The sequence below is a fragment of the Nonomuraea sp. CA-218870 genome, assembly GCF_050936535.1.
Lineage (GTDB): Bacteria > Actinomycetota > Actinomycetes > Streptosporangiales > Streptosporangiaceae > Nonomuraea > Nonomuraea corallina.
This window is the reverse complement of the sequence record NZ_JBNJMN010000002.1, coordinates 1-111,649: the sequence shown is the minus strand read 5'-3', so window position 1 is coordinate 111,649 and position 111,649 is coordinate 1. Positions and strand designations below refer to the sequence as shown.

Genomic DNA, 111,649 nt, shown 5'->3' with positions numbered 1-111,649 from the left:
TGGGCGGCGTCGAGGCGCTGAGCCGGGCCGGGGAACGGCAGGCCCGGCTGTGGGCCGCCGTGGCCCGCTCGTGCGGCTGGTGGTGGCCGCGCCGGGACCTGTGCGTGCTCTCGGAACGCCCGTCCGAGCTGCGCACCGAGGTGTGCGGCGAGCGCGGCGAGGTGCGGATGCACCACGACGGCGGCCCGGCCGTGCGGTTTGCCGACGGCTGGGACGTGCACGCCTGGCACGGCACCCGGGTGCCGTCCTGGGTGAGCACCGGCCCTTCCGCCGAACGCATCGCACAGGAACGCAACGTCGAGGTCAGACGGTGCGCGATCGAGCGCCTCGGCTGGGACGCCTACATCGAGCAGGCAGGGCTCCGGCTGGTCGCCGCCGCCCCCGACCCCGGCAACCCCGGCTCCGAGCTGCGGCTGTACGACGTGCGCGCGGACACCAGGGTGCTGCTCGCCGTCAACGGATCCGTCGAGCGCGACGGGACCCGCCGCCGCTACGGGCTGACCGTGCCGTGGTACTTCGACGACCCGATCGCCGCCGCCGGCTGGACCTACGGGCTGTCCGCCGGCCAGTACGCGAGCCTTCTCCGCCGAACCTGAGGTGAATGCCATGAACGTGACTCTCGCCACCCTCGAAGCGCAGACCGGGCTGACCGCGCTCGACCATCTGGAGCGGTCGGTCCGCATCCCCGTCGTCGACGGCCTCCAGGCCCAGGGCGACCTGATCGTCATCCCGCTGGCCATGATCGCCGGGTCCGTCCGCCGCTCCCGCTCACCCGAGTGCTGGGAGTACGTGCCCCCGCATGGCGTCGACCTGCTGCGCGGCCAGGCCGGCGGCAACACGCACACCCTCGTCGCCGAACCGTTCACCTGCCGGTGGACCCCGTGGATGTCCGATTCCGAACGGCTGGCCATCGGCATGTTCGAGACCACCGCCCCGGCCTACCTGCTGCACCCGGAGCACGGGGCGACGGGCTGCGCGCCCGGCGCGTACGTGATCCGCCGCCAGCGCGAGCGGGAAGGGCACCGGGCGCGCCTGGTCGCCGACTGATCCGTCAGGGGCAGGGGGCGAACAGGGGACGGGTGCCGGTGGCGTAGGCCGACGGGTCGGTGAACCGGCACCCGTAGTCCGGATCGGCCACGACCGAGGGCGTGATCACGTCGTCGCCCGCGGGCCGGGGGCCGCCGCGCTGCCACCGCACGAGGTCGTCCCAGGCGGCGCCGGCCTCGGCGTCGCTGAACTCGCAGTGGCCCACGGCCCGGATCGCCCGCTGCACCAGGTGCTTCGTCCGGCCGTGCCGGGCCACGTCCTTGCGGTACTCCTGCTCCATCGAGAACGGCACGAAGTTGTCGCCCAGGTCGTGCAGCGACAGCACCGGCACGTCGATCCGGCCCGACACGCTCGGCACGGCGGTGAGCGCGCGGCTGAACCGGGTCGCCGGGTCCGCGGGCGGCACCCGCTGGACGGTCGCGTTGACGTTCACCGGCGAGGCGGGCGCGTAGCGGGTGCCGAGGTTCGTGGCCACCCGCCCCGGCTCCTGCGCCGTCGTGCCGCCCCCGTCCGGCCCGGCCAGCCCGAACAGGAAGTCCTTCCAGTACGCGAACGCGACGTCCGCGCCGGGCCGCTCGCCGCCGCTCCGGTTGATCACGATCTCCCGCAGCTGCCCGCCGAGCGCGTTGCCCGGCTCCTGCCCGGTCAGCCCGAGGCGCTCCTGGATCTTCGGCACGGCCGAGGTCGCGTAGTCGGCCGGGAACGGGTAGGCGGGCACGTCCGCCAGGTCCTGGGCGACCAGGTGGAAGTCGAGGAAGAAGTCGAACAGCTCGTGGTCGCCGAGCGCCCCGCACAGCGGCAGCGCGGCGTCGTAGAAGCCGGGGTACTCCTCCAGCGACCGGACCGTGACGTGCCCGCCCATCGACGCCCCGGAGATGAACGTGCGCTTCGGCCTGCCGACCAGCCGCGCGAAGTGGCCGGCCAGCGCGCGGGTGCTGAGCACCCCGGCCCGCACGTCGTAGTCGTTGGCGTAGTACGAGGAGGCCGCCCAGGCGTATCCCTGGTCGAGCAGCCGCTGCCGGAGGCCGTAGCCGGGCGGGTCGACCGAGAGCACCCGGGTGGCGCCGCGGAAGCCGTGTGCCCACATCGCGAGGCCGCCGTTCCAGCGCGGCGGCACCTCGATCTGGTACGCGGCGTGCCCGTGCACCCCTTGCAGGACCCGGGCCGGCTCGCCGCGCACGATCGCGGGGGCGAGAGGCGGGTTGTCGATGGTGTAGCCGGGCAGCGGCTGGTCGTCGGGCACCCCCGGCCGCGGATGCCCCGCCGCGGAACCACCGGCGTCCGCCGGGCCGGGCGGGCCGGTGCGGGCTTCCGCCGCGCCGGGCACGAGCAGCGCGGCCGCCAGGGCGAGGGCGGAGAGAACCAGGCTCGGACGGCGCATCAGCCGTCACCTCCGGGCGAGCTGATCGGGGGAGTGCGGGTGACTCGTTCATACTCCGCCGCGGCGGGCGGTGGAAGGGTCCCTCACCGGGCGGCACGGTTGGCGGCCCGGCGCCCGGGTAGCCACGAGCCCATGACCGTGCGGAACGACGTCATCTCTCTCGTCCAGGCCGACCATCGCCGGATCGAGGTCCTGTTCAAGCGGCTGCTGCTGAACCAGCAGGACCCCGGGCCCGCCATCAGCGCGCTGCACGCCCTGCTGACCGCGCACCTCCGCGCCGAGGAGGACGTGTTCTATCCGCTCCTGAACGCCCACCACGGCTTCGCCCAGCACAAGGAGGCCGAGGTCCACCTGGACGCGCTGCGGCGGGCCGACGCCGGGACGCCCGGGCTCACCGAGGCGCTGCACCAGCTCGTCGTGTCGGTGATGGCGCACTTCTGCGACGAGGAGACGACGATCCTCCCGATCCTGGCCCGCAGCATGACCGGGGAGGAGCTGGCCGAGCTGGGCGCGGCGTTCCGGGACGCCCGGCAGCGCGAGCTGGACGCGCTGCGAGGCCGCCCGGCCGAGGGCGAGCCCCGCCGGGCGACCGGCCGGTTCGGCACGGGCAAGACCGGGGTGCAGGAGGTGCTCACCACGCTGTGACCCCCGGCCCGGCGCGCACGAGCCGGGGGATGCCGGTCAGGACGAGCCGATGGGCACGAACCCGCTGCCCGCCCGGTAGTGGGGCGACTGGTGGCGGAAGTAGGTGTTGTAGACCTGGCAGTAGCGGCCGCCCCTGGCCAGCAGCGTCAGGTGGTCGCCCTCCTCGACGATGCGGCCGTGGTCGAGCACGATGATGCGGTCGACGTTCTCGATCGTGGACAGCCGGTGGGCGATGACGATGGAGGTGCGGTCGGCGAGCACCACGTCGAGGCCCTCCTGGATCTGGGCCTCGGTGAGCGGATCGACGCTGGCCGTGGCCTCGTCGAGCACCACGATCGCCGGGTCCTGGACGAGCAGGCGGGCCAGCGCGACGAGCTGGCGCTGGCCCATCGACAGGGCCCGGCCGTGCTCCCCGACGTCGGTGGCGAGGCCCTGGGGCAGGGCGTCGATCCAGTCGCCGCCGCCGACCGCCTCGGCCGCCGCGCGCACCTCGTCGTCGGTCGCGTCGGGCCTGGGGTAGCGGACGTTGTCGGCGACCGTGCCGCTGAACAGGAACGGCGCCTGCGGCACCGCGCCGATCTGCCGGCGGTAGTCGCCCAGGTCGAGGCCGCGGATGTCGCGGCCGTCGACGAGCAGGCGGCCTTCCTGGAACTCGTAGAAGCGGGTGATCAGCTTGCTCAGGGTGGACTTGCCGGCGCCGGTGTGGCCGACGAGAGCGACCGTCTCACCCGCCTCGATGCGCAGGTCGAAGTCGCGCAGCACCGGGTGGGCCGGGTCGTAGCCGAAGGTGACGCCCTGGAACTCGATGCGGCCGGCCAGCCTGCCGACCGGCTCCGCGCCGGTCTGCACCACCCGCGGCGGCGCGTCGATCAGCGCGAAGACCCGCTCCGACGCCGAAAGGCCCTGCTGGAACTGCGACCAGAACGCGGCGATCGACGTCAGCGGGAACCAGAACAGCGCCACGCCCTGGAGGAACAGGTACCAGTCACCGGCCGACAGCCGCCCGCCGAGCACGGCCGTGCCGCCGAACTGGACGAGCGCGACCGTGGCCAGCCCGGCGACCAGGAACAGCACGGGGAAGATGGCCGAGAAGACGAAGCCCTGGCGCAGCGTCACCTGGTAGCTCTGCCGGTTGATCGGCAGGAACTCGTCGTAGACCTGCCGCTCCTGGCGGAAGCTCTTGGCCACCGCGATGCCGCCCATGGTCTCCTGCAGGTTGGCGTTGACCCGGCTGAGCGAGCGCTGCGCCCTGCGGGTGGTGGCGCGGGCGAGCCGCCGGAACAGCAGGGCCAGGCCCATCACCACCGGCACCACGAGGAGCGTCAGCAGGGCCAGCTCGACGCTGCGCAGGAACAGCAGCACCGTGACGAACCCGACCATCAGCACCTGGCTGACCAGGTCCATGGTGAGCGTGGACACGGTGGCGAAGTCGTCGGTGTCGGACGTCACCCGGCTGACGATCCGGCCGGAAGGCGTCTCGTCGTAGAACGACAGGTCGCGCTGGAGAACCGCGTCGAAGGCGTCCTCGCGCAGGTGGAGCACGACGTCGCCGGTCACGCGGGCGCTGAACCACTGGCGGAAGAAGTTGAACACCCAGCCGAGGCCCCCGGCCAGCAGCAGCGCCCCGGAGAGCGGCCAGGCGACGTCGCCGATCGTGCCGTCCTGGACGGCGTCGACGCCCGAGCTGACCACGAGCGGCACCGCCGCCTGGCCCAGCGCCCCCAGCACGATCATGGCGGCGACCACCAGCATCGCCCCGAACTTGGGCCGGAAGTAGGACAGGATCCGGCGCAGCAGCTCGCGGTCGTTGTAGGTGCGGTCGTAGTCCTCGGCCTCCAGGCCGTCCATCAGGAAGCCCATCAGGAAGCCCTCCCCTGCTCGCCCGCCAGCACGGGCGCGTCGCCCTCGCCGGGCAGGGCCTCGTCGTAGTGGGCGAAGATCCGGCGGTAGAGAGGGCTGCGGCCGAGCAGCTCGTCGTGGCTGCCGAAGTCGACCAGCTCGCCGCGTTTGAGCAGCAGGACCTTGTCGGCCCATCTGATCTGGGACAGCCGGTGGGTGATCAGCAGGGTGGTGCGGCCGTCGAGCAGGCGGCCGATCGCCTGCTGGATCAGGTCTTCGGTGGCGGAGTCGACGGCGCTGGTGGAGTCGTCGAGCACGAGGATCGCCGGGTCGGTCAGCAGCGCCCGCGCGATGGCCAGCCGCTGGCGCTGGCCGCCGGAGAGGGTGACGCCGCGCTCGCCGATGACGGTGTCGTAGCCGTCGTCGAGCTCGCCGATGAACTCGGCCGCCTGCGCGTCCTCGGCGGCCCGCACCACGTCGTCGCGGCCGGCCCGCTGGCCCAGGCCGAAGCCGATGTTCTCGGCCACGGAGCGGGAGAACAGCACGATGTCCTGCTCGATCGCGGAGATCTGGGAGCGCAGCGAGTCGAGGTCCCAGGCGCGCACGTCGACGCCGTCGACGAGGACGCGGCCGGAGGTGACGTCGTAGATGCGCGGGACGAGCTTGGTGAGCGTGCTCTTGCCGGAGCCGGTCTCGCCGACGATGGCGACCGTCTCGCCCGGCCGCACGGTGAACGACACCCCGCGCAGCACCGGGTCGCCGCCTTCGTAGCCGAACGTCACGTCGTCGAAGACGATCTCACCGGTGATGGGCGCGGCGTGGCCCTCGGCCGGCTGCTCCAGCTCGGTCTCGGCGTTGGCGATGGTCAGGATCCGGCGGGCGGCCACGATGCCGAGCTGCACCAGCGAGAACGTGAAGATCGACATCTGGGTGGGGAAGCCGAGCATGCCCATCAGCCCCATGAAGGCCACCACGTCGCCGATCGTGATCTGGCCCGCAGACTGCAGCGCGAGCGCGTGCCACAGCGCCCCGGCCATCGCGGCCGCGAAGAGCAGGGTGGGCAGGTAGCGGGCCTGCACCAGGCCGTTGCGTACGAACGAGTCGCGGTAGAGGCGGGCACGGGCGCGGAAGCGGCGGCGCTCCTGCGCCTCCTGCGCGGTGACCTTGATGACCTCGATGCCGCGCACGGCCTCGTTGAGCCCGGCGTTGAGATCGCCGAACTGCTCGCGCATCCGGGTCGCCACCGGGTTGAGCTGGCGCATGTAGTGCCAGAGCGCGAGCACGAACAGGACCGCGAACACGCCGGGCACGAGCAGCAGCCGGGGGTCGATCATGGCGATGAAGAACAGCGGCACCAGGCCGGACAGCCCGGAGTCGACGATCAGGTCGACGCCCGGGGAGATCATGATGGACAGCTGCCGGATGTCGTTGGCGGCCCTGGCCATCAGGTCGCCGATCCGCTGGCGGTTGTGGAAGGTCTGGCTCTTGCCCAGCAGGCTCACGTAGAGCTCGTCGCGGGCGTCGCGCTCCAGCCGCTTGGCCAGCACCTCACCCGAAAGCCGCGCCGCCACGTCGAACAGGCCGCGGGCCAGCACCACGGCCAGCATGACCAGCGCGATCACGCCGAGCGCGGACCGGTCGCCCAGCACCGCGTCGAAGGCCGAGCCGACGAGCTGCGTGACCATGGCGTTGAGCACCACCATGACCAGCGACCCGCCGAGGAACCCCGTCAGGTGGAGCGGGTGGCTGCGCACATGGGACCAGAGCCAGCGCACCGGGCCCCGCCGGTCGTAGACCGGCCCGGAGACGGAGAACTCCGAACTGCTGCTCACGGAAACGGCCCCCTGACCGGTCGACGGCAGACATCGAACCTTTTGTGTATCAGTGACCACCGACACTTTCCGAACGCTTTTCTCCTGGGCGAGCCGTGCTCATACTCCGGAGAGGGACCAACAGAGAGGGGCATCCTGTGCTGTACGTCTTCGGCTTCGAGCGGATCGGTGTGGCCGTCAGCGACCTGTACTTCGTCGACCCGCAACCGAACAAGGGCCAGGAGGGGCCCGAGCACGGCGTCCGGCTCGAACTGCGGATGCTCGACCAGGGCGAGCCGCAGGGCACAGTCTACGCGGCCCGCCCCATCAGCCTGGGCCGGCCGATCTGGCGGGTGGACCTGCTGGAATCCGTCGACGGGCGGCCCGGCAGCTTCGACAGGACCCACCACCACCCGGTCTTCACCGACTGGAACCCCGGCCCCCGGGTGTTCGCCAGGGACCTGTCGGCCGACCCCCTCGGCTGGCTGGCCGAGCGGCTGTCGGACCTGGACGGCGTGCTCAAGCAGGCGAACGTGGACGAGACGTACCCGCAGGACGCGGTCGCGCTGCGCGAGCGCGCCCACGAGATCATCTCCTGCGTGGAGGGCGCGCTGGCCGACGTCCGCGCGGGCCGGCTCGGCACCGCCCCGCCCGAGGGCGGCGACAGCATCCGGGCGAGCTGGCTGTGACCCGCCCGCCGGGAGGCGGGCGGCGGGGGCCGGAGCGGATCAGCTTGGGTGCATCCAGTAGCGCAGCGTGGCGCTGCTGCTCTTGAGGACCCGCGGCTCGCCCGACTCGGCCGGCCAGATCTGCAGCAGGTAGTCGTCTACCGGCCCGTCCATCCCCCTGGCGTGGTAGCGGAGGCGGTACCACCCCGGCCCGGCGGGCAGGGGCGGGAGCTCGTAGGCCGGCCCGCCCCATTCGTGCAGCGCCACCCGGCCGCCCACCGAGCGGAACCCCACCTCCACGATGTCCTCGAACTCCTCCTCGGGCCCCGGGTCGCGGTCGGCCACCGCCACCGTGAACCCGACCGTCCCGGTGTCGGCCCCGGTGATCAGGAAGGCGGCGCCCTCCTCGACCCTGATGATGCCCACCGGATGGGCCGGGTGGTCCTCCGGCAGGCCGTGGGGCCCGGTGGCCTCGTCGTCGACCAGGTAGGCCTGCCGGTAGTGGACGTGGAGGTCCACATGAACGAAGTGCGCCGTCCCGATGGTTCCGCTCATGCCGCGGATCCTAGGCAGCCCCGCTGACACTCCGGTTTCAGTCCGCTGAACGGTTGGTACCGTTGATGGCCTTCATGAAACGGGACGGTTTCGAGCGGCGGTGTGGTCCGGCCCTCCCAGGGCAGAGGCAAAGACCATGAAAGGATTCTTCAAGGTTGTGCTGGCACGGTGGCTCGCCCGTACCCCGCTGGGGCTCGTCGCGCTCGGGATCGGCTGGTTCGTGGGGCGGCGGCGCAAGCAGCGGGAGCAGGAGCGGAGCGGCTTCAGGCGCGTAGCGCCCCGAGCAGGCCGCGCAGGCCGGGGTGCTGCCCGGCGGCCTCGTCGAGGGCGGTGGTGAGCACCTGCTCGTACGTGCCGCGGGCGGCTTCGAGCCGGTCGCGGCCGTCGTCCTTCAGCACGGCGTAGACGCCGCGCCTGTCGTCGGGGCACAGGTCGCGGTAGGCGAGTCCGGCGCTGTCCAGGCGGCCGACCAGGCGGGTGACGGAGCTCTGGTTGAGTCCGAGCCTGCCGGCGAGTTCCTGCATGCGCAGCTCGCCGTCGGGGGCGGCGGCGAGGTGGCCGAGGGCGCGGAACTCCGACAGCCCCAGGCCGTGCCCGCGCTGGAGTGCCTGGGTCAGGCGGCTCTCCACGTGGGCGTGCAGGGTGAGCAACTGGTCCCACAGGTGGGTGTCGTCGGTCATCGGCGCTCCTCGGGTTGACATCAGCTTACTTGTACATGCATGCGTGTGCTCCATGAGCGTTCGAGGGGTCTTCCCCCTCGCCACCCCTCAGGGACGCGAGGCCGGCTCCGGCTGCGGCAGGAGGGGGAGCATGACCTCGACCCGGGTGCCCTCACCGGGAGGGCCGCTGATCACGCAGATGCCGCCCAGCTCGGCCGCGCGCTCGCGCATCGAGCTCAGCCCGACACCGGATCGGCGGCCCTCCGGCAGGCCGCGGCCGTCGTCGGCGATGGTCACCCGCAGCACCTCGCTCTCCCGCTGCAGGTGGATGTGGGCCTTCCCGGCCCGCGCGTGCCGCCGCACGTTGGTCAGCGCCTCCTGGACGATGCGGTAGACGGCGACCTCCACGGCCGCGGGGAGCTCCGACAGCTCGCCCTCGACCGTGACCTCGACCGCGACCTCCGGTGACGCCTGGTCGGCCAGTTCGCGCACGGCCCGTGCCAGGCCCAGCTCGTCGAGGGCCGGCGGGCGCAGCCCGTACACCAGCTCGCGGATGTCGCCTGCGACGGCGTCCATCCCGGTGCGCAGCTCGCGCAGCAGCGCGTCGGCCGAGTCCGGGGCCTCCTTCAGCCGGCTGCGGGCGATGTTGATGAGCATGGCCATGCCGGCCAGGCTCTGCCCCAGCCCGTCGTGCAGGTCACGGCGCAGCCGCCGCCGTTCCTCCTCCCGGGTCGTCAGGATGCGTTCCCTGGACCGTTGCAGGTCAGCGGCCATGCGCACGGCGTGCGCGACGTCGGCGGCGTACGGGGCGAGGGTGGCGAGCACCCGCTCGTCGTGCGCCGCCGGGAAGCGGCGCGGGCCGGGGGCGCCCACGAGCAGCCGGCCGACCTGCTCGCCGTGCCAGACCAGCGGCACCTCGCGCGGCCGGTCGCCGATCCGGCCGTTCTCCACGTACCGGGGCTCTCCGTCGGCCACCTCCACGGCCACGCCCTCGACCGCCAGCCCGTCACGCAGCACGCCGACGACCGAGGTCAGCGCCTCGGCGGGGTCGCCGCGCCGGATCGCCTGGGTGAGCCGGCCGGCCAGCAGCGCGGGGTCGCCGACCTTCCCGTAGAGCATGCGGTCGACGGTCCGCTGCAGCATGCGCCGCAGCGGCTGGAAGAACGCCCCGGCGAACAGGGCCGACGCCAGGCCGGCGACCTGGTCGTAACCGGAGACGCCCAGGCTGGCCACGGCGCCGACGCCGAAGTAGACGGCGCTGACCATTCCGATCAGCCCTGCGGCGACGAAGGCGCGGCTGATGACGGTGTCGATCCCGTACAGCCGGTAGCGCATGACCGCGAAGGCCACCGCGATGGGGATGAGCGCGGACCACAGCACCGCGAGCCAGCGCAGGCCCGGCAGCACCTCCCCGGCGAGCAGGAAGACGATGTACCCGCCGAACGCGAACAGCGGCCAGGCGATCTGCCGCCTGCCCACCGGGTCGGCCCGCCGCAGCCGCAGTACCAGGGAGAGCGCGGAGAGCGCCAGCGAGAGGTAGATGCCGGTCCAGGCGGCCGTCGTGATGACGTCCTGGTACGGGGCCAGGGCCGGGATCTCCAGCGGGTTGGGGAGGACCTCGGGATAGAGGTAGCCGATCGCGGACGGGGTCGGGCGGGTGATGTTGCGCACCGTCTCGGCGCCGAGCGAGAGCGCGCTCAGCGCGAGCACCAGTCGCCAGCGCGGCGACGGCAGCCGCCCGTCGGGCGAGTACAGCGGCAGCAGCGCGGTCAGCGTGATCCCGCACACCGCCCAGAAGACGGCGGAGGTCTGGCGCAGGTGGCCGGCCAGCATCAGGTCGCCGTCGGCGGCGACCCTGAACAGGAGCGAGTTGAAGAAGTCGCTGAGTCCCGCCGCGAGCCCGCCGACGGACATCATCCAGGCCATGTTCAGCCGGGGCCGGTGCGCGATGAGGTACGCGCCGACGGCGGGGAAGGTGAACGCCACGGCCGACTGCGGAGTCAGGGTGGCCGGAGGCGTCCACTCCGGAGGAAGCCCCGCCCACTGCACGATCGCGGCCGTTTCGAGGAGCGGCGCGGCGACCGCCATGACGAGGGCCGCCACGCGCGGGCCCGTCCATGTGGCCTTCCCGGCGAACACCGTGACCCGGCCCTCCCGTCCCGCCTCCCGTTCCGGCCCCCGCCGGACACTGGACAGGATTATGACCCCTTTAAGGTGATGAATCGCCCTTTGTGGCCGTGCCGTTACCCCTGACCCCTGGCGGTGATCCCCGGTCATCCCGGATGCCAGACTCGGGATCATGCAGAAGACATCCCTGGACGCACTCGTACGCGAGCATCTCAGGCGCGCCGGCGACGCCTCGACGGGCCGCAGCGCCGAGACCCTGTACGGCGGTCACGAGCACGTGCTGCGGCAGACGCTCATCGCGCTCAAGGCGGGGCGGTCGCTCTCCGAGCACGAGAACCCCGGCGAGGCCACGCTGCTGGTCCTGCACGGACGGGTCCGGCTGCGCAGCGGCGATGACCACTGGGACGGCGTGGCGGGAGACCATCTGATCATCCCGCAGGCCCGTCACAGCCTGGAGGCGCTGGAGGACTCCGGCTGCCTGCTCACCGTCGCGACGACCCGCTGACGTCCGGACCCCTCAGCGCGGGGCGAACCGGACGAACGGCAGACTTCTCCCCACTTCCCGGTAGTCGGACCCGGAGCCGTCGACCAGGAAGCCCATGGCCTTCGACATCCGCTTGGCCAGGCCGGGGTTGCGCAGCGCGTACCCGGCCATGAGCTCGGCGCCCTCCTCCGGATCCATCGGCCGGGCGACCATCGGCACCGCCCGGTTGCCGACCTGCACCGTCACCTCCGGTGTCTTCAGCACGTTGCGGTACCAGTCGGAGCGGCGGCCGAACCCGGCGGCGGCGACGCGGGTGCCATCGGCCGCGTCATGGTTGACGATCTCCAGGACGACCCGGCGGGGCCGGCCGGACACCCGCCCGGTGTGGGTGACCAGCATGAACCGGCCGCCCATCAGCCACCCCAGCCGCAGACGGTAGAGGTGGATCGGCAGCCTGAACAGGGCCCGCCGGAGGCCGGACGGCCTCTCAGGGGTGGCGATGATCTCCATGGTGACTCCTCCTGCCGCATCCGGCCGAACGGCCGTCATCCCCAGCCTGCCGGACGGGTCAGACCGCCTCACGACCGGCCCTCGCCACCCTTGACAATTTTATTTGTCGGTGACAGACTCCTATTACTGATCAAGGAGGCGGACATGACCACAGTGACATCCCGCGACGGCACCGCCATCGCCTACACCCGCGTCGGCACCGGCCCCGCGCTGCTGCTGGTCGACGGCGCGATGTGCCACCGCGCCTCGGGCCCCAACACCGGGCTCGCCGAGGAGCTGGCCGGCGACTACACCGTCTACACCTACGACCGCCGCGGGCGCGGCGAGAGCGGCGACACCGCGCCGTTCGCCCCTGAGCGTGAGATCGAGGACATCGAGGCCCTCATCGAGATGATCGGCGGACCGGTCTTCCTGTACGGGATCTCGTCCGGCGCGGCGCTGGCCCTGGCCGCCGCCGCGAGCGGCCTGCCGGTCAGCAAGATCGCCGTGTTCGAGCCGCCGTTCGTGGTCGACGGCACCCGCCCGCCCATCCCCGCCGACTACGCCACCCGCATCGAGACCCTGCTCGCCCAGGGCAAGCCCGGCGCGGCGATCCGCTACTTCATGCGCCGGGGCGTCCACCTGCCCGCCCCCCTGGTCGCCATGATGTCCCTCATGCCCGGCTGGTCCGGCATGAAGGCGGTGGCCCTCACCCTGCCCTACGACCTGGCGTTCGTGACCGAGTTCGAGCACGGCGAGCCGCTCCCCGAGGGCCGGTGGGACGGCGTCAAGATGCCGGCCCTGGTCGTCGACGGAGGCAAGAGCCCCGCCTGGATCCGCAACGGCACCCGGGATCTGGCCAGGGTGCTGCCGAGCGCCGAGCACCGCACGCTCGAAGGGCAGACCCACATCGTCAAGCCCGCCGCCCTCGCGCCCGTCCTGAAGGGGTTCTTCCGATGATCTTCCGTACCACCGTCGAGCTGGAGCGCAAGACCGCCACCGGGTTCGAGGTGCCGCCAGAGGTGGTGGCCGAACTCGGCTCGGGCAGACGGCCGCCCGTCCGGGTCACCGTCAACGGATACGTCTACCGCAGCACGGTGGCGCCGATGGGCGGCCGCTACCTGGTGGCGCTCTCCGCCGAGAACCGCGCGGCCGCGGGCGTGGCCGCCGGCGACGAGATCGAGGTCGGCCTGGAGCTCGACACCGAGCCGCGCACGGTCACCGTGCCGGCCGACCTGGCCGAGGCGCTCGGCCGGGCTCCGGAGGCGCGGGCGTTCTTCGACGGCCTGTCCTACTCCCGGCAGCGGCGGGTCGTGCTGCTGGTCGAGGGCGCGAAGAAGGCCGAGACCAGACAGCGGCGCGTCGCCGCCGCGGTGGCCGACCTCGCCGCGGGCAAGGCCTGAGGCGGCTCCTCACTCTTGAGAGTGAGCCCGAGGATCGCCCGTGGCGGCGATCCGCCGGAAGGCCGGAAATCTCAGGATTGGTAGGCAACCCCGAATCGCTTCGAAGGAGCCGCCATGTCCGTCCGGCCTGACCCTGCCGTCCCGCCTCCCACCACCCTCGCGGCCTTCTCGTACGTGGCCGCGCCGACGCTCGCCCTGACCTACGGGGTGCTCAGGATCCTCGACGGGCTCGACGGCGACATGGGGCCCGGAGCGGCCTGGACCCTGGGGCACCTGGCGTTCATGGCGGCCCTGGTGCTGTTCGCGGTGATGTTGCGGGACATGCGGGAGCTGCTCGGGCGCGGCCGGGCGGCCACTGTCACCTACGCCGCCGGTCTCGCGGGGATCGCCTGCGCGTTCGCCCAGTTCGCGGTCGACGTGGTGGTGGGCTTCCTGGCCGCCGGTCACGAGGCCATGGGGCCGCTGTTCGACCGGGTACAGGCGGTGCCGGGGGTGCCGCTGCTGCTCTACCAGGCCGGGCCGATCCTGTTCTACGCCGCCCTGGTCGCCTTCGCGGTCCAGCTCGCCGCCCGCCGGCGGGTCCGGTTCTGGATGCCGCCGCTCGTCCTGGCCCAGGTCCTGCTCCCGCTGGTCTCGCTCGACCTCATCCCGGTGGGCTCCGCCCTCGCGGTGATCGCGTTCCTGCCGCTGGCCCTGCGGGCCAGGAACCGGCCCGTCCCGGCACATGTCTGATCGGTCCGTCGCCCGTACGGTGAGAGCACCGGAGCATTCACCGTACGGCGCTGGAGGATGGGGAGCCGTGCCCGAGCCGCCCCTTGTGACCGTCCTGCGGCGGCGCGCGCGAGCGCTGCCGCCGCTGCTGGTCGACGGCGCGCTCGCCCTGCTGATCACCGGCGCGCAGCTCTGGCCGCTGCTGACCACCCGGCAGGCGGACGGCCTGCCGTGGGACTGGTGGGGGTACGCGGTCGCGGTCACCGCCTCGGTGCCCCTGGTCTGGCGCCGCAGGGCACCGCTGACCACGCTGATGGTGTCGCTGGTCGTCAGCCTCTCGTACGACCTGGCCGACCACGTCGCCGAGCAGCCCGTCTGGTACGGCACCCTGGTCGGCTACTACACCGTGGCCGCCCTGTCGCCGCGCCGGACCAGGATGCTGCTGCTCGGCTGCACCGCGGCCGGGATGTTCTTCCTGCCGGGCTCGGCCGACACCGCGCTGCGCAGCAGCATGCTGCTGGTGGCCGCGTACGCGACGGGCAGGGCGGCGGCCGGCTCCCGCGCGCACGCGGCGGCGCTGGAGGAGCGGGCGGCCAGGCTGGAGAGGGAGCGCGAGCTGGAGGCCGAACGCGCCGCCGAACGCGAGCGCGCCAGGATCGCCCGCGACATGCACGACATCCTCGCCCATGCGGTCAGCCTCATGGTGGTGCAGGCCGAGGCGGGGCCGGTGGCCGTCAGAAAGGACCCGGCGCGGGCGGAGGCGGCGTTCGACGCGATCGCCGGGGCCGGGCGCGACGCGATGGAGCAGATCCGGCGCATGCTCGGCGTGCTCAAGGAGCAGAAGGCGCCGCGCGCGCCCCAGCCCACGATCGACGACCTCCCCGGGCTGGCCGCGCAGGTCTCGGCCGCGGGCCCGGAGGTGACGTTCGCGGTGACGGGCGAGCCCAGGCCGGTGCCGGCCGGCTGCGCGGTGGCCGCGTACCGGATCGTGCAGGAGGCTCTCACCAACATCGTCAAGCACGCCGGCGCCACCCACGCGGGCGTCCGGCTCACCTGGGAGGACGACAGCCTCATGATCGACGTCATGGACGACGGCCGCGGCGGCGGGCGCGCCCTGCCCTCGGGCGGCCACGGGCTCATCGGCATCAGGGAACGCGCCGCGGCCTGCGGCGGCACGGCCACCGCCGGCCCCCGCCAGGACGCGCCCGGCTTCCGCGTCTCCGCCCGGCTCCCGCTCTCATGACCGGCCCCGCGCGGGACCCGGCCGCCGCCGGGGCGGACGCCCCGATCCGGGTGGTGGTGGCCGACGACCAGGAGCTGGTGCGCAGCGGGTTCGCGATGATCCTGGACGCGCAGCCGGACATCGACGTCGTGGCCGAGGCGGGTGACGGGCTCGCGGCCGTGGCCGCCGTCCGGGAGCACCGGCCGGACGTGCTGCTGCTCGACATCCGCATGCCCGTGATGGACGGCATCGAGGCCGCCGGGATCGTGGGGGCGGAGACCGGGTGCCGGGTGCTCATGCTGACCACGTTCGACCTGGACGACTACGTGTACGACGCGCTGCGCGCCGGGGCCAGCGGGTTCCTGCTGAAGGACGTGCGCCGCGACGACCTGGTGAACGCGGTGCGGGTGGTGGCGGCCGGCGAGTCGCTGCTGGCCCCGTCGGTGACGACCCGGCTGATCCGCGCGTTCACGTCCCGGCCCGCCAAACGGGGCGCCGGCGCGGCGGTGGACGCGCTGACGGCCAGGGAGCGGGAGACGCTGCTGCTGATCGCCCGCGGCCTGTCGAACGCGGAGATCGCCGAGGCCATGGTGGTCAGCGAGCACACGGTGAAGACCCACGTCAGCAACCTGCTGGCCAAGCTCGGCCTGCGCGACCGCGTACAGGCCGTGATCGCCGCCTACGAGTCGGGGCTGACCACCCCCGGCGCGTGACGGGCGCCCACGACCCCTCGTCGCGACCCGTTCGGGGCGTAGTTCACCGTGCGATGGAAACGGGGCGTCGTCAAGTGGTCCAATGGGCCGACCACCGAACTGAGGAGGCCCGTTGAGAGACAACCTCGACCTCGCCGCGAACGCCCAGGAGCTGGCCGACGCCGCGCCCGCCGGCTCGGTCGACCGGGCGGCGGCGTCGTCCGTGGCGATCACCCTGGCGACGACCCGCGACATGGCGCAGGCCAGGGAGACGCTGGACGGGCTCGCGCCCGAGGAGGTCAGGGCGGCGGCGCTGGCGCTGTTCGACCGGCTGTCCACCGGCTGAGACCGAGGGCGGGGCCCCCGCCGGACTCGCCCAGGACGAGGGATCTTCTCACGAGGACGACCGATACGTCAGGCTGTGGGTGTCCGTCCAACTCGACATCGAGGAGACCTGTGGCCGATCCCGTCAGACTGGCGCCTCGGGGCAGCGACTTCGCCAGACTCGCTCACAAGATCACTGAGGCCGGTCTGCTCGACCGGCGTCCTGTCTACTACGCCGTCCGCGGCGCCCTCGTCGCGGCAGCCTACGTCGGCGGCTGGGCGCTGTTCGCGTGGGTGGGCGACTCGTGGCTGCAGCTGCTGGTCGCCGCCGTCCTCGCCGTGGTCTTCACCCAGGTCGGCTTCCTCGCGCACGACCTCGGCCACCGTCAGGTGTTCAGGTCCCGCCGGACCAGCGACATCGTCGGGCTGCTCGTCGGCAACCTGGGCATCGGCCTCGGCTGGGGCTGGTGGAACACCAAGCACAACAAGCACCACGCCAACCCCAACCACGAGGACCACGACCCGGACGTCTCCCCCGCGGTGATCGTCTGGTCGGAGGACCAGGTGGCCAACAGCCGCGGCCTGCCCCGGTTCATCGCCAAGCGGCAGGCGTTCTGGTTCTTCCCGCTGCTCACGCTGGAGGCCTGGCACCTGCACGTGGCCAGTGTCAAGGCGCTGCTCAAGCCGGGCTCGCGGCACCGCCGCACGGAGGCGGTGCTGCTGCTGACGCACTTCGCGCTGTACTTCGGCGCGGTCTTCGCCGTGCTGCCGTTCGGCAAGGCCGTGCTGTTCCTGATCGTCCACCAGGGGATCTTCGGCGTCTACCTGGGCTGCTCGTTCGCGCCCAACCACAAGGGCATGCCGGTCCTGACCGCCGCGGACAAGCTCGACTTCCTGCGCAAGCAGGTGCTCACCTCGCGCAACGTCAGGGGCGGCCTCGTCACCGACATCGCGCTCGGCCAGCTCAACTACCAGATCGAGCACCACCTGTTCCCGAACATGCCGGCGCCCAACCTGCGCAAGGCGCAGCCGATCGTGCGGCGGTACTGCGAGGAGATCGGCGTCAGCTACCTGGAGACCGGGCTGATCAGCTCGTACGGGCAGGCGCTGCGGCACCTGCACGAGGTCGGGGCGGCGCTTCGCTGACCCCGCGCGCTCATCCGCCGCCCAGCCGGCGACGCAGGCTCTCACGGCGCTCCTCCAGCTCGGAGATGAGCCCGGCCTGCTCGTCGGCCTGGTTGATCAGGGCGGCGATCTCCGTCTGGTCGGTCGCCCCCATCTCGCCGATCTGCTCGCGCTGCTCGCGGTTCTCCTGCTTCAGCCGCGCGATGTCCTCGTCGAGCTGCCGCAGTTCGTCTTCGATGCTCATCCCGGGGCTGTACCCGCCTTCGCTCGGCTTACGACCTCAGGTGTATGGCCCGTACGCTGCGCGGACGGGAGAATGGCGGCATGCGCAAGCTGCCCACGAGCACGATCGTGTCGCTCGCCGTCGTGACGGTGACGGTGCTGGCGGTCGCCGCCGCCTGGGTGATCCGCGCCGACCGGCATCCCGGGCCGATCGACGTGGTGCTGCCCGCCGTCGCGCTGGCCGGCATGCTCGTCCGGGAGCGCTACCCCGTCGTGGCGCTGGTCGTCGCGGTCGCCGCGACCATGACCTACTTCCCCTTGTCCTCGCTCGACGGGCCGATCATCTTCCTGCCGCTCGTGGTCCTCTACACCGCGGCCGAGCGCGGCCATCTCATCGCCGCCGCCGCCGTCGGCTCGCTCGCGCTGCTGGCCATGGGGCTGGGCGAGACCGGCACGGTGCGCCACGTGGACGACGACGCGATGATCATGATCGCGGGCTGGGTGGCGGCCGCGATCGCGGCGGGCAGCGTGACCCGCAACCGCCGCGCCTACCTCCAGGAGGCCGAGCGCCGGGTGCGCGAGGCCGAGCACGGCAAGGAGGAGGAGGCCAGACGGCGGGCGGGCGAGGAGCGGCTGCGCATCGCCAGGGAGCTGCACGACGTGCTCGGTCACAACATCTCCCTGATCAACGTGCAGGCGGCGGCGGCGCTCCACGGCCTGAAGAAGCGGCCCGACGACGCCGAGCGGGCGCTGCGCACGATCAAGGACACGAGCAAGGAGACGCTGCGCGAGCTGCGCACCACGCTGGGCGTGCTGCGCCAGGTCGACGAGGACGCGCCGACCGCGCCCGCCGACAGCCTGTCGCGGCTGGAATCGCTGGTCGAGGCGTCCGGGCTGACGGTCCGCACCGAGCTGTCCGGCCCGCTCGACCGGGTGCCCGTCGAGGTCGACCTGGCCGCGACCCGCATCATCCGCGAGGCGCTGACGAACGTCGCCCGCCATTCCGGCGGCGGCGAGGCCACCCTCGCCGTCTCCGCCCATGACGGACATATCATGATCAGGGTGGATGACGACGGCCCGGGAGCCACGTACACCGAGGGCAGCGGCTTCGGCCTGCGCGGCATGCGCGAGCGCGCCGCCGCGCTGGGCGGCAGCCTGGAGGCCGGCCCCCGCCCCGCGGGCGGCTTCCGCGTCCTCGCCTCTCTACCGCTGAACGCCTCCCTACCCCTGAACGCCTCCCTACCCCTGAACGCCTCCTTACCGTTGGACGGAGCCCGATGATCCGCGTGCTGCTGGCCGACGACCAGACCCTGGTACGGGCCGGGTTCCGGTCCATCCTCAGCGACGAGGACGACCTCGACGTGGTGGGCGAGGCGGGCGACGGCGCCGCGGCCGTGACCCTGGCCCGCGAGCTGCGGCCGGACGTGGTGCTCATGGACATCCGGATGCCCGGCCTCGACGGCCTGGAGGCCACCCGGCGGATCGCCGGCGACCCGCGGCTCGACGCGGTCAAGGTGATCATCCTGACCACGTTCGACCTCGACGACTACGTCTACGGCGCGCTGCGCGCCGGCGCGGGCGGGTTCCTGGTCAAGGACACCGAGCCGGCCGAGCTGATCCACGCCGTGCGCGTGGTGGCCAGGGGCGACGCGCTCATCGCGCCGTCCATCACCCGGCGGCTGATCTCCGAGTTCGCCGGCCGGGTCAAGCGGCCCGACCCCGCCCCTGAGCTCAACGCGCTCACCGAGCGGGAGCGCGAGGTGCTGACACTGGTCGCGGGCGGGCTGTCCAACGACGAGATCGCGGCCAGGCTGGTGCTCAGCCCCGCCACGGCCAAGACCCACGTCAGCCGGATCATGACCAAGCTGCGGGCGCGCGACCGCGCCCAGCTCGTCGTGACCGCCTACGAGGCCGGGGTCATCACGCCCGGCTGGCTCTCCGACGGTCAGCGCTGAGCGCCCTACCACCCGGGGAGTACATCCCGGTTTCGGATGACCCCCCGGTCGTACGAAGGGTGACCGCCGCCGGCTGACGCGCGGGCCGTGACCGTGAGCCGACCCTGGCCGCATGGACACCGTCGACCTCGCGCGCCTGCAGTTCGCCCTCACCGCGGGCGCGCACTTCCTCTTCGTCGCGCTGACACTCGGCCTGGTCACGCTGGTGGCCGTCATCCAGACCCGGGCCACGATCGGCCACAGCCCGGTCCATCTGGGCATGACCAGGTTCTGGGGCCAGCTCTACGTCATCAACTACGCGATGGGCATCGTCACCGGACTCGTCATGGAGTTCCAGCTCGGCATGGCGTGGAGCGGGCTGGCCGAGTTCGCGGGGAACGCGTTCGGCTCCGCGCTCGCCCTGGAGACGATGGTCGCCTTCTTCATCGAGTCGACGTTCCTCGGCCTGTGGATCTTCGGCTGGGACAAGCTGAACCGGTGGGCGCACCTGGCGCTGATCTGGATCGTCGCCCTCACCGCGTACGCCTCGGCATTCTGGATCATGGTGTCCAACGGCTTCCTGCAGAACCCGGTCGGCTACCGGCTCGACGGCCACGCGCTGCACGTCACCGACTTCGGCGCCATGATGGCCAACCCCTCGGCGACGGTGGCGCTCGGGCACGTCCTGGGCGCGGCGATGATGGCCGGCGGCTTCTTCATGGCCGGGGTGAGCGCCTACCATCTGCTCCGGCGTACCCCTGACCAGGCCTTCTTCCGTAAGTCGCTGCGGATCGGCGCCGGGGTGGCGCTGCCCGCCACGCTGGTCACGGCCACGTTCGGCGGAATCGGCTTCGAGACGCTGCAGCCGGGCAAGCTCGCCGCCTGGACGCGCGACGCCGACCTGGCCGCCGAGGTCCAGGCGGAGATGACGGCCCTGCACGGGCCGGGCGACTACCTGCCTCCCATCGAGTGGGTGCAGGGCGGGGCGCTGGTGATGCTGATCCTGTTCGCGCTCATGTTCTTCCTGTCAGGGCTGAACGCCCTGCTCATGCTCTTCCGGCCGGTGGTGCACGGCTTCCGGGCCTGGCACGTGCTGCTGGTCGCGGCGATCCCGCTGCCGTTCGGGGCGATGATCGCCGGGTGGGTCTTCCGCGAGGTCGGGCGGCAGCCGTGGGCGGTGTACGGGCTGCTGACGACGCGGGACGCGCTGTCGCCGGTGTCCGACGGGATGATGCGGTTCTCGCTGATCGCCTTCACCGCGGTCTTCGCCGTCCTGGTCGCGGTCAACTCCTGGCTGCTGGCCAGGACCGCGCGGCGCGGCCCCGCCGCCGTGGCCCTGGGCGCGCGGCCCGCCGAGAAGCCCGAACCCGTCCCCGTCTTCTGAGGAGTGACCATGGAGATCTTCATTCTGGCTTTCTTCGCGCTCGGCTATCTGGCGCTGGCCGGGGCCGACATCGGCGTCGGCATGGTCCTGCCGTACCTGGGCCGCACGCCGGACGAGCGGCGCGAGGTGATCGCCGCGATCGCGCCGTTCTTCCTGGGCAACGAGGTGTGGCTGGTGGTCACCGGGGGCGTGCTGGCCGGCTTCTTCCCGATGCTGGAGGCCGAGCTGCTGGCCGGCAACTACCCGCTGGTGGTGGTGCTGCTGCTGTCCTGGGTGACGCGGGACACGGGCCTGTGGCTGCGCGGCCGGCTGACGGACCGGCGCTGGCAGGGCTGGTGGGACGGCGCGATCACGGCCGGCAGCTGGGGGCTGGCGCTGAGCCTCGGCGGGCTGCTCGGCCACGTGCTGCTCGGCCTGACCGGGCCGGTGGCGCTGCTGCCCGTTGCGGCGGCGGCCGCGCTGTTCGGCGCGCACGGGCTGGCGTTCGCCGCCCTCCGGCTCCACGGCGAGCTGCGCCGGCGCGCGGCGGTGCTGTCGGGCGGCGCCGGCGAGGCGCGCACCTACGCGCTGACGGCCGCGGCGCTGATCACCGTGGGCGTGCTGGCCGGGCTCCGGCTCCCGCTGGAGCCCGGCACGTCGGGGGCGGCGCTGGCGCCGGCCGTCCTGGCCATGATGCCGCTGATGGTGGCGGCCCAGGCCTGGGTGTGGTGGACGTTCCGGCACCGCGTCACCGGCCCCTCCTACCTGTGATCGTTCAGAACACCGGGACGCCGTCGCGGGTGAGCCGCCAGTTCCGCACCGCGAACCCTGACGGGTCGATGGTGCCCTGGGCGGTGGCGTACTCGATCAGCGCCTGGCGGATCTCCACCTGAGCGTTGTAGAGCACCTCGGCGGAGGTGACGTGCGGGAACCCGCCGCCGCCCGACTGCCGGTAGTTGTTGACGGCCACCACGAACTCCTGGTCGCCGGCGACCGGCACGCCCCCGTACGACAGGTCGACGATGCGCCGGCCCATCGGCTGGGCGATGTCGATGTCGTAGGTGACGCCGGAGAGCTGGTCGTAGTTGTAGTCGGGGGTGCCGCCGGCGTTGGTTAGAGCGCCCACGTCCACCGGGGCTCCGGGGGCGAGCTGGTTGAAGTACTTGGCCGAGTACTCCAGGTACTCCTTGAGCTGGGCGCCGGTCATCTTGACGGCCAGCAGCGTGTTGTCGTACACGTACAGCCCTGCCACGTCCCGCACCCGGATGTCGCCCGCGGGGAAGACGGCGGTGCGGCTGAACGGCGCCGCGATCGACACGACGGGCAGCGTGTTGCCCGGCAGCGCCTGCTTGACCGTCTCCACCTGCACGTGCTGGATGTAGTCGAGGATCGGGGTGTCCTGGTACGGGGACTCGGCGGCGGAGAGCTGCTGGGCCGACCGGGCGACGACGGTGTTGACGTAGCCGACGGTGGCGTCGTGCTGCGGCTTCATCAGGCGGACGATCCGGGGGTCCTCGGCGACGGCGTTGGTGTTGAGCGTCGTCGCGGACCTGCCGGTGACCTTCCACTTCCCCCGGTGCTTGACGAGCTCGAAGTCGAGCACGCTGAGCCGCTGGCCCCACTTGCCGGGCTCGCTGAGCAGCACCTGCTCGCCGGTGACCTTGTTGGTGACGAACCGCTCCGGCACGTCGGTGTGCGCGTGCCCGAACAGCACCGCGTCGATGCCGGGCACCTGCTCGGCGACCAGGGCGGAGGCGTTCTCCACGGGCAGGTCGCCGCCGTAGGACGACATGCCGTTGTCGCCGGCGTGCGCGGTGACCACGACCACGTCGGCGCCCGCACCCCTGATCTCCGGCACCCACCTCTTCGCGGACTCGACCAGGTCGGTGAAACGCAGCCTGCCCTCGACGTGGGCCTTGTCCCAGATGGCGACGCCGGGGTTGGTCAGCCCGAGCACGCCGACCCGGATCGGCTTGTCGCCCTTGACCTTCATGGTCTTGATGACGTACGGCCGGTACGCGGGCCGTCCCGTCCTGGCGTCGACCGCGTTGGCCGCGAGCACCGGGGCCTTCATCTGCTTGATCCAGGTGGCCAGCAGCGGCAGCCCGTAGTTGAACTCGTGGTTGCCCAGGGTGACGGCGTCGTACCCGATGGCGTTCATGGCCCTGGCCATCGGGTGGGTCTCGCCGGTCGTGGTGATCGGCTCGATCTTGGCGTAGTAGTAGGCCAGCGGCGTGCCCTGGATGGTGTCACCCGAGTCGAACAGTAAGGTGCGCCCGGCCCCCCGCTGCGCGCGCACCTGGTTCACCAGGGTGGACACCTTGGCCAGGCCGACGTGGTTGCCGTCCCTGTCGGTGAAGGGCGCGTCCCGGTAGTAGTCCCAGTTGAGCGCGTTGCTGTGGATGTCGGAGGTGCCCATCACGGTGACGGTGACCGGCTTGCCCCCCGCGGCGTGCGCGGGGGGTGCGGCCAGGGAGGCGGCCACGAGCGCGGCCGCCATCCCTGCGGCGAGCTTTCTGGTGTCCATGTGACCGGACGCTAACCGCCCTCCGATCACCTGGCTAGAGGTTGGCCCCGCCGGTGGCGTCGAGGGTGCGGCCGGTCACGAAGCTCGCCCCTGGCGAGGCGGCGAAGGCGATGACCTCGGCGATCTCGTCCACGTGGCCGATCCGGTTGACCGCGTGCACGCTCTTGGCGTACGCCTCCCCTTCGGGGGTGCGCAGCCAGCCCGCGTTCACGTCGGTGTCGATGATGCCGGGGGCGACGTCGTTGACCGTGATCCCGCGCGGACCGACCTCCTTGGCCAGCGCGAGCGTGAACGTCCGCACCGCGCCCTTGGTCATGGAGTACGCGATCATCTGGGGGAAGGCGATGTGCGCCACGCCCGAGGTGACGTTGACGATGCGGCCGCCGTCGGGGATGAGCGGCAGCAGGAGCTTGGTGAGGAAGAACAGGCCGCGCACGTTCACGGCGAAGACCCGGTCGAACGCCTCCACCGTCTCCTGCTCCATGGGCACGGACGTGCCGATGCCCGCGTTGTTGACCAGCACGTCGAGCCGGTCGGCCGCCTGCCGGACCTGCCCGGCCAGCGACTCGACCTCCTCGGGCTCTCCCAGGTCGGCGCGGAGCGTGAACGCGCTGCCGCCGTCCGCCTCGATCAGCCGGACGACCTCCTCGGCCGCGGCCCCGTTCACCCCGTAGTGGACGCCGACGCGGAAGCCGTCGCGGGCCAGCCGCAGCGCCGTCGCGCGGCCGATCCCCCTGCTCGCGCCTGTCACCAGAGCGGTCTTCACTTGCCGAACCCCTTTCTTTAGTGGTCGCTACAGAAAAATAGCATAGCATTCACTATAGAATGGTCCGCATGGGGAGACGACGAGCCTTCGACCGCGAGGAAGCACTCGACCGGGCGCTGCGCACGTTCTGGCGCCACGGCTACGAGGTGACCTCGGTCGCCGAGCTGACAGCGGTGATGGACATCAGGCCACCCAGCCTGTACGCGGCCTTCGGCGACAAGCGGCGGCTGTTCGAGGAGGCGCTGCGGCGCTATCAGGAGACCTACGGCGCGTTCACCGCGCGGGCGCTCGCCGAGGAGCCGACGGCCAGGCAGGCCGTCGAGCGCATCCTGCGCGAGGCCGCCGGCGAGTACACCGACCCCGGCCACCCGCACGGCTGCATGATCATCTCGGCGGCGGTGAACTGCGGGCCGGAGTCCTCAGAGGTCGAGGAGCTGCTGCGGCTGGCGCGCGAGTCGGCCAAGGCGGCGATCAGGGAGCGCATCGAACGTGACGTGGCGGCCGGGCTGCTCCCGCCGTCCACCGACGCGACGGCGCTGGCCACCTACTACGCGGCGGTCATCCAGGGCATGTCCACCCAGGCGCGCGACGGCACGGGCCGCGACGAGCTGGAGCTCACCGCGGCCCTGGCGATGCGCGCCTGGCCCTGACGCCGCCCGTTCAGCCGGCCGTTCAGCCGGCCGCTCAGCCGGCCTTGGCCGACGCGTCCGCGGGAGAGGTCCCCTTGTCCGACGCCCGCATCCAGCGCGTGCCGTACGGGCCCAGCTCCATCCGCATCCGGCCGGAGTCCGGCACCTCGACCGTGCCGTCCACCAGCAGGTCGGTCAGCTGGCAGCCGCCGAGCCCGTCGAGGTCGAGCTCGGCCTCCACCGTCTCCCCACTCAGGTTGTGCACGGCCACGACCGTCGCGCCGTCGGTGCCGCTGCGGTGCGCGTGCACGGCCGGATGCCCGCCGTCCAGCACCTCGTACTCGCCCCAGGCCAGCTCGGGGCACTCGCGGTAGCGCTCGACGAGCAGCTGGATCCAGCGCAGCAGCGACCCGTTGTCGCGCTTCTGGTCGATCACGTTGACGTGCTCGGGCCCGAACTTCCCCTCCGGCATCGGGCGCACCGGCTCGGCCGAGCCGAAGCCGCCGTCGGGTGACCACTGCATGGGGGTGCGGACGGCCATGCGGCCCTCGACCTCCAGGTTCTCGCCCATGCCGATCTCCTCGCCGTAGTAGAGCACCGGCGTGCCCGGCAGCGAGAACATCAGGCTGTAGGCCAGCTTCATCCGGCGCAGGTCGCCGTCGAACATGGCCGGCAGCCGCCGGCGCAGCCCGCGGCCGTAGATCTGCATGTGCTCCTCCGGCCCGAACGCCCGGAACACCTCCTGACGCTCCTCGTCGGAGAGCTTGTCCAGCGTCAGCTCGTCGTGGTTGCGCAGGAACATCGCCCACTGGGCGTCCTTGGGCGCCTGCGGCCGCTCCCGCAGCGCCGCCGCGAGCGGGGCGGCCTCCTCGCGGGCCAGCGCCAGCCAGGTCTTCTGCATGGCCATGAAGTCGAAGCACATGGTGAGCTCGTCGCCCAGCCCGTCGCCGAAGTAGGCGAGCAGCTCCTTGTACGGCAGGTTGACCTCGCCCAGCAGCACCGAGTTGCCCCTGCGCCGGGTCAGGAAGGCCCGCATGCCCGCCAGGAACTCGTGCGGCTCGCCCAGCTCCGGCGAGATGTTCTCGATCAGGAACGGCACCGCGTCCACCCGGAACCCCGACAGCCCCAGCTCCATCCAGAACCCGAGGATGCGCGAAAGCTCGTCGCGCACGGCCGGGTTCCCCACGTTCAGATCCGGCTGATGCTTGTAGAAGCTGTGCAGGTAGTACTGGCCGGAGGGCTCGTCGTACTCCCAGACGCTGTCCTCCTGGTCGGGGAAGACCACCGACTCCGGCTCCGGCTCCGGCTCGTCCTTCCAGACGTACCAGTCGCGCATCGGCGAGTCCTTGCCCCGGCGCGCCTCCTGGAACCACGGGTGCCGGTCGGAGGTGTGGTTGAGCACCAGGTCCGCGATGACCCGGATGCCCCGGTCGTGCGCGGTGCGCATGAACTCCACGAAGTCGCCCAGCGTGCCCAGCCTCGGGTCCACCCCGTAGAAGTCGGTGACGTCGTAGCCGTCGTCCTGGTTGGCCGTGGGATAGAACGGCATCAGCCACAGGCAGGTGATCCCGAGGTCGGCCAGATAGTCGACCTCCTGGGAGAGGCCACGGAAGTCGCCGATCCCGTCTCCGTTGCCGTCCTTGAAGGTCTCCACGTCGAGGCAGTAGACGACGGCGTTCTTCCACCACAGGTCGCTCGTGTACGTCATACGCATGGGGCCGGGCTACCCCCAAATCGCGGCAAAGAACGGGCCAAACGAGCGTTCTAGAGGATGGTCCCGCCCATCACCTCGAAGCGGGCCAGCGCCTCGTCGAGCCTCGCGAGCGTGTCGGGATGCAGGGTGATGCCGGCGGCGTCGGCGTTCTCCGCGATGTGCGCCGGCGAGCGGCTGCCGGGAATCGCGACGACGTGCTCGTCCTGGTGCAGCAGCCAGGCCAGCGCGAGCTGGGCGGGCGTGAGCCCGAGCTGGTCGGCGAGCGCCCTGATCGGGGCGTAGCGATCGTTGTTGGCCGCCAGGTTCTCCGGCGCGAACCGGGGTGCGTGGCGCCGGAAGTCGCCCTCGCCGAGCTCGCCGACCGTCCCGGTCAGGAATCCCGCCCCCAGCGGACTCCACGCCACCACCCCCACGCCCAGCTCGCGCGCGGCCCGCAACAGGGCGGGGTCGACCGGCCGCCACAACGACCACTCGGTCTGCACCGCCGTCACCGGGTACGCCGCGTGTGCCCTGCGCAGCTGCTCCGCCGTCACGTTGGACACTCCCAGATGCCGGACGAGACCGTCCTTCACCAGCTCGCCCATCGCACCCACCGTCTCCTCGACGGGCACACCGGGGTCCACGTAGTGCAGGTAGTAGAGGTCGATGGCGTCCACGCCGAGGTTGCGCAGGCTCCGCTCGGCGTACGGGCGCACCAGCCGCGGCTCGGCGTTCACCCGCAGCTCCCGGAACGCCAGCCCGACCGGATGCGCCCTGGCCGGCTCGCCCTCGGGAACCGCCAGCCCGAACTTGGTGGCCACCACCACCTCGTCCCCGCGTCCCTCGATCACCCGCCCGACCAGGCGTTCGTTGTGTCCGTCAACGCCGTAGGCGTCGCTCGTGTCGACGTGGACGGCTCCCGCGTCCAGCGCCGCCCGCAGCGCCGAGGCGCCCCGCTCGTCGTCGATGTCGCCGTAGACACCCGGCGACAGCACCATGGCCCCGTACCCGATGGCCGGGAGATCCAGCCCGCCGATCGCACGCCTCTTCATGGATCCGATCGTGCCGCCGGCCCGCGGGATTGGTCCAAGACCCTTTGCTATAACCGTTGGTTATGGACGTCCATCTCAGGGACCTGCGCTACTTCGCGGCCATCGCCGAGGAGCTGAGCGTGACGCGCGCCGCCGAGCGCCTGTTCGTCTCGCAACCGGCGCTCTCCAAGCAGCTCCGGTCCCTGGAACGGCGGCTCGGCTGCGTCCTGTTCGACCGGGTCCCCGGCGGCGTCGCGCTGACCCGGCAGGGCGCGGCGCTGCTGCCCGTGGCCAGGGAGCTGCTGACCCGGTGGGACGCCGGCTACGAGACCGTGCGCGCCGCGGCATCCGCCGGCACCCTCGTCGTCGGCATGCAGACCGCCGTCGGCCGGGGTCTCCAGCGGGAGGCGCTGCGCCGCTTCCGTGCCGCCATGCCCGGCTGGGAGGTCTCGCTGCGCCTGGTCGGCTGGGACGACCCGAGCGCCGGCCTGTCGGACGCCGGCTCCGACGTCGCCTTCCTCTGGCTACCCGCCCCGCCCGGCCTCGCCACCCGGGTCCTGGTCACCGAACGCGTCCACGTCGTGCTCCCCGCCGACCACCGCCTCGCCGGACAGGACGAGATCCCCTTCGCCGCGTTGCGCGACGAGCCCTTCATCGCCCTGCCCCCCGCCGCCGGCCGGCTCCGGGACTTCTGGCTGGCCCTGCACGCGCGCGACACCGTCCCCGCGATCGGCTGCACGGCGAGCAGCCCCGAAGAGGTCTTCGAAGCGGTCGCGGGCGGCCTGGGAGTCGTCCTGGTCGCCGAAGGCAACGCGGAGCTCTATCAGCGCCCCGGTCTCGTCCACCGCCCGGTCCCGGATCTCCCGCCGTCCGAGCTGGCGATCGCCTGGCGCGACGGTGACACCAGGCCGTGGGTGGCCGCCTTCCTGGACGCGATGGCCGATCATGTTTGACCGATCTTCCATGAGGTAGACGCCCACGAGCGCCTTCCCGGAGCCACCGGTTAACGGCGTTCCTCAACCTCATAGGACAAATCACCACTAAGGTCTGACCGAACGGACACTCGGAGGGATGCCCATCATGAGCGACCACGCGATCACCTTCGACCTCATCGACACGGACAAGGACGGCCGCATCTCGGCCGAGGAGCTGGTCCGCCTGATGGAGGTCCTCGGCCAGCCGGTGACCATGGAGGCGGCCGAGGCGGGCGTGCGCCGCCTCGACCAGGACGGCGACGGCCTCATCGACCTGCACGAGTTCGGCGCCTTCCTGAAGCCGTAGCCTCGCCGCGGGCGAGATGGGCCGAGATCCCCAAACTCTCAAGCAACCGCCACATGCTGCTGGACGGGTCCTGATCGATGAGATCACAGCCGCGTTCGGCTCCGCCCCGATGCACGCATGTGCCGGACGCGCAACACCTGTCCAAACTACGCGCGTTGACGCAAGCCATAGCGATACGGGGCAGCAGGGTCCTCCGCCCGCGACGGCGTGATCCTCTTGTCCTTACCGCCGAAGCCGGCGAAAACCGGCCGCTGCGAGAGCAACCGGTGAACCTGACAGTGCGACCGGCCTCTCGGACCGCGGTGGGCCGTGCCGTCCCGGCGTTCAGCTCTGTGGCGACGAGCGAGAGACGCTGCTCGTGCCAGAACGAGAGGACGTTCGCCATACGGAAGCTCGGAACCTCGCGTGGGTGTGCCCGCGTGAGCCGATCCTGCGAAGACCTCGCCGTTCGCGCTTCCGGTGGAGGACTACGCGGTGCGGACGTAGACCTGGCCGAAGATCTCCGACAGCCGCTTCAGGTCCGCGGCCACGTCGACCTCCGGCGTGACCGGGTCGTACAGGGTGGCCAGGCGGGGGCGGATGGACGTGAGCTTCCCGAGCTGGTCCCAGGTGGGGTTGGCCGCCCACTTCTCCCCGGAGACGCGGCTGACCCGGCCCTGGGCGTCCTGCCAGCGGGTCCACAGCGTGACGGTCTCGGCGGCGTCGTCCTGGAGCGGGGCGGCGATGCGGTCGGTGATGGCCTGCGTGGCCTGCTCGGCGGTCAGGCGGGAGCCGCCGGCCGCGGCGAAGCCGGTGTCCTCGGCGGCGATCTGCGCGTAGGCGTCCCAGGCCCGGGCGCGGACCTGGATCCACTGGTTGCGCTGGGCCGTGGCGGGGTCGATGCGCCACGGGGCGTACCTGGCGAAGTGGCCGCCGTCGAGGGAGAGCTGGTCGACCAGGCCCTTGGCCAGCCAGGCGCCGATGCGGTCCGGGTCGAGCAGCGGCTGCTTCCCGGTGACGGCCCGCTTGCACTCCTCGTCGGCGCCGCAGCCGAAGACGGGCACCGCGGTCTGCACGGCGAGCTTCTTGCCGGGGGCGAGCTTGCGCAGCGCGGCGGAGGCGGACGTGATGAACGCGTCGAGCTCCTCGGCGGTGGCGAACTTCTGGTCGTAGCCGACGCCTGAGCTGAACCGGATGCCGGCCACGCCGGGCTGGGCGGCCAGGGCGGCGATCTTCTTCGCGGTCTCGGCGAGCCTGCCGGCCTGGTGGTCGTCGGCCAGCTCGGTGTCGATCCAGACGCGCATGCCGCTCGCCGCCGCGGTCTTGACGGCCTGGCCCGCGGGGGTCTCGGCGGCCTGCTTGGCGGACTGCTGGAACGCCTTGCCGGTGACCTCGTCGGGGTCGACGAAGCACGGCTCGGCGGTCGCGCACTCGGGCTGCCCGCCGTCCTCTCCGCCCTCGACGTCGGGGCTGCCCACGTCGTGCATCTCGCCGTCGCCCTCGGAGTCGGTGGCGCACTGGACGCCGCCCTCGGCGCAGTCGACGACGATCGGGTTCATCGGGCCGGAGTCGCGCATGTTCTGGCCGTCGTTGTCGAGCCAGAAGCGGGCGATCTCGGCGGCCTCCTCGGGCGTGGCCATCCAGCGGCAGACGACGTACGCGGGGGTGTCCGCCGCCATGAGGTCGTTGCAGCTGCGCGGGTCGTCCGCGGACCACGCCGGGACGCCGATGCCGAGCAGGGAGAGCGCGAGACCGATGACGAAGAGCTGCCGCAGTCGCATGGCACCGTACTTCCGGGGAGTGATCGGCTGGCACGTCGCACAATATCCGGATCAACGGTCGATCTCCACCGCCTGTGGCTGACCCTGTGAAAATAGGGACGACAAGGCCGGCTCGTACCGGCCAAACTTGAGCGTGCGTGAAATCCTCGGCGACCTGGGCCTGTTCCGGGACGGCAGATTCGCTCTGCTGTTCTCCGCCCGCACCCTCTCGATGCTGGGCACCGCGTTCGCCCCGGTGGCCCTCGCCTTCGGCGTCCTCGGCCTGCCCGGCGCGACCGCCACGACGCTGTCGGTGGTGCTGACCGCTGAGGCGCTGCCGATGGTGCTGTTCATGCTCTTCGCCGGCGTGCTGGCCGACCGGTTCCCGAGGCAGCGGGTGATGATGGCCGGCGAGTGGGCCAACGCCCTGGCCTTCTTCGCCCTGGCCGCGATGCTGCTGTCCGGCTGGACCCCGCTGTGGGCCCTGGCCTCGGCCGCGGCCTGCAGCGGCGTGGCCATCGCGGTGCTCTATCCCGCGCTGACCGGCATCATCCCGGAGGTGGTGCCGCCCGACCGGCTGCAGGCCGGCAACGCGCTGCTCGGCCTGGGCGCGAACGTCGCCCGCATGGCCGGCGCGGTGGCCGGCGGCGCCACCGTGGTGTTCGTCGGGGGCGGCTGGGCGCTGGTGGTGAGCGGCGTCCTGTTCGCCGTCGCGGGAGTGCTGATCTCCCTGGTCCGGCCCACCCCTCTGGTCGCCGCCGCTCCTCTGGGCGCCGCCGAGCAGAAGCGCAACTCGGTGCTGAAGGACCTGCGCGAGGGCTGGCGCGAGTTCAGCTCCCGGCAGTGGATCTGGGTCGTGGTCGCGCAGTTCTCGATCCTGGTGATGGCCGTGCAGGCCGGTCACGGGGTGCTCGGGCCGCTGCTGGCCAAGGAGAGCCTGGGCGGCCCGGCGGCGTGGTCGGCGTTCCTGGCGGGTGAGGCGATCGGCACGATCGCGGGCGTCATAGTGTCGATGCGGGTCCGGCCGCGCCGGCCCATCCTGGTCGGCACGCTGCTCTGCCTGCCGTCCGCGCTGCCGTACTTCCTGCTGGGGTCGGGCGCGCCGCTGTGGGCGACGGTGGCGGGCGCGTTCGTGCTGGGCGTCTGTTTCGACGTGTTCGGCGTGCTGTGGACGACGACCATGCAGCGGGAGATCCCGCCGGAGTCGCTGTCGCGGGTGAGCTCGTACGACGCGCTCGGCTCGCTGATGTTCGGCCCGGTCGGGCTCATGCTGGCGGGGCCGGCGGCGGCGCTGATGGGCGTGCACAACGCGCTGCTGGCGTGCGGCGGCCTGGTGGTGCTGTCCACCTGCGCGGCGCTGCTGTCGCCCGGCGTGCGCGGCCTGCGCGCCCCGGCCCGCCTCGAAACCGTCTCGACCTGAGCCCTACCCGGCCTGTCCGCTGGTCCGCAGCCCCCGGGACGGCGTCCGCTCGTGCGGCCCGAACCGCGGCTCCGGCCCGTACGCGCCGTCGAGGATGCCCGCCATGTACTCCGCCAGCGCCGGGGCGTGCTTGAACCCGTGACCGGAGTCGCCGCCGAGCAGCCACACGCCCGGCACGGTCTCGGTGATGATCCACTCGGCGTCGGGCGTGAGCGCGTACTGGCAGACCTGGCTGAACAGCACCGGCACGGACGCCAGCGACGGGAACCGCCGCACCAGGTAGGAGCGGGCGTTCGCAACGCCGGCCTCGTCCACGGTGCGCTCGCCGTGCTCGGGGTCGTACGCCGGCCCTTCGGCGTCGGAGGTGGCCTTCATGCCCACGCCGTCCACGTCGCCGTGGCCGTACGCGGCGGCGGCGTGGTCCACCCAGGCGGGCGTGCCGGGGGTGGACCAGGCGGCGGGCACCGCGAAGTGCAGCGTGTCCTGCTTGGTCACGGTCACCGGCACGTCGAACAGCTCGGGCAGCCAGGCGCCGCAGGCCCACACCACCCGGTCGGCGGCCAGCACTTCGCCGCCGACCTCGACGGCCGCGCCCTCGGCGGGGGTCGCGCGGCCCCTGACGAGCCGGGCGCCGGCCGCCTCGGCCAGCCGGGCGGTGACCTGGGTGGCCCGGCGCGCCCTGATGACGCCGGCGTGCGGCTCCCAGAGCAGGTGGCTGAGGCCGGCCGGGTTGAAGTCGGGGAAGAAGCGGGCGCCGTCGGCGGGGTCGAGCACCTCACACGGAATATCCAGATTTTTCAGGACCTGGGCGCTGGCGTGCTCCCAGCCGTCCTCTACCTGGGCGAACCAGAGCATCCCGGCCTCGGCGTACAGTTCCTCCCCGGCCCGCTCCCCGAGCCGCCGCCAGCCGTCCCGCGCGCGCCAGGCCAGGCGCGCGTACCAATCCTCGGTGCCGTGCGCGCAGCGCATCAGCCGGGTCTCTCCAGCGCTGGACTGCCGGACGTGCCCCGGCTGATGCTGCTCGACCAGCGTCACCCGCCACCCGGTTTCGGCCAGCCGCAAGGCCAGCGATGAACCCCAAATACCCGATCCGACCACGATGACCGATTTCATGGGACCACGGTGACCGGACACGACCGCCGAAGGCAAGAGGGTCAGATGACGATCAGTGTCACCACCACGCCCGCGCAGTTGCCCGCCAGGCAGATGCGCACCGGTACCCGCGACACCCCCGGGGTCGTGGGCACGCCGCCGACCTGACCGTCGGGACCGATGGTGACGCCTTCGGGCAGCGCGTCGTGATCCGTCACGGTGAACGCCGGCGGCACGCCCGCGGGCCCGCCCCTGATCGTGATGGATCCGTACAGCCGCTCGCCGACCCGGCCGGGGAAGGTGAGCACGGCGGGAGCCCACGGCACGTTGCGCAGGACGACGAACGTGACCTGCTGCGCGGAGCAGGTCCGGCCGCGGCAGACCTGGACGGGGGCCGAGAAGGTCCCGGCGCGCTCGGGCCTGCCGTACACCCGGCCGCTCGCGTCCACCCCGATGCCGGGCGCGAGCAGCGGCCCCGGGCGGATGCTCACGCCCTTCTCCACGGGAAGCAGCCGCTGCTCGACCTCGATGCCGACAGTCAGGTAGAAGGTGTCCTCGACCAGCGCGTCGTACGGGGTCGCCGCGGGCGTCGCCCTGGCCATGTAGATCGCCCTCGCGCCGACAGACGGGAGGGCGGGGAGGAAGGCGCACATAGCCAATCCGGCAACCAGGAGAATCCACGTTTGCCGCATTCTTACCCCCTGGTGCGTTCTGTTCCCCTACGTACCCCTTTCACCGCATACAGTCACCACAGCCACACGAAGCGCCCTGGATAATCGCCCTATGGCCGCTGAATCCGCTCAGACGCTCGAACGCGGGCTCCGCCTGCTCCGCCTGCTCTCCGACGGCCGGGGCGGCCGGACCCCGACCGAGCTGAGCACCGAGCTGTCGCTGAGCCGCCCGGTGGTCTACCGGCTGCTGACGACCCTGCTCAACGAGGGGTTCGTGCGCCGCGACGCCGAGGGCCGGGTCCACCTGGGGTTCGGGCTGCTCGCGCTGGCCCAGGCCGTGCAGCCGCTGCTGCGCGCGGCGGCGGTGCCCACGCTGCGCCGGCTGGCCGAGGAGGTGGGCGCGACCGCGCACCTCACGGTGGCCGAGGGCGACGACGCGCTGGCGGTGGCCGTGGTCGAGCCGTCGTGGACCAGCATGCACGTGGCCTACCGGGAGGGCGCGCGCCATCCGCTGGCGAAAGGCGCGGCCGGGCAGGCGATCCTGGCGGGCCGGACGGGCGGGTCCGCATATCTGGTGACCGAGGGGCAGTTGCAGGAGGGTGCCAGAGGGATGGCCGCGCCCGTCCTGGGGCTGCCGTGGCTGGAGGCCTCGGTCGGGGTGGTCACGTTCGGGCCCCTCGCGGAGTCGGCCGGACCCCGCGTGGTCGAGGCGGCCGCCGAGCTGGCCGCGGCCCTGGGTTGACATCCGTTCGCCGATGTCGGACGGTTGTCACATATAGAGGACACATACGTCCGATAAACGGACGGTCAAGGAGGGGCGGATGCCGTACTACCGCGCCGTGGGCGAGGTGCCCCGCAAGCGTCATGTGCAGTTCAGGCGGCCCGACGGCGGCCTGTACGCCGAGGAGTTGATGGGCGAGGAGGGGTTCTCCTCCGATTCCTCGCTGCTGTACCACCGCCACCTGCCGACCGCCATCGTCAAGGCCGAGGCCGTCACGCCCCTCGGCGACACGCGCCTGGAGCCCAACCTGCCGCTGTCGCCGCGCCACTTCCGCACCACGGAGCTCGCCGGCGCGGGCGACCTGGTGTCCGGGCGGATCCTGCTGGCCGGCAACGGCGACGTCCGGTTGTCGTACGCGACCAGCGACCAGCCCAGCGAGCTCTACCGCAACTCGATGGGCGACGAGTGCGTCTACGTCCAGGAGGGCACGGCCCGCTTCGAGTCGACGTACGGCGTGATCGAGGCCGGTCCCGGCGACTACGTGGTCATCCCCACCGGCACCATCCACCGCTGGGTGCCGCGCGGCCGGGTCAACGTGCTGGCCATCGAGGCGGCCGGGCACATCAGGCCGCCCAAGCGCTACCTGTCGCAGTACGGCCAGTTCCTGGAGCACGCCCCCTACTGCGAGCGCGACCTGCGGGCGCCCGCCGAGCCGCTGCTCGCCGAGGGCGAGGAGGTGCCGGTGCTGGTGCGCACCAGGGGCGGGCTGACCAGGCTGGTCTACCGCAACCACCCGTTCGACGTGGTCGGCTGGGACGGCTACCTCTACCCGTACGCGTTCAACATCGACGACTTCGAGCCGATCGTGAAGAAGACGCACGCCCCGCCGCCCGTCCACCAGACGTTCGAGGGTCCTGGCTTCGTGATCTGCTCGTTCTGCCCCAGGCCGCTGGACTTCCACCCCGAGTCCGTGCCGATCCCCTACAACCACCACAACGTCGACTCCGACGAGTTCATGTTCTACGTGGGCGGCGACTACTCGGCGCGCAGAGGATCGGGCATCGACGTGGGCTCGGTCTCGCTGCACCCGGCCGGGTTCACGCACGGGCCGCAGCCGGGCGCCGTCGAGGCGGTGATCGACGCCGTCGCCCGGGGCGTCACCACCACCAGCGAGATGGCGGTGATGGTCGACACCTTCCGCCCGCTGGACCTCGGGCAGGGCGCGCTGGCCTGCGAGGACCCCGGATACGCCTGGACCTGGTCACGATGACGCTCTACACCGCTCTGGTCGACGACGCGGGCCTGTTCCCGCCGACGTCGCTGCACATGTCCGACGCGCTGGACCGCCACCGCCGCGATCAGGAGCGGGGCAGCCCGGTGCTGACCCACCGCTTCCTCTGCCCGGCCGACCGGCTCGACCGGCTGCGCGCCGAACCGTTCACGCCGCGCCGGATCGGGGTGATCCTCGACACGCCGGAACCGCCGGGCCTCGGCGACCTGCCGGTGGACCTCGCCGAGGTCAAGCTGCCGCCCGAGCGGAGCGTCGAGGAGCTGGCCCGCGAGCTGCTCCCCCGGCTTCCGAAGGAGGTGCGGCTGTTCGTCGAGGTGCCGCCCACGAAGTTCGTCGCCGACGTGCCGGAGGGCGTGGGCCTGAAGGTCCGCTGCGGCGGCGCGCGGCCGGAGGAGTTCCCGCAGGCCGAGCAGCTCGGCTCGTTCATCCGGTTCTGCGTGGCCGGCGACATCCCGTTCAAGGCCACCGCCGGGCTGCACCACGCCGTGCGCCACTTCGACCCGGCGCTGGGCGTCGACCGGCACGGCTTCCTCAACCTGCTGCTGGCGGTGTGCGAGGCCGTGGAGGGCCGCGACCCGGTGCCCGCCCTGCGCGCCACCGACGTGGGCCAGCTCGTGCGCATGGCGCGGGCCGTTCCCGAGCAGACCGCGAAACGGGCCAGGCATCTCCTGGTCAGCTACGGCTCGTGCAACACGGCCACGCCGCTGGACGACCTGAAGACCCTGAACCTGATCGAGGAGGACATGTGAGCTGGGGTCTGGACAACCTGCCCTACGGGGTCTTCTCCCGGCAGGGGGAGGCGCCCCGGGTGGGCGTCCGTTACGGGGACCGGGTGCTGGACCTGGCCGCGGCGCTGCACGACGAGGTGTTCGCGGCCCCCTCGCTCAACCCCTTCATGGCGCGGGGCCGCACGGCCTGGCACGACACCCGCCGGCTGATCAGGAACAAGCTGTCCGGCGACCTCGCGGTGACCGAGCCGCACCTGATCCCGCTGGAGCAGGTGCGCCTGCACATGCCGTTCGAGGTGGCCGACTACGTCGACTTCTACTGCTCGCTGGAGCACGCGAGCAACGTCGGGCGGATCTTCCGCCCCGACTCCGAGCCGCTGAAGCCGAACTGGCGCCACCTGCCGGTCGGCTACCACGGCCGGTCCGGCACCGTCGTGCTGTCCGGCACGCCGGTCAGGCGTCCGCACGGGCAGCTGCGGGCCGGCGTGTACGGGCCGACGGCCAAGCTCGACATCGAGGCCGAGCTGGGGTTCGTCGTGGGCGTGCCGTCCGCGCTCGGCTCGCCGGCCGGTCCCTTCGAGGAGCACGTGTTCGGGGTGACGCTGGTCAACGACTGGAGCGCGCGCGACATCCAGGCGTTCGAGTACGTGCCGCTCGGGCCGTTCCTGGGCAAGTCGTTCGCCACCTCCATCTCGCCGTGGGTGACGCCGCTGGAGGCGCTGCCCAGGGTGCCGGGGCGGGCCCAGGACCCGGAGCCGCTCGACTACCTGCGCAGGAAGGACGACTGGGGGCTGGACATCACGCTGGAGGTGGAGCTCAACGGGGAGGTGGTGTCAAGGCCGCCGTACCGGAGCATGTACTGGACGCCGGACCAGATGCTCGCCCACCTCACCGTGAACGGCGCCTCGCTGCGCACCGGCGACCTGTTCGCCAGCGGCACGGTCTCCGGCGAGCTGCGCGAGGAGCGCGGCTCGCTGATCGAGCTCACCTGGAACGGCGCCGACCCGATCAAGCTGGGCGGCGGCGAGACCAGGGCATTCCTCCAGGACGGCGACACGGTGACGATCCGGGCGACCGCGGGGGACATCAGCCTCGGAGAGGTGACCGGAATAATCGGATAGGTGACTCCGCGTGCTTGTGTCGTGACTCCTCGCTAACCTAGGGCTTCCTTGAGGCTCCCCAGGAAAGCAGGAGTGACATGCTGCGGCGCGCCGCGACGGTCTGGCTGGCCGCCCTCCTCCTCCCCGCGGGCGGCTGCGGCGCCGTGACGGCGCGGGCCCCGGCCCCGCGCCCGCCCCTGGTGAGCGTCTCCCCGCCGCTCGGCGCCGACCAGGCCCGTCCCGACCAGGGCCTCGTGGTGCGCGCCCACGGCGGCCCGCTCCACCATGTGGTCGCCCACGCCGACGGCCTCCCGGTACGGGGCGACCTCGACGCGGCCCGCACCACCTGGCGCTCCCGGTGGGCTCTGCGGCCCGGCGCCGCGTACACGGTCACCGTGACGGCGGCGGGCCGCACCGTGGCCGTCGGCGGCTTCCGCACCCGCGCCGCCGAGCGAAGCTTCCAGGTGGCGGCCACGGCGCCGCTGCCCGGCGAGACCGTCGGCGTCGGCATGCCGGTCATCCTCGACTTCGACGTCCCGGTGCGGGACCGGGCGGCCGTGGAGCGCGCGCTGGAGGTCACGGCCGGCCGGCCGGTCGAGGGCGCATGGCGGTGGATCGGCGACACGAGGGTCGTCTACCGCACCCGACGGTTCTGGCCCCCCGGGCAGCGGGTCACGGTCACCGCCCACCTGGCCGGCGTCCGGCCCGCGCCCGGCGTCTACGGCACGACCGACAGAACGTTCGCGTTCTCCGTCGGCCGCGACCAGACCAGCCGGATCGACACCCGCACCCACCGCATGACGGTCCACCGCGACGGCCGGACCGTGCAGGACCTGGCGATCAGCGCGGGCATGGCCACCACCCGCGAATACACCACCACCAGCGGCGTCCACCTGACCATGGACAAGGGCCACCCGGTCCGCATGATCTCGCCCGGCCGCGAGAAGGGCGACCCCGGCTACTACGACGTCATGATCGACCACGCCGTCCGCATCTCCGACAGCGGCGAGTACGTCCACGCCAAGGACAACGTGTGGGCCCAGGGCCGCCGCAACGTCAGCCACGGCTGCGTCAACGCCCGCCCCGACCAGGCCGCCTGGTTCTACGCCCACTCCCTGCGCGGCGACCCGGTGGTGATCACGGGCACCGACCGCGACCTGGAATGGGATAACGGGTGGGGATTCTGGCAAATGCCTTGGGAGAAATGGCGCGAGGGAAGCGCGCTCCGTTCTCCGGCCGACACGCCTCTGCCGCAAGCGTGATTCCCGGCTTACGGTGGAAGGGGGAACGATGACGTCTACAGGCCCGTTATTACTCACAGGAGGGCCGGAGCATGGATGAATGGATCATCTGGGTAATCCTCGCAGTCGTTCTCGGTGTGGCGGAGATCTTCACGCTCACCGCGGCTCTGGGCCTGCTCGGCGTCGCCTCCCTCCTGACCGCCGGGGCCGCGGCGATCGGCCTGCCCGTCCCGCTGCAGTTGCTCGTCTTCGCCCTGACCTCCACGGCCGGCCTGGTCGTGATCCGGCCCCTCGTCCAGCGGCACAACATCCGCCAGCCCGCGCTGACCAGGTTCGGCGTCGACGCGCTCGTCGGCAAGCCCGCCTACGTGCTGTCAGAGGTGACGGGCCACGGCGGCCGCATCCGGCTGGCCGGCGAGGAATGGTCGGCGCGGGCCTACGACGAGACGCTGGTGATCCCGACCGGCGCCACCGTCGACGTCATCGAAATCGACGGCGCCACCGCCCTCGTATATCCCCGGGAGTGAGACATGGATCCACTGCTGCTGGTCGGTCTGTTCGTCATCTTGTTCGCGGTGTTCACCGTGCTGAAAGCGGTGCGCATCGTGCCGCAGGCCAGGGCGCGCAACGTCGAACGACTCGGCCGTTACCACCGGACGCTCAAACCCGGACTCAACTTCGTCATCCCGTACATCGACCGCGTCTACCCGATGATCGACCTGCGTGAGCAGGTCGTGTCGTTCCGCCCGCAGCCGGTCATCACCGAGGACAACCTCGTCGTCGAGATCGACACCGTGCTCTACTTCCAGGTCACCGACCCGCGCGCGGCGGCGTACGAGATCGCGAACTACATCCAGGCGGTCGAGCAGCTCACCGTGACCACGCTGCGCAACGTCGTCGGCTCGATGGACCTGGAGAAGACGCTCACCTCCCGCGACACCATCAACAGCCAGCTGCGCGGCGTCCTCGACGAGGCCACCGGCAAGTGGGGCATCCGGGTCAACCGGGTGGAGATCAAGGCGATCGACCCGCCGAAGACCATCAAGGACGCGATGGAGAAGCAGATGCGGGCCGAGCGCGACAAGCGCGCGGCGATCCTCACCGCCGAGGGTCAGCGCCAGTCGCAGATCCTCACCGCCGAGGGCGAGAAGCAGAGCCGCATCCTGCGCGCGGAGGGCGCCCGCTCGGCCGCCATCCTGGAGGCGGAGGGCCAGTCGCGCGCCATCGACCAGGTCTTCCAGGCGGTCCACCGCAACGACCCGGACCCGAAGCTGCTCGCCTACCAGTACCTCCAGGTGCTGCCGCAGCTCGCCCAGGGCGAGGGCAACACCTTCTGGGTGATCCCCAGCGAGGTCACCTCGGCGCTGCAGGGCGTCTCCAAGGCCTTCACCGAGGCGCTCCCGCCCTCCACGGCCACCCGCGAGAACGTTCCCGAGGCGTCGGAGATGGACGAGGAGATCGCCAAGGCCACGGAGGCTGCGGCCGAGGCGGTCGCCGACGCCCAGAGCGCCGAGCGGCCCAACGGCCCTCGCCAGCTCACCGAGGGCGCCCGGGAGCCGTCCCCGTTCCCCGACCTCGACAAGCAGCGCGACGAGGCCGAGCGCTGAGCTGATCCGGCGACCGCCCGCCGCGGCCCGCGGCGGGCGGTCGCGTGGTGACCTGCGGCGTGAAGCGGAGCTGTGGGGGCACTTAAGAACTCCTCGATGGACACGTCCGGCCGTGAGCGGGCACAGTGCGTTACGTTCGATGAGGGGGATGCGCGCCATGAAAGCACTGGTCAAGGAGAGGGCCGAGCCGGGCCTGTCACTGGTCGACGTGCCGGAGCCGGAGGTGGGGCCCGGCGAGGTGAAGATCAGGGTGCTGCGGACCGGCATCTGCGGCACCGACCTCCACATCCACAGATTCGATGAATGGGCCCGGCACACGCTGGAGCTTCCCCTCATCGTGGGACACGAGTTCTGCGGTCACGTGGTCGAGGTCGCTCCCGGCGTCGAGGACATCGCCGTCGGCGACCTGGTCAGCGGCGAGGGCCACCTCGTGTGCGGCAAGTGCCGCAACTGCATGGCGGGCCGCCGCCACCTGTGCCGCAGGACCGTCGGCCTGGGCGTGCACCGCGACGGCGCGTTCGCCGAGTACGTGACGCTGCCCGCGACGAACGTCTGGGTGCACCGGGTGCCCGTCCACCCCGACGTGGCCGCCATCTTCGACCCGTTCGGCAACGCCGTGCACACCGCGCTGTCGTTCCCGCTGGTCGGCGAGGACGTGCTGATCACCGGCGCCGGCCCGATCGGCCTGATGGCCGCGGCCGTCGCCACCCACGTCGGCGCCCGCAACGTGGCCATCACCGACATCAGCGACGAGCGCCTCGACCTGGCCGCCAAACTCGGCGTCTCGCTCGCGCTGAACGTCTCCCGCGCCTCCCTGGCCGACGGCATGCGCCAGCTCGGCATGAAGGAGGGCTTCGACGTGGGCCTGGAGATGTCCGGCAGCCCGGCGGCGCTGCGCGAGATGATCGCCGCCATGACCCACGGCGGGAAGATCGCCATGCTCGGCCTGCCCGCCGAGGAGTTCGCCGTCGACTGGTCGACCGTGGTGACCTCGATGCTGACCATCAAGGGCGTGTACGGCCGCGAGATGTTCGAGACCTGGTACAACATGTCGGTCCTGATCGAGAAGGGCCTCGACCTCTCCCCCGTGATCACCGACCGCTACCCCTGCCACGAGTTCGAGGCCGCCTTCGCGACGGCCGCGAGCGGCCGCACCGGCAAGGTCATTCTTGATTGGAGCGCTTGATGTTCACGAACGTACGCGACCAGCTGCGTGCGACGCTCGACGAGATCACCGAGGCCGGGCTGCTCAAGCCCGAGCGCGTCATCAGCACCCCGCAGAGCGCGCAGGTGAGCGTGGCGGGCCGGGAGGTGCTGAACTTCTGCGCCAACAACTACCTCGGCCTGGCCGACCACCCCGAGGTGGTCGAGGCCGCCAAGCGGGCGCTGGACCGGTGGGGGTTCGGCATGGCCTCGGTGCGTTTCATCTGCGGCACCCAGGAGGTGCACAAGGAGCTTGAGGCCCGGCTGTCGGACTTCCTCGGCATGGAGGACACCGTCCTCTACAGCTCGTGCTTCGACGCCAACGGCGGCGTGTTCGAGACCCTGCTCGACGCCCAGGACGCGGTCATCTCCGACGCGCTCAACCACGCGAGCATCATCGACGGCATCCGCCTGTCCAAGGCCCGCCGCTACCGCTACGCCAACCGCGACATGGGCGAGCTGGAGTCCCGGCTGAAGGAGGCGTCGGACGCCCGCAGGCGGCTGATCGTCACCGACGGCGTGTTCTCCATGGACGGCTACCTCGCGCCGCTGGCCGAGATCTGCGACCTGGCCGAACGGTACGACGCCATGGTCATGGTCGACGACTCCCACGCGGTCGGCTTCGTCGGCCCCACCGGGCGCGGCACCCCCGAGCTGCACGGCGTGACCGACCGGATCGACCTCGTCACCGGCACGCTCGGCAAGGCGCTCGGCGGCGCGTCGGGCGGCTACGTGTCGGGCCGAAAGGAGATCTGCGAGCTGCTGCGCCAGCGCTCCCGCCCGTACCTGTTCTCCAACTCGCTCGCCCCGGCCATCGCCGCCACCTCGCTGCGCATCCTCGACCTGCTGGAGACCACCAGCGAGGCACGCGAGCGGCTGCGGGCCAACACCGAGCGGTTCCGCGGCCGGATGACCGAGGCCGGGTTCGACATCCTGCCCGGCGACCACCCGATCGTCCCGGTGATGATCGGCGACGCCGCCGAGGCGGGGGCGATGGCCGAGCGCCTGCTGGACCTGGGCATCTACGTGATCGGCTTCTCGTACCCCGTCGTCCCGCACGGCCAGGCCCGCATCCGCGTGCAGCTCTCGGCGGCCCACTCCACCGCCGACGTCGACCGCGCGGTGGACGCCTTCATCAGCGCCCGCGGCTGAGGCGTATCCTCGCCGCGTGATAGACACGCGGCGGCTGCGCACACTCCAGGCGGTGGCCGACCACGGCACGGTCACCGCCGCGGCCGCCGCCCTGCACCTCACCCCGTCCGCCGTGTCGCAGCAGCTCGCCGCGCTGGAGCACGAGGTCGGCCACCGGCTGTTCGTCCGCGACGGCCGCGGCGTCCACCTCACCGCCGTCGGCAAGATCATGCTCGGCCACGCCGACGAGGTCCTGGCCCAGCTCGAACGGGCCCGCGCCGAGGTCGCCGACTACACCACGGGCGCGGCCGGCGAGGTGACCGCGGCCTGCTTCGCCACCGCGATCAGCGCCGTGCTCGCCCCCGCCATCACGGCCCTGCGGGTCTCCGCGCCGCGCCTCCAGGTGCGGGTACGCGACGCGGAGGGCGACCAGTCGCTGACCATGCTCCTCGACGGCGAGGCCGACGTGGCGATCGCGGTCGAGTACCGGGGCGCCCCCGACGACCGGCGCCTGTCCCGGGTGTCCCTGTACGCGGAGCCGTTCGACCTCGTCCTGCCCGAGGCGCACCCGCTGACCGGCCGGGACGCCCCCCTGGCCGCGCTCGGCGACCAGACCTGGATCGGCCCGTACCCCGGGAACCCGGTGCACGACGTGATCGCCTTCGCCTGCGAGCGGGCCGGGTTCACCCCCCGCTTCGCCCACTGCTCCGACGACTTCCGCGCCGTGGTCGCCCTGGTGGCCGCCGGCGCCGGCGTCGCCCTGGTGCCCCGGCTGGCCCTGCGCGACATGGCCCTGCGCGGTGTCGCGGTCCGTCACGTGCCGGGCCCGGAACGCCGCGTCTTCGCCGCCGTCCGCCGCGGCGCCGAGCACCATCCCCTGCTCCGGCCCCTGCTGGACACCCTCCGCGACCTCACCGCCTCGTTCACCCCGGACAGTGGTGACCCTGAACGGTGCTGACCCTGAACGATGCTGACCGCGGCCGTACCGGCGGTGGGGCATGATGGCGGCGTGGCGGGACCGTTGATCAGAACGCTCGGGGTGGCGCTGGCCGCCCTGGCCGTGCTGTCTCCTGCGGCCGCCGCGGCCGACGGCGAGGAGCGGCTGTTCACCTTCCGCGACCCGCGCATCACCGAGTCCAGCGGACTGGCCGTCTCGCCCACCCACGACGACGTCTACTACACCCACAACGACAGCTCCGCGCAGCCGGAGTTCTACGCGGTCGGGGCCGACGGCAGGACGAAGGCCGCCTTCCGGCTGCGGGGGGCCGAAGCGCGCGACTGGGAGGCCATGGCGGCGGTCAAGGACCCGGCGACCGGGCGCGGGGTGCTGTGGTTCGCCGACATCGGCGACAACCTCGACGGGGCGTGGCCCGACATCTCCATCTACAAGGTGATGGAGCCCCGCACGCTCGCCGACGCGACCCTGCCCGCCGTCCGCTACCGGTTCCGCTACGCCGACGGGGCCAGGAACGCCGAGGGGATCATGGTCGATCCCCGGACCGGGCGGCTGTACGTGGTGACCAAGGAGTTCGCGGGCGGGGTGTACGCGGCCCCGAAGAAACTGCGCACCGGCAGGACCAACACGCTGCGCAGGATCGGCAGCGCACCGATCATGGCCACCGACGCCGCGTACGCGCCAGACGGGTCGTCGTACGTGATCCGCACGTACTTCTCGGCGACCCTGTACGAGCGTTCCGGCAAGACGGTCGCCAAGGTGCCGATGCCCGAGCTGAAGCAGGCCGAGTCCATCGCCTACACCGGGGACGGCACGGCCCTGCTCACCGGGTCCGAGGGGGCGAGGAGCCCGGTCTACCGGGTGCCGCTGCCGGCGCGCGAGACGCCCACGCCGACGCCGTCCGAGCGGCCCGCTCCGGCGGACACCGGGGCGGCCGCCGAGTCGCCGGGCGGCGGGCTGACGGCCTTCGACGTGCTGGTCTGGCTGGGCGCGGCGACGCTGGCGATCGGCGCCATCGCGCTCCTGGCCCGCCTCACCCGCTGACCCCCGCCGGACCGGCTATGGGCGCATGCCGCTGGTGAACAGGTCGCCGCGCAGGGCCCGTTCGACGGCTTCGATGGAGCGGGCCAGGCGCACCAGCCTGGGCCCCTCCTCGCGGTAGGCGTCGAGGACCGCCTCGATCGCGTGCGGCGGCAGGTGGCCCTTGAGGTCGACCGCCGCCCCCCGGTAGCCCGCGCGGGCTGCCTCGACCGCGGCGTTGACGTGGTGGCGCGCCATCCGGGCCAGCGCGACCGGATGGCGGCGCAGCACCTCGTAGGCGCGGTAGTCGGGCGGGACCGCGTCGAGCAGCCAGGCGACGGCCGACCGCTCCCAGTCGGGCACGCTGGGCGGTCGCACCTCCGCGGGCCATTCGGGCGGGACGTACATGCCCACATCGTACTCATGTTCGATTCGGGGCGGGCTGCCGGGCCTGCCGGGCGCCGCGCCGAAGGCGCATCGTTTTGGATACATTCACCCCTCCTCTACGCGCCGCTGCCGGGAGTAGGCACACTGTCCTGGTGACGGAGAAGATCGGAGTCGTGGGAGCCGGGATCGTCGGCCTGGCGGTCGCGCGCGAACTGGCCGCCGTCAGAGGCGCCGAGGTGACCGTGCTGGACAAGGAGGACCGCGTCGGCGCGCACCAGACCGGCCACAACAGCGGCGTCGTGCACGCGGGCCTCTACTATCCGCCCGGCTCGCTCAAGGCCAGGCTCTGCCGCGAGGGCGTGAGCCTGCTGAAGGAGTACTGCTCCGAGCACGCGCTGCCGTACGAGGAGGTCGGCAAGCTGGTGGTGGCCGCCACCCGGTCGGAGCGGCCGCGGCTGGCGGCGCTGGCGGAGCGGGCCAGGGCCAACGGCGTGCCCGGCATCGCCGAGCTGGACGCGCTCGGGCTGCGTGAGGTGGAGCCGCACGCGGTGGGCGTGGCGGCGGTCCACTCGCCGCGCACCGCGATCACCGACTTCCCCGCGGTCGCGCGCCGGCTCGCCCTCGACGTGGCGGAGCTGGGCGGCTCGGTACGGCTGCGGCATCCGGTCAAGGGCGTCAGGGAGACGTCCAGGGGCGTGGAGGTGGCGGCGGGGACGCACAGGTTCGCCTTCGACCGGCTGGTGGTCTGCGCCGGGCTGGGCACGGACGCCGTCGCCCGGATGGCGGGGCGGCCGGGGACGGTCCGCGTGGTGCCGTTCCGCGGCGAGTACTACGCGCTGGCCGGGACGGCGGGAGACCTGGTGCGCGGGCTCGTCTATCCGGTCCCCGACCCGCGCTACCCGTTCCTGGGGGTGCACCTGACCCGGCACGTGAGCGGGGAGGTCCTGGTGGGGCCGAACGCGGTGCTCGCCGGCGCGTACGAGGGATACACATGGCGAAATTTCCGTAATTTTCATCAGATTATGGCCTGGCCGGGCACGCTCCGCCTGGCCCGCCGCCACTGGCGCACCGGCGTCAGGGAGGTCTACGGCTCGCTCGTCAAGGGCGCCTTCGTCGCGGCGGCCCGCCGGTACGTCCCCGAGCTCACCGCCGATGACCTGCGGCGCGCGCCGGGCGGCGTGCGGGCCCAGGCGGTGGCGCGGGACGGCTCGCTGGTGGACGACTTCGCGGTGGACGTGCACGGGAACGTCGTCCTGGTACGGAACGCGCCCTCCCCCGCGGCCACCTCCAGCCTGGCCATCGCCAAGCACATTGCCGGAATTGTCCCAGCACCCTCCCGATGAGTGCATCCTTGAAGGTGATGGACGCACGCCTGCTGATCGTCGAAGACGACCCGAACATCCTCGAACTGCTCGCCGCGAGCTTGAGGTTCGCGGGCTTCGAGGTGTCCACCGCCAAGAGCGGAGCCGACGCGGTCGCCGCGGTCCAGCGGCAACGCCCCGACCTCGTGGTGCTCGACGTCATGCTGCCCGACCTGGACGGCTTCGAGATCGTCCGGCGGATGCGCAGCGGCGGCGTGCCCACCCCCGTGGTGTTCCTGACGGCCAAGGACGAGACCGAGGACAAGATCCGCGGGCTGACCATCGGCGGCGACGACTACGTGACCAAGCCCTTCAGCCTGGAGGAGGTCGTGGCCAGGATCCACGCGGTGCTCCGCCGTACCTCCGGGGACGCGCAGCCGCCCCCGCCCCGGCTGACGTTCGCGGACATCGAGCTCGACGAGGAGAGCCACGAGGTGTGGCGCGGCGGCCACGCCGTCGCGCTGTCGCCGACCGAGTTCAAGCTGCTGCGCTACTTCATGACGAACGCCGGCCGGGTGCTGTCCAAGCCGCAGATCCTCGACCACGTGTGGGACTACGACTTCCGGGGCGAGGTCGGCATCGTCGAGTCCTACGTGTCGGTGCTCCGCCGCAAGATCGACAACCGTAGCCCGAGGCTCATCCACACCCTGCGCGGCGTCGGCTACGTCCTGCGAATGCCGCCGAGCGGATAATGGCCAGGCTGGACAGGCTGCCGCTCCGGGTCAAGCTCATAGCGTCGATGCTCGCGCTGCTCGGCATCGGCATGTCCTTCATCGGCGTGGTGAGCGTCTCGGTCCTGCACGGCTACCTGCTGGACCGCGTCGACAGCCAGGTCAGCCTGGTCTCCGTACGGGTGCACAAACGGCTCGTCAACGACGCCGAGCGGCGCGCGCGCGGCCGGGAGTCGGTGATCGAGAAGCCGCTGCTCCTCGAGTCCGACACGATCGTGCTGCTGAGGACCCCGTCCGGCGGGCTCACCACCACCCAGTGGGACCGCGACATCGACCAGAAGCCCCGGCCGCGGCTGGAGGACTCGCCGGGGCCCGGCGTCTACACCGCGCCCGCCGTGAGCGGGAAGGGCGAGTGGCGGGTCCAGGAGACCACCACCCCGCACGGCACGTTCGTGGTCGCCACGGACCTGACCGAGGTCAACGAGATCACCCGGCGGCTCGTCCTCATCGAACTGCTGGGCGGCGGCGGCATCGTGCTCATCCTGGCGGTGGTGGGCGTCGCCATCGTGCGGCGCAGCATGCTGCCGCTGGCCGAGATCGAGCGCACCGCCGGCACCATCGCCGCGGGCGAGCTGGGCCGCCGGGTGCCCGACGGCGACCCGCGTACCGAAGTCGGGCGGCTGGCCGCCGCGCTCAACGGCATGCTGGCGCAGATCGAGAGCGCGTTCGCGGCCCGCTCCGCGTCCGAGGAGGCCGCCAGGCGCTCCGAGGACCGGATGCGGCAGTTCGTCACCGACGCCTCCCACGAGCTGCGCACCCCGCTCACCTCGATCCGCGGCTTCGCCGAGTACGGGCGCCAGAACCCGGGCGCCGACCCGGCCGAGCTGATGCAGCGCGTGGAGAACGCGGCCGCCCGGATGAGCCTGCTCGTGGACGACCTGCTGCTGCTCGCCCAGATGGACCAGCACCGCCCGCTCAAGATGCGCCCGGTCGACATGCTGGCGCTGGCCGCCGACGCGGTGCAGGAGGCGCGCATCCTCGCCCCCGGCCGCCAGATCGACCTGGACGTCGTCGGCGGCGCCGCGCTCATCGTCTCGGGCGACGAGGTACGGCTGCGCCAGGTCGTCGGCAACCTGACCTCCAACGCGCTCATCCACACCGAGGAGGGCACGCCGATCACCGTGCGGGTCGGCGCCGGCGACGGCACGGTCTTCCTGGAGGTGGCCGACAAGGGGCCGGGGCTCAGCCCCGAGCAGGTGGACCGGGTCTTCGAACGCTTCTACCGGGCCGACTCGGCCAGGTCCAGGCGCCGCTCGGGCGAAGATCGGGGCAGCGGGCTCGGCCTGGCCATCGTGCAGGCGCTGGTGCAGGCGCACGGCGGCACGGTCGTGGCCAGGAGCGCGCCCGGCGAGGGCGCCACGTTCCGGGTGGAACTCCCACTGGCCTTGGATTGAGCCTTCAGGATTTCCTCAGGTCGCTCGGCCACCCTGGAAGGGTGAGCAAACCCGAGGCGCTGATCATGGTGGTGGACGACGAGCCCAGCATCAGGGACCTGCTCTCGGCGAGCCTGCGTTTCTCCGGGTTCGAGGTGGTCACCGCCGCCGACGGCAACGAGGCCGTCGAGGTCGCCAAGCGGGCCGGACCCGACCTCGTGGTGCTCGACGTCATGCTGCCGGACCTCGACGGGTTCGAGGTGGCCCAGCGCATCGACGCGCCGGTGCTGTTCCTGACCGCCCGCGACGCCACCGAAGACAAGATCGCCGGGCTGCGGGTGGGCGACGACTACGTGACCAAGCCGTTCAGCCTGGAGGAGGTGCAGGCGCGCATCCGCGCCGTGCTGCGCCGCACCCGCGGCGAGGGCGCGCCCACGAGCCGGCTCAAGGTGGCCGACCTGGAGCTGGACGAGGAGGCGCGCGAGGTGTGGCGGGCGGGCCGGCCGGTCCGGCTGTCGCCGACCGAGTTCAAGCTGCTGCACTACTTCATGGCCAACGCCGGCCGGGTGCTGTCGAAGGCGCAGATCCTCGACCACGTGTGGAACTACGACTTCGGCGGCGACGCCGGGGTGGTCGAGTCGTACGTGTCGTACCTGCGGCGCAAGGTCGACGACGTGGAACCCCGGCTCATTCACACGCTCCGCAGCGTCGGATACGTGTTAAGGGAGCCTCCCTCGGGCTAGCTTGACGGTATGGACCTGTTGAGCGCGCTCCAGCGACTGCGCGCCTCGCTCGATCGGGAGCTGTTCCCCCTGGCGATCGGCGAGGCGGCCGACGACCGGCGCGCACTCAAGGAGCTGACGGGCCAGCTCGACGACTACCTGCTGCCCCGGCTGCGCGCCATCGACGCCCCGCTGCTCGCCGTCGTCGGCGGCTCCACCGGCGCGGGCAAGTCCACGCTGGTCAACTCGCTGGTCGGGGAGGACGTCGCCGAGCCGGGCGTGCTGCGGCCGACCACGCTGGTGCCGACGCTGGTCGCCAACCCGGCCGACCGCGACTGGTACCTGGGCCAGAACGTGCTGCCCGGCCTGTCGCGCGCCACCGGCTCAGGGCCCGGCGCGCTGCGGGTCGTCGCCTCCGACGCGCTCGGCGCCGGGCTGGCGCTGCTCGACGCGCCCGACATCGACTCCGTGGTGACCGCCAACCGCGAGCTGGCCGCCCAGCTGCTGGCCGCCGCCGACCTGTGGCTGTTCGTCACCACCGCCGCCCGATACGCCGACGAGGTGCCGTGGAGCTTCCTGCGCACCGCCCGCGAGCGCAGCACCGCGCTCGCCGTCGTGCTCGACCGGGTGCCGGAGGAGGCCGCCGGGCCGGTCACCCGCGACCTGGAGCGCCTGCTGGAGGAGAACGGGCTGGCGGGCGCCCGCCTGTTCACCGTGCCCGAGGCGCCGCTGCCCTCCGAGAAGGCCCGGCTGCCCGCCGAGGCCGTCGCTCCCATCACCGCCTGGCTCTCCGGGCTCGCCGCCGACGCCGCCGAACGCTCCCGGGTCGTCCGGCAGACGCTGTCGGGCGCGCTCGACAGCCTCGCCACCCGCGTCCCCGCCCTGGCCGGGGCGGTCGAACGGCAGGAGGCGGGGTTCGGCGCGCTGCGCGACGTGGTGGCCGGCGCCTACGCGGGCGGGATGGCCGACTTCGACGAGGGCATGCGCGACGGGTCGCTGCTGCGCGGCGAGGTGCTGGCCCGCTGGCAGGACTTCATCGGCACCGGCGACTTCATGCGCTCGCTGGAGAGCCGCGTCGGGTGGCTGCGTGACCGGATCGTCGGCTTCTTCACCGGCCAGATGCCGGAGGCCCGGCTGCGGGACGCGCTGGAGAGCGGGGTCGAGGCGCTCATCAGGGGCTCCGCCGACGCCGCCGCCGAGCGGGCGCTCGAAGGCTGGTCCGCCGCGCCCGGCGGCGGCGGGCTGCTCGACCGGCTCGGCGCGATGGAGTCGGCCCGGCTCGGCCGCGCGGCGCCCGACCTGGGCAAGCGGGCCGAGGCCGCGGTGCGCGGCTGGCAGGAGTACGTGCTCGACCTCGTACGGCAGGAAGGCGCGGAGAGGCGGACCACGGCGCGGATGGCGTCGTTCGGGGTGAACGGGGCGGGGCTGCTGCTGATGCTGGCCGTGTTCGCCTCGACGGGCGGGCTGACCGGGATCGAGGTGGGGATCGCCGGCGGCACCACCGTGCTGTCGCAGAAGCTGCTGGAGGCCATCTTCGGCGACCAGGCGGTGCGCACCCTCACCGCCCGCGCCCGTGAGGACCTGCGGGAGCGGGTGCGCGTGCTGATGGACGAGGAGGCGGCCCGCTTCCTGTCGGTCCTGGAGCCGCTGGAGCCGCCGCGCGGCACGGCCGCCGCCCTGCTGGACGCGGCCCGCACGATCCGCGACCACCGGACGGACCTGCCGCCGAACCGCACCGCCGTCCTCCCCGTACCGGACACGTCCCCTCAGGCACCGACCGACCCCGGCGTGTCCCCGCAAGCCCCGACGGACCCGGGCATCCGGCCCGCGCCGGGCGTGTCACCGCAAGCGCCGACCGACCCGGACATCAGGCCCGTGCCGGGCTCCCGCGCGGGTGAGTCGCCGCCCGCCAGGCGAGTGCCCGAGGGAGGGGACGGGCGGTGAAGCTGCTGCGCCGCAAGGAGCGGCCCTCGCTGGACTCCAGGCTGACCGCGCTGCTGGAGGCGGCCGACCTGGCCGAGGGCCGGCTGCCCGGCGAGGCCGTGGCGGGCGCGCGGACGGTGGCCGAGCGGGCCGGGACCCGGCGCCGCCTGTCCGTCGAGCACACCGTGGCCGCGCTCGCCGGGGCGACCGGCAGCGGCAAGTCGTCGCTGTTCAACGCCCTGGCCGGGGAGGACCTGGCGTCCGTCGGCGTCACCCGGCCCACCACGTCGGCCGCCCAGGCGGCGCTGTGGGACGGCGAGGGCGCCGGGCCGCTGCTCGACTGGATCGACGTCCCGTACCGCCACTCCGCCTCCGCCGGCGACCACCTGAACGGCCTGGTCCTGCTCGACCTGCCCGACCACGACTCGATCCGGCTGTCCCACCGGCTGGAGGTGGACCGGCTGGTGGAGCTGGTCGATCTGCTGGTGTGGGTGCTGGATCCGCAGAAGTACGCCGACGCCGCCGTCCACGAACGCTACCTGCGCCCGCTGTCGGGACACCGCGACGTCATGGTGGTGGTCCTGAACCAGGTCGACCGCCTCCCACCCGACGCGGTGGACCGCTGTCTGAAGGACCTGCGCCGCCTCCTCGACGCCGACGGCCTCACCGGCGTGCCGATCCTCGGCGTGTCGGCCCGGACCGGCGCCGGCCTGGCGGACCTGCGCGCTCTGCTGGCCGGCCGGGTGGCCGACCGCGCGTCCTGGTCGGCCCGCCTGGCCGCCGACGTCACCGCCGCCGCCACCCATCTGGCCGCCGTCTCCGCGGCCCTTCCCCGCACCGCCGCGAACGGCGGCCCTTCCCCTGACGGGCCGCCCGCGAAGACGCTCGCCCTCACGGCCGAACCCGCCCGCGCGCCCGCGCTGCTCCACCACGACGAGCCCGCCCCCGGGCAGGTGTCGCTGCCGGAGGTCTCCGGCGAGACGGCGGAGCTGGAAGGGCCGCTCGTGGCCGCGCTGTCGCGGGCCGCCGGGGTGCCCGTCGTGGTGGAGGCCGTGGCCAAGGGACACCGGCACCGGGCCGTGGTCGCCACCGGCTGGCCCGTCACCCGCTGGGTGCGGCGGTTCCGGCCCGACCCGCTGCGCCGGCTGCGGATCGGGGTGGCCGCCCCCGGTAGGTCTCCCGACCGGGAGCTCATCGGCCACACCTCCGTGCCCGAGGCGTCCGCCATCCAGCGGGCGCAGGTCGACACCGCGATCAGGGACGTCGGCGAGTCCGCCGCCGCCGGGCTGCCCGGCGCGTGGGCGGCGGCGGTGCGGCAGGCGGCGCGCTCGCGTTCCACGGAGCTGGCCGACGCCGTGGACAAGGCCGTCGGCCGGACCTCGCTGGGCGCCACCCGCAGGCCCCGCTGGTGGCGGGTGGTCAACACGCTGCAGTGGCTGGTCTTCGCGGCCCTGCTGGCGGGCGCGCTCTGGCTGGGCGGGCTGTTCGCGCTGGACTACCTGCGCCTGCCCGAGCCGCCCCTGCCGACCGCGGGTGAGGCTCCCTGGCCGACCGTGCTGCTGCTCGGCGGCGCCCTCGCCGGAGTGCTCATCGCCCTGCTGTCCAGGGCGGCCGCCTGGCTGGGCGGCCGCCGCCGCGCCCGCAAGGCCTCCCGGGCGCTGCGCGAGTCCATCGGCCAGGTGAGCCACGAGTACGTGCTCCAGCCCGTCCAGGACGAACGAGACCGCTACACCCACTTCGCCGACGCCGTCACCCGGGCCGCCTCAGTCGGCCGCCGGCCGACGACCACGCCTTGACCCGGCTCGGGGAAACTCGGGCCCAGGCCCGTACCGGACAGCCGTCCCGCGCCTCTGCTCGGACGTCCGGGTCAGCAGCTCTCTCCCGACGAGGTCTCGGATGATGTCCCGAGCCTGTAGACGTCCACATCGAACAGGCGCTGAATGGTCCGGTTATTGACCTCGCCATAGTCCCGCACATGCTCGATGATCTTCCTGTCGATGTCATCCGTCGCGCGGCTGTGGTAGGCGACGGCGCTTCCCAGTCGAGCGATCACGTCCGCCCGGAGCCCGAAGGCTCCTCAATACCGGGACTCCAGTGCTCGGCGCCATGAGAATCAAGTGTCCTGGCGGTCCGGGCGGGCGTCGGTCATCGCGGTGACCAGCATGGGCGCAGCGGTCCCGAGAACACGGCGCCGACCCTATGGCCTGGAGCACACTCCAGGTACCTAGGGTGGAAAGCATGGACTACGTGCATCTCGGACGCAGCGGACTCGAAGTCAGCCCTCTCTGCCTGGGCACCATGAACTTCGGCCCGCACACCTCCGAAGAAGACTCGTTCGCCATCATGGACCGGGCACACGAGCTGGGCCTCAACTTCTTCGACACGGCCAACGTCTACGGCTGGAAGAAGGGCGAGGGCGTCACCGAGAACATCCTCGGCCGGTGGTTCGCGCAGGGAGGCGGCCGCCGCGAGAAGACGGTGATCGCGACCAAGCTCTACGGTGACATGGGCGACTGGCCCAACGAGCGGAGGCTGTCGGCGCTGAACATCCGCCGGGCCTGCGACGCCTCGCTCAAGCGCATGCAAACCGACTACATCGACATCTACCAGGCTCACCACATCGACCGGCACACGCCGTTCGACGAGTTCTGGGAGGCGATGGAGGTGCTGCGCCAGCAGGGCAAGATCCTGTACGTCGGATCGTCGAACTTCGCCGGCTGGCACATCGCCAAGGCGCAGGAGTCGGCGGCCCGGCGCGGCTTCTTCGGCCTGGTGAGCGAGCAGAGCCACTACAACCTGCTGACCAGGGCGGTGGAGCTGGAGGTGCTGCCCGCCTGCCAGGACTACGGCCTGGGCGTGATCCCGTGGAGTCCGCTGGCCGGCGGCCTGCTCGGCGGCGTGCTGCGCAAGATGGACAAGGGCCGCTCGGCCGCCGACCGCATGCTCAAGGAGCTGGACAGGCACCGCGACAAGATCGAGCGGTACGAGAAGTTCTGCGACGACCTGGGTGAGGACCCGGCGCACGTGGGGCTGGCCTGGCTGCTGAAGCAGCCGGCGGTGACCGCGCCGATCATCGGCCCGCGCACGCTGGAGCAGCTCGACGGCACCATGCGCACCCTGGAGATCGAGCTGGACGGCGAGGCGCTGGCCAAGCTGGACGAGATCTTCCCGGGCCACCGCACCGCGCCGGAGGACTACGCCTGGTAGCGGCGCGTCAGGTCACCAGCGCGCCGATGATGACGATGAGCATGAGGAGGCCGAGCACCAGGGGCAGCAGCCAGGAACGAGGACGGTCCACGCCTGGAGCCTAGCCGGGCACGGCGGGTGCGAGCGCCCACTCGTCCAGTGAGGCGTACCGCACCCGCGGCCCGGGCTCGCTCTCGACCAGCCGGATCGTCTCCGCCCGCCAGGCCGAGCCGGTGAACCCGGCCAGCGACTCGACGAGCGGGCGGAGGTCGGTCTCGGTCTTGGCCCTGGCGAGCGTCAGGTGGGCGTGGAAGCGTTTCTCGTCGGTGTGTCCGGCGCCGGCCCGGCGGCCGGCCGCCCTGACGGAGTCGGCCAGCCGGACGATCGAGTCGCCCGACAGGCCGGCCCAGAACACCCGCGCGCGCCGTACGGACGAGAACGCGCCGAAGCCGGTGAAGGCCAGGGCCGGCACGGGGTGGCGGGCGGCGGCGCGGGCCAGGCGGGCGCGCAGGTCGGGCAGCGCCCGTTCGGGCACCTCGCCGAAGAAGGCCAGCGTCACGTGCCAGGTGGCGCGTTCGGGCCAGCGCAGCCCCGGAACCTGCCCGACGTGCGGGGCGATCGCGCGCTCGAGCTCGTCGAGCACCTCGTCGGGCGGCACCAGGGCCGCGAAGAGCCTCATGACTCCAGTGTGTCGTGCCTCACGTGGTGACCGGCACGGCCCGGCGCCGCGCGACCCGCCCGGTGATGAGCCTGGTGACCAGGACGGCCATCGCGGTGCCCGCCAGCACGAACAGCCCGGCGAAGACGGCGCCGGCCCTGGGCCCGCCGATCTCGGACAGCCAGCCGACCAGGGTCGCCCCGATGGGCGAGCCGCCGACGAAGACCAGCATGTAGATGCCCATGACCCGGCCGCGCATCTCGGGCGAGGTGGCGAGCTGGACGGCGGCGTTCGCCGCGGTGTTGACGGTGATCAGCGCGATGCCCGCGGGCACCAGCAGCGCCAGGTAGGCCAGGTAGGACGGGGCGAGCCCGGCCGCGACCTGGAACACGCCGAACGCGATCGCCCCGGTGAACAGCACCTTGCGGGAGATCGTGGACCGGCGGGCGGCCAGCAGCGCCCCGGCGAGCGCGCCGACGGCGAACATGCTGGAGGCCAGCCCGAACGAGCTCGCCCCCGCCTGGAACTCCTCGCGGGCCATCAGCGCGATCGACATCGAGAACGCCTGCGAGAACATCGACACGAAGGCGATCAGCAGGATCGGCATCAGCAGCTTCTCGTGCCGCATCACGTACGCCAGCCCTTCGCGGAGCTGGCCCTTGGCCCGGGGCACCGGGTCCGACGGGTGCAGCTCGGAGGCGCGCATGAACACCAGGCTGGAGATCACCGCGGCGAAGGTGAGCGCGTTGATCAGGAAGAGCGGGCCGGTGCCGCCGAGCAGGTAGATGAGCATGCCGGCGACGGCCGGGCCGACGACGCGGGCCAGGTTGAAGCTGGAGCTGTTGAGCGCGATGGCGTTGGGCAGGTCGTCCCTGCCGACCATCTCGACGACGAACGCCTGCCGGGTCGGCACCTCGACGCAGGAGATCATGCCGAGGGTGAAGGCCATGACGTAGACGTGCCATTCCTGGGCGGCGCCGGTCATGGTGAGCACGCCGATCGCGAGGGCCAGCACGGCCATCATGGTCTGCGCGGCGATCAGCAGGGGCCGCTTCGGGTAGCGGTCGGCGAGCACGCCGCCGAACATGCCGAACAGCAGCATCGGCAGGAACTGCAGGGCGGTCGCGGTGCCGAGGGCGGCCGCGCTGCCGTGGGTCAGGTCGAGGATCAGCCAGTCCTGGGCGGTGCGCTGCAGCCAGGTGCCGACGTTGGAGACCGCGCCGCCGATGGCGAACATGCGGTAGTTGCGGATCTTGAGCGACCGGAACATCCCGGTCTCGGGTTCTTCGGGCTCTAGATCCTGCTGAGCTTCTCCAGAATCGGCGCCGCCTGACGGAGAATCGCCCGTTCTCCGGGCGACAGCTCCTTCAGCTGCCGGGTCAGCCACGCCTCCTTGCGCGCCCGCTCCTCCTTCAGCAGCTCCCTGGCGGCCTCGGTCACGGTCACGGTCACCTGGCGCCGGTCGCTCGGGTGCGGGCTGCGCGAGAGCAGGCCGCGCTCCTCGAGCGCGGCGATCACGCGGGTCATCGAGGGCGGTTGCACCTTTTCGAGCTCGGCCAGCTCGCTCGGTGATATTCCGTCGTGCCGTTCGACGGCGGCCAGGGTCGCGAACTGCGTGGGGGTCAGCGGGTGTGCCGCCGCCTGCCGGCGCAGCCGCCTGTTGAGCCTGGCCAGCGAAACGCGCAACGCCGATGCCAGACCGGCGTCGCTGCGCAGATCCATCTTGAGCTGGAGTCTTGTTAGCATGAGTCATTACCTTTGCTAACTATACCCGACCGCGGGATATTTCCGGGCCGCCGCTCTCGCGGACGGCGGCCCGTACCGGTTGTCAGAGCCCCAGCATGACCTTGATCGGGCCGAGCGCGAAGTACAGCACGAACAGCGCCGCGACCGCCCACATCAGCGGGTGGATCTCCCGCACCTTGCCGCGGACGACCTTGATGAGCACGTACGTGACGAACCCGGCGCCGATGCCGTTGGAGATCGAGTACGTGAACGGCATGAGCACGATGGTGAGGAACGCCGGGATGGCGATCTCGTAGTCGGTCCAGTCGATGTCGCGGATCGCGGTCATCATCAGGAAGCCGACCACCACCAGGGCGGGCGCCGCCGCCTCGTACGGCACGATCTGGACGAGCGGCGCGAAGAAGATCGCCACCAGGAACAGCAGGCCGGTCACCACGCTCGCCAGGCCGGTCCGCGCGCCCTCGCCGACGCCGGCGGCCGACTCGACGTAGGTGGTGTTGGACGAGACCGAGCCGGCGCCGCCGGCGACGGCGCCGAGCGAGTCGACGAGCAGGATCTCACGGGTGCGCGGCAGCGTGCCGTCCTCCCCCACCAGGTCCGCCTGGCGGCCGACGCCCACGATCGTGCCCATGGTGTCGAAGAAGTCGGTGATGAGCAGCGTGAACACGAACAGCACCGCGAGCAGCAGGCCGGCGGAGCTGAAGGCGCCGAACGGGTCGAACTCGGCGAACAGCACGAGCGGGTTGTTGAACCCGAAGACCTCGCTGGGCCAGGCGGGCACGTTGAGCTGCCAGCCGCCCGGGTTCTCCTGGGAGGAGGCGCCCGAGCCGGTGACCGCCTCGACGATGATCGCCAGGAGGGTCGTGCCGATGATGCCGATGAGGATGGCGCCCTTGACCTTGCGCGCGACCATGGCCGCGGTCGCGAGCACGCCCACGACGAACACGAAGATCGGCCAGGAGGAGAGGTTGCCCGCGATGCCCATCTCCAGCGGCGGCCCCGCGGCGACCCGGCGCACGAAGCCCGCGTCCACGAAGCCGATCAGCGCGATGAACAGGCCGATGCCCACGCTGATCGCCGTCTTGAGCTGGGAGGGGATGGCCCGGAACACCGCGACCCGAAGGCCGGTCAGCACCAGGATGCCGATCACGATGCCTTCCAGGAAGATCAGGCCCATGGCCTCTTCCCAGGTCATCAGCGGCGCGATGTTGAAGGTCACGAAGGCGTTCAGGCCGAGGCCGGCGGCCAGCGCGAACGGCACCCTGGCCACCACCCCCATCAAGATGGTCAGGATGCCCGCGACGAAGGCGGTGCCCGCGGCCACCAGCGCCACGTTGGGCGTGGTGCCGTCGCCGATCACCTCGCCCTGGATGTCCTTGCCGTTGGCGATGATGATCGGGTTCAGCACCACGATGTACGCCATGGTGAAGAACGTGGCCAGGCCACCGCGCACCTCGCGGGAGACGGTGGAGCCGCGTTCGGAGATGGAGAAGAAACGGTCTATAGCAGTACGGGAGTCACTCACGGCGAAACTGTGACAGTACGGACGTTACGCCAAAAGTGCTGGTAACCGTTTCGAGATGCGATTGAAGCTAGGCTGAATGGTGTGACGCAGCAGTGGCGCCCCGACCCCGAACCGATCAAGACCAACGACACCGCCACGGTCGCCGTGGGCACCGCCCTGTGGGCGATCGCGCTGGTGACCTTGCTGATCTTCCGCCCCGCCCCCGAGAACTCGTGGTGGATCTGGACCTGCCTCACCGGTGTGGGCTTCGGCCTCCTGGGCCTGTGGATCGTCCAGCGCCGGGGCGACGACCAGCAGTGACCGCCCGCTCCGCCACGACGGGGCAGAGCGGGCCGGGGACTCACGACAGGTCGGCCTCCGCCAGGAGGAGGGGCACCGCGGACGGGTCGCGCAGCATGGCGGCGACCGCCAGCCGGTCGTTCCACTGGCCGGTGGCCCAGGCCAGCCCGCGGGCCAGGCCGTCGAGGCCGGCGCAGTGGACGGCTCCCTCGTAGAAGCGCCACGCGCAGCCCACGCCGTCCACCAGCAGCTTCTCGTGCTCGACGTAGGTCTCCGGAGCCGTCGGCAGCAGGGAGCGCACCTGGGGCGGCACCTGCCGGGTCTCGCCGGACGACGTCACCTCGCCGGAGGCCACCTCACCGGCCAGCGGCAGGTCGAGCAGCTCCGACAGGGACTCGGCCAGGTCGTACGGGGCCAGCACCAGCGGCCGGTCGGTGACCAGTTGCAGCAGGTCGGGCGCCTCCACCACGACGACGTCCTCGGCGTCGGCCACCACGATGTCGCCGCCGAGGACGGCCCGCACCCGGGCGGGCGGGGCCACCCGGTCCGGCTCGACCGCCGCCAGCGCCATCCAGAGCGAGCGCAGCTGGGCCCGGTCGACCTCGATCGACTCGTCGGCCATGAGGTCGAGCAGTTCCTCGGGACCGCCATGGGAGTCGAGGAGGTCGGCGAGCGTGCCGCGCACGCCGAACATGGCCAGCGCCCCCTCGTCCAGTCCGCCGGGCGCGTCCGCGTACAGGCCCTGCAGCAGCGGATCGGCGCCGGGCAGCCGTAGCTCGCGCGGCCTGCGCCCGTCGAGCACCGGGTGGCCGGCCAGCCACCAGGCGGTGTAGGAGGGCACCTCGACGCCCTCGATCCGCAGCGGGTGGAGGGCGGCCCGCAGCGGCGGCCGGGTCAGCAGCCGCAGCGCCGCCGGCCAGTCGGCGACCAGCTCCAGGTCGCGCACCGCGACGAAGTCCGGCACCACCGGCGGCACGTCCAGCTCCGGCAGCAGGTCGAGCACGTGGTCGAGCCACTCCTCCTCGCCGTCGAGGTCGTGGTCGCACTCGTCACGGTCGAGCAGCACGTCGGAGTCGTGCACCACGGCGAACCCGTCGAGCACGCCCGCCGCCTCCAGCACCCGCGGCCCGTACGTCTCCTCCAGGTCGCGGGCGGCCACGCCGAGATGGGTGTCGGGCTCCAGCAGCCCGGCCAGCGCCCCGTCGGCCAGCATCAGCTCGCCCGCCGGGTAGAGCTCGCCGTCGGCTCCCGGCAGCGCCAGCTCGGCCAGCCACGGCGCCTCGCCCGGCGTCAGCCCCGCCGCCCGGACCAGGGACAGCACGGCGTGCGCCACCAGCGCCGGGTCGGGGCTGTCGAGCGACTGGGCGACGGCGGCCTTGGTGATCGGGTCGTCCAGGATGGTGCGCGGGGTGGCCTCGGCGGCGCCCAGCCGCAGCAGCGCGGGGTGGGCGGCCTCCGGATGCACGATGCGCAGCCCGAGAGGCGTCAGGTCGAGCCCGGCGCCGCCCTCGGTCAGGATCAGCGTGCCGCGCGGGCCGCGCACCAGCCGGCCGTCGGCCAGCGGCACCGGCAGCGCGCCGAGCGACTCGGGGTCGTCGGCCGGCAGCACCTCGTACAGCGCGTGCCACCACGCCGGGTCGAGCCCTTCCACCGCCTCCCCCGACAGCAGGTCGACCACCTCGGACAGTTCGACCCTGCGCACGCCCAGCGACGTCATCGCGGGATGGCGGGCGGGCCAGCCCGCGGGCAGCAGCCCGGGGACGAACCCCGCGACGGCGTCGAGCAGCGCGGCCGACCCGGCCACCACGGCGGCCTCGCGGCCCGCGACGACCCAGCCGTCCGCGCCCGGCTCCTGCGGCGGGTGTTCGACCCGCCACTCGGCGTCGGGCTCGTACACCTCGGCGTCGGCGAACGAGGGCGTCCGCACGGCGGGCGCGGGCGCCGACAGCGCGGGCAGCAGCGGCGTGCCGGGCAGGCGCTGGAGCACGGCGCGGCGGACACGCGCGTCCAGCTCCCCCTTGCCCATGTACGAGGGCACCAGGTCGAGCAGCTTGGGCGTGCGCGGCAGCTCCTCGACCAGCCGGACGTAGGCGTCGGCGGCCTTCTCGACCAGGAAGTCGGTCAGCGGCCCCTTGGCCACGTGGCGGCGGTCGGTGGCCATCGGGAACGAGGCGATGAGCAGCGCGGGCAGGTCGATCGGCTCGTCGCTGGGCGTCGGCGCGTGCACGACCGGCGGCACCGCGGCGGGCAGCGGCCCCGGCTCGCCGGTGCCGGTCAGCGGCACCGCCCAGCGGACCGACCAGAAGGGCCGCGCCCGCTCCTCGGTGGGCCGGTCGGCGAACAGCTCCGCCACCTGCTCGGTGGAGAACCGGCCCGACTCGGTGACGACGTGCCAGCCGTCGGCGGTGACCGTGCGGAGCTCGCCGTCGAGGTCGATCTCGATCGTGGACAGGGCGGGCATGCCCAGCGGCAGCGCCGGGCCCGTCTCCTCCAGCATGCGCCGGACCGCCAGGGCCGACGCCTCGTCCTTCAGCGGCAGCCGTACCAGGGTGTCGAACCCGTCGGGCACGTCGAGCGGGTCGGCCTCGAACGGCAGGCGCAGCAGCGGCACGTGCCCGGACCGGGCGGCCAGCTCGGCCGCGAGCCGCGGCACCGCGCCGGCCAGCTCGGCCGTCCGCGCCCGCGACCAGCACACCGAGGCGGAGCCGCGCGAGCCGATGGCCGGTTCGTCGCAGACCGACACGACGGCCGCGAACCCGACGCCGAACCGGCCCGCCGCGCCCGCCTCGTCCCGCTTGCCGGACACGCGCAGCGTGGCCAGGCTCTCCACGCCGGTCGCGTCGAGCGGCGCGCCGGTGTTGGCGGCCGTCAGCAGGGCGCCGCGCAGCGTCAGCCTGAGCATCCCCGGCACGCCGGCGCGCAGCGCCGCGTCGGCGGCGTTCTGCGCCAGCTCCACGATCAGCCGGTCGCGGTAGCCGCCGAGCGCGAAGTCCTCCTCGGCGTTGGCGTCCTCGCGGAACCGGGCGGGCGACGCCGTCCACGCCGCGAGCACGGCGGCTCGCATCCGGTCGGTGCCAAAGGTGTCGGTCATCGGTCACGATCCTGTGTTCGAACGGTACGGGGCCACCGTAGATTAGTGGGAACCCGCGCCCGGCCCCCGCTGTTCGGGCGGGCCGGGTCCGCGGGTCCGCGGTGGCGGGCCGCCGGCGTCAGGAGTGGCCGAGCTCCTCGGAGTCGCCCGCGCCGACCGACCCCGCCTCCTCCTCCATCAGGTCGAAGCCCAGGTCGTCGAGGATGGGCCCGGCCTGCTCGACCGGCGGCGGCAGCACCGCGGCCTCCGAGTGGGCGCCGCAGCCGTGGTCGGCGGCGACCACCTTGCCGTCGTCGGGCGCGTACTCGTTAGTGCAGACCCCGAACAGCTGCCGGAGCCCACCCGCGAGCAGCCAGTAGAAGCCGCAGGTGGAGCACTGCGCGGGAGCGGCGTGTGCGATCGGTGTGTGCGGCCCGTGCTCGCCGGAATGCCAGCGTCTGGCGGTCCGGTCCCTGCCGATGGCCGAGAGCACACGGGCCCGGCCCAGGCCGTACTCGAAAATCGTCTGCTGCTCGACCTCGTCGTCGCTCTCGGTGAACCCCGGCACCAGCCGGTCGTCGTCCTCCGGGGTCGGCAGCAGGTCGCCGACGCCCAGGTCGCCGGGGCGCAGGCGCTCGCTCCACGGCAGCCACTCGGGGGCGAGCAGCGCGCCGGAGCCCGGCAGCAGGACGGCCTCGCTGACCGTCACCTTCTTCGCCCGCGACGCCCGGGTGACGGTGACGGCCCACCGCCAGCCGCGATAGGCGCGGTCCTGGCAGGCGAAGTAGTGGGTGACGACCCGGTCGCCCTCGCTCTCGTAGCCCAGGTGCTCGCCGGGCTCCCCGGGACGCGCCAGCTCCTCGGCCGCGGCGCGCGCCAGGTCGACGGCGGCGGCGCAGGCCTGGTCGGGCGCGGCGGAGCGGGTCCTGGCACGGCTCATCGGCCTGCCTCCGCCGAAAGGTGCTGTTCGCTCACACTTCATTCTCACCCATAGCCGACCCTGCCGGGGCCGAGAAGCCCGCTTTCCCTCCTTCTCCGGCCGAGAAACCTCGCGCCTGTGGCCGTCTCCGGCCGAGATCTACCGGCCTGTTCCCGTACGCGGACCGCCCTCGGGCCCGCGCCGGCCGGAACCCGGGCGTCCGGGCCCGGTCCGGCGGGGGCCGGTGAGGGCTCCGGCAAGGGCGGCCACGGGAAGATCTACGGGAACGCGGCCGAAGAGACGGATGACCGCGATCGGTACACGAGCGGGAGTGGGGGTCGGCGTGACGATCGGGTAAGACTGGTAGGCGTGGAAGGTGGCTGGGAGCGAGCGCGCGACCTCTCCCGGCGCGTCGGGCGCGGCGTCGCCGGCGCGGGCCGGGCGACCGCGCGCGCCGGGAAGGCGACCGCGGGCGGCACCGTGCGGGCCGGGAAGGCGACCGCGGGGGCGGCGCGGTCGGTCGGCCGGGCCACCCGCCGGCTCACCCACGCCAACGGCGCCGACCGCACCGGACTCGGCCGGCTGATCGAGCTGACCGCCGGCAACAGCGCCGGCGACACGCTCGTCACGGTCGCGCTGGCCGGCACCGTCTTCTTCGGGGTGCCCGTCGGCGAGGCCCGCGGCCCGGTGGCGCTCTACCTGGTCATCACGATGCTGCCGTTCGCGCTGCTGGCGCCGTTCGTGGGGCCGATCCTGGACCGGTTCAGGTCGGGCCGGCGCTACGTGATGGCCGGCACGCTGTTCGGCCGCGGCCTGCTCTGCTTCGCGATGGCGGCGGCGGTCGGCCCGCAGGACCTGCTGACGCTGTTCGCGGGCGCGCTGGGCGTGCTGGTGCTGTCGAAGGCCTACAACGTGTCGCGTGCCGCGATCATGCCCAGCGTGCTGCCCGCCGACATCACGCTGGTGTCGGCGAACGCCAGGGTGGCGCTGTTCTCCCTGGTGACGGCGGGCGTGATGGTGCCGGTCGGGGCGGGGCTGACGCTCTGGCTGGGCAGCGCCACCATGCTGCGCGTGGTGATGGTGGTGTTCCTGGTCGCCGGGGTCTTCGCGGTCCGGCTGCCGCGCCACGTCGACTCGCCCGACCTGGAGGAGGAGACGCCCGAGGAGGGCAGGGCGCCGCGCTGGCGGACGCTGCTCCAGGTGGGCCCCGCGGTGGCCGAGGCCGTCTGGGCCAACGTCGCCATCCGGCTGTTCTCCGGCTTCCTGCTGTTCTTCCTGCTCTTCCTGGTACAGGACAAGGCGGTGCCGTGGCTGGCGCCGCCCGCGCCCGACCCGTTCTTCGACCTGACCAAGACCATCGGCGTGCTGGCCCTGGCCGCCGGGCTGGGCGGCCTGGTCGGCGCGGTGATCGCCAACTGGACGCGCAACCACGCGCCGGGGCTGATCGTCCTGCTCACGCTCGCCACGACGGCGGTCACCGCCGTCGTCACCGCCGTCCTCTTCGGGCTGTGGGCCGCGGTGGCCATCTCGGTCGTCACCGCGTTCGCCCAGGAGCTGGGCAAGCTCGCGCTGGACGCGATCGTGCAGCAGGAGATCGGCGAGGAGGTGCGCTCGTCGACGTTCGGCGTGGTCGAGGCGTTCCTCCAGCTCGCCTGGGTGTTCGGCGGCCTGATCGGGCTCGGCCTGTCGCTCACCGAGAGCAGCACGGCCGGGCTGGTCACGCTGGCCGCCGTGCTCACCGTCACGCTCGGCTGGCTCGTCGTACGGCGCCGCGCCCGCATCCGGACGGCCGGGGCGCGGGCCAGGCAGGCCGCCGCGCACGCCGCGGCGCACGCCGAGACGGCTCCGTACGCGCCGCCCGAGCCGGTCGACCGCACCAAGCCGCTGACCAACCCGCCCTGAGACCGGAGGCTCCCGGAAGGTCGGAGGCCGGGAGGCTAGACGTCGAGGTCGTCGGCGACGGCGCGCAGCACCACGGCGACCTTCTTGGCGTGCGCCGCGTCGGGGTGCTTGCCGCGCTGGTAGGACGTCGACAGCCCGTCGAGCAGCTTGATCAGGTCCTCGACGATCACCACCATCTCGTCCGGCTTCTTCCGCTTGGCCTTGGGCTTGGTCTTGGCCAGCGTCGGCGGCTGCTCCAGGATCCGCACGGAGAGCGCCTGCTGGCCGCGCCTGCCCTCGGCCACGCCGAACTCGACCTTCTGCCCGGGCTTGAGAGGCCCGGCGTCGGCCGGCAGCGCGGAGGAATGCACGAAGACCTCACCGCCGTCGTCGCGGGTGAGGAAGCCGAACCCCTTGTCGGCGTCGTACCACTTGACCTTGCCACTCGGCACAGGAGGACCTCGTTCAGAACGTCGTGGATTAGGTGAATGGATGTAGGTTATGCCCCGTAGCGCGACAGAGCGACCGGGTAATTGCCGGTGAATTACCCGAGTTCGTGACCCTGTTGCCAACCGGCGAACCAATCGGCGAATTCGGTCAGGTCGCCCAGCGCCACGTCCGCCCCGTGGTCACGCAGCTGCCCCACCGTGTAAGGGCCGGTGGCGACCGTGACGCTGACCGCGCGGCCGGCCCGCGCCGCTTCGATGTCGGCGACGTGATCGCCGACATATGCGGCGGCGCCGAAAGCGGTGAGCGCCGCGCCTTTGTCCGCGCCGAAAACGGACCCCACGACGTGGTCCACGTCGAACCCCAGTCTGCGCACGGTGCTCGTCGCGTCGCGCAGATTCTTGCCCGTCACCACGATGACCCGCCCGCCGCGGGACTTGACGCTCTCGACGGCCTCGTGCGCGCCGTCCATCGCGACGTGCACGGGCACCCCCACCTCGGGATAGATCTCCCGGTACAGGTCGGCCGCGGCCGCGACCTCCTCGGCGGGCAGCCAGTTGGCCAGCTCGGTCTCGAGCGGCGGGCCGAGCCTGGCGACGATCGCCCGGCTGTCCATGGGCACGCCGAGCCGGGCCGACAACTCGTCGTAGACGGCCGCGATGCCGATCCTGGTGTCGGCAAGGGTCATGTCGAGGTCGAATCCCACCGATGTCGCCACATCTGAAGGATGCCAAAGAACCTTCCGATACGCGTAACGGCCGATGTCGTGGGACCGTAGACCTCGGAAGGTCCTGCCCCGGCAGTCCAGGTCCGTCCGGACCGGCGGCTACCCTCCATGACCGGAGGTATCACGAACGACATGACGACATCGCCGAGCACGGAAGACTCCGGGACCCCGCCCGCGAGGGCCGCCGCGATCCACACCCGCGAGCGGATCATCGACGAGGCCCTGCGGCTGTTCGCCGAACGCGGTTACGCCGCCACGTCGGTGGCCGAGATCGAGGCCGCCTCCGGCCTCTCACCCGGCGCCGGCGGGCTCTACCGGCACTTCAAGTCCAAGTACGAGGTGCTGTCCGCGGCGATCAACGAGCACGCCGCCCGCACCAGCGGCCAGGTGGCCGGCAGCCTCGCCGAGCTGAACGCCATGGAGACCTCCGCGGACCTGGAGGAGAGGCTGTCGCACCTGTGCCGGGCGGGGCTGGCCAAGGTGCGCGAGGAGTCGGAGCTGACCCGGATCTTCTTCCGCGACCTGAGCCAGTTCCCCGAGCTGGTGGCGGTGGTCCGGCGGGGGCTGCTGCAGCCGATGTTCGACGCCATCGTGACGTGGTTCAGGGCCCAGCCCGAGTACCGCTCGGCGGACGTCGACTGGCAGGCCGTCTCGGCCGTGCTGGGCGGGGCCGTGGTGCAGTACCGGCTGTTCCAGGAGACCGTGGGCGAGTCGCTGGGCCACACCGAGAAGGAGCGGTTCGTGGCGGCCTGGGTGCGGCTGGCCGTCGGGCTGCTGCCGACGCCCGCCGCCGTTCACTCCTGATCGAGCAGCCGGTAGCCCAGCCAGGCCACGCCCGCCCCCGTACCGATCATGAACATGACCCCGCTCGCGTCGTAGAACTCGGCCACGAACCTCCGCAGTCCCGGCTCGCCGCCGACCCGGAGGCCGCCGACGACCAGGCCGCCGGCGCCGTAGCCGATCAGCGGCGCGGCCACGCCGATCAGCCGGTCGCGCGGCTTCCAGGCGTCGCCGAACATCACCAGCGCCGCGCCGGCGGCCCACGCGATCACCGGCACCTGGAAGATGGCCACGGGCGGCAGGCCGAACGGCACCAGGAGCCCGGCCACCACGAGGACCACCAGGGCGGCGACCTCGCGGGGGTGCTCCTTGACCACGGTCCTGGCGTCCCTGCTCTCGGTGACCATGGGGTCGGCCACCGACATGGCGGCCCTGCGCAGCCCCGCGAACGGCAGCTCGCGCCCCTGCCTGGCCGGCCGCGGGCCACGCGGCACGGCGCCCGCCGGCAGGTCGTCGCGGATCGAGGGGAACGCGACCGTGGCCCTCTCCCCGCCGCCGGCGGCCGGGTCCCGGGGCGCGGGTCCCGCCAGGCGCCGGGCCTCGCGTTCCACCAGGATCACCGGGTCGCCGAAGCGGGCGAGCAGCTTCGTCACGTCCCTGGCGCTCTGGCTGCCCCGGCGCTCCTCCTCGATCCTGGCCCGCAGCCGCCGGGCGAAGTCGAGTCGCTGCTCGGGCCTCAGCACGCCGTGGGCCGCGTCGGCGGCCTTGCTGACGTAGTTGAGGATCAGCAGGTCGGCTCGTTCTCTCACGCCTGGCAATGCTGCCTCAAACAGCAGGGACATACCATGGCAACGATGGAGTTCACGGAGTGGATCAGGGGGCGCACCGACGAGCAGCTGCGGGCGCTGGTGACGGCGCGTCCCGAGCTGATCACTCCGGTGCCGGCGCATCTGGAAGGCCTGGCCGCGCGGGCGAGCAGCCCGTCGGCGATCGCCCGGGTGCTCGACCGGCTCGACCGCTTCACGCTCGCCGTGGTCGAGACGCTGGCCGTGCGGGACGGCCCGGTCAGGAAGACGGCGCTGCGCGAGCTGATCGCGGCGGCGCTGGCGGCGGGCAGGCCGGAGCCCGCGCTGACGGCCGCGCTCGACCGGCTGCGCGAGCTGGCGCTGGTGTACGGTCCCGACAGCGCGCTCGACCTGGCCCCCGGCGTGCGCAAGGTGCTGGACGACCCGGCGGGGCTTGGCCCGCCCGCCGACGTGGCGTTCCGCCATCATCCGCCGGAGCGGCTCGACGAGATGGCCGACGACGTCGCCCCCGGCTCGACCGGCTCGGGCCGCGAGCGGCTGGCGGCGGCGCTGGCCGAGCCGGGCGGGCTGATCGAGGAGGTGTCCCCGGAGGCGCGGGCCGCGCTGGAGCAGCTCGCCTGGGGCCCGCCGACCGGCCGGGTGCCCAACGCCAGGCGCGAGGTGCGCATCGCCTCGGCCCGCTCGCCGATCGAGCAGTTGCTGGCCCGGGGCCTGCTGGCGGCGACGGGCGAGGAGAACGTGACGCTCCCCCGCGAGGTGGGCCTCCACCTGCGGGGCGGGCGGGTCCACCGCGACCTGGCGGCGCTGCCGCCCGCGCTGAAGGGCGTGGCGCGCGACCAGGAGCTGGCCGACCGCACGGCGGCCGGGCAGGCGTTCGCGTTCGTGCGGGCGGTCGAGGAGCTGTGCGAGCGGTGGAGCATCGAGCCGCCGGGCGTGCTGCGCACCGGGGGCCTGGGCGTGCGCGACATGAAGCGCACGGCCGGCGAGCTGGACCTGCCCGAGTGGGCCGCCGCGCTGGTGGTCGAGGTCGCGTACGCGGCGGGCCTGATCGCGTCGGGCGGCGGCGTCGACGGCGAGTGGCTGCCGACCGCCGGCTACGACCTGTGGCGGGTCCGGTCGACCGCCGACCGGTGGGTGGCGCTGGCCGCGGCCTGGCTGGCGATGGACCGGGTGCCGGGCCTGGTGGGCGAGCGTGACGACCGCGACAAGCCGCTCAACGCGCTCCACCCCGACCTGCGCCGCTCGTCGGCCGCCGGGGTGCGCGCGGCCACGCTGGGCGTGCTGGCGTCCGCGCCGGGGCTCGCCCCCTCCCACGACTCGGTGCTCGAACGGCTCGCGTGGGAGCAGCCGCGCCGCCGGGGGCCGCTGCGCGAGCAGCTGACCGAGTTCGCGCTGCGGGAGGCCGAGCAGCTGGGCCTCACCGGGCTGGGCGCGCTGTCCGGCCACGGCCGGGCACTGACGGCCGGCGAGGAGGCGGCGCCGGTGCTGGCCCCGCTGCTGCCCCAGCCGGTCGATCACGTGCTGCTGCAGGCCGACCTGACGGCGGTCGCGCCGGGGCCGCTGACCAGCGAGCTGAACCGCTGGATGACGCTGAGCGCCGACGTGGAGTCCAAGGGCGGCGCGACCGTCTACCGGTTCGGCGAGAGCTCGATCCGGCGCGCCCTGGACGCCGGTCAGGCGGCCGAGGAACTGCTGGCCATGCTGGAACGCCATTCGGCCACCCCGGTGCCGCAGGCGCTGTCGTACCTCGTCGCCGACGTGGCGCGGCGGCACGGCCGGATCCGCGTCGGCACCGCCACCGCCTACGTCCGCTGCGACGACCCGGCGCTGCTGGACCAGATCACCGCCGACCGGCGGTCGGCGGCGCTGCGCCTGCGCAGGCTGGCGCCGACGGTCATCGCCTCGCGCTCCTCGCGCGCGGTGCTGGTCGACTCGCTGCGCGCGATGGGGTACGCGCCGGTCCCCGAGTCGCTCGACGGGGACGTGATCATCTCCCAGCTCGACAGCAGGCGCACCGAGGGACCGGCCCCGGCCCGGCAGGTGGTCGCGGCCGGGGGGCCCGAGCCGGGCGTCGCGGCGGCGGCCGTGCGGGCGCTGCGCGCGGGCGACGCGGCCTACCTGTCCCGGCGCGAGCCGGTCGGCGCGCCCGACGGCCAGGTGCCGCGGACCCCGGCGACGGCCACGATCTCGATCCTTCAGGACGCGATCCGGCAGGGGGTGCGGGTGTGGATCGGCTACACCGACTCCCAGGGCAACGCCACCTCCCGCATCCTGGAGCCGGCCCGGATGGAGGGCGGCTACCTGACCGCCTACGACGAGACTCGGGCGGCCGTCCACCGCTTCGCCCTGCACCGCATCACGGGCGTGTCGGGCGTCTGACCCGGCCGCGGCCCGAGGCTTGACGGTGCGCCTGATCACGCAGCAAGTTAGGCAGTGTGACCGAGCAAACGCTGGGCAGGCTGGCCGAGCAGTCGTGGAGCAGGTTCGAGGACTACGACGCGATGTGCTACGAGGGGGTGTGGCACCGCAGCCACAGCCTCGCCGAGCGGGCCAGGCGCGCCTGCGGCGGCTTCGTCGAGGCCGGCATCCGGCCCGGCGACCGGGTGGTCGTGATGATGGCCACCTCCCCCGAGGTGCCGCTCGTCTGCCAGGCGCTGTGGGCGGCGGGCGCGGTGGTGACGCCGGTGGTGTTCCTGGTGGGCGCCGACGAGCTGCGGCACATCCTGCTCGACAGCGGCGCCTCCGCCGTGGTCACCTCGCCCGAGCTGGCCGGCACCGTACGGGCGACGGGGGTGGACGTGCCGGTGTACGTCGACACCGCCGAGCTGGAGCGGGCCGCCGAGCACGGCCCGGTGGCGCGGGACCCCGGCGACCTGGCCGCCCTGATGTACACCGGCGGCACCACCGGCAGGGCCAAGGGCGTCATGCTCAGCCACGCGGGCCTGTGGCAGGTCGCCAAGGCCGCCTACGAGCTCTCCCACCAGGAGGGGATCAACCGGGCGATCGTCCCGGTGCCGCTCTCGCACGCGTACGGGCTGATCGTCACCGTGGCCGGGATGCACGCCACCGAGCCGCCCCAGGCGGTGCTGATGCGATGGTTCGATCCCGGGCGGTTCCTGCGGCTCGCCGCCGAGCAGCGGGTCCAGTACGGCACGGTGGTGCCGGCCATGCTGCAGATGCTGCTGGCCGAGCCGCTGGAGTCGCATCCGCTGCCTGACCTGGCCTTCCTCACCTGCGGTGCGGCCCCGCTGGGGCGGGACGTGCTGGAGGAGTTCGAGCGGCGGATGCCGGGCGTGACGATCCTGGAGGGCTACGGGCTGACCGAGACCAGCGCCGTGACCACGTTCAACCCGCCGGGGCGGCGCAAGCCGGGCAGTGTGGGCCTGCCGCTGCCGGGCTACACGATCACCATCCGCGACTCCTCGGGCGAGCCGGTGGAGCAGGGCGACGTGGGCGAGATCTGCGTGTCCGGCGAGGCGCTGATGCTCGGTTACTGGGGCGAGCACCGGCCCGACCCCGAGGGCACCGCGCTGGTCGACGGCGAGCTGCGTACCGGCGACATCGGCTGCATGGACGACGACGGCTACCTGCACGTGGTCGACAGGAAGAAGGACCTGATCATCCGGGGCGGCTTCAACGTGTTCCCGCGCGACGTCGAGGACGCCCTGAACCGGCACCCCGAGGTGGTGATGTCGGGCGTGGTCGGCCGGCCGGACGAGCGGCTGGGCGAGGAGGTCGTCGCGTTCGTCCAGCTCGCGGCCGGCGCGGAGGTCACCGCCGAGGAGCTGATCACCTGGGCCAGGGAGCGCGTGGGCCGCGTCAAGTACCCCCGCGAGGTCACGTTCGTCGACTCGATCCCGGTCACCAGCGTGCTCAAGCTCGACCGCAAGGCGCTGCGGGCGCGGTTCGACGGTTAGCGGGATCGGCGACCGAGTCAGGATCTTGCCCGATCCGTGATATCTCTTGACCCGTCAGGAGGTGGCATGAGCGAGGACGATTACCCGTACCAGCGCTACGGCGCCCCCTACGGGGAGCAGCCGCCCCCATCCTACGGTTACGGCGGCTACCCGCCGCCCCGGCCGCACGCCCGCGGCGAGCCCAACGTCAGCGGCATAGTCGCGCTCGCGCTCAACCTCTTCAGCGTCGTCTCCTGCTGCAACGTCCTCGGCGTCGTCGGCGCCGCCCTGGCCGGCCTGTCCCTGCGCTCCGGCACGGCACCCGAGAAGGCCCGCACGCTCACCGTCGCGAGCTGGGTGGTGCTGGTGGCCGGCTTCCTGATGATGGCCGTCCTGTTCGTCTACCTGGGCGTCAACGGCCACTTCGACGACTGATTTCCCCGTCCGGGGGACTGTTTGGGCCGTCGCGCGTGTTGGATAGGCGTCAACCGTTTGAAGGGATGGCTGTGAACGACGGCCCGCTCATCGTCCAATCGGACAAGACGCTGCTGCTCGAGGTCGACCACGAGAGGGCCGACGCGTGCCGCAAGGCGATCGCGCCGTTCGCCGAGCTCGAGCGCGCGCCCGAACACGTGCACACCTACCGGGTCACCCCGCTGGCGCTGTGGAACGCCCGTGCCGCGGGCCACGACGCCGAGCAGGTCATCGACGCGCTGATCGGCTACAGCCGCTACCCGGTGCCGCACGCCCTGCTCGTCGACGTCGCCGAGACGATGGCCCGCTACGGCCGGCTCAGGCTGGAGAAGCACCCGGTCCACGGGCTGACGCTGACCTCCACCGACCGGGCCGTGCTCGAAGAGGTGCTGCGCGCCAGGAAGATCCAGCCGATGCTGGGCGAGCGCGTCGGCGACGACACCGTGGCCGTCCATCCGAGCGACCGCGGCAACATCAAGCAGGCGCTGCTCAAGCTGGGCTGGCCCGCGGAGGACCTGGCGGGCTACGTCGACGGCGAGCACCACCCGGTCGAGCTGGTCCAGGACGGCTGGACGCTCCGGCCCTACCAGCAGGAAGCCGCCGACGCCTTCTGGCACGGCGGTTCCGGGGTGATCGTGCTGCCCTGCGGCGCCGGCAAGACCATCGTGGGCGCGGCCGCGATGGCGCACGCCCGGGCGACGACGCTGATCCTGGTCACCAACACGGTCAGCGCCCACCAGTGGAAGCAGGAGCTGCTCAAGCGCACCTCGCTGACCGAGGACGAGATCGGCGAGTACTCCGGCTCCAGGAAGGAGATCCGGCCGGTCACGATCGCGACCTACCAGGTGATGACGACCCGGCGCAAGGGCGTCTACAGCCATCTGGAGCTGTTCGACGCGCGCGACTGGGGCCTGATCGTCTACGACGAGGTCCACCTGCTGCCGGCGCCGATCTTCCGGATGACGGCCGACCTTCAGGCCCGCCGGCGGGTGGGGCTGACGGCGACGCTGGTGCGCGAGGACGGCCGCGAGGGCGACGTGTTCTCGCTGATCGGCCCCAAGCGCTACGACGCGCCCTGGAAGGAGATGGAGAACCAGGGCTGGATCGCCCCGGCCGACTGCGTCGAGGTACGGGTGACGCTGACCGACGAGGAGCGGCTGGCGTACGCGATGGCCGAGCCGGAGGAGCGCTACCGGTTCTGCGCCACGACGCCGTCCAAGACCCGGGTCACCGAGGCGCTGGTCCGCCGCCATCTGGGCGAGCAAGTGCTGGTGATCGGCCAGTACATCGACCAGCTCGACGAGCTGGGCGAGCACCTGAACGCGCCGGTGATCAAGGGTGAGACCCGGGTCAAGGAGCGCGAACGGCTCTACCAGGCCTTCCGCGACAAGGAGATCCAGGTCCTGGTGGTGTCGAAGGTGGCCAACTTCTCCATCGACCTGCCCGAGGCGAGCGTGGCCATCCAGGTGTCGGGCACGTTCGGGTCCCGGCAGGAGGAGGCGCAGCGGCTGGGCCGGGTGCTGCGGCCCAAGGCCGACGGCGGCGGGGCCCGCTTCTACACCGTGGTCAGCCGTGACACGATCGACCAGGAGTTCGCGGCGCACCGGCAGCGGTTCCTGGCCGAGCAGGGATACGCGTATTCGATCATCGACGCCGACGACGTGCTGGGCGGGGTGTGAGCCCGGCCGCTCGCGGAGCGGCCAGGCCCCACGGTCTCACGTCCAAGAGACCCCGCGGGCAGTCGACAATCGAACCATCCCCCTCACTGCGTGCTCTCACCGTCGGTACCTAATCCGGCTGCGACATACCCGATGATCCGGCAATGCCACCTGGTATGCCCGTATTTTGTGGCATTTCGTTATATGTCAGCGGTTTGTGAGGATCGTTCACTTAGTCAGTACACCGCCGAGGAACAGCACGCCCTCCGCGGCGATCCACGCGACCCCGCTCATCACCATGAACCGGGTGAACGTCCGCTCGTCCTGCCGCGCCGCCGGCAGCACCCACGCCGCCGCCGTCAGGCAGGCGGCCACCGCCGCGAACAGGCCCGACACCGAGGAGAACGCGGCGAGCCGCCGCTCGCACGCCGGCGTCTCGCCGCCCGCGCAGAATGCCTCCAGCCCCCAGCCGGCGAACACCGACAGCGTCCAGAGAGCGGCCAGCAGAAAACTCGCGATGGTGGGAAGGATCGGCGAGAAGCCGAGTCGCACACGCGCCACGCCGACTTCCTACCCTCCCCCCGCGGCGGCTAAATGCTTTTGAGGGCATCGCGACGGGCGCACTAAACTGGCGGATTCGCTGCCTTGTCATCCACCTCCGACCGCCGGGAGGCGCTCGCCCATGCCCACCACCGACCGACTGGCCCCCGACATACCCTCCGGCGTCCTCGCCGCCGAGCAGGCCCACCTGGCCGACTCCAGGGCCGCGCTCGCGGCCATGCGCGCGCACGCGCAGTCGCTCTCGGCCGACGCGGCCGGCGACTGGGTCTCCCAGCAGATCCTCCAGTCCCTGCTCGACCAGCGCGTCGCCGCCCTGGCCGACCATCCCGACACGCCGCTGTTCTTCGGCCGGCTCGACCGCTCGGCCACCGACGACCTGCCCTCCACCATCCACGTCGGCCGTCGCCACGTGCACGACGGCGCCAGCCGCCCCCTGGTCATCGACTGGCGCGCCCCCGTGTCGCGCGCCTTCTACCAGGCCAGTCCCGCCGACCCGATGGGGGTCACGCTGCGCCGCCGGTTCGGCTACCACGGCGGCGTGCTCACCGCGTACGAGGACGAGCCGCTCGACCAGGGCGCCGAGATCGGCCCGTCCCGGATCCTCACCGAGGAGATCGAGCGCCCGCGCACCGGGCCGATGCGCGACATCGTGGCCACCATCCAGCCCGACCAGGACGAGATCGTCCGCTCCGAGCTCACCAGCACGGTCTGCGTGCAGGGCGCTCCGGGCACCGGGAAGACGGCGGTCGGCCTGCACCGGGCCGCCTACCTGCTGTTCACCCACCGCGAGCGGCTCGCCAGGGCCGGCGTGATGATCGTCGGGCCGAACCGGGCCTTCCTCTCGTACATCTCCTCCGTGCTGCCCGCTCTCGGCGAGGTCAAGGTCGACCAGACCACGGTGGCCGGCCTCCTCGGCGACCACGCCGCGCCGGAGGACCCGGCGACGGCCGCGGTCAAGGGCGACGCCCGGATGGCGGCCGTGCTGAAGCGGGCTCTCTGGCTCCACATCGTCAAGCCGGAGGAAGGGCTGGTCTACGCCAAGGGCGCCTACCGCCACCGGGTGGCCGACCACGAGGTGCGCGAGATCGTCGCCTCGCTGCGCGGCACCACCCGCTACGGTCCCGGCCGCGCCGCGCTCGCCCAGCGGCTCGCCCACCTGGTGCTGGTACGGATGGAACAGCGCGGTGAGTCGCCCGACGACCGGGTGCAGGACGCGGTCGCCCGGTCCCGGCCGGTCAAGCAGCTGGTCGACGCCGTGTGGCCGAAGCTGACGCCGGAGCAGGTGCTCCACCGGCTGCTGTCCGACGAGGAGTTCCTCGCCAGGGCCGCCCGGTCCGACCTGTCGCCCGAGGAGCGGGGACTGCTGCTCTGGCGCAAGCCGTACCGCAGCCGGCGGTCCGCCAGGTGGAGCGCCGCGGACGCGGCGCTCCTCGACGAGCTGGGCGACCTGATCGAGCGCACCCCCTCGCTCGGCCACCTCGTCGTCGACGAGGCGCAGGACCTGTCGGCGATGCAGCTGCGCGCGCTCGGCAGGCGCTGCCGCAACGGCTCCGCCACGGTGCTCGGCGACCTGGCCCAGGGCACCACCCCCTGGTCCACCACGTCGTGGCGCTCGGTCCTCACCCATCTCGGTCAGGACGGCGAGGTCACCGAGCTGACGCTGGGCTTCCGCGTCCCCCGCGAGGTCCTCGACTACGCCGCCCGCCTGCTGCCGTCCGTCGCCCCCGGCCTGGCCCCGCCCCGGTCGCTGCGCCCCGGCGCCGGGTCCCTGTCGATCCGGCCGTCCGGCGATCTCCGCGAGGCCGTCCGGGAGACGCTGGGCCGCGAGGGCTCCATCGGCGTCATCGTCCCCGACGCCGCGGTCCACGCGGTCTCCGAGTCGCTCTTGGGCGTCGCGCACGCCGTCCTCGACCCCGACTCCGTCCAGGAGCACCGCCTGCTCGTGGTGCCCGCGACGCTGGCCAAGGGCCTGGAGTACGACCACGTCATCGTGGTGGAGCCGGCCGACATCGTCGACGCCGAGCCGCGCGGCCTGGCCCGCCTCTACGTGGTGCTCACCCGCGCCGTCACCTCGCTCACGGTCCTCCACCACAAGCCCCTCCCGCCTCAGCTCGCCGGGTGACGGCGACACGTGGCGAGGCGGAGGATCACTTCTAGGATGACGGGAGGAGCTTTCACCCAAAGGAGGATGCCGTGCCAGCACCGCTGCCACACGAACACCTGCCGTCGGTCCCCTCGCTCACGGTCCACAGCGACGACATGACGGACGGGGAGAGGCTGAGTGACCTGCACGTCTTCAACGACTGGGGCATGACGGGCCAGAACCTCTCCCCCAGCCTCCGCTGGTCCGACGCCCCGGCGGAGACGCTCAGCTACGCGGTGACCTGCTTCGATCCCGACGCGCCCACGGGCAGCGGCTTCTGGCACTGGGTGCTGTTCGACATCCCGGCTTCGGTCACCGAGCTGCCCACGGGGGCCGGCACCGCGCCCGAGTTCAAGGGACTGCCGCAGGGCGCCAAGCACGCCCGCAACGACTACGGCACCAAGGACTACGGCGGTTCGGCCCCGCCTCCCGGCGACCCGCACCGCTACGTCTTCACCGTGCACGCGCTCGGTGTCGACACCCTCGGCGTCGACACCGACGCCAGCCCGGCCGTCGTGGGCTTCAACATCACCGCCAACACCCTGGCGCGCGGCCACATCATCCCCCATTTCGGGGTCTGACCACGCGAGCGCACCGCCTCCCCCGGGAGGCGGTGCCGCGTCTTGGTAGGTTCCGGCGTATGACAGATCCAGCGATCCGGACAGGTGGCCCGGCGGACGTCGAACCGGTCCTGCGGTTCTGGTCGCACGCCGCCGAGGGCACCGACCGCCGCGACTCGGCCGCCGCGGTGCTGGCACTGGTCGAACGCGACCCTGAGGCGCTGCTCCTGGCCGAACTGGACGGCGAGCTGGTGGGCACGCTGATCGCGGGCTGGGACGGGTGGCGGGCCCACCTCTACCGGCTGGCCGTCGATCCGGCCCACCGCCGCAAGGGCGTCGCCACGGCCCTGCTGTCGGCCGCCGAGAAGCGTTTCGTCGGGTTCGGCGCGTTCCGCGCCGACGCTATGGTGCTGCGCGACAACGCGCTCGCCCACCCCGCCTGGGCCGCCGCGGGCTACGCGCCCCAGCCGGAGTGGGACCGGTGGGTCAAGCCCTTTTCCGGGTGAGCCGTGTCCCCTCTTGGGTCCTGGGGATGAAGAACCCCGAAACGTTTTCTGATGACCGCCGTATATCAGAACGTTATCGGACATATACGGATAGTGGTGCGGTGCGGTAAACCTCTCCGTGAAGGAGCGGGCGGAAATGCGAAGCGGCCCGAACCGGAAACACCGGTGCGGGCCGACTCGCGAACCTCAGGTCGAGAACCCTCGATCAGAAGTCCATGTCACCGCCGCCGGGCATGCCCGCCGGAGCGGCCGCGGCCTTCTCGGGCTTCTCGGCGATGACGGCCTCGGTGGTCAGGAACAGCGCCGCGATGGAGGCGGCGTTCTGCAGCGCGGAGCGCGTCACCTTGGCCGGGTCGATGATGCCCGCCTCGAACATGTTGACGTACTCGCCGCTGGCCGCGTTGAGGCCCTCACCCGGGGTGAGGTTGCGGACGCGCTCGACCACGACGCCGCCCTCGAGGCCGGCGTTGACCGCGATCTGCTTGAGCGGCTCCTCCAGCGCCTTGCGCACGATGGCCGCACCAGTGGCCTCGTCGCCCGGCAGCTCCAGCTTGTCGAACGCCTTGGCGCCGGCCTGCAGCAGGGCCACGCCACCGCCGGGCACGATGCCCTCCTCGACGGCCGCCTTGGCGTTGCGCACGGCGTCCTCGATGCGGTGCTTGCGCTCCTTCAGCTCGACCTCGGTGGCTGCGCCGGCCTTGATGACGGCCACGCCGCCGGCCAGCTTGGCCAGCCGCTCCTGGAGCTTCTCGCGGTCGTAGTCGGAGTCGGTGCGGTCGATCTCGGCGCGGATCTCGTTGACCCGGCCGGCGATCGAGTCGGCGTCACCGGCGCCGTCGACGATCGTGGTCTCGTCCTTGGTCACCACGACCTTGCGGGCGCGGCCCAGCAGGTCGAGGGTGGCGTTCTCCAGCTTGAGACCGACCTCCTCGGCGATGACCTGGCCGCCGGTGAGGATGGCGATGTCGGCCAGCATGGCCTTGCGGCGGTCGCCGAAGCCGGGGGCCTTGACGGCCACCGAGCGGAACAGGCCGCGGATCTTGTTGACCACCAGCGTGGCCAGGGCCTCGCCCTCGATGTCCTCGGCGATGATGAGGAGCGGCTTGCCGGACTGCACGACCTTGTCGAGCAGCGGCAGCAGGTCCTTGTTGGCCGAGATCTTCGAGTTGACGATCAGGATGTACGGGTCCTCGAGCACGGCCTCCATGCGGTCGGAGTCCGTGACGAAGTACATCGACGTCATGCCCTTGTCGAAGCGCATGCCCTCGGTGAGCTCCAGCTCCAGGCCGAAGGTGTTGCTCTCCTCGACGGTGATGACGCCTTCCTTGCCGACCTTGTCCATCGCCTCGGCGATGAGCGAGCCGATCTCGGGGTCGGCGGCGGAGATGGAGGCGGTGGAGGCGATCTGCTCCTTGGTCTCCACGTCCTTGGCCAGCTTGGAGAGCTCCTCGCTGACGCGCTCCACAGCGGCCTCGATGCCCTTCTTCAGGGCCATCGGGTTGGCGCCGGCAGCGACGTTGCGCAGGCCCTCACGCACGAGCGCCTGGGCGAGCACGGTGGCGGTGGTGGTGCCGTCGCCGGCGACGTCGTCCGTCTTCTTGGCGACTTCCTTGACCAGCTCGGCGCCGATCTTCTCCCACGGGTCCTCGAGCTCGATCTCCTTGGCGATCGAGACACCGTCGTTGGTGATCGTGGGGGCGCCCCACTTCTTCTCCAGCACGACGTTGCGGCCCTTGGGGCCGAGCGTGACCTTCACCGCGTCGGCGAGCTGGTTCATCCCGCGCTCGAGACCGCGCCGGGCGTCCTCGTCAAACGCGATCATCTTGGCTGCCATTAGGCGAGACCTCCCAGATACAGGGTGTCCTGGTGAGACCGAGCCGACGCCCGCGACGGCATGTGGGCCCGCATCTCCGTTCGGCAGGCCCCATCGTCTCGATCCCCGTTGGCACTCGTCAACATAGAGTGCCAACGAACTGTTTAGCACTCTACCCTGCCGAGTGCAAGCCGACGCCTGCCTCCCCCAGGTCAACTCCTGGCCGTGAGGGGTCCGTACGGCGGGCCCCGGGCGGCCCGCCGTATCCCTGTTGGTGAGGTGGCAGATCACACGCACTGCGCTGGCGTGCGCGCTGCCGGTGCGTACCAGTTACACCTCAGACCGCTCTGACGGACTCCGCCTGCGGTCCCTTCTGGCCCTGCGTGATCTCGAACTCGACTCGTTGTCCCTGCTCGAGAGAGCGATAGCCGTCCATCAAGATTGCCGAGTAATGGACGAATACATCCTTACCACCGTCTACCGCGATGAAGCCGTAGCCCTTGTCCGCGTTGAACCACTTGACGGTGCCCTGCGCCACTTCTGACTCCTCTTACTGGGCCCAGAGATCTCGCCCATTCCTCCGCGAGACCCACAATCGCCAAGAGATATGGGGATATCTTCTGACGATCGCACTCGACCATACCTGTGGTACGGCGTTCGGCAACAGAGTCAATCCGTGAAAGACGTATTTCACCCATGGCTGAGTAGTTCAATGTTGAAATTCCCTGCAAAAGGGGAAGGCGCCCACATGGGGCGCCTTCCTGACCGATGCTCCGCCGAGCGAGCGGGGTCAGCCGCCCGCGACGGCCGGGATGATGGAGATCTGAGCGCCCTCCGGGGCCGGCGTGTCCAGACCCTGGGCGAATCGGACGTCCTCTTCTCCCACGTAGACGTTGACAAAACGCCGAATCTTGCCCGATTCGTCCAGAATACGGGCGCCGATCCCCGGATAGTCCGAGTCGAGCTTGGCCAGCACGTCACGGAGAGTCGCACCTTCCCCGCTCACTTCGGCGCTGCCCCCGGTGTACGTGCGCAGAATGGTGGGAATCCGCACAGAAACGCTCATAATGTACGTCGCCTTTCCTGATTGTCAGACAGTCGCGCGGAACGCGTCGAGAGAGGGCCGGATCACGGCCGTGGGCTGCGCGTCGGCGGCCACGGCGTCGAGCGTCTTGAGCCCGTCGCCGGTGTTGAGCACCACGGTCTCGGCCTCCGGGTCGAGCTGCCCGGTCTCGACGAGCTTCTTCAGCACGCCCACCGTGACGCCGCCCGCCGTCTCGGCGAAGACGCCCTCGGTCGAGGCCAGCAGCTTGATGGCCGCGACGATCTCGGCGTCCGTCACGTCCTCGACCGCCCCGCCGGTGCGCCGGGCGATGTCGAGCACGTACGGGCCGTCGGCGGGGTTGCCGATGGCCAGCGACTTGGCGATGGTGTCGGGCTTGACCGGCTGGACCACGTCGTGGCCCGCCTTGAAGGCGGCCGACACCGGCGAGCAGCCCTGCGCCTGCGCCCCGAAGACCTTGTAGGGCCGGTCCTCGACCAGCCCGAGCCGGATCAGCTCCTTGAACCCCTTGTCGATCTTCGTGAGCTGGGAGCCGGACGCGATCGGGATGACGATCTGCTCCGGCAGCCGCCAGCCGAGCTGCTCGGCGATCTCGTACGCGAGGGTCTTGGAGCCCTCGGCGTAGTAGGGCCGCAGGTTGACGTTGACGAACCCCCACTTGTCGCCCAGAGGATCGCCGATCAGCTCCGAGCAGAACCGGTTGACCTCGTCGTAGGTGCCCTCGATGCCGATGAGCCTGCCGCCGAAGACCCGGGCCATGGCGATCTTGGCCTGCTCCAGCCCGGCGGGGATGAACACGCACGCGTCCAGGCCCGCCCTGGCGGCGGCGGCCGTGACGGCCCCGGCCAGGTTTCCGGTCGAGGAGCAGGAGAGCGTGTGGAAGCCGAAATTGCGGGCCGCCTCGACGGCGATGGCCACCACCCGGTCCTTGAAGGAGTGGGTGGGGTTGCCCGAGTCGTCCTTCACGTACAGGGACCTGAGGCCGAGCTCCCTGCCCAGGTTGCCCGCCTTGACCAGCGGCGTCCAGCCGGGGTTCATGTTGGGCTTGGTCGCGACGTCGGCCGGCACCGGCAGCAGGGAACGGTAGCGCCAGATGCTGGCCGGGCCCGACTCGATGTCGGACCGCTTGACGTCGCCGAAGTCGTAGGCCGCCTCCAGCGGCCCGAAACACTCGACGCAGGCGAAGTTGGGGCCGAGCGGGTAGCGGGCGCCGCATTCGCGGCAGGAGAGAGCGGTTGCGGGACCAAAGTCGAGCGACATGAAGCGAGGCCTTCCCTCATCTTCGCCCGCGGCCACCCTGACCGCGGACCGGAATTGGCACCCTGTCCCGGTCGGCCTCGCCAGGTCGCGAGTCACAAGCCGGGAGGGTTGCCGGGGCTTCGCAGGGCCGGTCCCTCCACCCCTCTGGATGAGCAATGTTCAGTTGTTGCTGCTGACTCGGACTCTACCCAATCAACCGGGTGCTCCGGACAGCCGTCTCAGACTCCGAGACGAACGGTCTCACCGGTAGTCGTCGCCCAGCACCCCCTGCACGTACTTGCGGGCCTGGTGGATGCGCGACTTGGCGGTGCCGAGCGGGATGTTGAGCTGCTCGGCCACCTCGCTGTAGTCGAGCTGCACGATGTCGCGCAGCACCAGCGCCTGCGCCAGGTCCGGCTTGTCGGCCTCCAGCGCCTCCATCGCGTCGAGCAGGTCCAGCCGCGAGCCCGCGATCACGCTGACCCGCCGCACGTCGGGCTTCTGCGTCAGCAGCTCGTCGGAGCTCTGCTCCGCCGACCTGCGCTTGAGCGAGCGGTACGTGGTGCGGGCGCAGTTGGCGGTCACGATGTGGAGCCAGGTGCTGAACCTCGCCCGGCCCTCGAACCGCCCGATGTTGCGCGCCACCGCGAGCAGGGTGTCCTGCGCCGCCTCCTCCGCGTCCTGGTGGTAGGGCAGGATCCGGGCGCAGTGCCGCAGCACGTCGGGCTCGATCCGCCGCAGGAGCTCTCCGAGCGCGCGGTGGTCGCCGCGGGCGGCGGCACGGGCGAGTTCCTCGGTGTGCTCATCTAGCGCCATAGCTGGGATCCTATGATCGGAGGGAGGGGAAATGAACAGCGTCCTGCTCGCCTCGAACCGAGGCCCCGTGTCGTTCACCGTCTCCGACGACGGCGTCCTCACCATGAGACGCGGCGGCGGCGGCCTCGTCTCCGGCCTGTCCGGCGTGGGCAGGGAAGGCGACGTGCTGTGGGTGTGCGCGGCCCTGTCCGACGGCGACCGCAGCGCCGCCCGCCAGGCCCCCGGCGGCCGGCTCGACCACGCGGGCTACGAGACGGGCGCGCTGCGCATGCTCGACATCGCGCCGTCCACCTTCCACCGGGCCTACAACTCCGTGGCCAACTCCACGCTCTGGTTCGTCAACCACCTGCTCTACGACATCCCGAACGCGCCCCACTTCGGCACGAGGTTCCGGCGCGACTGGGAGTCCTACCGCGACTACAACGGGGCGTTCGCGCTCGCGCTCGCCGAGGAGGCAGGCCACGGCGCCCGCGTCCTGGTGCAGGACTACCACCTGACCCTGACCCCGGCCATGCTCCGCGCCGAGCGCCCCGACCTGCGCGTCGCCCACTTCAGCCACACCCCGTGGGCGCCGCCCGAATACTTCTCGCTGCTCCCCGACGACGTGGCGGGCGAGGTGCTGGAGGGCATCCTGGGCGCCGACCACGCCGGGTTCCTCACCCGGCGGTGGGCGGACGCGTTCATGGAGTGCTGCCGGACCGTGCTGGGCGCCGAGGCCGACCGGCAGGCCGGGACGATCTCGTACGCGGGCCGCACCACCCAGGTCGGCGTGCACGCGCTCGGCGTCGACGGTGAGGCCCTGTGGGCCCGCGCCTGCGAGCCCGACGTCGAGTCGCACATGGCGGCGATCAGGGAGCAGGTCGGCGACCGCAAGCTGATCGTCCGCATCGACCGCACCGAGCTGTCGAAGAACATCGTGCGCGGCCTGCTTTCCTACAAGGAGTTCCTGGACGCCCATCCGGAGTGGCACGGCCGCGTGGTGCACCTGGCCTTCGCCTATCCCAGCCGCCACGACCTGCCCGAATACCGCGAGTACACCGCGGCCGTGCAGCGCTGCGCGCAGGAGATCGAGGACGAGTACGCGACCGAGGACTGGGACCCGCTGATCCTCAACGTCAACGACGACTACCCGCGCTCGCTGGCCGCCTACCGGCTGGCCGACGTGCTGCTGGTCAACCCGATCCGCGACGGCATGAACCTGGTGGCCAAGGAGGGCCCGGTCCTGTCGCGGACGTGCGCGCTGGTGCTGTCGCGGGAGGCGGGCGCGTGCGCGGAGCTGGGCGCGCACGCGCTGGTGGTCAACCCCTACGACATCACCGGCACCGCGGACGCGCTGCACGCGGCGCTGGTGATGCCCGAGCCTGAGCGCGCCCACCGGCGCGCCCGGCTGGAGGAGGCGGCCACCGCCCTGCCGCCGCACCGGTGGCTGGCCGCTCAGCTCGACGCGCTCACCTGACCGGTCACCGCCAGTCGGCGTGCTTGAGCGCGTCGGCGAGGTTCTTGGTGCTCCACTCGTCGACGACGAGGATCTTCGACTTCGGCAGATACCACTCGCGGGTGGTGAACGACACACCCACCTTCTTGCCGGTGGTGGTGCGGCAGCGGGTGGTGAACTGGTGGTAGTGCGCCTTGTGCCCGGGACCGACCTGGCGCGTGCCCTTCTTGTGCGCGCCGATCCGCTCTCCGCGCACGAGCTTGCCGTTCTTGGGGCACGGCTGTACGTCCGAGGCGGGGTAGTAGCCGCCCTCTCGCGCGTCGTACGGGCCGAAGCCCTCGGCGCCCAGCTTGATCGCCTTGGGCCCGAGGATCCAGAAGCCCTGGCAGTCGGGAGTGAAGAAGCCGCCCCGAGGTTTGCGACAGGGTCCGGTGACGACGTTGATCCAGTCGCCGCGGATCCGGTGCACCTCCCATGCGATCGGGATGTAGAGGGTCAGGCCCGCGCGCAGCTTGAGCTCCTGAGCGGGGGCGGCGGCGGCCGGCGCGGTGGTGGACGCGGGAGAGGACGCGGCGGCGGCCGTGGGGGTCGCCAGGGCGGCGGCGACAGCCACGGCCACGGCGGCGACGTGCTTCTTACTCATGAGGCCGGACCCTACGGACCACCGATTGCAAGCTGATCACGAATGACTGAACGCCGAGGTCAGCTCATGTAGCAGCGCCACCACGCCCCCCGCGCAGATGGCCGGCCGCCCAGCTCGACGCGCTCTCCTGAACTCACGGCTGGGACTCGCCGGGAGGGGTCCGCGTCACTTCCAGTCGGCGTGCTTGAGCGCGGAGGCCAGCCCCGGGGTGTTCCACTGGTCCACTACGAGGATCTTGCTCTTCGGCAGGTACCACTCGCGCTGCGTGAAACGGGCCTTGGTCCTGCCGTTCGACAAGCTGGTGCAACGCGACTGCCAGACGTTGTAGGCGGCCTTGTGCCCCTTCCCGATCTGGCGCACGCCGCGCGTCACCTTCGGGCCGATGGACTCGCCCCACTTCGGGTTGAACGGGCATTGCAGCACGCCGCTCGAGGTGTAGAAGGGGTCCTTGCCGGTGTAGGGGCGGAATCCCTCGTCGCCGCGCTTGATGAGGGACGGGCCGAGGACGTAGAACGCGTCGCAGTTCAGCGTCCCCCAGCCCTTCGGCTTGCCGCACTTCCCGGTCACGACCTGCACCACGTCGGCGCCGAAGCGGTGGACCTTCCATTGGGTCGGGATATGGAGGGTCAGGCCCTTGCGCAGCTTCAGCTTCTGAGTGGGGGCGGACGCGGACTCGGAGGTGGACGCGGGAGAGGACGCGGCGGCGGCCGTGGGGGTCGCCAGGGCGGCGGCGACAGCCACGGCCACGGCGGCGACATGCTTCATGCTCATGAGGCCGAACGCTACGGACCACCGATTGCAAGCTGATCACGTATGACTGAACGCCGAGGTCAGCTCACGTAGCAGCGCCACCACGCCCTCGGGGCCGTCGACCACGATGTCGGCCCGGTCGGCCAGCTCCGTCACCTCCGCGGAGCCGCTGCACACGGTCACGCCGGGCAGTCCCGCCGAGCGCACCGCGTCGAAGGCGGCCAGATCGCCGAGGTCGTCACCGGCGAAGAGCACGGACCTGGCGGCCCGCTCGGCCAGGAAGGCGCTGAACGCGTGCCCCTTGTCCATGCCGGACGGCCGCAGTTCGAGCACCAGGCGGCCCGGCTCGACGACCAGGCCGTGCCTGGCCGCCAGCGCCGTCAGCGGCTCGCGGAGCGCGGCCAGCGCGCCCTCGGGGTCGGCGCTGCGGCGGGTGTGCACCGCCACGGCGCGGCCCTTGTCCTCGATCGCCGTGTCCGTCACGCCGAGCGAGTCGAGCAGCAGCGGCAGCTCCGCCTTGACCCGGGGCACCCCGGCCGGCGGCGGGGGCGCGCAGATCCGTCCGTCCTCCCACCGCTCGAAACCGTAGTGGCCGAGGATGACCAGGCCGGGCACCTCCTTGAGCGCGGGCCCCAGCTCCAGCACCTTGGCGGGCGGCCGCCCGGTCACGATCGCCACCGCGCGGACGTGCCGGCCCAGCTCGGCCAGCGTCCGCGGCGCCTCGGCGTGGACGAACGCGGCGTCGGGGTCGGGCACGATCGGCGACAGGGTGCCGTCGAAGTCGAGCCCGATCACGGCGCCGGCCGGATCCTTCAGTATCGCTTCCATTCCAGGGATGTCGTTCACGCCGCTGCCGTACCCAGCGGGTCAGGGGCGCATGCCCAGTCTCCGGGCGGAGCGCTCACGGCGGCGGCCGGCGCGCAGCCGGCGCAGCCGCTTGACCAGCATCGGGTCGTGCGCCAGCGCCTCGGGCCGGTCGATCAACTCGGCCAGCAACTGGTAGTAGCGGGTGGCGGAGAACCCGAAGGTCTCCTTGATGGCCTGCTCCTTCGCGCCCGCGTAGCGCCACCAGTGGCGCTCGAAGGCGAGGAGTTCGAGCTCGCGGTCGGTGAGAGGCCGATGGACGGGCTCCTGGACGGCGTCCTGCTCCGCCCCCTCATCGGCTCCCTGGTCGGCTCCCTGGCCGGCGTCCTGGTCGGCTCCCTGGTCAGCCCTCCGGTCAGCACTGTCACCGTTTGACGGTGCAGTGTCCATGGTGTCCTCCTCGGGAAGGGCGGCGCGACGATGGCTTCGCGCCGCACAGGCGGCCCGTGGCCATCGTAATGTGCCGAGTGCGGCTGTTCACGGCGGATTGAGAGACGTACAGTCACTAAGTGTGACCTCAGTCATCACACTTCTCACGGATTACGGGCTCGAGGATGGCTATGTCGCCGCCTGCCATGGAGTAATCGCGGGGATTGCCCCAGATGTCCGGGTGATTGATGTGTGCCACCTGGTCCCGTCGGGCGACGTGCGGCGCGGTGCGGCGATTCTGGCCCAGACGATCCCGTACCTTCCCGTGGGCGTGCACGTCGGGGCCGTCGACCCCGGCGCCGGCGGGCCCCGGCGGGCGGTCGCGGTGGAGGCCGGCGGCCGGGTGTTCATCGGGCCGGACAACGGGCTGCTGTCGTGGGCGGTGCGCGCCAGCGGCGGCGCGCGGGCGGCGTACGAGCTGAGCAACGCCGCGCACTTCCTGCACCCGGTGTCGCCCACGTTCCACGGCCGGGACGTGTTCGCGCCCGTGGCCGGGCGGCTGTGCACGGGCCTGCGGGCGGCCGAGCTGGGCCCGGAGGTGCCGGTCGAGAGGCTGGTCACGCTGCCGGAGCCCACCTCCGTGCTGCACGAGGGCGCGGTCGAGGGCGAGGTCGTCTCGGTGGACGGCTACGGCAACACGCAGCTGTCGATCTCGGTCGGCGACCTGGAGGCGCTGGGCCTGCGGACGGGTGACACGCTCGGCGTGTCGCTGGGCCGTCGGCGGCTGTCGATGCCCTACCGGGAGACCTACGCGGCGGTCCCGCCCGGGGAGCTGGTGGCGTTCGCGGACTCGGCGGGCCTGATCGCGTTCGCGGTGAACTCCGGCGACGCGGCGCAGCGTCTCGGGCTGCCTCCGGGGGCGCGGGTCCGGCTGTCACGCTCCGTATAAGACAAAAGCCACAAAGAACAATTACGTGGCGTATCGGACTGTTTACTGAACCGTCGGACCGAAACCCCGGCCGCGTGCCAGAATGCTGCGGCAGATCGGGCGCCCTTCACCCCCCGTTCGAGGTCGACGTGTTCCAGCTCCACATGTCCAGGCCGCCGGCGTCCCCGCCCCCGGCCGCACCCCGACGCTCCCGCGAGTCCGTGCCCCGGCTCGCCGCCGCCCCGCGCCCGGGTCCCGCCCGATGAGGTCGCCACGCCTCGCGGCCACGGCGCCGCTCCTGCCGCTCCTGCCGCTCCTGCCGCTCCTGCTCGGCCTGGCCGTGCCGCCCGCCGCGGCCGACCACGAGACGGGCGCCGCCGCGCGGGCCAAGCAGTGGCAGCTCCGCGCGTTACGACTGCACGACGCCTGGCGGCTCACCAGGGGCGAGGGCGTGCTGGTGGCGGTGCTCGACACCGGCGTCCGCGGCGACCACCCAGACCTGCGCGGCTCGGTGGTCCAGGGCCCCGACCTCACCGGGGCTGCCAGGACCGGCGGCCTGTGGGGCCACCACGGCACCGCCATGGCCAGCCTCATCGCCGGCCACGGCCACTCCGCCCATGCGGGCGCGAACCGGGGCGACGACGACGACCACGGAGTGCTCGGCGTCGCGCCCGCCGCCAAGGTGCTGTCGGTACGCGTCACGCTGGAGAACTCCGACCCCCTGCGCGCGGGCCGCCGCACCGGCGGCCACCACGCGGTCGCCAAGGGCATCCGCTACGCCGTGGACCGGGGCGCGCAGGTCATCAGCATGTCGCTCGGCGGCGGCAGCGGCTCCTGGAAGGGCTCGGCCGCCGAGGAGGCGGCGGTGCGGTACGCGATCACGCGCGGCGCGATCCTGGTCGCCTCCTCGGGCAACGACGGCGCCACCACCAACAGGAGGAACTTCCCCGCCGCCTACCCCGGCGTGATCGCCGTGGGCGCCGTCGACAGGCGGCTCCGGCCGGCCGGGTTCTCCAACCGCCGCCACCTGTCGGTCGTCGCCCCCGGCGTCGACATCGTCACCGCCACCGCCACCGGCCAGTACGTGGTCAGCGACGGCACCAGTTCGGCCGCCGCCATGGTCGCGGGCATCGCCGCGCTGATCAGATCCGCGTACCCGGAGCTGTCACCCCACCACGTGCGCCGGGCGATCGAGCGTGGCACCAGGAGACGCCCGCACGGCGGCTACGACGCCGCCTACGGGCACGGCGTCGCGAACGCCGCCCTGGCGCTGCGCGCGGCCGAACGCCTGGCAGGCCCGGCTCAGGCTCTCCCGCTCCCCGCGGAGCACTTCGGCGAGCCCGAGCCCGGCCCGCCGCCGGGTTCGCGGGCGCTGGTCATCGCGGCCCTGGTCGCCCTGGCCCTGGCCCTGTCGGTCCGCGTCCTGCTCCGCCCCCGGGCAGGCGATCGCCCCCGCGCCTGACGGCACGGGGGCGAAGCGCCGCCGATCAGCTCATGAGCTCGCGTGCACCACGTCATGCGTCTCGGCGAAATGACAGGCGCTCTCGTGGTCCGTGCCCGGACGGATCTCCAGCAGCGGCTCCTCCGTCGCGCAGATCTCCTGCGCCTTCCAGCACCGCGTACGGAACCGGCAACCGGACGGCGGGTTGGCCGGGGACGGCGGGTCGCCCTGGAGGATGATCCGCTCCCGGTTCTCGCGCCCCTCGGGGTCGGGGACCGGCACGGCCGACAGCAGCGCCTGGCTGTACGGGTGGGCGGGCCTGTCGTAGATCTCGGTGTCCTTGCCGAGTTCCACCATCTTGCCCAGGTACATCACCCCGACCCGGTCGGAGATGTGGCGGACCACCGACAGGTCGTGGGCGATGAAGATGTACGCCAGGTTGAACTCGTTCTGCAGCCGCTCCAGCAGGTTGATCACCTGGGCCTGGATCGACACGTCCAGCGCGGAGACCGGCTCGTCACAGACGATGATCTCCGGCTGCAGGGCCAGCCCGCGGGCGATGCCGATGCGCTGCCGCTGGCCGCCCGAGAACTGGTGGGGGTAGCGGTTGATGTGGTCGGGGTTGAGACCCACGACCTCCAGGAGCTCCTGCACCCTGCGGTTGCGGTCGCCCTTCGGCGCCACCTCGGTGTGGATGTCGAACGGCTCCCCGACGATGTCGCCGACGGTCATCCGCGGGTTCAGCGAGGTGTAGGGGTCCTGCATGACCATCTGGATGTTGCGCCGCATCCGCTTGAGCTCGCCGCCCCTGGCCCGGCCGATGTCACGCCCGTTGATCTTCACCGTGCCGGAGGTGGGCCGCTCCAGCGCCATCAGCACCTTGGCGAGCGTGGACTTGCCGCAGCCCGACTCGCCCACGATGCCGAGCGTCTCGCCCCTGGCGAGGTCGAAGGAGACGCCGTCGACGGCCTTGATGGCCCCGATCTGTTTCTTGAACACGATCCCCTGGTTGAGGGGGTAGTGCTTCACCAGATCGCGGACCTCGAGGATCGTCTCACCCTTGGTCGCCATCGAGGACCTCCCTCCAGTAGTGGCAGGCGCTGTTGCGCGTGCCGCTGATCTCGTAGAGCGGGGGGACGTCGGTCACGCAGTTGTCCTGCCGGTACGGGCAGCGCGGGTGGAAGACGCAGCCGGTCGGCATGGCCAGCAGGTTGGGCGGCAGGCCCTTGATGGCGTACAGCTCCTGGCCCTTGTGGTCGACCCGCGGGATCGACTCCAGCAACCCCTTGGTGTAGGGGTGGGCGGGGGCCTTGTAGATGTCGTGCACCGGGGCGTTCTCCACGATGCGTCCCGCGTACATGACCGCGATCTTGTCGGCGACGTCGGCGACCACGCCGAGGTCGTGCGTGATCAGGATCATGCCCATGTTGCTCTCGCGCTGCAGCTCCGCGAGCAGCTCCATGACCTGGGCCTGGACCGTCACGTCGAGCGCGGTGGTCGGCTCGTCCGCGATCAGCACCTCGGGGTCCAGCGCGATCGACATGGCGATCATGATGCGCTGGCGCATGCCCCCGGAGAACTGGTGCGGGTAGTCGTTGACGCGCTGCTTGGCGGCCGGGATGCGGACCCGGTCCATCAGCTCGACGGCCTTCTTCATGGAGTCGCGCTTGGACATGCCCCGGTGCACCCGGAACATCTCGCTGATCTGCCAGCCCACGGTGAACACCGGGTTCAGCGCGGAGAGCGCGTCCTGGAAGATCATCGCGATGCGCTGGCCGCGCACCTGCGTGCGCGCCTCTTCCGACAGCCTGAGCAGGTCGGTGCCGTGGAAGCGGACCTCCCCCTTGGGGATGCGCGCCGGCGGCATGTCGAGGATTCCCATGATCGCCTGCGCGGTCACGGACTTGCCGGAACCCGACTCGCCCAGGACCGCGAGGGTCTCGCCGGCGTCGAGCGAGTAGCTCACGCCGTTGACGGCCCTCACGACGCCTCCGCGCGTGGTGAACTCCACGTGCAGGTCGTCCACCGCCAGCAGGGGCTCGTTGCCCAGCCCTCCCTCGGCCGGCAACGCGTCCAGCGATGTCTTGCTCATGTTTCCCCCCTCCTACCTGAGCTTCGGGTCGAGCGCGTCGCGTACGGCGTCGCCCAGCATGATGAACGCGAGCACCGTGATGCTCAGGAACAGGGCGGGGAACACCAGCGGCAGCGGCGCCTCCAGGAACCGGTTCCGGGCGTCGGCGATCATCAGGCCCCACGAGATGTCCGGCGACTGCACGCCGACCCCGAGGAAGGACAGCGCCGCCTCGGCCGCGATGAACCCGCCCAGGTTGATGGTGGCGATGACGATCACCGGTGCGAGCGCGTTCGGCAGCAGGTGCCTGAACATGACGCGCGACTGGCTGGCCCCCAGCGCCCGCGCGGCCAGCACGAAGTCCTGGCTTCGCGCGGTGATGACGGCCGCCCGCATGATGCGGTAGGTCATCGGCCAGGCCAGCACCGACAGCGCGATCACCACGATCCAGATCCCCAGCCCCACGTCCCGGAACGTCGCCGTGATGAGCAGCGCGCCCAGGATGGAGGGGATGGCGAAGAAGACCTCGGTGACACGCGAGGTGATCGTGTCGGTGAGTCCGCCCCGGGCACCGGCGAGCAGGCCGAGCAGCCCGCCGACCAGTGCGGTGATCACCGTGGTGGCCACGCCGATGATGATCGAGTTCTTCGCGCCGTAGATGGTCTTGGCGTACACGTCGCAGCCCAGGTTGTCCCGGCCGAAGAGGTGGCCGGCGCTCGGTCCCTGCCGGGCGGTCGACAGTTCGCACGTCTTGGCGTCGAACGGGTCGATCGAGGTGAACAGCGACGGCCAGAACGACATGAGCAGCAGGATCGCGATCAAGATCAGCGAGAAGATGAACATCGGCCTGCGGCGCAGGTCGTACCAGGCGTCGCTCCAGAGGCTCGCCGGCTTCGACTCCTTCTTCTTCGCCTGCTCGACCGGCGGCGGCCCGCTGGGCGGCGCGTTCTCCGTCAGTGACTGGGTGTCGGGGAACGCCGGCCCGACCTGGCCCATCTGCGGTGTCTCACTCATAGCGGATCCTCGGGTCGAGCACGGCGTACAGCATGTCGACGATCAGGTTCGCCACGATGTACACCAACACCAGGATGGTCACGATACCTACGACGATGGGTTGCTCACGAAGGTAAACGCCCTGATACAACTGCAGACCGATGCCCGGCAGGTTGAAGATGGTCTCCGTGATGATCGCGCCGCCCATGAGCACACCGAGGTCCGCTCCGAGATAGGTGACCATCGGGATCAGCGCGTTGCGCAACCCGTGTCTGCCCACGACGCGCCGTCTCGACAGCCCCTTCGCGGTGGCGGTGCGGATGTAGTCCGAGCGCAGCGTCTCGACCAGGCTCGTCCTCGTCAACCGGGTGAGGTAGGCGATGGACGTACCGGCCAGCACGAAACCGGGCAACAGGTACGACTTCATCCCCTGGGTCGCTCCCGCGATGGGGAAGAACTCGATGCCCGTGGCCTGCTTGAGCCAGACGCCGAGCCACAGCTGCAGCACGAACCCGGTGACCAGGGTCGGCACCGAGATGAGCAGCAGGGTCGAGGCCAGGATCGCGGTGTCGGTGGCCCGGCCCCGGCGCAGCGCCGCCCACAGGCCCAGCACGAGACCGATGACGGCCTCCATGACCAGCGCGGTGAACGCGAGGTTCAGCGTGACCTGGAACTTGCCCGCGAGCAGCTGGGTCACGGGAACGCCGGCGAAGGTCGTGCCGAAGTCGCCCCGGAACAGGATGCCGCTGATGTAGTACCAGTACTGCAGCAGCAGCGGATCATTCAGGTGATACTGCTCACGGATGATGTTGACGATCGCCGGGTCCTGACGCTTCTCACCGGCGAGCGCCTCGATGGGGTCTCCGGGAAGCGCGAACACGATGGCGAAGATGAACAGGGTGGCGCCCAGCAGGACTGGTATCGCCTGGATCAGGCGCCTGATGATGTAACGGCCCATACAAGCCTCCCGTACATGCCAGAAGGCAGTCCCTGGGAACCTGGGGTAACGCCGGCCCAAGCGACTGCCTTCGTGGCGGGCTCACGAGGGGTGGGCGGCGTCCCGCCCACCCCCGTATTCAACGTCAGGCCTTCTCGACGTCAGCCCACTCAACCTGGTTGAGCAGGTTGATCTTGACGTTCTTGACGTTCGTCGAGTACCCCGAGTTGTTCCGGTAGAAGTAGACCGGGATGTACGGCAGGTCCTTGATGAGGACGTCGTCCGCCTGCTGGTAGAACTTCAGTCCCTCTTCGGGGGTCGGCGCCTGGTCGCCCTTGGCCACCAGCTCGTCGAACTCCTTGCTGGAGTAACCCGCGTAGTTGGAGCCGGTCTTGATGGCGCCGGTCGAGAAGATCGGCGACAGGTAGTTCTCGGCGGACGGGTAGTCGATCGCCCAGCCCATCCTGAACATGCCCTTGTACTTCTTGGCGTCCAGGTCGTCGAGGATGTTCGCGAACTTCTCGAACGGCGCGACCGTCACCTCGACGCCGAGGTTGGCGCGGAGGTTGTTGGCGACGGCCTCGATCCACTCCTTGTGGCCGCCGTCGGCGTTGTAGCCGAGCTCCAGCTTCGCCGGGCCCTTGGCCGCCGCGTACTGCTCCTTCGCCTTGCCCGGGTCGTAGGTGCAGGCCGCGCAGGCGCCCTGGCGGTAACCGTCGATGGCCGGGTTGATGAAGTCGTCGGCGGAGGAGCGGGTGCCGGAGAAGACCGTCTCGGCGATGGTCTTCCGGTCGATGGCCATGGAGATGGCCTCGCGGACCCGGACGTCCTTGTACTCGTCGTTGTACTGCAGCGGGAAGCCGATGTAGCCGATGCCGGCATCCGGCTGGTCCTGGTAGCGGTCACCCAGGGCCGCCTTCGCGCTGGCGATCGCCGAGGCGGGCAGCGAGTCGTGGATGTCCACGTTGTTCGCCTGCAGGTCGTTGTAGGCGGTCTCGGAGCTGTTGTAGAGCTTGAACTGGAGCTTCGTCCAGCCGTTGGGCTTCTTGGCCGGGTACTTGTCGTACACGGACAGGTCGACCGTCTGGTCGGTGCCCTTCTTGTACGGCTTGTCGAGCTTGAACAGGCCCTGGCCGATCGGCTTCTCGCCGTACTCGTTCGTCACCTTGCCGTCGGCGCCGAAGGCGGCCTTGGGCAGCGGGTAGAAAGCGGTGTAGCCGAGCATCGTCCTGAACTGCGAGAACGGCGCGGCGAGCTCGACGGTGAAGGTCGTGTCGTCGACGACCTTCAGGCCTTCCATCTCCTTGGTGGTGACTTCCTTGCCCTCACCGGGGTTGAGGGCTTCGTAGCCCTTGATCCGGCCGAAGAAGTAACCGGCGCCCTGCGCGTTGTCCTGGTTGGCCGCGTAGTTCCACGCGTCGACGTAGTTCTGGGCGACCAGCGGCTCACCGTTGTGCCAGGTGTAGCCCGACTTGAGCTTGACCGTCCAGGTGGTGTTGTCCTCGGTGGTGATCGACTCGGCAGCGGCCTCCACGACCTGCTTGTTCTCGTCGTAGTTCACCAGTGGCTCGAAGACGGCTGCGAGCAGCTCGGCGCCTTCAGACTCGGTGGTGTTCGAAGGGACCAGCAGGTTCTGCGGCTCGCCGAGTTCCATGCGAACCGGAGTGTCGCCGCCATCCGCCGCGGGGTCACCGGACGGGCTGGCGCCGCCGCCACACGCGGCAACCGCGAGAGCGAGCAGCGCGGTACCGGCGACGATCCGTGCGCCTCTAGTAACACGCATGGTGAAAGAAATCCTCCCTCTGCAAGTGGGCGTAAGCGCTGAGCTGCATTGATCGTGAGCAGCCTGACGGGGGGTTCCTTGTAATCCCCCGGGTTTGGCTGACCTGGTCAAACCAGCCGACGCCCTGCCAGTCGATCGCGACTATCCCCTACTACTTGCCACCAGCACGTCTCTGGCGCGTTGCAGTTCGGTCACACGTCCACCTATCAACCGACACACCCATACAGCGCTATGGGGGATGAAGTGCATAAACGAGTCAGACAGGCATAGGCAAGGACGCGAACCGTCGATGAAAAATACCTCCTACCAGACAGTGGTCGTGCCGTTGCCTCCATGATCGGCGCTGCTGAGCTACGGTTGAGCGAGTCTTGACGGCGCCTTGGAACCGGGCGCCCCGAGAGATCGTCCAACTGTCGGCCGCGGTCCATGCGGCAGGCACCCCGAACCACCCGGATCCAATAGAGTCCATGCCATGAGCCAGCCGGAATCCGCCGTAGCGGACGCCCAGGCGGGCGGCCGAAGCGGGCAGGAGCCGCTGGCCAAGCTCGCCGAGAGATACGGGCTTCGCCGTGCCATCGCACGGCCGAGGTTCACCGTCTATCTGCGCCAGCTCGTGGAGCGGCGACACTTCATCCTGACGTACGCGACCTCGCGCAACGTCTCGAAATACTCCAGCTCCGCGCTCGGTCAGCTGTGGCAGGTCCTGACCCCGCTGCTCAACGCCGCGATCTACTATGTGATGTTCGGCATAGTCCTCGGCGGCCGCGACGGCGTCGAGAACTACCCGGCCTTCCTGCTGACCGGCATCTTCGTCTTCACCTACACCCAGCGCAGCGTCACCGCGGGCGCCAAGTCGATCTCCGGCAACCTGTCGCTGATCCGGGCGCTCCACTTCCCGCGGGCCGCGCTGCCCCTGGCCTACACCATCCAGGAGCTCCAGCAGCTCGCCATCTCCATGGGCGTGCTGGTGCTGATCGTGTTCATCACCGGCGAGGTCCCGACGTGGTACTGGCTGATGATCCCGGTCGTGCTGGTGCTGCAGACCATGTTCAACGTCGGCACCGGGCTGGTGATGGCGCGCCTCGGGGCCTCCATGCGGGACCTCAACCAGTTGCTGCCGTTCATCACCCGCACCTGGCTCTACGCCTCCGGCGTCTTCTTCTCCATCCAGGACAAGGTGGTCGAGGCCGCGGGCATGCCGCAGTGGGTCGCGACCGCCATGTACCTCAACCCCGCGGCCTCCTACATCGAGTGGATGCGGGACATCTTCATCGCCAAGCACTCTCCCCCTCCAATGGTGTGGGCGGCTTGCGTATTCTGGGCGGTGTTCGCACTCTGCTTCGGCTTCTGGTACTTCTGGCGAGCCGAGGAGAGGTACGGGCGTGGCTGAACTGACCAAGGAGCTGGCAAAGGTGAAGGGCGAGGAGCCCGCCGTCCCAGGCAAGGACGTTCGGGCGCATCCCAACCCGGAGCCCGCGAAGGGCCCCTTGGATGTGCCCACGGGCACGCCGACGGTCATCGTCGACGATCTGCACATCGTCTACCGCGTCTACGGCGCGGCCTCGGAGTCCGAGAAGGGCAACGCGGTCAACGCCCTCATGCGCATCATCAAGCGCCAGGGCAGACCGCAGATGAAGGAGGTCCACGCCGTCAAAGGCGTCTCCTTCGTCGCCTACCACGGCGACGCCATCGGCGTCGTCGGGCGCAACGGCTCCGGCAAGTCCACGCTGCTGCGGGCCATCGCCGGCCTGCTGCCGCCCCACTCCGGCGCCGTCTACACCGACGGCCAGCCGTCCCTGCTGGGCGTCAACGCGGCCCTGATGCGCGAGCTGACAGGTGAGCGCAACATCATCCTCGGCTGCTACGCCATGGGCATGACCCCGGCGGAGGTCAAGGAGAAGTACCAGGAGATCGTCGACTTCTCCGGCATCGACGAGTTCGTCCAGCTGCCGATGTCCACCTACTCCTCCGGCATGGGCGCCCGCCTCCGCTTCGCCATCTCCTCGGCCAAGACCCACGACGTCCTGCTCATCGACGAGGCGCTCGCCACAGGCGACCGAGAGTTCCGCAAGAAGAGCGAGCAGCGCATCCGCCAGATCAGGGAGTCCGCCGGCACGGTCTTCCTCGTCGCCCACGACCTGAGGGTGATCGAGCAGACCTGCAACCGGGTGATCTGGCTCCACAAGGGCAAAATCAAGATGGACGGCGACCCGAAGGAAGTCCTCTCCGCCTACACGAAGGGCTGAGCGATCCGGCAGGCTCCGACGTCGGAAATCTTCAAGGTCGACCCCTCAAGGTCAACTTCTGAAGGTCAACTTCCTTTTTGTGAACCCCCTCGGGCCGGGCGCCGTGATGCGTGCCTGCGGCCCGCTGCGCTCGCCGTAGCCCTCGTGAGTTCACAAGCCACGCCCGACCTCACGGGTTGAGCCCCACACGCGACACACGCCCTCCAGCGCCCCACCAGACCCCTCCAACCCCACCCAGGGCCGTATCCGATGTCAGGCCGAACTTTCCTGCGCCGCCGGATCAGGGCCCTCTCCCGCGATGCCCCCGGCGGACTTTGGGCCCGCTCGGATAACGATTCCGAGACAACCGGAAACGCCCAACCCCCCGCCCCGAGCCTGGCGAACCGATACCGGCCGGCCGCACGCCGCATCGCGACACGCCGCAGCGGCCCGGCAGCGCACGCCCGGCCCGGAGGGTTGGATCTTGATCCGGGGTACGGCGGGAGCAGCGGGCCGCAGGCACGCATCACGGCGCCCGGCCCGAGGGGGTTCCCCAAAAGGAAGTTGACCTTGAAGGTGGTTGATCTCCGGGCGGGGAGACGCGCGGCGGAGGGGAAGAGCCTGACAGATGAGGCTCCCGTTCGCTAGGATTCGAACGTTGGTTCGAGCGTACGAACGGTGATGGAGTGGGGGGACGCGATGGGTGAGCTTTCGGCCGCTATCGACCACCTGGCCACCGAGGATGTGACCGAGATACCCACGATGCAGCTCGCCGAGCAGGTGCTGGAGCTGCACTGGCAGATGGCCAGGCTGCAGGCCCAGATCGCCCGCCGCACGGGCGTCCGCCTGCCTGGATAGGGCGCGGAACCCCGAAAGGGACCGCCGCCGGCCCTGGACTGGGGCGGCGGCGGGTGCCGGGGTCGGGGCGCCGCCACCCTGCAGACCTGGGCGGCGCCGGCGAACGCGGCGTGGGGCCGGGGAAGGAGTCCCGGGCGTGAGCGCCCGCGGGCTGCGGGGCTCGGGGATGCTTCGAGGGTGCGGAGCTCGGGTCCGCGGGCGGGTCAGTACTGGTGCCAGGGGTCCCGCACCGCGCTGGTCAGGGCGGCTGTGGTCCAGCCCAGGGAGGTGATGGTGTCGGTGTACGCGCTGGCGGCCTCGACGCCGTTGGTGGACACCACGGCGGCCGCATCTTCGACGAGCGGGGCGATCTCGTCAATGGAAGCGACCTGGGTGGTGCCGGGCAGCGTGTCCAGCGGCGGTGCCAGCTCGGTGGGCGCCAGGTGGCCGACGAGCGGCGCCAGCCGGCCGTCGGCGGACTGACGCGGGAGCGCGTACCGGGCGGCGCGCGAGACCGCCGCCACGCTGTCCGCCGCCGTGGTGGCGCCGCTGAGCGCCCGGGTGGCGGTGTCCACGGTCCGGGTGGCGGTGTCCACGGTCCGCGTGGTGGTGTCCACGGTCCGGGTGGTGGTGTCCATGGTCCGGGTGTCGCCGGTCATGGGCCGGGTGGCGGACAGCGGCGACATGGCGGTGCCGAGCGCGCCCTCGACCAGGTGGGAGACCGAGGTGAAGGTGCCGTGGAGCACCTCCGCGGGTGGCGGCTCGACCGGGCCGTTCCTCGGCGCGGTCCGGCGCGAGGAGGCGCGGCCGCTCAGCGGCTCGGAGTCGATCAGTCTGTCGGCCCCTGGCTGGAGCCGAGGTCCGGACGGGGCTCCGGCGGGCTGGGGGGCGGCGCTGTTGAGCAGGCCTCCCAGCAGGCCGTCGCCTGCTCCGTTGAGCAGGCCGCCGCCGGTCAGCCCGCCCAGCAGGCCGCCGAGCGGGTTGTCACCGCCGAGGTCGCGGGCGGCCGCCGAGGCCTGCGCCGGCACGGCGAGCGCCGCCGCCAGTCCGAATGCCGTCACGGCGACCGCCGTTTTCACTACACGTTTCATGTTTTGCCTTCCCGGCTCGTGATCGATCGCTTCTGAACGCATGGGAATTGCGAATCGATAACCCCCGAATGCCGTGGCGTACACGCTATGGGCACCGCACGAAGCGCGCCGTCCGCGGCTGAGCTACGGGTGCAGTTCTACCACCGCGCACGGTCTCGGGTGAGCCGGTAAAAGCCCGCGTGACAAGGGCTTTGTGGGTAAGTTACCGAGCCGGCAAAGGATCACGTACGGGAGACAAATCAGGAAATAAATAAAGCTGAAGCGGATATTCCCTGGACGCTTCCGGCGTCGCATGAGTACGCCGTCCCGGCCCGGGAGAGGATTTCGGGCACATGAAGGCCGCGGGCCGGGGGCGCAGATTTTCCGCTTGCGGTGGCCGCCCTTGATCGGCTCAGACCCGCGCCGGGGCCGCCTGGAACGGGAAGACGTCGGCGAAGGCCGGCCGCAGGTCCGTCAGCCAGACGGCCGACGGGTCGTAGTGCGCGAAGAACGGCCGTCCGACCAGGGCGGGGTCACGCGCCTGGATGAGGTGGAGCACGAACACCCACTGCCCGGCGATCTCGGTGACCCCGTCGACGCACACCTTGCCCGGCGTGGCCGACATGGACGGCCCGCGCACGGTCCTGCAGAGCCCGGAGACGCTCGCGTACGCGTCCCTGAAGATCTCGTAGGCCCGGCCGAGCGGGACCGCGAAGTAGTCCTGCGGGCCGGTGTCGCGCTCGACGAACATGTAGTACGGGATCATCCCCATCCGGTGCTGCCGCCGCCACATGGCCGACCACACGACCGGTTCGTCGTTGATGGACCTGATGAGCGGCGCCTGGGTGCGGATCGTCGCCCCGCTGCCGAGGATCCGCCGCACCGCGGACTCGACCAGCGGCGACTCCAGCTCGCGCGGGTGCGAGAAGTGGGCCATGAAGGCGAGGTTCTTCCCGGCCCGCACGACCTCCTCGAACAGGCCGAGCGTGGCGTCGGCGTCCGGGTCGCTGACGAACCGCTGCGGCCAGTAGGCCAGCGCCTTGGTGCCGATCCGGATGGACTCGAGCTGTTCCAGCTCCAGCAGCGGCTCCAGGTAGCGCCGGATCACCGGCTCGCCCATGATCATGGCGTCGCCCCCGGTGATGAGCACGCTGGTGACCTCGGGGTGCTGGCGCAGGTAGGCGACCAGCTGGCCGATGTCGTCGGAGGCGAACTTGAGGTCGGCGTCGCCGACGAACTGCGCCCATCTGAAGCAGTACGTGCAGTAGGCGTGACAGGTCTGCCCTTGCTTCGGGAAGAAGAGCACGGTCTCGGGATACTTGTGCTGCATCCCGGGCACCGGCTCCTCGCCGATGCGCGGCACGTTGAGCTCCTTCTGGCCGGCGGGGTGCGGGTTGAGCTGCGCCCTGACCTTGTTCGCCTCCGCCTGGATCTCCACGTTGGGCGCCTCGGCCTTGAGCAGGTCGGCCAGCCGGGCCACGTCGGCCTCGGGCAGCATGTCGGCCTGCGGGAAGACGAGACGGTACATGGGGTCGTCGGGCGCAGCCGACCAATCTATGAGCTCATCGACGACATAGGCGTTCGTCCGGAACGGCAGGACCGTGGCGACGGCCCGCACTTTCAGTCTCTCCCCGTCGTCGAGTCCCGCGCGCCGCAGAAGCTCGTCGAGGTGCTTGGACGTGTACGCCTTGAAGCGCCGGGTGCCTGCTTGGTTCAAGATCACTAGGCCTTTCCCATCCTTTTTTTGTTCGATCGGATGTAAACCTCACGCTCCTGTCGCGCGTCTATGGCCCTTATACCGAGAGTAGGCGGCCTGCGGCTATGGTTCGGGCCGGGCTCCTAGCTACTTAGGAGATTCACACTCGCGACATATCGCGTTTTGATCTAACCTGGGAACGTGACACACGACCCCGCCCTCCGCGCCTCCGACGCAGACCGCGACGAGGTCGCCGCGGTCCTCAACGAGGCCTACGCCGACGGCCGGCTCACGAGTCCCGAGCACGCCGACCGCCTGGAAGCCGCCTACCAGGCCCGCACCATGGGCGAGCTGGTCCCGCTCACCCGGGACCTGCCCGAGGTCCGGGCCGGCTCCGTGCCCGCGACGGCGACCCGGCAGACGGTCGACGCCGTCTTCAGCAAGGTCGTCAAACGCGGGCGCTGGATCGCCTCGCGCCACACGCATCTGGTCGCCAGGTTCGGCGCGCTCATCGTCGACCTGTCGGAGGCCGTGCTGCCCGGCCGCGAGATCACCGTGTCCGTCAGCGCGTACGCGGCCAAAATGATCATCCGGGTGCCACCGGACGCGCAGGTCATCGACGAGGTCGGCGCCCTGTTCGCCAAGCGCCGGGTTTCCGGCGGCGACTCCGGGGGAGGCGACGGCCCGGTCATCAGGGTGACCGGCAAGGTGATGTTCGGCAAGGTCGTGGTGGCCCGGACCGTCCACGACTGGAACCTCCACGGCGACGCCTAGTCCGGCCCGCCGGTTAGCCTGGTGGACGGCCTTGCGTACCATCCGGACGGCCACGCGAACCGCCGTACGAGGTGAAAAGTGCCAGACAGCAGGCCGATCGCGGTCGACGCCATGGGCGGCGACCACGCGCCCCACGCCATCGTGGCGGGCGCCGTGCACGCCGTGCGCGAGCGAGGACTGCAGGTCGTCCTGGTCGGCTCGCCGCGCGTGCTGTACGAGTCGCTCGCCGAGCACGACGCCGCCCGGGACATCCCCATCGTGCGCGCCGAGGAGGCGCTGGCGATGGACGAGGGCGCGCTGGCCAGCCTGCGCCGGCCCCGCTCCAGCATCGCGGTCGCCTGCCACCTGCTGCGCCGCGGCGACGTGTCGGCCGTGGTGTCCGCCGGCTCGACCGCCGGCATCGTGGCCACCGGCAAACTGCGGCTCAAGGCCCAGCCGGGCGTGCTGCGCCCGGCCATCGCGGTCGCGCTGCCCACGCGGCCGCGGCCCACGCTGCTCCTGGACGCGGGCGCCAACGCCGAGGTCAAGCCGGAGGTCCTGGTCCAGTTCGGCCACCTCGGCGCCGCGTACGCCGAGCTGGCCTTCGGGATCACCGAGCCCCGGGTGGGCCTGCTCACGATCGGCAGCGAGGCGGAGAAGGGCAACAAGCTCGTACGCCGCGCCCACGAGCTGCTCGGCGCCGCCCCGTCGCTCCGCTTCACCGGCAACGTCGAGGGCTACGACCTGCTGACGGGCCGGGCCGACGTGATCGTGACCGACGGTTTCACCGGCAACGTGGCGCTCAAGACCATGGAGGGCGCCGTCCGCTACGCCTTCGACGAGCTGAAGCGGTCCGTCGAGGAGAGCCGGGTGGCCAAGCTCGGCGCGTTCCTGCAACGCTCCCGGCTGCGTGAGCTGAGCGGCCGGCTCGACGCGGAGGCGTACGGCGGCGCGGTGCTGCTCGGGCTCAACGGCACCGTCGTCATCGCGCACGGCTCGACCAGGGCCCCAGGCGTCAGCGCCGCGTGCCGGCTCGCGGCCGACCTGTCGGCGGGCGGGCTGGTGGCGAGGATCGGCGAACGGATAACCGCGCACAGATCACGCTGAAAGCCCGTAGGGTGATGCGGATCCGCCCACCGGGGACAGAGGGCGCGATCGACGCGAGGGGACGGGCGGGGGCGGGGTGGACGGAGTCATGTCGCTGGACGGGCTCACGTCCGGCGAGGCGGCGCGGGCGCGACCGAACGTGGTGCCGCGGCGCTCCAGCCGCTCTCTCGGCGCCATCGTCAGGGCGAACGTCCTCACGCTGTTCAACCTCGTCATCGGCGTCCTGTGGGCGCTCATCCTGATCTTCGGCGAGTGGCAGGACGGCGCGTTCGGCCTGATCATGGTGGCCAACGTGCTGATCGGCGTCATCCAGGAGCTGCGGGCCAAGCGCGCACTGGACCGGCTGGCCGTGGTCGGCGAGAGCCCGGTGACGGTCCGGCGCGACGGCGCGGAGCGGCGCCTGCCTCCGCACCAGGTCGTGCTCGGCGACCTGGTCGTGCTCGGCCCCGGTGACGCGCTGCCGGTCGACGGTGAGGTCGTCGCCGCCGACGGGCTGGAGGTCGACGAGTCGCTGCTGACCGGCGAGTCCGACCCGGTGCGCAAGGAGCCGGGCGACCCGGTGCTGTCGGGCAGCTTCGCCGTGGCGGGTACGGGCCTGTTCCGGGCCACCGCAGTCGGCGTCGACGCCTACGCGGCCAGGCTGGCCGAGGAGGCGAGCCGGTTCCACCTCGCGCGCTCCGAGCTGCGCGACGGCGTGGCCCGGTTCATCCGCTACATCACCTGGCTGGTCATCCCGATCGGCGCCCTGCTCACCTACAGCCAGCTGAACAACTCCGCCGACTTCGCCACCGCCATCACCGGCGCGGTCGCCGGCATCGTCACCATGATCCCCGAGGGCCTGGTGCTGACCACCTCGATCGCCTTCGCCGTGGGCGTGGTCCGGCTCGCCCGTCACCGGTGCCTGGTGCAGGAGCTGCCCGCGGTCGAGGGCCTGGCCAGGGTGGACGTGCTCTGCCTGGACAAGACGGGCACCCTCACCGCCGGCGGGATGACGGTGGACCGGGTGCTGCCGCTGCGCGAGGGCCGCCCGGTGGGCGACGCGCTCGCCTCCCTGACCGCCGCCGACAGCCACCCCAACGCCACCGCCCGCGCGATCGCGGACCGCTTCCCCGCGCCGGGCTGGCGCCCCCTCGCCACGGTCCCGTTCTCGTCCGAGCGCAAGTGGAGCGGCGCCGACTTCGGCCCGCACGGGGTCTGGCTGCTCGGCGCCCCCGACGTGCTGCTCGACCCGTCCGCCCCGGAGTGCGCCCAGGCCGCCGAACTGTCCGCCACCGGCGCCCGCGTCCTGGCCTTATGCCGTACGGACCGGCTCCCGGACCCCGGCGCGCCCGTCAACGCCCGTGCGGACCGGCTCCCGGACGCCGACCTTCCCGCGGACGCCCGTACGGACCGGCTCCAGGACGCCGTCCTTCCCGCGGACGCTCGTACGGGCGCGCGGGCTGGATCGCCGGGGCTCGTCGGGGACGTCGAGCCGGTGGCGCTGGTCACGCTCGATCAGCGCGTCCGGCCGGACGCGCGCGAGACGCTGGCCTACTTCGCCCGCCAGGGCGTCGCCTTGAAGATCATCTCGGGCGACGACCCGCGCTCGGTGTCGGCGATCGCCGCCGGGCTGGGCGTGCCCGGCGCCGACCGCGCCGTCGACGCCCGCACGCTCCCGGAGGACGAGAAGGCGCTGGGCCTGGCGCTCGACGCCGCCACCGTCTTCGGCCGGGTCAGCCCGCGGCAGAAACGGCTCTTCGTCACCGCGCTGCGCGGGCGCGGCCACACCGTCGCGATGACCGGCGACGGCGTCAACGACGTGCTCGCGCTCAAGGAGGCCGACCTCGGCATCGCGATGGGCGCCGGCAGCCCCGCCACCAAGGCGGTCGCCCAGGTCGTGCTGCTCGACAACCGGTTCGCGGCGCTCCCGCACGTGGTGAACGAGGGCCGCAGGGTCCTGGCCAACATCGAGCGGGTGGCCGGGCTGTTCCTCACCAAGACGTTCTACGCGATCGTGCTGTCGCTGACGACCGGGGTCGCGGGGATGATGTTCCCGTTCACGCCCCGCCACTCGACCCTGGTGAACGCCGTCACCATCGGCCTGCCCGCCCTCTTCCTGGCGCTCGCGCCGACGCTGGAGCGCGCCCGGCCGGGGTTCGTGCCCCGGGTGCTCAGGCTCGCCGTCCCGGCCGGGGTGATCTCCGCCTGCGCGGTGCTGCTGGCGTTCGTGGCCGCGGACGGCGGCACCCTGGAGGAAAGCCGGACGGCGGCCGTGCTCGCGCTCTTCCTCACCACCTGGTGGGTGCTCGTGCTGGTCGCCAGGCCGCTCAACCGGTGGCGGGTGACGCTGGTCGCGGCCATGGCAGGGCTGTTCGCGCTGGCCCTGGCTACCCCGTACGTGCGGCGGCTCTTCGAGCTGACCCTCGGCGACCCCCGCGACGGGCTGATCGCCATCGGGATCGCCCTCGTGGCCTCCGCCGTCATCAGCGCCGTAGTCAAGGTCGCCGGTACGCTTAGGGCATGACCGACCCGCAGAAAGTGCTCGCCGAGCGCGTCCAGCAGGCGCTGGCGTCCGCGTTCGGCGCCGAGCACGCCGACGCAGATCCGCTGATCCGGCCCTCCCAGTTCGCCGACTTCCAGGCGAACGTCGCGATGAGCCTGGCCAAGCGGCTGCGACGAGCCCCGCGGGAGGTCGCCGAGGCGATCAGGGCCGAGCTGTCCGACTTCCCCGGCACCGTCGAGGTCAGCGGCCCGGGCTTCCTCAACATCACGCTCGACGACAGGTGGATCGAGTCCCAGGTGTCCCTGGTCTTCGAGGACCCGCGCTCCGGCGTCACCACGATGGCGCCCGCGCAGACCGTCGTCATCGACTACTCGGCGCCCAACGCCGCCAAGGAGATGCACGTCGGCCACCTCCGCACGACCATCGTCGGCGACTGCCTGGCCCGCGTGCACGAGCACCTCGGCAACCACGTCGTCAGGCAGAACCACCTGGGCGACTGGGGCACCCCGTTCGGCATGCTCATCGAGCACCTCCTCGACATCGGCGAGGAGGCCGCGGTCGCCCAGCTCGAAGCCGGCCAGGGGACTGAGTACTATCAGGCGGCCCGCGCCAAGTTCGACGGCGACGAGTCGTTCAAGCAGCGCTCGCGCGTACGGGTGACGACGCTCCAGTCCGGCGACCCGGAGACCATGCGGCTGTGGCACGTCTTCATGGACGCGACCGTGCGCTACTTCAACAAGGTCTACACGATGCTCGGCGTCACCCTGACCGACGCCGACCTCGCCGGCGAGAGCATGTACAACCCGATGCTGGAGAAGACCTGCCAGGACCTTGAGGCGGCCGGCGTCGCCACGATCAGCGAGGGCGCGCTCTGCGTGTTCCCGCCGGGCTTCACCGGCTCCGACGACAAGCCGCTGCCGCTCATCGTCAGGAAGAGCGACGGCGGCTACGGCTACGCCTCCACCGACATGGCGGCCATCCGCTACCGCGTCCACGACCTCAAGGCCGACCGCATCCTCTACGTGGTCGGCGCCGACCAGGCGCTCCACTTCCGCATGGTGTTCGCCGCGGCCAGACTCGCGGGCTGGCTGCCCGACACGGTCTCGGCCGAGCACGTGCAGATCGGCATGATGCTGGGCAAGGACGGCCGCCGGTTCAAGACCCGCTCGGGCGACTCCGTCAAGCTGATGGACCTGCTGCAGGAGGCGATCGACCGGGCGTCGGCCGCCATCGCCGAGCGCGGCTACGACCAGGCCACCCGCGAGGTGATCACCCACGCGGTGGGCATGGGCGCCGTGAAGTACGCCGACCTGTCGGTCAACCACGACAGCGAGTACGTCTTCGACTTCGACCGCATGCTGGGCTTCACCGGCAACACCGGCCCCTACATGCAGTACGCGACCGCGAGGATCCGGTCCATCTTCCGCAAGGCGGGCCGCTCCCCCGAGGAGACCACCGGTCCGATCGCGCTGGCCGAGCCGGCCGAACGCGCGCTCGGCCTCCACCTGCTCGGCTTCGGCGAGACGGTGGAGCAGGTCGCCACCCTGTCGGAGCCGCACCGGCTGTGCGCGTTCCTGTTCGAGACGGCCAGCCTGTTCAGCACCTTCTACGAGGAGTGCCCGGTCACCAAGGAGGGCGTCGACCCCGAGACCAGCGCCCGCCGGCTGGCGCTCTGCGCGCTGACGCTGCGGGTGCTGGAGACAGGGCTCGACCTTCTGGGCGTCCCCGTGCCCGAGCGCATGTAACAGGCCATTTGATCAAACTCCCCCGTTCCGTCATGGCGCGCCTCCACCTCGGAGGCGCGTCTCACGGGTTAGGCTTTACGCGGTCATGAACTGAGGCCGAAATGGGGGAGTTCTCTGCCTTGAGCATGGACCTGACTGCGAGCCCCCAGGCAGCGACCGAGCTACGGCGCTACGCCGAGGCGTTGCTGGCACATCTGGCCGCCGACGGGAGCGCGCCCCCCGCACCACCCGGCTTCACCGACATTCCCGGTCACTGGCTGCCGCCCGCCGTCCAGGCGCTGGTGGCCATCCTCGCCGGCGACGACCCGTTGGAGCCGCTGAGCAGAGCGGCCGGGCGCGACCAGCAGCAGACCGCGGTGTTCCTCTGCTTGGCGCTGGCCGTCGCCGGTCACGGCAGCCGCATCCACGCCTCCTGGCTCGGCACCGCCTTCGGCGACCTGTCGCTCGACCGGCCCGTCACCCACGGCCAGCGGGCGCTCTGGCTGGCCGCCGCCCGGGGCGCCTACGGCCCCGCCGGCAAGATCTTCGTGCTGCGCAAGCTCGACGCGCTCGCCGTGCAGGAGCACGCCGACCCGCGCCAGTGGGTGCAGGCGCTGCTGCCGGGCGAGCCGTCCGTGGTGGTGCCCGCCTCGCTCGTCGACTTCCCCGAGATGGCGGAGATCCCCGAGCTGGCCCGGCCCGCCCAGGCCGCCGCCCGGCTGGCCCGGCTGCGGGCCCGCTGCGAGGAGATCACCTCGGCCCGCCAGTCCGACCAGGGCTCCGCCGCCCCGCTCGCCAACTCCGGCGCCGCGCCCGCCACCACCTGGGCCGAGGACGAGCCGCTCGCGGTGCTGCGCGCCGTGATCGGGCTGAGCGGGCCGTCCGGCCCGCAGGCCTCGCTCGGCTCCCACCTGCTCGACGACCTGCGCCCCGGCGCCGACCCCCACCTGACGGCGATCGCCCTGCACGTCGCGGCGCCCATCCTGCGCGGCGTCGCCGAGGAGCTGGAGTACGACAGCAGGCTGGAGCCGCCGCCGATGGTCACCGTGTCGCTGCTCGGCCACCGCGTCGAGCTCCGCCCCGAAGGCCCTGACGAGGAGTCCATGGCCACCGCGGAGGCGGCCATCTCCGCCGCCGCCCTGACCCCGCCCCGCCCGCCGTGGACGGCGGGGCTGCTGGCCCTCGGCGGGCTCGTCTGTCTCGTGGCCTCCTTCCTGACCCACCCGCTCGTGGCCGCCGCGGGGGCGGCGCTGCTCGGGCTGGCCGGGTGGCTGCTCTGGCAGCGCCGCGAGCGCGTCAGATCCGACGCCGCGTACGTCACAGCACAGGTGAACGAGCTGAGAGAGCTGGCCGACGGCGCGGTGTGGGCACTGCACGCCTACGCCCGCGAGGCCGAAGGCCGCGCCAAGCAGGCCGCCGAGGACGCCGCCGACCTCACCCGCCTGATCCGCCGCGGCCCCCGCGCGGCCTGAAACCGCCCTCATAAACTGATCCACCACGGTCCCGGCTCGCACCGAAGGGTCCGTGGTGGATCAGATCGTGGTCATGCACGCGCCGCGCGGGCCCCGCCCTCCCGTGCCGGCACGTCGCCCGGCGCGGGCTAGGTGGTCTCGATCTCGACGTGGGCAGGCGCCAGCAGGAAGACGCGGTCGGCGATGCGCTCGATCCGCCCCTCACAGCCGTAGGCCAGACCGGCGGCGAAGTCGACCATCCGCGTCGCCTCCGGCATCGGCATGCCCGTCACATCCATGATCACCGTCTGGCCCTCACGGAAGTACTGGCCGATCAACGGTGCGTCGTTGTACTTGAGCGGCTGGACCATCACGATCCGCGACGACTCGATGGTGGAGCGCCACCGGCGCGCCGCCCTCTCCGTGGCGGGCATGTACTCCTCTTCGTACTGCCCGTCGTCGTCGTAAGCCTCGTCGTACTGATCATCTCCACCCAGGCCAAGGTAACCCGCAACCTTACGCACTGCCCCCATCGGCTTGTCCTTTCCTCAGGAACTCACCGCAATCGGCACGTCCCGACACATTGGACGGTAACCGACGATTCCGCGTTCGCCATGCGACACGCCCAGCACTAATTCCATTTTGTACGGCTAGCGTCCTGGTTTCATCCTGATATCAAGCCCCTATAGCATCGGTTGATGCGCCTGTTCATCGTAGACGCCTTCACCGACAGAGCTTTCCAGGGTAATCCCGCAGGCGTGTGCCTGCTGGAGGATCGGGTGCCCGACGCCTGGATGCAGGCGGTCGCGGCCGAGCTGAAGCTCTCGGAGACCGCCTTCCTCCTGGGAGATTCGCTGCGCTGGTTCACGCCGAAGGTGGAGGTCACCCTGTGCGGGCACGCCACCCTCGCCACGGCGCACGTCCTGTATTCGACGGGCGCGGCACAGGGCCCGGTGGAATTCGCCACGGCCGGCGGAACGCTCACGGTGAATCGCCACCCGGACGGGATGATCACGATGGATTTTCCGGCCAAGGAAGTGACCCCGACCACAGCGCCGGAAGGATTGGAAAAGGCGCTCGGAGTCACCCCCGTACACGTCTCGAAGGTGAACCTGGACCTGCTGGTCGAAGTCGATTCGGCGGCGACGGTGAGCACTCTGCGGCCCGACATCGACGCCCTGGCGGCGGTCGGGGCACGCGGCGTCATCGTCACCGCTCGGGGAACGGAGACGGACTTCGTCTCGCGGTTCTTCGCGCCGAACGTCGGTGTGCCGGAAGACCCGGTGACGGGCTCGGCGCACTGCGCTCTGTCGCCGTACTGGTCGGCGAAGCTCGGCCGCGCGGCGCTCGTCGGCGCGCAGCTGTCGGAGCGGGGCGGGCTGGTGCGCGTGACGCTCGCCGGTGACCGCGTGCATCTCGCGGGCCACGCCGTCACCATCGTCTCCGGCACCATGCAGATCCCCCCTCCCTCCTGACTCCCTGGCCTGCCCTTACCACAGTGGTTATCACAAGGCGGGCAATCACGATTGGATATCAGTGGGTGAAGCGCAGGCTCCTGGCAGTGTCGCGGAACCCGAGTCTGCTGTAAAGACGCGCCGGTACGGGATAGCCGTCGTCGCCTCGCGGGGCCACCACGGCCTGCTTGGCGCCGGCCGCCCGCGCCGCGCGCAGCGCCGCCAGGCACACCGCCCTGGCCAGTCCCTTGCCCCGATGCGCCGGCACGGTGCCGACCGGCTCGATCAGCGCCACCTGGCGGTCGTCGAGCCAGATCAGGCAGTAGGCGACCGTGCTGCCGTCGGGGGCGAGCGCGCACCAGTCCAGGTCTCGACGGTACGGCCAGGCCGCGCGTACGGCCGCGTAGCTCTCTTCGGTGACGCGCGACGGGTGGAAGGCCGCGCGGTGAGCCGCCACCCGGCCCGCCACGTCACGCACCGCTTGGAGCCGGAACCCGGCAGGCGGCACCGGCTCGGGCAGATCGTCCAGGTCCCGTACCATCCGCACGAAGAACGGCCCGTCCTTCACCCGCGCGTACCCGCGCTCCTCGAGCGCGTCGATCAGGTGTGGCTCCCCGCTGGACACCTCGACCTGGCGCTTCCCCGCCGGCACCAGCTCCTCGAACCAGCGCAGCACGTCGTGGGCCAGCCCGGCGTGATCCGGGTCGACGGCCAGGTTGAGAGAACCGGGCAGCTCGACCCAGCCCCAGGCCAGCGTCCGCCGGTCGGCCCGCCACAGCATCGTGGGCCACTCCGACTCCCGCCCCCTGTGCTGGAACCGTCCCCAGGCCAGATCCCCCGCGTGCCAGCGAGCCCGCGGCGTCCAGATCCGTCCGGTGAGCTCCTGCATGGCCCGCAGATCCCGGGGTCCGCCGTAACACGTCACGATCACCTTGTCATCCTCACCCAGCCGGGCCCGCCCCCGCACCTTCTATATGGGCCCCTCCGGGCGTCGCACGACTATCAGAGGCCCGAAGAGCCCTCGCCCTGGAGAAGAGGTGAGGGCCCACCGGGCGAAGGTCAGGACTCCTGGATCAGTTCCGCGGTCTCCGCCGTCACGTCGGACGCCAGGGCGAACGCCGCCTCGGCCTCCGGCAGGGAATGCGCCAGCTCCTGCGCCTTCCGCAGGCTCTCCTGCGAGTCCCACCGCCAGACGCCGACCCAGGCGCCGTCCTCGCCCCGCCCCAGCCTCGCCTCCTCCAGCCCCGGAACGGCGGCCCGCACCGTGGACGCGAGAGTGGCGTGCTTGGCCTTCACCTCCTCGGCGTCCTCCGGCTTGGCCTTGAATCGGGTGATGGCGATGACGGGCTTGTTCGTGTTCTCTACGCTCATGGGGTCCACCGTGCCCGCCCGCCCTCGCATCTCCCGCACAAACCCCGCACACCGATCTGTCACACGCCGGCCGCCGAGCCCTCCCCAGGCCCCGGAAACGCTCCAGAAATGCGGAAAGGCCCCGAGCGCAATGCTCGGGGCCTCCCCAAAAGATTGTCCGGCGGTGACCTACTCTCCCACACCCTCCCGAGTGCAGTACCATCGGCGCAGAGAAGCTTAACTTCCGGGTTCGGAATGTAACCGGGTGTTTCCTTCCCGCCATAACCGCCGTAACCCTCCGAAACACACAAACAGGAACACTGTTTGCAGTCTCAGAATTGCCTAGTGGACGCGAGCAAGAAAAACAAAGCTTTGTGGTCAAGTCCTCGGCCTATTAGTACCGGTCAGCTCCACACGTTACCGCGCTTCCACCTCCGGCCTATCAACCCGGTCATCTCCCGGGAGCCTTACCCCCTCACAGGGTGGGAGACCTCATCTCAAGGCAAGCTTCCCGCTTAGATGCTTTCAGCGGTTATCCCTCCCGAACGTAGCCAACCAGCCATGCACCTGGCGATACAACTGGCACACCAGAGGTTCGTCCGTCCCGGTCCTCTCGTACTAGGGACAGCCCTTTCAAGTCTCCTGCACTTTTAACTTAAATGGAACAAACATCTGACATTCTAAGCCAACTCACCTTGTCTACCCTTTGTGTGTGAGCCATGCTTCTCTTTTCTGGGACTGCCTATCTGTCTCATTTCAGAATGTGTGTGCCCGTCTGCCTGCCTGCCTGTGTGTGTGTGTGTGTAAACACTGTCAGTGGGAAGACCCTGACTTCTTCTCTGTGTCTCTCAGCTCTCTGAACTCTCTCTGTCTCTCCTCTCTCTGTGTGTGAAGAAGAGTGATGAAGCTCGTGGTGAGAATTGACCTCGTCAGCCCCACGACACACACACCGCGCCGCTGCGCTGCACACACGCACCCCCGCTGCCCCCCGCCTTTCGCCCACCCAGCCGCGCCCGGCACACACAGAGAGAGAGAGACACACACACACACACACACACACACACACACGCACACACACACACACACACACACACACACACACACACACACACACACACACACACACACACACACACACACACACACACACACACACACACGCGCACGCGCGCACGCACACACACACACACACACACACACACACACGGGGGGGGGGGGGGGGGCGCGGGGGGGGGGGGGGGGGGGGGGGGGGGGGGGGGGGGGGGGGGGGGGGGGGGGCGCGCGCGCGGCGGCGCGGCGGCGGCGGCGGCGCGGGCGGCGGCGGCGGGCGGGCGCGCGCGCGCGCGCGCGCGCACACACACGCACACGCGCGCGCACGCACGCGCGCGCGCGCGCGCGCGCGCGCGCGCGCGCGCGCGCGCGCGCGCGCGCGCGCGCGCGCGCGGCGGGGGGGCGGGGGGGGGGGGGGGGGGGGGGGGGGGGGGGGCGG

General features: G+C 71.6%; 106 protein-coding genes, 1 rRNA gene, 1 pseudogene, 1 riboswitch and 1 other annotated feature (1 of these 110 cut by a window edge). Of the genes and pseudogenes, 61 read left to right on the top strand and 47 right to left on the bottom strand.

Annotated features, from left to right (window positions below):
• Both ACQEUU_RS29175 and ACQEUU_RS29170 read left to right on the top strand, forming a co-directional pair.
• A protein-coding gene (locus tag ACQEUU_RS29175; protein ID WP_433072249.1) for a DUF6745 domain-containing protein crosses the window boundary here: on the top strand, window positions 1-596 show its 3' portion. The gene continues 487 nt to the left of window position 1, outside the view; only the last 596 of its 1,083 coding nucleotides appear in the window; its start codon lies off the left edge, out of view; its stop codon occupies window positions 594-596.
• A 10-nt stretch (window positions 597-606) separates the two neighbouring features.
• Window positions 607-1,047, top strand: a complete 441-nt coding sequence (locus ACQEUU_RS29170; protein ID WP_433072247.1) for a hypothetical protein — start codon at window positions 607-609, stop codon at window positions 1,045-1,047.
• Window positions 1,048-1,051: 4 nt separating this feature from the next.
• Here ACQEUU_RS29170 and ACQEUU_RS29165 read toward each other — a convergent pair whose 3' ends face one another.
• Complete coding sequence (locus ACQEUU_RS29165) at window positions 1,052-2,428, bottom strand: alpha/beta hydrolase family protein (protein ID WP_433072245.1); 1,377 nt, start codon at window positions 2,426-2,428, stop codon at window positions 1,052-1,054.
• A gap of 132 nt (window positions 2,429-2,560) precedes the next feature.
• Between ACQEUU_RS29165 and ACQEUU_RS29160 the strand changes: the two genes are divergently transcribed.
• Entirely contained in the window at window positions 2,561-3,073 is a 513-nt protein-coding gene (locus ACQEUU_RS29160) for a hemerythrin domain-containing protein (RefSeq protein ID WP_433072243.1), read from the top strand.
• Between the two features lie 36 nt (window positions 3,074-3,109).
• On the opposite strand, the gene ACQEUU_RS29155 is transcribed toward ACQEUU_RS29160, so the two are convergent.
• Window positions 3,110-4,933 carry an ABC transporter ATP-binding protein gene (locus ACQEUU_RS29155; protein ID WP_433072241.1) on the bottom strand — a complete coding sequence of 608 codons (1,824 nt, stop codon included), beginning with the start codon at window positions 4,931-4,933 and terminating at the stop codon, window positions 3,110-3,112.
• Window positions 4,933-6,744 (bottom strand): ABC transporter ATP-binding protein, encoded by a 1,812-nt coding sequence (locus tag ACQEUU_RS29150; RefSeq protein ID WP_433072239.1) that lies wholly within the window; start codon window positions 6,742-6,744, stop codon window positions 4,933-4,935. Before ACQEUU_RS29150 ends, ACQEUU_RS29155 begins: the two co-directional genes overlap by 1 nt.
• A gap of 137 nt (window positions 6,745-6,881) precedes the next feature.
• Between ACQEUU_RS29150 and ACQEUU_RS29145 the strand changes: the two genes are divergently transcribed.
• Window positions 6,882-7,412, top strand: a complete 531-nt coding sequence (locus ACQEUU_RS29145; RefSeq protein ID WP_433072237.1) for a hypothetical protein — start codon at window positions 6,882-6,884, stop codon at window positions 7,410-7,412.
• A 39-nt stretch (window positions 7,413-7,451) separates the two neighbouring features.
• Here the strand turns inward: ACQEUU_RS29145 and ACQEUU_RS29140 are convergent, their stop codons facing one another.
• Window positions 7,452-7,946, bottom strand: a complete 495-nt coding sequence (locus ACQEUU_RS29140; protein WP_270154078.1) for a hypothetical protein — start codon at window positions 7,944-7,946, stop codon at window positions 7,452-7,454.
• Between the two features lie 136 nt (window positions 7,947-8,082).
• On the opposite strand from ACQEUU_RS29140, the gene ACQEUU_RS29135 reads away from it, so the two are divergent.
• Window positions 8,083-8,283 carry a DUF6203 family protein gene (locus ACQEUU_RS29135; protein WP_433072234.1) on the top strand — a complete coding sequence of 67 codons (201 nt, stop codon included), beginning with the start codon at window positions 8,083-8,085 and terminating at the stop codon, window positions 8,281-8,283.
• On the opposite strand, the gene ACQEUU_RS29130 is transcribed toward ACQEUU_RS29135, so the two are convergent.
• Both ACQEUU_RS29130 and ACQEUU_RS29125 read right to left on the bottom strand, forming a co-directional pair.
• On the bottom strand, window positions 8,210-8,626 hold the full coding sequence (locus tag ACQEUU_RS29130) for a MarR family winged helix-turn-helix transcriptional regulator (protein WP_433072232.1): 417 nt from the start codon (window positions 8,624-8,626) through the stop codon (window positions 8,210-8,212). The genes ACQEUU_RS29135 and ACQEUU_RS29130 overlap by 74 nt on opposite strands.
• 87 nt (window positions 8,627-8,713) lie before the next feature.
• Window positions 8,714-10,708, bottom strand: coding sequence for a sensor histidine kinase (locus ACQEUU_RS29125; protein ID WP_433072230.1), 1,995 nt, complete (start codon window positions 10,706-10,708; stop codon window positions 8,714-8,716).
• 196 nt (window positions 10,709-10,904) lie between these two features.
• On the opposite strand from ACQEUU_RS29125, the gene ACQEUU_RS29120 reads away from it, so the two are divergent.
• Complete coding sequence (locus tag ACQEUU_RS29120; protein ID WP_433072228.1) at window positions 10,905-11,237, top strand: cupin domain-containing protein; 333 nt, start codon at window positions 10,905-10,907, stop codon at window positions 11,235-11,237.
• A 12-nt stretch (window positions 11,238-11,249) separates the two neighbouring features.
• On the opposite strand, the gene ACQEUU_RS29115 is transcribed toward ACQEUU_RS29120, so the two are convergent.
• Complete coding sequence (locus tag ACQEUU_RS29115; RefSeq protein WP_433072226.1) at window positions 11,250-11,726, bottom strand: nitroreductase family deazaflavin-dependent oxidoreductase; 477 nt, start codon at window positions 11,724-11,726, stop codon at window positions 11,250-11,252.
• Between the two features lie 144 nt (window positions 11,727-11,870).
• On the opposite strand from ACQEUU_RS29115, the gene ACQEUU_RS29110 reads away from it, so the two are divergent.
• From ACQEUU_RS29110 to ACQEUU_RS29080, 7 genes are all read left to right on the top strand, one after another.
• On the top strand, window positions 11,871-12,665 hold the full coding sequence (locus ACQEUU_RS29110; protein WP_433072224.1) for an alpha/beta fold hydrolase: 795 nt from the start codon (window positions 11,871-11,873) through the stop codon (window positions 12,663-12,665).
• Window positions 12,662-13,108, top strand: coding sequence for a DUF1905 domain-containing protein (locus ACQEUU_RS29105; protein ID WP_433072222.1), 447 nt, complete (start codon window positions 12,662-12,664; stop codon window positions 13,106-13,108). Before ACQEUU_RS29110 ends, ACQEUU_RS29105 begins: the two co-directional genes overlap by 4 nt.
• A gap of 114 nt (window positions 13,109-13,222) precedes the next feature.
• The gene (locus ACQEUU_RS29100; RefSeq protein WP_433072220.1) at window positions 13,223-13,840 is read left to right on the top strand and encodes a hypothetical protein; all 618 of its coding nucleotides are present in this window, start codon (window positions 13,223-13,225) and stop codon (window positions 13,838-13,840) included.
• Window positions 13,841-13,907: 67 nt separating this feature from the next.
• Entirely contained in the window at window positions 13,908-15,062 is a 1,155-nt protein-coding gene (locus ACQEUU_RS29095) for a sensor histidine kinase (protein ID WP_433072218.1), read from the top strand.
• Window positions 15,059-15,754, top strand: coding sequence for a response regulator (locus ACQEUU_RS29090; RefSeq protein WP_433072216.1), 696 nt, complete (start codon window positions 15,059-15,061; stop codon window positions 15,752-15,754). Before ACQEUU_RS29095 ends, ACQEUU_RS29090 begins: the two co-directional genes overlap by 4 nt.
• Window positions 15,755-15,866: 112 nt before the next feature.
• A complete protein-coding gene (locus ACQEUU_RS29085; protein ID WP_433072214.1) occupies window positions 15,867-16,079 on the top strand; it encodes a hypothetical protein in 213 nt (70 codons plus the stop codon).
• Window positions 16,080-16,189: 110 nt separating this feature from the next.
• The gene (locus tag ACQEUU_RS29080; RefSeq protein ID WP_433072212.1) at window positions 16,190-17,203 is read left to right on the top strand and encodes a fatty acid desaturase family protein; all 1,014 of its coding nucleotides are present in this window, start codon (window positions 16,190-16,192) and stop codon (window positions 17,201-17,203) included.
• Window positions 17,204-17,213: 10 nt separating this feature from the next.
• Here ACQEUU_RS29080 and ACQEUU_RS29075 read toward each other — a convergent pair whose 3' ends face one another.
• Complete coding sequence (locus tag ACQEUU_RS29075; protein WP_433072210.1) at window positions 17,214-17,426, bottom strand: hypothetical protein; 213 nt, start codon at window positions 17,424-17,426, stop codon at window positions 17,214-17,216.
• Window positions 17,427-17,506: 80 nt separating this feature from the next.
• Between ACQEUU_RS29075 and ACQEUU_RS29070 the strand changes: the two genes are divergently transcribed.
• The 4 genes from ACQEUU_RS29070 (at window position 17,507) to ACQEUU_RS29055 (ending at window position 21,472) form a co-directional block, all read left to right on the top strand.
• Window positions 17,507-18,685: a sensor histidine kinase gene (locus ACQEUU_RS29070; RefSeq protein WP_433072208.1), complete on the top strand. Its 1,179-nt coding sequence runs from the start codon at window positions 17,507-17,509 to the stop codon at window positions 18,683-18,685.
• Entirely contained in the window at window positions 18,682-19,359 is a 678-nt protein-coding gene (locus tag ACQEUU_RS29065; RefSeq protein ID WP_433072206.1) for a response regulator, read from the top strand. Before ACQEUU_RS29070 ends, ACQEUU_RS29065 begins: the two co-directional genes overlap by 4 nt.
• Before the next feature lie 112 nt (window positions 19,360-19,471).
• Window positions 19,472-20,722, top strand: a complete 1,251-nt coding sequence (locus tag ACQEUU_RS29060) for a cytochrome ubiquinol oxidase subunit I (RefSeq protein WP_433072204.1) — start codon at window positions 19,472-19,474, stop codon at window positions 20,720-20,722.
• Window positions 20,723-20,731: 9 nt separating this feature from the next.
• Complete coding sequence (locus ACQEUU_RS29055; protein ID WP_433072202.1) at window positions 20,732-21,472, top strand: cytochrome d ubiquinol oxidase subunit II; 741 nt, start codon at window positions 20,732-20,734, stop codon at window positions 21,470-21,472.
• 4 nt (window positions 21,473-21,476) lie between these two features.
• On the opposite strand, the gene ACQEUU_RS29050 is transcribed toward ACQEUU_RS29055, so the two are convergent.
• Entirely contained in the window at window positions 21,477-23,228 is a 1,752-nt protein-coding gene (locus tag ACQEUU_RS29050; RefSeq protein WP_433072200.1) for a bifunctional metallophosphatase/5'-nucleotidase, read from the bottom strand.
• Window positions 23,229-23,262: 34 nt separating this feature from the next.
• Complete coding sequence (locus ACQEUU_RS29045; RefSeq protein ID WP_433072198.1) at window positions 23,263-23,994, bottom strand: SDR family NAD(P)-dependent oxidoreductase; 732 nt, start codon at window positions 23,992-23,994, stop codon at window positions 23,263-23,265.
• Between the two features lie 68 nt (window positions 23,995-24,062).
• Between ACQEUU_RS29045 and ACQEUU_RS29040 the strand changes: the two genes are divergently transcribed.
• The gene (locus ACQEUU_RS29040; RefSeq protein ID WP_433072196.1) at window positions 24,063-24,644 is read left to right on the top strand and encodes a TetR/AcrR family transcriptional regulator; all 582 of its coding nucleotides are present in this window, start codon (window positions 24,063-24,065) and stop codon (window positions 24,642-24,644) included.
• Window positions 24,645-24,678: 34 nt separating this feature from the next.
• Here ACQEUU_RS29040 and ACQEUU_RS29035 read toward each other — a convergent pair whose 3' ends face one another.
• Both ACQEUU_RS29035 and ACQEUU_RS29030 read right to left on the bottom strand, forming a co-directional pair.
• Window positions 24,679-26,337, bottom strand: coding sequence for an alpha-amylase family protein (locus tag ACQEUU_RS29035; RefSeq protein WP_433072194.1), 1,659 nt, complete (start codon window positions 26,335-26,337; stop codon window positions 24,679-24,681).
• 50 nt (window positions 26,338-26,387) lie between these two features.
• Window positions 26,388-27,368, bottom strand: coding sequence for an aldo/keto reductase (locus ACQEUU_RS29030; RefSeq protein ID WP_433072192.1), 981 nt, complete (start codon window positions 27,366-27,368; stop codon window positions 26,388-26,390).
• A 62-nt stretch (window positions 27,369-27,430) separates the two neighbouring features.
• Between ACQEUU_RS29030 and ACQEUU_RS29025 the strand changes: the two genes are divergently transcribed.
• Window positions 27,431-28,300 (top strand): LysR family transcriptional regulator, encoded by an 870-nt coding sequence (locus tag ACQEUU_RS29025; RefSeq protein WP_433072190.1) that lies wholly within the window; start codon window positions 27,431-27,433, stop codon window positions 28,298-28,300.
• A 127-nt stretch (window positions 28,301-28,427) separates the two neighbouring features.
• Window positions 28,428-28,628, top strand: a complete 201-nt coding sequence (locus ACQEUU_RS29020) for an EF-hand domain-containing protein (protein WP_433072188.1) — start codon at window positions 28,428-28,430, stop codon at window positions 28,626-28,628.
• 467 nt (window positions 28,629-29,095) lie between these two features.
• Here ACQEUU_RS29020 and ACQEUU_RS29015 read toward each other — a convergent pair whose 3' ends face one another.
• Complete coding sequence (locus tag ACQEUU_RS29015; protein WP_433072186.1) at window positions 29,096-30,388, bottom strand: hypothetical protein; 1,293 nt, start codon at window positions 30,386-30,388, stop codon at window positions 29,096-29,098.
• A gap of 133 nt (window positions 30,389-30,521) precedes the next feature.
• On the opposite strand from ACQEUU_RS29015, the gene ACQEUU_RS29010 reads away from it, so the two are divergent.
• Entirely contained in the window at window positions 30,522-31,787 is a 1,266-nt protein-coding gene (locus tag ACQEUU_RS29010) for an MFS transporter (protein ID WP_433074398.1), read from the top strand.
• A gap of 3 nt (window positions 31,788-31,790) precedes the next feature.
• Here ACQEUU_RS29010 and ACQEUU_RS29005 read toward each other — a convergent pair whose 3' ends face one another.
• Both ACQEUU_RS29005 and ACQEUU_RS29000 read right to left on the bottom strand, forming a co-directional pair.
• Window positions 31,791-32,900: an NAD(P)/FAD-dependent oxidoreductase gene (locus ACQEUU_RS29005; RefSeq protein ID WP_433072184.1), complete on the bottom strand. Its 1,110-nt coding sequence runs from the start codon at window positions 32,898-32,900 to the stop codon at window positions 31,791-31,793.
• A gap of 41 nt (window positions 32,901-32,941) precedes the next feature.
• Entirely contained in the window at window positions 32,942-33,481 is a 540-nt protein-coding gene (locus tag ACQEUU_RS29000; RefSeq protein WP_433072182.1) for a hypothetical protein, read from the bottom strand.
• Between the two features lie 181 nt (window positions 33,482-33,662).
• On the opposite strand from ACQEUU_RS29000, the gene ACQEUU_RS28995 reads away from it, so the two are divergent.
• The 11 genes from ACQEUU_RS28995 to ACQEUU_RS28945 all read left to right on the top strand — a co-directional run bounded on the left by ACQEUU_RS28995 (window position 33,663) and on the right by ACQEUU_RS28945 (window position 44,571).
• Entirely contained in the window at window positions 33,663-34,292 is a 630-nt protein-coding gene (locus tag ACQEUU_RS28995) for a helix-turn-helix domain-containing protein (RefSeq protein WP_433072180.1), read from the top strand.
• Window positions 34,293-34,371: 79 nt separating this feature from the next.
• Window positions 34,372-35,541, top strand: a complete 1,170-nt coding sequence (locus ACQEUU_RS28990) for a homogentisate 1,2-dioxygenase (protein ID WP_433072178.1) — start codon at window positions 34,372-34,374, stop codon at window positions 35,539-35,541.
• Window positions 35,538-36,311, top strand: a complete 774-nt coding sequence (locus tag ACQEUU_RS28985) for a hypothetical protein (RefSeq protein ID WP_433072176.1) — start codon at window positions 35,538-35,540, stop codon at window positions 36,309-36,311. The genes ACQEUU_RS28990 and ACQEUU_RS28985 overlap by 4 nt, the downstream gene beginning before the upstream one ends.
• Window positions 36,308-37,411 carry a fumarylacetoacetase gene (gene fahA, locus ACQEUU_RS28980; protein ID WP_433072174.1) on the top strand — a complete coding sequence of 368 codons (1,104 nt, stop codon included), beginning with the start codon at window positions 36,308-36,310 and terminating at the stop codon, window positions 37,409-37,411. The genes ACQEUU_RS28985 and fahA overlap by 4 nt, the downstream gene beginning before the upstream one ends.
• Window positions 37,412-37,488: 77 nt before the next feature.
• Window positions 37,489-38,652, top strand: a complete 1,164-nt coding sequence (locus tag ACQEUU_RS28975; RefSeq protein WP_433072172.1) for an Ig-like domain-containing protein — start codon at window positions 37,489-37,491, stop codon at window positions 38,650-38,652.
• Between the two features lie 71 nt (window positions 38,653-38,723).
• Window positions 38,724-39,158, top strand: coding sequence for an NfeD family protein (locus ACQEUU_RS28970; RefSeq protein WP_433072170.1), 435 nt, complete (start codon window positions 38,724-38,726; stop codon window positions 39,156-39,158).
• Between the two features lie 3 nt (window positions 39,159-39,161).
• A complete protein-coding gene (locus tag ACQEUU_RS28965) occupies window positions 39,162-40,238 on the top strand; it encodes an SPFH domain-containing protein (RefSeq protein WP_433072168.1) in 1,077 nt (358 codons plus the stop codon).
• Between the two features lie 157 nt (window positions 40,239-40,395).
• On the top strand, window positions 40,396-41,424 hold the full coding sequence (gene tdh, locus ACQEUU_RS28960; RefSeq protein ID WP_433072166.1) for an L-threonine 3-dehydrogenase: 1,029 nt from the start codon (window positions 40,396-40,398) through the stop codon (window positions 41,422-41,424).
• Window positions 41,424-42,593, top strand: coding sequence for a glycine C-acetyltransferase (locus ACQEUU_RS28955; RefSeq protein ID WP_433072164.1), 1,170 nt, complete (start codon window positions 41,424-41,426; stop codon window positions 42,591-42,593). Before tdh ends, ACQEUU_RS28955 begins: the two co-directional genes overlap by 1 nt.
• Window positions 42,594-42,609: 16 nt before the next feature.
• The gene (locus tag ACQEUU_RS28950; RefSeq protein ID WP_433072162.1) at window positions 42,610-43,530 is read left to right on the top strand and encodes a LysR family transcriptional regulator; all 921 of its coding nucleotides are present in this window, start codon (window positions 42,610-42,612) and stop codon (window positions 43,528-43,530) included.
• A gap of 51 nt (window positions 43,531-43,581) precedes the next feature.
• On the top strand, window positions 43,582-44,571 hold the full coding sequence (locus ACQEUU_RS28945; protein ID WP_433072160.1) for a hypothetical protein: 990 nt from the start codon (window positions 43,582-43,584) through the stop codon (window positions 44,569-44,571).
• Window positions 44,572-44,586: 15 nt separating this feature from the next.
• On the opposite strand, the gene ACQEUU_RS28940 is transcribed toward ACQEUU_RS28945, so the two are convergent.
• A complete protein-coding gene (locus tag ACQEUU_RS28940) occupies window positions 44,587-44,955 on the bottom strand; it encodes a hypothetical protein (protein ID WP_433072158.1) in 369 nt (122 codons plus the stop codon).
• 128 nt (window positions 44,956-45,083) lie between these two features.
• On the opposite strand from ACQEUU_RS28940, the gene lhgO reads away from it, so the two are divergent.
• The 6 genes from lhgO to ACQEUU_RS28910 all read left to right on the top strand — a co-directional run bounded on the left by lhgO (window position 45,084) and on the right by ACQEUU_RS28910 (window position 52,840).
• Window positions 45,084-46,277 (top strand): L-2-hydroxyglutarate oxidase, encoded by a 1,194-nt coding sequence (lhgO, locus tag ACQEUU_RS28935; protein ID WP_433074396.1) that lies wholly within the window; start codon window positions 45,084-45,086, stop codon window positions 46,275-46,277.
• 17 nt (window positions 46,278-46,294) lie between these two features.
• The gene (locus ACQEUU_RS28930) at window positions 46,295-46,987 is read left to right on the top strand and encodes a response regulator transcription factor (RefSeq protein WP_433072156.1); all 693 of its coding nucleotides are present in this window, start codon (window positions 46,295-46,297) and stop codon (window positions 46,985-46,987) included.
• Window positions 46,987-48,420: a sensor histidine kinase gene (locus ACQEUU_RS28925; protein WP_433072154.1), complete on the top strand. Its 1,434-nt coding sequence runs from the start codon at window positions 46,987-46,989 to the stop codon at window positions 48,418-48,420. The genes ACQEUU_RS28930 and ACQEUU_RS28925 overlap by 1 nt, the downstream gene beginning before the upstream one ends.
• A 65-nt stretch (window positions 48,421-48,485) precedes the next feature.
• A complete protein-coding gene (locus ACQEUU_RS28920) occupies window positions 48,486-49,142 on the top strand; it encodes a response regulator transcription factor (protein ID WP_270155127.1) in 657 nt (218 codons plus the stop codon).
• A gap of 9 nt (window positions 49,143-49,151) precedes the next feature.
• Complete coding sequence (locus ACQEUU_RS28915; RefSeq protein ID WP_433072152.1) at window positions 49,152-51,065, top strand: ABC transporter; 1,914 nt, start codon at window positions 49,152-49,154, stop codon at window positions 51,063-51,065.
• Entirely contained in the window at window positions 51,062-52,840 is a 1,779-nt protein-coding gene (locus ACQEUU_RS28910; RefSeq protein WP_433072151.1) for a GTPase, read from the top strand. The genes ACQEUU_RS28915 and ACQEUU_RS28910 overlap by 4 nt, the downstream gene beginning before the upstream one ends.
• 71 nt (window positions 52,841-52,911) lie before the next feature.
• On the opposite strand, the gene ACQEUU_RS28905 is transcribed toward ACQEUU_RS28910, so the two are convergent.
• Window positions 52,912-53,097 carry a hypothetical protein gene (locus ACQEUU_RS28905; protein ID WP_433072149.1) on the bottom strand — a complete coding sequence of 62 codons (186 nt, stop codon included), beginning with the start codon at window positions 53,095-53,097 and terminating at the stop codon, window positions 52,912-52,914.
• A gap of 185 nt (window positions 53,098-53,282) precedes the next feature.
• Between ACQEUU_RS28905 and ACQEUU_RS28900 the strand changes: the two genes are divergently transcribed.
• Window positions 53,283-54,251, top strand: a complete 969-nt coding sequence (locus ACQEUU_RS28900) for an aldo/keto reductase (RefSeq protein WP_433072147.1) — start codon at window positions 53,283-53,285, stop codon at window positions 54,249-54,251.
• A gap of 100 nt (window positions 54,252-54,351) precedes the next feature.
• Here the strand turns inward: ACQEUU_RS28900 and thpR are convergent, their stop codons facing one another.
• The 4 genes from thpR to ACQEUU_RS28880 form a co-directional block, all read right to left on the bottom strand.
• A complete protein-coding gene (gene thpR, locus ACQEUU_RS28895) occupies window positions 54,352-54,909 on the bottom strand; it encodes an RNA 2',3'-cyclic phosphodiesterase (RefSeq protein ID WP_433072145.1) in 558 nt (185 codons plus the stop codon).
• A gap of 19 nt (window positions 54,910-54,928) precedes the next feature.
• A complete protein-coding gene (locus ACQEUU_RS28890; protein WP_433072143.1) occupies window positions 54,929-56,158 on the bottom strand; it encodes an MFS transporter in 1,230 nt (409 codons plus the stop codon).
• 23 nt (window positions 56,159-56,181) lie between these two features.
• Window positions 56,182-56,634 (bottom strand): MarR family winged helix-turn-helix transcriptional regulator, encoded by a 453-nt coding sequence (locus tag ACQEUU_RS28885; protein ID WP_433072142.1) that lies wholly within the window; start codon window positions 56,632-56,634, stop codon window positions 56,182-56,184.
• A gap of 82 nt (window positions 56,635-56,716) precedes the next feature.
• Entirely contained in the window at window positions 56,717-58,159 is a 1,443-nt protein-coding gene (locus ACQEUU_RS28880; RefSeq protein ID WP_433072140.1) for an NCS2 family permease, read from the bottom strand.
• Between the two features lie 81 nt (window positions 58,160-58,240).
• Between ACQEUU_RS28880 and ACQEUU_RS28875 the strand changes: the two genes are divergently transcribed.
• Window positions 58,241-58,459, top strand: a complete 219-nt coding sequence (locus ACQEUU_RS28875) for a DUF2530 domain-containing protein (RefSeq protein WP_433072138.1) — start codon at window positions 58,241-58,243, stop codon at window positions 58,457-58,459.
• 40 nt (window positions 58,460-58,499) lie between these two features.
• On the opposite strand, the gene ACQEUU_RS28870 is transcribed toward ACQEUU_RS28875, so the two are convergent.
• On the bottom strand, window positions 58,500-61,529 hold the full coding sequence (locus ACQEUU_RS28870) for a sacsin N-terminal ATP-binding-like domain-containing protein (RefSeq protein WP_433072136.1): 3,030 nt from the start codon (window positions 61,527-61,529) through the stop codon (window positions 58,500-58,502).
• Between the two features lie 118 nt (window positions 61,530-61,647).
• Complete coding sequence (locus tag ACQEUU_RS28865) at window positions 61,648-62,448, bottom strand: DUF3027 domain-containing protein (RefSeq protein WP_433072134.1); 801 nt, start codon at window positions 62,446-62,448, stop codon at window positions 61,648-61,650.
• A gap of 348 nt (window positions 62,449-62,796) precedes the next feature.
• Between ACQEUU_RS28865 and ACQEUU_RS28860 the strand changes: the two genes are divergently transcribed.
• On the top strand, window positions 62,797-64,329 hold the full coding sequence (locus ACQEUU_RS28860) for an MFS transporter (RefSeq protein ID WP_433072132.1): 1,533 nt from the start codon (window positions 62,797-62,799) through the stop codon (window positions 64,327-64,329).
• A 35-nt stretch (window positions 64,330-64,364) separates the two neighbouring features.
• On the opposite strand, the gene ACQEUU_RS28855 is transcribed toward ACQEUU_RS28860, so the two are convergent.
• Both ACQEUU_RS28855 and ACQEUU_RS28850 read right to left on the bottom strand, forming a co-directional pair.
• The gene (locus tag ACQEUU_RS28855; RefSeq protein ID WP_433072130.1) at window positions 64,365-64,760 is read right to left on the bottom strand and encodes a cold-shock protein; all 396 of its coding nucleotides are present in this window, start codon (window positions 64,758-64,760) and stop codon (window positions 64,365-64,367) included.
• A gap of 92 nt (window positions 64,761-64,852) precedes the next feature.
• Window positions 64,853-65,473, bottom strand: coding sequence for an HAD family hydrolase (locus ACQEUU_RS28850; protein ID WP_433072128.1), 621 nt, complete (start codon window positions 65,471-65,473; stop codon window positions 64,853-64,855).
• A gap of 141 nt (window positions 65,474-65,614) precedes the next feature.
• On the opposite strand from ACQEUU_RS28850, the gene ACQEUU_RS28845 reads away from it, so the two are divergent.
• Entirely contained in the window at window positions 65,615-66,286 is a 672-nt protein-coding gene (locus ACQEUU_RS28845) for a TetR/AcrR family transcriptional regulator (protein WP_433072126.1), read from the top strand.
• On the opposite strand, the gene ACQEUU_RS28840 is transcribed toward ACQEUU_RS28845, so the two are convergent.
• Window positions 66,277-67,071 carry a hypothetical protein gene (locus ACQEUU_RS28840; protein WP_433072124.1) on the bottom strand — a complete coding sequence of 265 codons (795 nt, stop codon included), beginning with the start codon at window positions 67,069-67,071 and terminating at the stop codon, window positions 66,277-66,279. The genes ACQEUU_RS28845 and ACQEUU_RS28840 overlap by 10 nt on opposite strands.
• A 45-nt stretch (window positions 67,072-67,116) precedes the next feature.
• Between ACQEUU_RS28840 and ACQEUU_RS28835 the strand changes: the two genes are divergently transcribed.
• The 4 genes from ACQEUU_RS28835 to ACQEUU_RS28820 all read left to right on the top strand — a co-directional run bounded on the left by ACQEUU_RS28835 (window position 67,117) and on the right by ACQEUU_RS28820 (window position 73,117).
• A complete protein-coding gene (locus ACQEUU_RS28835) occupies window positions 67,117-69,447 on the top strand; it encodes a helicase-associated domain-containing protein (RefSeq protein WP_433072123.1) in 2,331 nt (776 codons plus the stop codon).
• 56 nt (window positions 69,448-69,503) lie between these two features.
• Window positions 69,504-70,985 carry an AMP-binding protein gene (locus ACQEUU_RS28830; RefSeq protein WP_433072121.1) on the top strand — a complete coding sequence of 494 codons (1,482 nt, stop codon included), beginning with the start codon at window positions 69,504-69,506 and terminating at the stop codon, window positions 70,983-70,985.
• A gap of 66 nt (window positions 70,986-71,051) precedes the next feature.
• Window positions 71,052-71,399 (top strand): hypothetical protein, encoded by a 348-nt coding sequence (locus ACQEUU_RS28825; protein ID WP_433072119.1) that lies wholly within the window; start codon window positions 71,052-71,054, stop codon window positions 71,397-71,399.
• A gap of 65 nt (window positions 71,400-71,464) precedes the next feature.
• Window positions 71,465-73,117, top strand: a complete 1,653-nt coding sequence (locus ACQEUU_RS28820) for a DNA repair helicase XPB (RefSeq protein ID WP_433072117.1) — start codon at window positions 71,465-71,467, stop codon at window positions 73,115-73,117.
• A 207-nt stretch (window positions 73,118-73,324) separates the two neighbouring features.
• Here ACQEUU_RS28820 and ACQEUU_RS28815 read toward each other — a convergent pair whose 3' ends face one another.
• Complete coding sequence (locus tag ACQEUU_RS28815; protein ID WP_433072114.1) at window positions 73,325-73,657, bottom strand: hypothetical protein; 333 nt, start codon at window positions 73,655-73,657, stop codon at window positions 73,325-73,327.
• Window positions 73,658-73,778: 121 nt separating this feature from the next.
• Between ACQEUU_RS28815 and ACQEUU_RS28810 the strand changes: the two genes are divergently transcribed.
• From ACQEUU_RS28810 to ACQEUU_RS28800, 3 genes are all read left to right on the top strand, one after another.
• Window positions 73,779-75,779, top strand: a complete 2,001-nt coding sequence (locus ACQEUU_RS28810; protein WP_433072112.1) for a HelD family protein — start codon at window positions 73,779-73,781, stop codon at window positions 75,777-75,779.
• Window positions 75,780-75,850: 71 nt separating this feature from the next.
• Window positions 75,851-76,381: a YbhB/YbcL family Raf kinase inhibitor-like protein gene (locus ACQEUU_RS28805; protein ID WP_433072110.1), complete on the top strand. Its 531-nt coding sequence runs from the start codon at window positions 75,851-75,853 to the stop codon at window positions 76,379-76,381.
• Window positions 76,382-76,440: 59 nt separating this feature from the next.
• The gene (locus tag ACQEUU_RS28800) at window positions 76,441-76,866 is read left to right on the top strand and encodes a GNAT family N-acetyltransferase (RefSeq protein ID WP_433072108.1); all 426 of its coding nucleotides are present in this window, start codon (window positions 76,441-76,443) and stop codon (window positions 76,864-76,866) included.
• A 205-nt stretch (window positions 76,867-77,071) separates the two neighbouring features.
• Here ACQEUU_RS28800 and groL read toward each other — a convergent pair whose 3' ends face one another.
• The 5 genes from groL to ACQEUU_RS28775 form a co-directional block, all read right to left on the bottom strand.
• On the bottom strand, window positions 77,072-78,700 hold the full coding sequence (gene groL / locus ACQEUU_RS28795; RefSeq protein ID WP_433072106.1) for a chaperonin GroEL: 1,629 nt from the start codon (window positions 78,698-78,700) through the stop codon (window positions 77,072-77,074).
• A gap of 316 nt (window positions 78,701-79,016) precedes the next feature.
• Window positions 79,017-79,217, bottom strand: coding sequence for a cold-shock protein (locus ACQEUU_RS28790; protein WP_020546479.1), 201 nt, complete (start codon window positions 79,215-79,217; stop codon window positions 79,017-79,019).
• A 252-nt stretch (window positions 79,218-79,469) separates the two neighbouring features.
• A complete protein-coding gene (locus tag ACQEUU_RS28785) occupies window positions 79,470-79,745 on the bottom strand; it encodes a MoaD/ThiS family protein (RefSeq protein ID WP_433072103.1) in 276 nt (91 codons plus the stop codon).
• Window positions 79,746-79,769: 24 nt separating this feature from the next.
• A complete protein-coding gene (gene thrC, locus ACQEUU_RS28780; RefSeq protein ID WP_433072101.1) occupies window positions 79,770-81,002 on the bottom strand; it encodes a threonine synthase in 1,233 nt (410 codons plus the stop codon).
• A 13-nt stretch (window positions 81,003-81,015) separates the two neighbouring features.
• Window positions 81,016-81,157, bottom strand: a riboswitch (SAM riboswitch).
• 85 nt (window positions 81,158-81,242) lie between these two features.
• On the bottom strand, window positions 81,243-81,797 hold the full coding sequence (locus ACQEUU_RS28775) for an RNA polymerase sigma factor (RefSeq protein WP_270155682.1): 555 nt from the start codon (window positions 81,795-81,797) through the stop codon (window positions 81,243-81,245).
• Between the two features lie 31 nt (window positions 81,798-81,828).
• Between ACQEUU_RS28775 and ACQEUU_RS28770 the strand changes: the two genes are divergently transcribed.
• On the top strand, window positions 81,829-83,253 hold the full coding sequence (locus ACQEUU_RS28770; protein ID WP_433072099.1) for an alpha,alpha-trehalose-phosphate synthase (UDP-forming): 1,425 nt from the start codon (window positions 81,829-81,831) through the stop codon (window positions 83,251-83,253).
• A 4-nt stretch (window positions 83,254-83,257) separates the two neighbouring features.
• Here the strand turns inward: ACQEUU_RS28770 and ACQEUU_RS28765 are convergent, their stop codons facing one another.
• From ACQEUU_RS28765 to ACQEUU_RS28750, 4 genes and pseudogenes are all read right to left on the bottom strand, one after another.
• On the bottom strand, window positions 83,258-83,875 hold the full coding sequence (locus ACQEUU_RS28765; RefSeq protein ID WP_433072097.1) for a hypothetical protein: 618 nt from the start codon (window positions 83,873-83,875) through the stop codon (window positions 83,258-83,260).
• A 165-nt stretch (window positions 83,876-84,040) separates the two neighbouring features.
• Window positions 84,041-84,646, bottom strand: a complete 606-nt coding sequence (locus ACQEUU_RS28760; RefSeq protein WP_433072095.1) for a hypothetical protein — start codon at window positions 84,644-84,646, stop codon at window positions 84,041-84,043.
• Window positions 84,647-84,682: 36 nt separating this feature from the next.
• Entirely contained in the window at window positions 84,683-85,453 is a 771-nt protein-coding gene (gene otsB, locus ACQEUU_RS28755) for a trehalose-phosphatase (protein WP_433072094.1), read from the bottom strand.
• A 39-nt stretch (window positions 85,454-85,492) separates the two neighbouring features.
• Window positions 85,493-85,738: pseudogene (locus tag ACQEUU_RS28750) on the bottom strand (DUF3263 domain-containing protein); the annotation flags it as partial.
• Window positions 85,739-85,949: 211 nt separating this feature from the next.
• Between ACQEUU_RS28750 and ACQEUU_RS28745 the strand changes: the two are divergent.
• The gene (locus ACQEUU_RS28745) at window positions 85,950-86,807 is read left to right on the top strand and encodes an SAM hydrolase/SAM-dependent halogenase family protein (RefSeq protein ID WP_433074392.1); all 858 of its coding nucleotides are present in this window, start codon (window positions 85,950-85,952) and stop codon (window positions 86,805-86,807) included.
• A gap of 241 nt (window positions 86,808-87,048) precedes the next feature.
• Entirely contained in the window at window positions 87,049-88,248 is a 1,200-nt protein-coding gene (locus ACQEUU_RS28740; protein WP_433072092.1) for a S8 family serine peptidase, read from the top strand.
• Window positions 88,249-88,278: 30 nt separating this feature from the next.
• Here ACQEUU_RS28740 and ACQEUU_RS28735 read toward each other — a convergent pair whose 3' ends face one another.
• The 5 genes from ACQEUU_RS28735 to ACQEUU_RS28715 all read right to left on the bottom strand — a co-directional run bounded on the left by ACQEUU_RS28735 (window position 88,279) and on the right by ACQEUU_RS28715 (window position 93,882).
• Window positions 88,279-89,298 carry an ABC transporter ATP-binding protein gene (locus ACQEUU_RS28735; RefSeq protein WP_433072090.1) on the bottom strand — a complete coding sequence of 340 codons (1,020 nt, stop codon included), beginning with the start codon at window positions 89,296-89,298 and terminating at the stop codon, window positions 88,279-88,281.
• On the bottom strand, window positions 89,282-90,319 hold the full coding sequence (locus tag ACQEUU_RS28730) for an ABC transporter ATP-binding protein (RefSeq protein WP_433072088.1): 1,038 nt from the start codon (window positions 90,317-90,319) through the stop codon (window positions 89,282-89,284). The genes ACQEUU_RS28735 and ACQEUU_RS28730 overlap by 17 nt, the downstream gene beginning before the upstream one ends.
• 12 nt (window positions 90,320-90,331) lie before the next feature.
• A complete protein-coding gene (locus tag ACQEUU_RS28725) occupies window positions 90,332-91,312 on the bottom strand; it encodes an ABC transporter permease (protein WP_433072086.1) in 981 nt (326 codons plus the stop codon).
• A complete protein-coding gene (locus ACQEUU_RS28720) occupies window positions 91,305-92,249 on the bottom strand; it encodes an ABC transporter permease (RefSeq protein ID WP_433072084.1) in 945 nt (314 codons plus the stop codon). The genes ACQEUU_RS28725 and ACQEUU_RS28720 overlap by 8 nt, the downstream gene beginning before the upstream one ends.
• Before the next feature lie 124 nt (window positions 92,250-92,373).
• Window positions 92,374-93,882 carry a peptide ABC transporter substrate-binding protein gene (locus ACQEUU_RS28715; RefSeq protein ID WP_433072082.1) on the bottom strand — a complete coding sequence of 503 codons (1,509 nt, stop codon included), beginning with the start codon at window positions 93,880-93,882 and terminating at the stop codon, window positions 92,374-92,376.
• Between the two features lie 601 nt (window positions 93,883-94,483).
• On the opposite strand from ACQEUU_RS28715, the gene ACQEUU_RS28710 reads away from it, so the two are divergent.
• The 3 genes from ACQEUU_RS28710 to ACQEUU_RS28700 all read left to right on the top strand — a co-directional run bounded on the left by ACQEUU_RS28710 (window position 94,484) and on the right by ACQEUU_RS28700 (window position 97,094).
• Complete coding sequence (locus ACQEUU_RS28710; protein ID WP_270155670.1) at window positions 94,484-95,401, top strand: ABC transporter permease; 918 nt, start codon at window positions 94,484-94,486, stop codon at window positions 95,399-95,401.
• Window positions 95,394-96,257 carry an ABC transporter ATP-binding protein gene (locus ACQEUU_RS28705; protein ID WP_433072080.1) on the top strand — a complete coding sequence of 288 codons (864 nt, stop codon included), beginning with the start codon at window positions 95,394-95,396 and terminating at the stop codon, window positions 96,255-96,257. Before ACQEUU_RS28710 ends, ACQEUU_RS28705 begins: the two co-directional genes overlap by 8 nt.
• A gap of 678 nt (window positions 96,258-96,935) precedes the next feature.
• On the top strand, window positions 96,936-97,094 hold the full coding sequence (locus ACQEUU_RS28700) for a hypothetical protein (RefSeq protein WP_433072078.1): 159 nt from the start codon (window positions 96,936-96,938) through the stop codon (window positions 97,092-97,094).
• A 203-nt stretch (window positions 97,095-97,297) separates the two neighbouring features.
• Here the strand turns inward: ACQEUU_RS28700 and ACQEUU_RS28695 are convergent, their stop codons facing one another.
• Both ACQEUU_RS28695 and ACQEUU_RS28690 read right to left on the bottom strand, forming a co-directional pair.
• On the bottom strand, window positions 97,298-98,134 hold the full coding sequence (locus ACQEUU_RS28695; protein WP_433072076.1) for a hypothetical protein: 837 nt from the start codon (window positions 98,132-98,134) through the stop codon (window positions 97,298-97,300).
• 421 nt (window positions 98,135-98,555) lie between these two features.
• Entirely contained in the window at window positions 98,556-99,866 is a 1,311-nt protein-coding gene (locus ACQEUU_RS28690; RefSeq protein ID WP_433072074.1) for a KamA family radical SAM protein, read from the bottom strand.
• Window positions 99,867-100,040: 174 nt separating this feature from the next.
• Between ACQEUU_RS28690 and ACQEUU_RS28685 the strand changes: the two genes are divergently transcribed.
• The 5 genes from ACQEUU_RS28685 (at window position 100,041) to ACQEUU_RS28665 (ending at window position 107,377) form a co-directional block, all read left to right on the top strand.
• The gene (locus tag ACQEUU_RS28685; RefSeq protein WP_433072072.1) at window positions 100,041-100,613 is read left to right on the top strand and encodes a DUF1707 SHOCT-like domain-containing protein; all 573 of its coding nucleotides are present in this window, start codon (window positions 100,041-100,043) and stop codon (window positions 100,611-100,613) included.
• 78 nt (window positions 100,614-100,691) lie between these two features.
• A complete protein-coding gene (gene plsX, locus ACQEUU_RS28680; protein WP_433072070.1) occupies window positions 100,692-101,699 on the top strand; it encodes a phosphate acyltransferase PlsX in 1,008 nt (335 codons plus the stop codon).
• A gap of 88 nt (window positions 101,700-101,787) precedes the next feature.
• Window positions 101,788-104,202, top strand: coding sequence for an HAD-IC family P-type ATPase (locus ACQEUU_RS28675; protein ID WP_433072068.1), 2,415 nt, complete (start codon window positions 101,788-101,790; stop codon window positions 104,200-104,202).
• Window positions 104,199-105,926: an arginine--tRNA ligase gene (argS, locus tag ACQEUU_RS28670; RefSeq protein ID WP_433072066.1), complete on the top strand. Its 1,728-nt coding sequence runs from the start codon at window positions 104,199-104,201 to the stop codon at window positions 105,924-105,926. The genes ACQEUU_RS28675 and argS overlap by 4 nt, the downstream gene beginning before the upstream one ends.
• A gap of 125 nt (window positions 105,927-106,051) precedes the next feature.
• Window positions 106,052-107,377: a hypothetical protein gene (locus ACQEUU_RS28665; RefSeq protein WP_433072064.1), complete on the top strand. Its 1,326-nt coding sequence runs from the start codon at window positions 106,052-106,054 to the stop codon at window positions 107,375-107,377.
• A gap of 128 nt (window positions 107,378-107,505) precedes the next feature.
• On the opposite strand, the gene ACQEUU_RS28660 is transcribed toward ACQEUU_RS28665, so the two are convergent.
• A complete protein-coding gene (locus tag ACQEUU_RS28660) occupies window positions 107,506-107,889 on the bottom strand; it encodes a cell division protein SepF (protein WP_433072062.1) in 384 nt (127 codons plus the stop codon).
• A 165-nt stretch (window positions 107,890-108,054) separates the two neighbouring features.
• Between ACQEUU_RS28660 and ACQEUU_RS28655 the strand changes: the two genes are divergently transcribed.
• Entirely contained in the window at window positions 108,055-108,831 is a 777-nt protein-coding gene (locus ACQEUU_RS28655) for a PhzF family phenazine biosynthesis protein (protein ID WP_433072060.1), read from the top strand.
• A gap of 58 nt (window positions 108,832-108,889) precedes the next feature.
• On the opposite strand, the gene ACQEUU_RS28650 is transcribed toward ACQEUU_RS28655, so the two are convergent.
• The 3 genes from ACQEUU_RS28650 to rrf all read right to left on the bottom strand — a co-directional run bounded on the left by ACQEUU_RS28650 (window position 108,890) and on the right by rrf (window position 110,453).
• Window positions 108,890-109,741 (bottom strand): GNAT family N-acetyltransferase, encoded by an 852-nt coding sequence (locus tag ACQEUU_RS28650; protein WP_433072058.1) that lies wholly within the window; start codon window positions 109,739-109,741, stop codon window positions 108,890-108,892.
• Between the two features lie 128 nt (window positions 109,742-109,869).
• Window positions 109,870-110,181, bottom strand: coding sequence for an antibiotic biosynthesis monooxygenase (locus ACQEUU_RS28645; RefSeq protein WP_433072056.1), 312 nt, complete (start codon window positions 110,179-110,181; stop codon window positions 109,870-109,872).
• A gap of 155 nt (window positions 110,182-110,336) precedes the next feature.
• Window positions 110,337-110,453, bottom strand: a 5S ribosomal RNA gene (gene rrf, locus ACQEUU_RS28640).
• A 92-nt stretch (window positions 110,454-110,545) separates the two neighbouring features.
• Window positions 110,546-110,806 (bottom strand) — a sequence feature (23S ribosomal RNA rRNA prediction is too short).
• Window positions 110,807-111,649: the final 843 nt, after the last annotated feature.

Coding starts and splice junctions, on each gene's coding strand:
- ACQEUU_RS29170 (WP_433072247.1), top strand. CDS start 607: ATGAACGTGACTCTCGCCACCCTCGAAGCGCAGACCGGGCTGACCGCG.
- ACQEUU_RS29165 (WP_433072245.1), bottom strand. CDS start 2,428: ATGCGCCGTCCGAGCCTGGTTCTCTCCGCCCTCGCCCTGGCGGCCGCG.
- ACQEUU_RS29160 (WP_433072243.1), top strand. CDS start 2,561: ATGACCGTGCGGAACGACGTCATCTCTCTCGTCCAGGCCGACCATCGC.
- ACQEUU_RS29155 (WP_433072241.1), bottom strand. CDS start 4,933: ATGGGCTTCCTGATGGACGGCCTGGAGGCCGAGGACTACGACCGCACC.
- ACQEUU_RS29140 (WP_270154078.1), bottom strand. CDS start 7,946: ATGAGCGGAACCATCGGGACGGCGCACTTCGTTCATGTGGACCTCCAC.
- ACQEUU_RS29135 (WP_433072234.1), top strand. CDS start 8,083: ATGAAAGGATTCTTCAAGGTTGTGCTGGCACGGTGGCTCGCCCGTACC.
- ACQEUU_RS29130 (WP_433072232.1), bottom strand. CDS start 8,626: ATGACCGACGACACCCACCTGTGGGACCAGTTGCTCACCCTGCACGCC.
- ACQEUU_RS29120 (WP_433072228.1), top strand. CDS start 10,905: ATGCAGAAGACATCCCTGGACGCACTCGTACGCGAGCATCTCAGGCGC.
- ACQEUU_RS29115 (WP_433072226.1), bottom strand. CDS start 11,726: ATGGAGATCATCGCCACCCCTGAGAGGCCGTCCGGCCTCCGGCGGGCC.
- ACQEUU_RS29110 (WP_433072224.1), top strand. CDS start 11,871: ATGACCACAGTGACATCCCGCGACGGCACCGCCATCGCCTACACCCGC.
- ACQEUU_RS29105 (WP_433072222.1), top strand. CDS start 12,662: ATGATCTTCCGTACCACCGTCGAGCTGGAGCGCAAGACCGCCACCGGG.
- ACQEUU_RS29100 (WP_433072220.1), top strand. CDS start 13,223: ATGTCCGTCCGGCCTGACCCTGCCGTCCCGCCTCCCACCACCCTCGCG.
- ACQEUU_RS29090 (WP_433072216.1), top strand. CDS start 15,059: ATGACCGGCCCCGCGCGGGACCCGGCCGCCGCCGGGGCGGACGCCCCG.
- ACQEUU_RS29075 (WP_433072210.1), bottom strand. CDS start 17,426: ATGAGCATCGAAGACGAACTGCGGCAGCTCGACGAGGACATCGCGCGG.
- ACQEUU_RS29070 (WP_433072208.1), top strand. CDS start 17,507: ATGCGCAAGCTGCCCACGAGCACGATCGTGTCGCTCGCCGTCGTGACG.
- ACQEUU_RS29065 (WP_433072206.1), top strand. CDS start 18,682: ATGATCCGCGTGCTGCTGGCCGACGACCAGACCCTGGTACGGGCCGGG.
- ACQEUU_RS29060 (WP_433072204.1), top strand. CDS start 19,472: ATGGACACCGTCGACCTCGCGCGCCTGCAGTTCGCCCTCACCGCGGGC.
- ACQEUU_RS29055 (WP_433072202.1), top strand. CDS start 20,732: ATGGAGATCTTCATTCTGGCTTTCTTCGCGCTCGGCTATCTGGCGCTG.
- ACQEUU_RS29050 (WP_433072200.1), bottom strand. CDS start 23,228: ATGGACACCAGAAAGCTCGCCGCAGGGATGGCGGCCGCGCTCGTGGCC.
- ACQEUU_RS29040 (WP_433072196.1), top strand. CDS start 24,063: ATGGGGAGACGACGAGCCTTCGACCGCGAGGAAGCACTCGACCGGGCG.
- ACQEUU_RS29035 (WP_433072194.1), bottom strand. CDS start 26,337: ATGCGTATGACGTACACGAGCGACCTGTGGTGGAAGAACGCCGTCGTC.
- ACQEUU_RS29030 (WP_433072192.1), bottom strand. CDS start 27,368: ATGAAGAGGCGTGCGATCGGCGGGCTGGATCTCCCGGCCATCGGGTAC.
- ACQEUU_RS29025 (WP_433072190.1), top strand. CDS start 27,431: ATGGACGTCCATCTCAGGGACCTGCGCTACTTCGCGGCCATCGCCGAG.
- ACQEUU_RS29020 (WP_433072188.1), top strand. CDS start 28,428: ATGAGCGACCACGCGATCACCTTCGACCTCATCGACACGGACAAGGAC.
- ACQEUU_RS29015 (WP_433072186.1), bottom strand. CDS start 30,388: ATGCGACTGCGGCAGCTCTTCGTCATCGGTCTCGCGCTCTCCCTGCTC.
- ACQEUU_RS29005 (WP_433072184.1), bottom strand. CDS start 32,900: ATGAAATCGGTCATCGTGGTCGGATCGGGTATTTGGGGTTCATCGCTG.
- ACQEUU_RS29000 (WP_433072182.1), bottom strand. CDS start 33,481: ATGGCCAGGGCGACGCCCGCGGCGACCCCGTACGACGCGCTGGTCGAG.
- ACQEUU_RS28995 (WP_433072180.1), top strand. CDS start 33,663: ATGGCCGCTGAATCCGCTCAGACGCTCGAACGCGGGCTCCGCCTGCTC.
- ACQEUU_RS28990 (WP_433072178.1), top strand. CDS start 34,372: ATGCCGTACTACCGCGCCGTGGGCGAGGTGCCCCGCAAGCGTCATGTG.
- ACQEUU_RS28985 (WP_433072176.1), top strand. CDS start 35,538: ATGACGCTCTACACCGCTCTGGTCGACGACGCGGGCCTGTTCCCGCCG.
- ACQEUU_RS28975 (WP_433072172.1), top strand. CDS start 37,489: ATGCTGCGGCGCGCCGCGACGGTCTGGCTGGCCGCCCTCCTCCTCCCC.
- ACQEUU_RS28970 (WP_433072170.1), top strand. CDS start 38,724: ATGGATGAATGGATCATCTGGGTAATCCTCGCAGTCGTTCTCGGTGTG.
- ACQEUU_RS28965 (WP_433072168.1), top strand. CDS start 39,162: ATGGATCCACTGCTGCTGGTCGGTCTGTTCGTCATCTTGTTCGCGGTG.
- tdh (WP_433072166.1), top strand. CDS start 40,396: ATGAAAGCACTGGTCAAGGAGAGGGCCGAGCCGGGCCTGTCACTGGTC.
- ACQEUU_RS28955 (WP_433072164.1), top strand. CDS start 41,424: ATGTTCACGAACGTACGCGACCAGCTGCGTGCGACGCTCGACGAGATC.
- ACQEUU_RS28940 (WP_433072158.1), bottom strand. CDS start 44,955: ATGTACGTCCCGCCCGAATGGCCCGCGGAGGTGCGACCGCCCAGCGTG.
- ACQEUU_RS28930 (WP_433072156.1), top strand. CDS start 46,295: ATGGACGCACGCCTGCTGATCGTCGAAGACGACCCGAACATCCTCGAA.
- ACQEUU_RS28925 (WP_433072154.1), top strand. CDS start 46,987: ATGGCCAGGCTGGACAGGCTGCCGCTCCGGGTCAAGCTCATAGCGTCG.
- ACQEUU_RS28920 (WP_270155127.1), top strand. CDS start 48,486: ATGGTGGTGGACGACGAGCCCAGCATCAGGGACCTGCTCTCGGCGAGC.
- ACQEUU_RS28915 (WP_433072152.1), top strand. CDS start 49,152: ATGGACCTGTTGAGCGCGCTCCAGCGACTGCGCGCCTCGCTCGATCGG.
- ACQEUU_RS28900 (WP_433072147.1), top strand. CDS start 53,283: ATGGACTACGTGCATCTCGGACGCAGCGGACTCGAAGTCAGCCCTCTC.
- thpR (WP_433072145.1), bottom strand. CDS start 54,909: ATGAGGCTCTTCGCGGCCCTGGTGCCGCCCGACGAGGTGCTCGACGAG.
- ACQEUU_RS28890 (WP_433072143.1), bottom strand. CDS start 56,158: ATGTTCCGGTCGCTCAAGATCCGCAACTACCGCATGTTCGCCATCGGC.
- ACQEUU_RS28885 (WP_433072142.1), bottom strand. CDS start 56,634: ATGCTAACAAGACTCCAGCTCAAGATGGATCTGCGCAGCGACGCCGGT.
- ACQEUU_RS28870 (WP_433072136.1), bottom strand. CDS start 61,529: ATGACCGACACCTTTGGCACCGACCGGATGCGAGCCGCCGTGCTCGCG.
- ACQEUU_RS28865 (WP_433072134.1), bottom strand. CDS start 62,448: ATGAGCCGTGCCAGGACCCGCTCCGCCGCGCCCGACCAGGCCTGCGCC.
- ACQEUU_RS28845 (WP_433072126.1), top strand. CDS start 65,615: ATGACGACATCGCCGAGCACGGAAGACTCCGGGACCCCGCCCGCGAGG.
- ACQEUU_RS28835 (WP_433072123.1), top strand. CDS start 67,117: ATGGAGTTCACGGAGTGGATCAGGGGGCGCACCGACGAGCAGCTGCGG.
- ACQEUU_RS28825 (WP_433072119.1), top strand. CDS start 71,052: ATGAGCGAGGACGATTACCCGTACCAGCGCTACGGCGCCCCCTACGGG.
- ACQEUU_RS28820 (WP_433072117.1), top strand. CDS start 71,465: ATGGCTGTGAACGACGGCCCGCTCATCGTCCAATCGGACAAGACGCTG.
- ACQEUU_RS28810 (WP_433072112.1), top strand. CDS start 73,779: ATGCCCACCACCGACCGACTGGCCCCCGACATACCCTCCGGCGTCCTC.
- ACQEUU_RS28800 (WP_433072108.1), top strand. CDS start 76,441: ATGACAGATCCAGCGATCCGGACAGGTGGCCCGGCGGACGTCGAACCG.
- groL (WP_433072106.1), bottom strand. CDS start 78,700: ATGGCAGCCAAGATGATCGCGTTTGACGAGGACGCCCGGCGCGGTCTC.
- ACQEUU_RS28785 (WP_433072103.1), bottom strand. CDS start 79,745: ATGAGCGTTTCTGTGCGGATTCCCACCATTCTGCGCACGTACACCGGG.
- thrC (WP_433072101.1), bottom strand. CDS start 81,002: ATGTCGCTCGACTTTGGTCCCGCAACCGCTCTCTCCTGCCGCGAATGC.
- ACQEUU_RS28775 (WP_270155682.1), bottom strand. CDS start 81,797: ATGGCGCTAGATGAGCACACCGAGGAACTCGCCCGTGCCGCCGCCCGC.
- ACQEUU_RS28770 (WP_433072099.1), top strand. CDS start 81,829: ATGAACAGCGTCCTGCTCGCCTCGAACCGAGGCCCCGTGTCGTTCACC.
- ACQEUU_RS28765 (WP_433072097.1), bottom strand. CDS start 83,875: ATGAGTAAGAAGCACGTCGCCGCCGTGGCCGTGGCTGTCGCCGCCGCC.
- ACQEUU_RS28760 (WP_433072095.1), bottom strand. CDS start 84,646: ATGAGCATGAAGCATGTCGCCGCCGTGGCCGTGGCTGTCGCCGCCGCC.
- otsB (WP_433072094.1), bottom strand. CDS start 85,453: ATGGAAGCGATACTGAAGGATCCGGCCGGCGCCGTGATCGGGCTCGAC.
- ACQEUU_RS28740 (WP_433072092.1), top strand. CDS start 87,049: ATGAGGTCGCCACGCCTCGCGGCCACGGCGCCGCTCCTGCCGCTCCTG.
- ACQEUU_RS28735 (WP_433072090.1), bottom strand. CDS start 89,298: ATGGCGACCAAGGGTGAGACGATCCTCGAGGTCCGCGATCTGGTGAAG.
- ACQEUU_RS28730 (WP_433072088.1), bottom strand. CDS start 90,319: ATGAGCAAGACATCGCTGGACGCGTTGCCGGCCGAGGGAGGGCTGGGC.
- ACQEUU_RS28725 (WP_433072086.1), bottom strand. CDS start 91,312: ATGAGTGAGACACCGCAGATGGGCCAGGTCGGGCCGGCGTTCCCCGAC.
- ACQEUU_RS28720 (WP_433072084.1), bottom strand. CDS start 92,249: ATGGGCCGTTACATCATCAGGCGCCTGATCCAGGCGATACCAGTCCTG.
- ACQEUU_RS28715 (WP_433072082.1), bottom strand. CDS start 93,882: ATGGAACTCGGCGAGCCGCAGAACCTGCTGGTCCCTTCGAACACCACC.
- ACQEUU_RS28710 (WP_270155670.1), top strand. CDS start 94,484: ATGAGCCAGCCGGAATCCGCCGTAGCGGACGCCCAGGCGGGCGGCCGA.
- ACQEUU_RS28700 (WP_433072078.1), top strand. CDS start 96,936: ATGGGTGAGCTTTCGGCCGCTATCGACCACCTGGCCACCGAGGATGTG.
- ACQEUU_RS28675 (WP_433072068.1), top strand. CDS start 101,788: ATGTCGCTGGACGGGCTCACGTCCGGCGAGGCGGCGCGGGCGCGACCG.
- argS (WP_433072066.1), top strand. CDS start 104,199: ATGACCGACCCGCAGAAAGTGCTCGCCGAGCGCGTCCAGCAGGCGCTG.
- ACQEUU_RS28665 (WP_433072064.1), top strand. CDS start 106,052: ATGGACCTGACTGCGAGCCCCCAGGCAGCGACCGAGCTACGGCGCTAC.
- ACQEUU_RS28660 (WP_433072062.1), bottom strand. CDS start 107,889: ATGGGGGCAGTGCGTAAGGTTGCGGGTTACCTTGGCCTGGGTGGAGAT.
- ACQEUU_RS28655 (WP_433072060.1), top strand. CDS start 108,055: ATGCGCCTGTTCATCGTAGACGCCTTCACCGACAGAGCTTTCCAGGGT.
- ACQEUU_RS28645 (WP_433072056.1), bottom strand. CDS start 110,181: ATGAGCGTAGAGAACACGAACAAGCCCGTCATCGCCATCACCCGATTC.